This window comes from Mumia xiangluensis (assembly GCF_010994095.1).
Lineage (GTDB): Bacteria > Actinomycetota > Actinomycetes > Propionibacteriales > Nocardioidaceae > Mumia > Mumia xiangluensis.
In genome coordinates this window covers 1-115343 of sequence record NZ_WJYO01000002.1, presented here as the reverse complement: position 1 = coordinate 115343, position 115343 = coordinate 1, and the positions used below count along the sequence as shown (strand labels likewise).

Annotated in this window: 111 protein-coding genes and 1 riboswitch (1 of these 112 running past the window's edge); of the genes, 96 read left to right on the top strand and 15 right to left on the bottom strand. The window is 71.3% G+C overall.

All coding sequences use genetic code 11. The features are described from left to right. The 5 genes from GH747_RS06690 to GH747_RS06670 all read right to left on the bottom strand — a co-directional run. Positions 1–197, bottom strand: the 5' portion of a protein-coding gene (locus GH747_RS06690) for a hypothetical protein (protein WP_149768824.1). 100 nt of this gene lie to the left of the window's left edge; only the first 197 of its 297 coding nucleotides appear in the window; it begins with the start codon at positions 195–197; its stop codon lies beyond the left edge, outside the window. Next, positions 194–1261, bottom strand: coding sequence for a hypothetical protein (locus tag GH747_RS06685; protein WP_149768823.1), 1068 nt, complete (start codon positions 1259–1261; stop codon positions 194–196). Before GH747_RS06685 ends, GH747_RS06690 begins: the two co-directional genes overlap by 4 nt. A gap of 1265 nt (positions 1262–2526) precedes the next feature. After that, complete coding sequence (locus tag GH747_RS06680; protein WP_149768822.1) at positions 2527–2754, bottom strand: hypothetical protein; 228 nt, start codon at positions 2752–2754, stop codon at positions 2527–2529. A 222-nt stretch (positions 2755–2976) separates the two neighbouring features. Further along, positions 2977–3204, bottom strand: a complete 228-nt coding sequence (locus tag GH747_RS22400; protein WP_149769471.1) for a helix-turn-helix domain-containing protein — start codon at positions 3202–3204, stop codon at positions 2977–2979. A gap of 288 nt (positions 3205–3492) precedes the next feature. Then, the gene (locus GH747_RS06670) at positions 3493–4674 is read right to left on the bottom strand and encodes a tyrosine-type recombinase/integrase (RefSeq protein ID WP_149768821.1); all 1182 of its coding nucleotides are present in this window, start codon (positions 4672–4674) and stop codon (positions 3493–3495) included. Positions 4675–4964: 290 nt separating this feature from the next. Here GH747_RS06670 and GH747_RS06665 point away from each other — a divergent pair, with 290 nt between their 5' ends. The 4 genes from GH747_RS06665 to GH747_RS06650 all read left to right on the top strand — a co-directional run bounded on the left by GH747_RS06665 (position 4965) and on the right by GH747_RS06650 (position 10062). Next, on the top strand, positions 4965–6530 hold the full coding sequence (locus GH747_RS06665; RefSeq protein ID WP_163695352.1) for a LuxR family transcriptional regulator: 1566 nt from the start codon (positions 4965–4967) through the stop codon (positions 6528–6530). 109 nt (positions 6531–6639) lie between these two features. Further along, a complete protein-coding gene (locus GH747_RS06660) occupies positions 6640–7767 on the top strand; it encodes a flavin-containing monooxygenase (protein WP_205602832.1) in 1128 nt (375 codons plus the stop codon). 142 nt (positions 7768–7909) lie between these two features. Next, positions 7910–9580, top strand: a complete 1671-nt coding sequence (locus tag GH747_RS06655; RefSeq protein WP_163695347.1) for an Ig-like domain-containing protein — start codon at positions 7910–7912, stop codon at positions 9578–9580. Positions 9581–9729: 149 nt separating this feature from the next. Next, on the top strand, positions 9730–10062 hold the full coding sequence (locus GH747_RS06650) for a PepSY domain-containing protein (protein WP_149768818.1): 333 nt from the start codon (positions 9730–9732) through the stop codon (positions 10060–10062). Positions 10063–10077: 15 nt separating this feature from the next. Here GH747_RS06650 and GH747_RS06645 read toward each other — a convergent pair whose 3' ends face one another. Further along, entirely contained in the window at positions 10078–10587 is a 510-nt protein-coding gene (locus GH747_RS06645; protein WP_149768817.1) for a pyridoxamine 5'-phosphate oxidase family protein, read from the bottom strand. Positions 10588–10774: 187 nt separating this feature from the next. Here GH747_RS06645 and thrS point away from each other — a divergent pair, with 187 nt between their 5' ends. The 20 genes from thrS to GH747_RS06545 all read left to right on the top strand — a co-directional run bounded on the left by thrS (position 10775) and on the right by GH747_RS06545 (position 27487). Next, positions 10775–12772, top strand: a complete 1998-nt coding sequence (gene thrS / locus GH747_RS06640) for a threonine--tRNA ligase (protein ID WP_149768816.1) — start codon at positions 10775–10777, stop codon at positions 12770–12772. Further along, positions 12769–13359: an HIT family protein gene (locus GH747_RS06635; RefSeq protein ID WP_149768815.1), complete on the top strand. Its 591-nt coding sequence runs from the start codon at positions 12769–12771 to the stop codon at positions 13357–13359. The genes thrS and GH747_RS06635 overlap by 4 nt, the downstream gene beginning before the upstream one ends. Further along, positions 13359–13967, top strand: a complete 609-nt coding sequence (gene pgsA, locus GH747_RS06630; RefSeq protein WP_149768814.1) for a phosphatidylinositol phosphate synthase — start codon at positions 13359–13361, stop codon at positions 13965–13967. The genes GH747_RS06635 and pgsA overlap by 1 nt, the downstream gene beginning before the upstream one ends. Beyond that, a complete protein-coding gene (locus GH747_RS06625) occupies positions 13964–14893 on the top strand; it encodes a phosphatidylinositol mannoside acyltransferase (RefSeq protein ID WP_149768813.1) in 930 nt (309 codons plus the stop codon). Before pgsA ends, GH747_RS06625 begins: the two co-directional genes overlap by 4 nt. Continuing rightward, positions 14890–16023: a glycosyltransferase family 4 protein gene (locus GH747_RS06620; protein WP_149768812.1), complete on the top strand. Its 1134-nt coding sequence runs from the start codon at positions 14890–14892 to the stop codon at positions 16021–16023. The genes GH747_RS06625 and GH747_RS06620 overlap by 4 nt, the downstream gene beginning before the upstream one ends. Continuing rightward, entirely contained in the window at positions 16020–16610 is a 591-nt protein-coding gene (locus GH747_RS06615; RefSeq protein ID WP_149768811.1) for a hypothetical protein, read from the top strand. Before GH747_RS06620 ends, GH747_RS06615 begins: the two co-directional genes overlap by 4 nt. 139 nt (positions 16611–16749) lie before the next feature. Then, complete coding sequence (gene pdxS / locus GH747_RS06610) at positions 16750–17679, top strand: pyridoxal 5'-phosphate synthase lyase subunit PdxS (protein WP_149768810.1); 930 nt, start codon at positions 16750–16752, stop codon at positions 17677–17679. Between the two features lie 4 nt (positions 17680–17683). Beyond that, positions 17684–18271: a DUF6891 domain-containing protein gene (locus GH747_RS06605; RefSeq protein WP_149768809.1), complete on the top strand. Its 588-nt coding sequence runs from the start codon at positions 17684–17686 to the stop codon at positions 18269–18271. After that, positions 18268–18870: a pyridoxal 5'-phosphate synthase glutaminase subunit PdxT gene (gene pdxT, locus GH747_RS06600; RefSeq protein WP_149768808.1), complete on the top strand. Its 603-nt coding sequence runs from the start codon at positions 18268–18270 to the stop codon at positions 18868–18870. Before GH747_RS06605 ends, pdxT begins: the two co-directional genes overlap by 4 nt. Before the next feature lie 237 nt (positions 18871–19107). Then, positions 19108–19869, top strand: coding sequence for a YebC/PmpR family DNA-binding transcriptional regulator (locus tag GH747_RS06595; RefSeq protein ID WP_149768807.1), 762 nt, complete (start codon positions 19108–19110; stop codon positions 19867–19869). Positions 19870–19894: 25 nt separating this feature from the next. Continuing rightward, positions 19895–20368, top strand: a complete 474-nt coding sequence (locus GH747_RS06590; protein ID WP_149768806.1) for a hypothetical protein — start codon at positions 19895–19897, stop codon at positions 20366–20368. 27 nt (positions 20369–20395) lie between these two features. Further along, on the top strand, positions 20396–20779 hold the full coding sequence (locus tag GH747_RS06585; protein WP_149768805.1) for a hypothetical protein: 384 nt from the start codon (positions 20396–20398) through the stop codon (positions 20777–20779). A gap of 53 nt (positions 20780–20832) precedes the next feature. Beyond that, entirely contained in the window at positions 20833–21207 is a 375-nt protein-coding gene (locus GH747_RS06580) for a hypothetical protein (RefSeq protein ID WP_149768804.1), read from the top strand. 79 nt (positions 21208–21286) lie between these two features. Further along, positions 21287–21469, top strand: coding sequence for a CsbD family protein (locus GH747_RS06575; protein ID WP_407663249.1), 183 nt, complete (start codon positions 21287–21289; stop codon positions 21467–21469). Positions 21470–21609: 140 nt separating this feature from the next. Continuing rightward, a complete protein-coding gene (gene ruvC, locus GH747_RS06570) occupies positions 21610–22272 on the top strand; it encodes a crossover junction endodeoxyribonuclease RuvC (RefSeq protein WP_205602831.1) in 663 nt (220 codons plus the stop codon). Continuing rightward, complete coding sequence (gene ruvA / locus GH747_RS06565; RefSeq protein WP_149768803.1) at positions 22269–22898, top strand: Holliday junction branch migration protein RuvA; 630 nt, start codon at positions 22269–22271, stop codon at positions 22896–22898. Before ruvC ends, ruvA begins: the two co-directional genes overlap by 4 nt. Before the next feature lie 11 nt (positions 22899–22909). Beyond that, positions 22910–23992, top strand: a complete 1083-nt coding sequence (gene ruvB / locus GH747_RS06560; RefSeq protein ID WP_149768802.1) for a Holliday junction branch migration DNA helicase RuvB — start codon at positions 22910–22912, stop codon at positions 23990–23992. Between the two features lie 67 nt (positions 23993–24059). Continuing rightward, positions 24060–24410, top strand: coding sequence for a preprotein translocase subunit YajC (gene yajC, locus GH747_RS06555; protein ID WP_205602830.1), 351 nt, complete (start codon positions 24060–24062; stop codon positions 24408–24410). Further along, positions 24410–24949: an adenine phosphoribosyltransferase gene (locus GH747_RS06550; RefSeq protein ID WP_149768800.1), complete on the top strand. Its 540-nt coding sequence runs from the start codon at positions 24410–24412 to the stop codon at positions 24947–24949. Before yajC ends, GH747_RS06550 begins: the two co-directional genes overlap by 1 nt. Positions 24950–25165: 216 nt before the next feature. Continuing rightward, a complete protein-coding gene (locus GH747_RS06545; RefSeq protein WP_149768799.1) occupies positions 25166–27487 on the top strand; it encodes a RelA/SpoT family protein in 2322 nt (773 codons plus the stop codon). 94 nt (positions 27488–27581) lie between these two features. Here GH747_RS06545 and GH747_RS06540 read toward each other — a convergent pair whose 3' ends face one another. Further along, positions 27582–28823, bottom strand: coding sequence for a DUF349 domain-containing protein (locus GH747_RS06540; RefSeq protein ID WP_149768798.1), 1242 nt, complete (start codon positions 28821–28823; stop codon positions 27582–27584). 139 nt (positions 28824–28962) lie between these two features. Between GH747_RS06540 and GH747_RS06535 the strand changes: the two genes are divergently transcribed. From GH747_RS06535 to GH747_RS06485, 11 genes are all read left to right on the top strand, one after another. Then, positions 28963–29667: an MBL fold metallo-hydrolase gene (locus GH747_RS06535; protein ID WP_149768797.1), complete on the top strand. Its 705-nt coding sequence runs from the start codon at positions 28963–28965 to the stop codon at positions 29665–29667. Between the two features lie 2 nt (positions 29668–29669). Further along, on the top strand, positions 29670–31049 hold the full coding sequence (gene hisS / locus GH747_RS06530; RefSeq protein ID WP_149768796.1) for a histidine--tRNA ligase: 1380 nt from the start codon (positions 29670–29672) through the stop codon (positions 31047–31049). Continuing rightward, positions 31046–32812 (top strand): aspartate--tRNA ligase, encoded by a 1767-nt coding sequence (gene aspS / locus GH747_RS06525; protein ID WP_149768795.1) that lies wholly within the window; start codon positions 31046–31048, stop codon positions 32810–32812. The genes hisS and aspS overlap by 4 nt, the downstream gene beginning before the upstream one ends. Before the next feature lie 258 nt (positions 32813–33070). Continuing rightward, a complete protein-coding gene (locus GH747_RS06520) occupies positions 33071–34897 on the top strand; it encodes an ABC transporter substrate-binding protein (protein ID WP_163695345.1) in 1827 nt (608 codons plus the stop codon). Positions 34898–34918: 21 nt separating this feature from the next. Then, a complete protein-coding gene (locus tag GH747_RS06515; protein ID WP_228552809.1) occupies positions 34919–36313 on the top strand; it encodes a replication-associated recombination protein A in 1395 nt (464 codons plus the stop codon). A 28-nt stretch (positions 36314–36341) separates the two neighbouring features. After that, positions 36342–36971 carry a hypothetical protein gene (locus GH747_RS06510; protein WP_149768793.1) on the top strand — a complete coding sequence of 210 codons (630 nt, stop codon included), beginning with the start codon at positions 36342–36344 and terminating at the stop codon, positions 36969–36971. After that, positions 36968–37276, top strand: coding sequence for a DUF6167 family protein (locus GH747_RS06505; RefSeq protein WP_194842890.1), 309 nt, complete (start codon positions 36968–36970; stop codon positions 37274–37276). The genes GH747_RS06510 and GH747_RS06505 overlap by 4 nt, the downstream gene beginning before the upstream one ends. Before the next feature lie 15 nt (positions 37277–37291). Further along, positions 37292–39973 carry an alanine--tRNA ligase gene (alaS, locus tag GH747_RS06500; protein ID WP_149768792.1) on the top strand — a complete coding sequence of 894 codons (2682 nt, stop codon included), beginning with the start codon at positions 37292–37294 and terminating at the stop codon, positions 39971–39973. A gap of 1 nt (position 39974) precedes the next feature. Then, positions 39975–40433 (top strand): Holliday junction resolvase RuvX, encoded by a 459-nt coding sequence (gene ruvX / locus GH747_RS06495; RefSeq protein ID WP_149768791.1) that lies wholly within the window; start codon positions 39975–39977, stop codon positions 40431–40433. Beyond that, on the top strand, positions 40430–41563 hold the full coding sequence (gene mltG, locus GH747_RS06490) for an endolytic transglycosylase MltG (RefSeq protein WP_149768790.1): 1134 nt from the start codon (positions 40430–40432) through the stop codon (positions 41561–41563). The genes ruvX and mltG overlap by 4 nt, the downstream gene beginning before the upstream one ends. After that, positions 41563–42387 carry a shikimate dehydrogenase gene (locus GH747_RS06485; RefSeq protein WP_149768789.1) on the top strand — a complete coding sequence of 275 codons (825 nt, stop codon included), beginning with the start codon at positions 41563–41565 and terminating at the stop codon, positions 42385–42387. The genes mltG and GH747_RS06485 overlap by 1 nt, the downstream gene beginning before the upstream one ends. Before the next feature lie 45 nt (positions 42388–42432). On the opposite strand, the gene GH747_RS06480 is transcribed toward GH747_RS06485, so the two are convergent. After that, positions 42433–44232 (bottom strand): HNH endonuclease signature motif containing protein, encoded by a 1800-nt coding sequence (locus GH747_RS06480; RefSeq protein WP_149768788.1) that lies wholly within the window; start codon positions 44230–44232, stop codon positions 42433–42435. 128 nt (positions 44233–44360) lie between these two features. On the opposite strand from GH747_RS06480, the gene GH747_RS06475 reads away from it, so the two are divergent. The 26 genes from GH747_RS06475 to GH747_RS06350 all read left to right on the top strand — a co-directional run bounded on the left by GH747_RS06475 (position 44361) and on the right by GH747_RS06350 (position 70621). Beyond that, positions 44361–45110 carry a prepilin peptidase gene (locus GH747_RS06475; protein WP_149768787.1) on the top strand — a complete coding sequence of 250 codons (750 nt, stop codon included), beginning with the start codon at positions 44361–44363 and terminating at the stop codon, positions 45108–45110. Positions 45111–45164: 54 nt separating this feature from the next. Further along, positions 45165–46343 (top strand): chorismate synthase, encoded by a 1179-nt coding sequence (gene aroC / locus GH747_RS06470; RefSeq protein WP_149768786.1) that lies wholly within the window; start codon positions 45165–45167, stop codon positions 46341–46343. Next, a complete protein-coding gene (locus GH747_RS06465) occupies positions 46340–46852 on the top strand; it encodes a shikimate kinase (RefSeq protein WP_149768785.1) in 513 nt (170 codons plus the stop codon). Before aroC ends, GH747_RS06465 begins: the two co-directional genes overlap by 4 nt. A 70-nt stretch (positions 46853–46922) precedes the next feature. Then, positions 46923–48017 carry a 3-dehydroquinate synthase gene (aroB, locus tag GH747_RS06460; protein ID WP_149768784.1) on the top strand — a complete coding sequence of 365 codons (1095 nt, stop codon included), beginning with the start codon at positions 46923–46925 and terminating at the stop codon, positions 48015–48017. Between the two features lie 24 nt (positions 48018–48041). After that, a complete protein-coding gene (locus tag GH747_RS06455) occupies positions 48042–49118 on the top strand; it encodes a M24 family metallopeptidase (protein WP_149768783.1) in 1077 nt (358 codons plus the stop codon). Further along, the gene (efp, locus tag GH747_RS06450; protein WP_149768782.1) at positions 49115–49681 is read left to right on the top strand and encodes an elongation factor P; all 567 of its coding nucleotides are present in this window, start codon (positions 49115–49117) and stop codon (positions 49679–49681) included. Before GH747_RS06455 ends, efp begins: the two co-directional genes overlap by 4 nt. Continuing rightward, positions 49681–50094, top strand: coding sequence for a transcription antitermination factor NusB (nusB, locus tag GH747_RS06445; protein WP_149768781.1), 414 nt, complete (start codon positions 49681–49683; stop codon positions 50092–50094). The genes efp and nusB overlap by 1 nt, the downstream gene beginning before the upstream one ends. 190 nt (positions 50095–50284) lie before the next feature. Continuing rightward, the gene (locus GH747_RS06440) at positions 50285–50932 is read left to right on the top strand and encodes an ABC transporter permease (RefSeq protein WP_149768780.1); all 648 of its coding nucleotides are present in this window, start codon (positions 50285–50287) and stop codon (positions 50930–50932) included. After that, positions 50925–52133 (top strand): ABC transporter ATP-binding protein, encoded by a 1209-nt coding sequence (locus tag GH747_RS06435; RefSeq protein ID WP_276208337.1) that lies wholly within the window; start codon positions 50925–50927, stop codon positions 52131–52133. The genes GH747_RS06440 and GH747_RS06435 overlap by 8 nt, the downstream gene beginning before the upstream one ends. Then, entirely contained in the window at positions 52130–52930 is an 801-nt protein-coding gene (locus tag GH747_RS06430) for an ABC transporter permease (protein WP_205602826.1), read from the top strand. The genes GH747_RS06435 and GH747_RS06430 overlap by 4 nt, the downstream gene beginning before the upstream one ends. A 5-nt stretch (positions 52931–52935) precedes the next feature. Then, positions 52936–53937, top strand: a complete 1002-nt coding sequence (locus tag GH747_RS06425) for a glycine betaine ABC transporter substrate-binding protein (protein ID WP_149768779.1) — start codon at positions 52936–52938, stop codon at positions 53935–53937. Positions 53938–54042: 105 nt separating this feature from the next. After that, positions 54043–54651, top strand: coding sequence for a bifunctional pyr operon transcriptional regulator/uracil phosphoribosyltransferase PyrR (gene pyrR / locus GH747_RS06420; protein WP_456085352.1), 609 nt, complete (start codon positions 54043–54045; stop codon positions 54649–54651). Further along, a complete protein-coding gene (locus GH747_RS06415) occupies positions 54651–55637 on the top strand; it encodes an aspartate carbamoyltransferase catalytic subunit (RefSeq protein ID WP_205602824.1) in 987 nt (328 codons plus the stop codon). Before pyrR ends, GH747_RS06415 begins: the two co-directional genes overlap by 1 nt. Continuing rightward, positions 55634–56950, top strand: coding sequence for a dihydroorotase (locus tag GH747_RS06410; protein ID WP_149768777.1), 1317 nt, complete (start codon positions 55634–55636; stop codon positions 56948–56950). The genes GH747_RS06415 and GH747_RS06410 overlap by 4 nt, the downstream gene beginning before the upstream one ends. Next, a complete protein-coding gene (carA, locus tag GH747_RS06405) occupies positions 56947–58107 on the top strand; it encodes a glutamine-hydrolyzing carbamoyl-phosphate synthase small subunit (RefSeq protein ID WP_149768776.1) in 1161 nt (386 codons plus the stop codon). Before GH747_RS06410 ends, carA begins: the two co-directional genes overlap by 4 nt. Then, on the top strand, positions 58107–61424 hold the full coding sequence (gene carB / locus GH747_RS06400) for a carbamoyl-phosphate synthase large subunit (RefSeq protein ID WP_149768775.1): 3318 nt from the start codon (positions 58107–58109) through the stop codon (positions 61422–61424). The genes carA and carB overlap by 1 nt, the downstream gene beginning before the upstream one ends. A gap of 82 nt (positions 61425–61506) precedes the next feature. Further along, complete coding sequence (locus tag GH747_RS06395) at positions 61507–62352, top strand: dihydroorotate dehydrogenase electron transfer subunit (protein ID WP_149768774.1); 846 nt, start codon at positions 61507–61509, stop codon at positions 62350–62352. Further along, entirely contained in the window at positions 62349–63314 is a 966-nt protein-coding gene (locus GH747_RS06390; RefSeq protein WP_149768773.1) for a dihydroorotate dehydrogenase, read from the top strand. The genes GH747_RS06395 and GH747_RS06390 overlap by 4 nt, the downstream gene beginning before the upstream one ends. A gap of 10 nt (positions 63315–63324) precedes the next feature. Then, on the top strand, positions 63325–64137 hold the full coding sequence (gene pyrF / locus GH747_RS06385) for an orotidine-5'-phosphate decarboxylase (RefSeq protein WP_228552808.1): 813 nt from the start codon (positions 63325–63327) through the stop codon (positions 64135–64137). A gap of 151 nt (positions 64138–64288) precedes the next feature. Further along, on the top strand, positions 64289–64651 hold the full coding sequence (locus GH747_RS06380; RefSeq protein WP_149768771.1) for a hypothetical protein: 363 nt from the start codon (positions 64289–64291) through the stop codon (positions 64649–64651). Between the two features lie 200 nt (positions 64652–64851). Continuing rightward, positions 64852–65172 (top strand): integration host factor, actinobacterial type, encoded by a 321-nt coding sequence (mihF, locus tag GH747_RS06375; protein ID WP_149768770.1) that lies wholly within the window; start codon positions 64852–64854, stop codon positions 65170–65172. 4 nt (positions 65173–65176) lie between these two features. Further along, positions 65177–65788: a guanylate kinase gene (gene gmk / locus GH747_RS06370; RefSeq protein WP_228552807.1), complete on the top strand. Its 612-nt coding sequence runs from the start codon at positions 65177–65179 to the stop codon at positions 65786–65788. Between the two features lie 9 nt (positions 65789–65797). Then, the gene (gene rpoZ / locus GH747_RS06365; RefSeq protein ID WP_149768768.1) at positions 65798–66085 is read left to right on the top strand and encodes a DNA-directed RNA polymerase subunit omega; all 288 of its coding nucleotides are present in this window, start codon (positions 65798–65800) and stop codon (positions 66083–66085) included. A 21-nt stretch (positions 66086–66106) separates the two neighbouring features. Further along, complete coding sequence (gene coaBC / locus GH747_RS06360; RefSeq protein WP_149768767.1) at positions 66107–67348, top strand: bifunctional phosphopantothenoylcysteine decarboxylase/phosphopantothenate--cysteine ligase CoaBC; 1242 nt, start codon at positions 66107–66109, stop codon at positions 67346–67348. Between the two features lie 43 nt (positions 67349–67391). Further along, entirely contained in the window at positions 67392–68585 is a 1194-nt protein-coding gene (metK, locus tag GH747_RS06355; RefSeq protein ID WP_149768766.1) for a methionine adenosyltransferase, read from the top strand. A gap of 11 nt (positions 68586–68596) precedes the next feature. Continuing rightward, positions 68597–70621, top strand: coding sequence for a primosomal protein N' (locus tag GH747_RS06350; protein ID WP_149768765.1), 2025 nt, complete (start codon positions 68597–68599; stop codon positions 70619–70621). A gap of 37 nt (positions 70622–70658) precedes the next feature. Here GH747_RS06350 and GH747_RS06345 read toward each other — a convergent pair whose 3' ends face one another. Further along, positions 70659–71714 carry a S66 family peptidase gene (locus tag GH747_RS06345; protein WP_149768764.1) on the bottom strand — a complete coding sequence of 352 codons (1056 nt, stop codon included), beginning with the start codon at positions 71712–71714 and terminating at the stop codon, positions 70659–70661. A 73-nt stretch (positions 71715–71787) separates the two neighbouring features. Here GH747_RS06345 and fmt point away from each other — a divergent pair, with 73 nt between their 5' ends. Together fmt and GH747_RS06335 are read left to right on the top strand one after the other, a co-directional pair. Next, complete coding sequence (gene fmt / locus GH747_RS06340) at positions 71788–72711, top strand: methionyl-tRNA formyltransferase (RefSeq protein WP_149768763.1); 924 nt, start codon at positions 71788–71790, stop codon at positions 72709–72711. Further along, positions 72704–74074 carry an RsmB/NOP family class I SAM-dependent RNA methyltransferase gene (locus tag GH747_RS06335; protein WP_149768762.1) on the top strand — a complete coding sequence of 457 codons (1371 nt, stop codon included), beginning with the start codon at positions 72704–72706 and terminating at the stop codon, positions 74072–74074. Before fmt ends, GH747_RS06335 begins: the two co-directional genes overlap by 8 nt. 31 nt (positions 74075–74105) lie before the next feature. Here GH747_RS06335 and GH747_RS06330 read toward each other — a convergent pair whose 3' ends face one another. After that, entirely contained in the window at positions 74106–74840 is a 735-nt protein-coding gene (locus GH747_RS06330) for an SDR family oxidoreductase (RefSeq protein WP_149768761.1), read from the bottom strand. 39 nt (positions 74841–74879) lie between these two features. On the opposite strand from GH747_RS06330, the gene rpe reads away from it, so the two are divergent. The 9 genes from rpe (at position 74880) to GH747_RS06285 (ending at position 81634) form a co-directional block, all read left to right on the top strand. Continuing rightward, complete coding sequence (gene rpe / locus GH747_RS06325; RefSeq protein ID WP_149768760.1) at positions 74880–75551, top strand: ribulose-phosphate 3-epimerase; 672 nt, start codon at positions 74880–74882, stop codon at positions 75549–75551. A gap of 74 nt (positions 75552–75625) precedes the next feature. Next, positions 75626–75754: riboswitch (FMN riboswitch) on the top strand. A gap of 125 nt (positions 75755–75879) precedes the next feature. Next, the gene (ribD, locus tag GH747_RS06320) at positions 75880–76902 is read left to right on the top strand and encodes a bifunctional diaminohydroxyphosphoribosylaminopyrimidine deaminase/5-amino-6-(5-phosphoribosylamino)uracil reductase RibD (RefSeq protein ID WP_149769463.1); all 1023 of its coding nucleotides are present in this window, start codon (positions 75880–75882) and stop codon (positions 76900–76902) included. Beyond that, positions 76902–77489 (top strand): riboflavin synthase, encoded by a 588-nt coding sequence (locus tag GH747_RS06315; RefSeq protein ID WP_149768759.1) that lies wholly within the window; start codon positions 76902–76904, stop codon positions 77487–77489. Before ribD ends, GH747_RS06315 begins: the two co-directional genes overlap by 1 nt. Continuing rightward, positions 77486–78181: a nicotinamide mononucleotide transporter family protein gene (locus GH747_RS06310; RefSeq protein WP_149768758.1), complete on the top strand. Its 696-nt coding sequence runs from the start codon at positions 77486–77488 to the stop codon at positions 78179–78181. Before GH747_RS06315 ends, GH747_RS06310 begins: the two co-directional genes overlap by 4 nt. Further along, positions 78178–79488, top strand: coding sequence for a bifunctional 3,4-dihydroxy-2-butanone-4-phosphate synthase/GTP cyclohydrolase II (locus GH747_RS06305; RefSeq protein ID WP_149768757.1), 1311 nt, complete (start codon positions 78178–78180; stop codon positions 79486–79488). The genes GH747_RS06310 and GH747_RS06305 overlap by 4 nt, the downstream gene beginning before the upstream one ends. Then, a complete protein-coding gene (gene ribH, locus GH747_RS06300) occupies positions 79485–79958 on the top strand; it encodes a 6,7-dimethyl-8-ribityllumazine synthase (protein WP_149768756.1) in 474 nt (157 codons plus the stop codon). The genes GH747_RS06305 and ribH overlap by 4 nt, the downstream gene beginning before the upstream one ends. 6 nt (positions 79959–79964) lie before the next feature. Further along, positions 79965–80228 (top strand): phosphoribosyl-ATP diphosphatase, encoded by a 264-nt coding sequence (locus GH747_RS06295; protein WP_149768755.1) that lies wholly within the window; start codon positions 79965–79967, stop codon positions 80226–80228. Positions 80229–80330: 102 nt separating this feature from the next. Then, positions 80331–81176, top strand: a complete 846-nt coding sequence (gene hisG / locus GH747_RS06290; RefSeq protein ID WP_149768754.1) for an ATP phosphoribosyltransferase — start codon at positions 80331–80333, stop codon at positions 81174–81176. Further along, the gene (locus tag GH747_RS06285) at positions 81173–81634 is read left to right on the top strand and encodes a PH domain-containing protein (protein WP_163695342.1); all 462 of its coding nucleotides are present in this window, start codon (positions 81173–81175) and stop codon (positions 81632–81634) included. The genes hisG and GH747_RS06285 overlap by 4 nt, the downstream gene beginning before the upstream one ends. Before the next feature lie 27 nt (positions 81635–81661). On the opposite strand, the gene GH747_RS06280 is transcribed toward GH747_RS06285, so the two are convergent. Further along, on the bottom strand, positions 81662–82111 hold the full coding sequence (locus GH747_RS06280) for a hypothetical protein (protein WP_149768752.1): 450 nt from the start codon (positions 82109–82111) through the stop codon (positions 81662–81664). A gap of 65 nt (positions 82112–82176) precedes the next feature. Between GH747_RS06280 and GH747_RS06275 the strand changes: the two genes are divergently transcribed. Beyond that, entirely contained in the window at positions 82177–82653 is a 477-nt protein-coding gene (locus tag GH747_RS06275; RefSeq protein WP_228552806.1) for an SseB family protein, read from the top strand. A 40-nt stretch (positions 82654–82693) separates the two neighbouring features. Here the strand turns inward: GH747_RS06275 and GH747_RS06270 are convergent, their stop codons facing one another. After that, positions 82694–82990: a DUF4333 domain-containing protein gene (locus GH747_RS06270; protein ID WP_149768750.1), complete on the bottom strand. Its 297-nt coding sequence runs from the start codon at positions 82988–82990 to the stop codon at positions 82694–82696. A gap of 46 nt (positions 82991–83036) precedes the next feature. Next, the gene (locus tag GH747_RS06265; protein WP_163695339.1) at positions 83037–84083 is read right to left on the bottom strand and encodes a GNAT family N-acetyltransferase; all 1047 of its coding nucleotides are present in this window, start codon (positions 84081–84083) and stop codon (positions 83037–83039) included. A gap of 334 nt (positions 84084–84417) precedes the next feature. On the opposite strand from GH747_RS06265, the gene infC reads away from it, so the two are divergent. The 17 genes from infC (at position 84418) to GH747_RS06180 (ending at position 101399) form a co-directional block, all read left to right on the top strand. After that, positions 84418–85062, top strand: coding sequence for a translation initiation factor IF-3 (gene infC, locus GH747_RS06260; RefSeq protein WP_240466118.1), 645 nt, complete (start codon positions 84418–84420; stop codon positions 85060–85062). Between the two features lies 1 nt (position 85063). Beyond that, positions 85064–85261 carry a large ribosomal subunit protein bL35 gene (locus GH747_RS06255; RefSeq protein WP_149768748.1) on the top strand — a complete coding sequence of 66 codons (198 nt, stop codon included), beginning with the start codon at positions 85064–85066 and terminating at the stop codon, positions 85259–85261. Between the two features lie 62 nt (positions 85262–85323). Continuing rightward, a complete protein-coding gene (gene rplT, locus GH747_RS06250; protein WP_149768747.1) occupies positions 85324–85719 on the top strand; it encodes a 50S ribosomal protein L20 in 396 nt (131 codons plus the stop codon). A 27-nt stretch (positions 85720–85746) separates the two neighbouring features. After that, positions 85747–86574, top strand: coding sequence for a TrmH family RNA methyltransferase (locus GH747_RS06245; RefSeq protein ID WP_149768746.1), 828 nt, complete (start codon positions 85747–85749; stop codon positions 86572–86574). 11 nt (positions 86575–86585) lie between these two features. Further along, positions 86586–87635 carry a sensor histidine kinase gene (locus tag GH747_RS06240; RefSeq protein WP_228552805.1) on the top strand — a complete coding sequence of 350 codons (1050 nt, stop codon included), beginning with the start codon at positions 86586–86588 and terminating at the stop codon, positions 87633–87635. A gap of 100 nt (positions 87636–87735) precedes the next feature. Next, positions 87736–88839, top strand: a complete 1104-nt coding sequence (pheS, locus tag GH747_RS06235) for a phenylalanine--tRNA ligase subunit alpha (RefSeq protein ID WP_149768745.1) — start codon at positions 87736–87738, stop codon at positions 88837–88839. Further along, positions 88839–91334: a phenylalanine--tRNA ligase subunit beta gene (gene pheT, locus GH747_RS06230; protein WP_149768744.1), complete on the top strand. Its 2496-nt coding sequence runs from the start codon at positions 88839–88841 to the stop codon at positions 91332–91334. The genes pheS and pheT overlap by 1 nt, the downstream gene beginning before the upstream one ends. 200 nt (positions 91335–91534) lie before the next feature. Then, positions 91535–92566, top strand: a complete 1032-nt coding sequence (argC, locus tag GH747_RS06225; RefSeq protein WP_149768743.1) for an N-acetyl-gamma-glutamyl-phosphate reductase — start codon at positions 91535–91537, stop codon at positions 92564–92566. Further along, positions 92563–93714 (top strand): bifunctional glutamate N-acetyltransferase/amino-acid acetyltransferase ArgJ, encoded by a 1152-nt coding sequence (gene argJ, locus GH747_RS06220; protein ID WP_149768742.1) that lies wholly within the window; start codon positions 92563–92565, stop codon positions 93712–93714. The genes argC and argJ overlap by 4 nt, the downstream gene beginning before the upstream one ends. After that, complete coding sequence (gene argB / locus GH747_RS06215) at positions 93711–94658, top strand: acetylglutamate kinase (RefSeq protein ID WP_149768741.1); 948 nt, start codon at positions 93711–93713, stop codon at positions 94656–94658. Before argJ ends, argB begins: the two co-directional genes overlap by 4 nt. Continuing rightward, positions 94655–95869 carry an acetylornithine transaminase gene (locus GH747_RS06210; protein ID WP_228552804.1) on the top strand — a complete coding sequence of 405 codons (1215 nt, stop codon included), beginning with the start codon at positions 94655–94657 and terminating at the stop codon, positions 95867–95869. Before argB ends, GH747_RS06210 begins: the two co-directional genes overlap by 4 nt. After that, the gene (gene argF, locus GH747_RS06205) at positions 95866–96798 is read left to right on the top strand and encodes an ornithine carbamoyltransferase (protein ID WP_149768740.1); all 933 of its coding nucleotides are present in this window, start codon (positions 95866–95868) and stop codon (positions 96796–96798) included. Before GH747_RS06210 ends, argF begins: the two co-directional genes overlap by 4 nt. Next, positions 96795–97388 carry an arginine repressor gene (locus GH747_RS06200; RefSeq protein WP_149768739.1) on the top strand — a complete coding sequence of 198 codons (594 nt, stop codon included), beginning with the start codon at positions 96795–96797 and terminating at the stop codon, positions 97386–97388. The genes argF and GH747_RS06200 overlap by 4 nt, the downstream gene beginning before the upstream one ends. Then, positions 97385–98590 (top strand): argininosuccinate synthase, encoded by a 1206-nt coding sequence (locus GH747_RS06195; RefSeq protein ID WP_149768738.1) that lies wholly within the window; start codon positions 97385–97387, stop codon positions 98588–98590. Before GH747_RS06200 ends, GH747_RS06195 begins: the two co-directional genes overlap by 4 nt. A 2-nt stretch (positions 98591–98592) precedes the next feature. After that, positions 98593–100008, top strand: a complete 1416-nt coding sequence (gene argH, locus GH747_RS06190; protein ID WP_149768737.1) for an argininosuccinate lyase — start codon at positions 98593–98595, stop codon at positions 100006–100008. Between the two features lie 114 nt (positions 100009–100122). After that, positions 100123–100704 carry a DNA-3-methyladenine glycosylase gene (locus tag GH747_RS06185; RefSeq protein ID WP_228552803.1) on the top strand — a complete coding sequence of 194 codons (582 nt, stop codon included), beginning with the start codon at positions 100123–100125 and terminating at the stop codon, positions 100702–100704. Positions 100705–100709: 5 nt separating this feature from the next. Further along, positions 100710–101399 carry a DsbA family protein gene (locus GH747_RS06180; RefSeq protein ID WP_163695336.1) on the top strand — a complete coding sequence of 230 codons (690 nt, stop codon included), beginning with the start codon at positions 100710–100712 and terminating at the stop codon, positions 101397–101399. 60 nt (positions 101400–101459) lie between these two features. Here GH747_RS06180 and GH747_RS06175 read toward each other — a convergent pair whose 3' ends face one another. Further along, positions 101460–102593, bottom strand: coding sequence for an ROK family transcriptional regulator (locus GH747_RS06175; RefSeq protein WP_149768734.1), 1134 nt, complete (start codon positions 102591–102593; stop codon positions 101460–101462). Positions 102594–102766: 173 nt separating this feature from the next. Between GH747_RS06175 and GH747_RS06170 the strand changes: the two genes are divergently transcribed. From GH747_RS06170 to GH747_RS06155, 4 genes are all read left to right on the top strand, one after another. Further along, positions 102767–103825, top strand: coding sequence for a substrate-binding domain-containing protein (locus GH747_RS06170; protein WP_228552802.1), 1059 nt, complete (start codon positions 102767–102769; stop codon positions 103823–103825). Positions 103826–103907: 82 nt separating this feature from the next. Further along, on the top strand, positions 103908–104792 hold the full coding sequence (locus tag GH747_RS06165; RefSeq protein ID WP_149768732.1) for an ATP-binding cassette domain-containing protein: 885 nt from the start codon (positions 103908–103910) through the stop codon (positions 104790–104792). Then, positions 104789–106018, top strand: a complete 1230-nt coding sequence (locus GH747_RS06160; RefSeq protein WP_149768731.1) for a sugar ABC transporter permease — start codon at positions 104789–104791, stop codon at positions 106016–106018. The genes GH747_RS06165 and GH747_RS06160 overlap by 4 nt, the downstream gene beginning before the upstream one ends. Positions 106019–106172: 154 nt before the next feature. Next, positions 106173–108371, top strand: coding sequence for an MMPL family transporter (locus GH747_RS06155; protein WP_149768730.1), 2199 nt, complete (start codon positions 106173–106175; stop codon positions 108369–108371). A gap of 6 nt (positions 108372–108377) precedes the next feature. Here the strand turns inward: GH747_RS06155 and GH747_RS06150 are convergent, their stop codons facing one another. Continuing rightward, complete coding sequence (locus GH747_RS06150; RefSeq protein WP_163695333.1) at positions 108378–111821, bottom strand: ATP-binding protein; 3444 nt, start codon at positions 111819–111821, stop codon at positions 108378–108380. 175 nt (positions 111822–111996) lie between these two features. Between GH747_RS06150 and GH747_RS06145 the strand changes: the two genes are divergently transcribed. Then, positions 111997–113394: an FAD-binding oxidoreductase gene (locus tag GH747_RS06145; RefSeq protein WP_163695329.1), complete on the top strand. Its 1398-nt coding sequence runs from the start codon at positions 111997–111999 to the stop codon at positions 113392–113394. Between the two features lie 138 nt (positions 113395–113532). Beyond that, a complete protein-coding gene (gene tyrS, locus GH747_RS06140) occupies positions 113533–114792 on the top strand; it encodes a tyrosine--tRNA ligase (RefSeq protein ID WP_149768727.1) in 1260 nt (419 codons plus the stop codon). Positions 114793–115343 lie beyond the last annotated feature (551 nt).

Sequence of the window (115343 nt, the reverse complement as noted above, 5' to 3'; positions counted from 1 at the left end):
GCTTCGACGACGACGACGCGCTGTCCGCTCTCGTCGTCGAGGACCCTCATCGTCGCGGGACGTGGGTTGGTGACCCGGTGCGCGGCGAGGAACGCGTCGACCCGACTGCGGTAGGGGTCGTCGTGTTGGTAACGGTGCGCGTCGAACGTCCACGCGACCGCGAGGTCGCCTTCGGGGTGTCGGAGTTGGTGCGTCATGGGGTTCCTCCGGTGAGGTCGATGGTTGAGACCGCTCCGGTGACGAGTGATGCGGAGAGTCCGTAGCGGAGCGCGGCAATGTCCGTCCCGAACTCGGCGGGACGAACGGCTGTCATCCACTCCATGTCGGATGCAAGGACGGTGACCGCCGTCGACGCGAGGAGAACCCCGGTGCCTGCAGGCGCGCCGGCGGTACGGATGACCTCAAACGGGACCGCGAGCGGGCTGTACGCTGCGCGGAGCTTCGGCATGTCGGCAGGGTTGACGACGAGGACGTCTGCTCCGGTCGGCCACGCGGTACCGATCGACGCTTCGGCTTCGTCAGCGGTCCCCGGAGTGAGTCCCGTCGTGAGTCGTCTCAGGAGTTCGCGCTCAAGACCGGTGTTCACGATCGTCGTCAGGAGGATCTCCATGATCCTCGCACCCGGCTCGGTGAAGTCGTCGACCATGAGTGAGACGTCGAGTCCGTACAGAACGGGGACCCATCCGACGTCTCGTCCGTCGATCCGTGCTCTCCCGTTCTCGTCGAGTTCTCCCGGGGGCGGGTCGATGATCGCGTCGGGGATGTTGTCCCACCCTCTCGGCATGTGTTCGCCGCGTGTCCCCATGGGTGCGGGGACCGGGGTCGCGAGGCGGTCGAGGAGCGGCGATGTGGTCGATGCGACGGCGGGCGCGTGCTGCCGGTAGGGCATGACTCCGGTTGCGTCGACCCATGCGACGTCACGTCGGAGGACGGTGAGTTGTCGGTCGAGTGCGAGGCGTTCGCGCGCGGCCTCACGGTCGTCGTTGGTGGTGCGCTTGGACGCGTCGCGGATGAGATCCCCGACGCGGGATTGATGCGATCCGGGTCCGTACGGTTCGGACCACGCGACAGCGGTACGGACGTCCGCGGCGGCGTCGGAGACCGCTCCGGCTCGTGCGAGACGTTCGCGTCCGACGATGCCGGGGAGGGTCACGGACCGTCCGAGGTTGCGTACCTCGGTGAGGAGTCCGTCGATCGCGGACGGGTCTACACGCTCGGCGGTTGCCGGCGGGAGGTGGCGGGTTCGTCTTGGTTCGATCATCGCGGGCGGTTCCTCGCTTCCGGTGGCGGCTCGGCGTCGGCTCGCACGAGCCAACGTCCGCGTTCCTTGCGGGCGGGGATGGCGAGGACCCCCCGCTTCACCCAATGGCGGGCGGTCCGCACCGGCACCCCCCATGCGGACGCCCATTCATCTAGCGACACCCACACGTCGTCGAGCAACGTCTCCGCGAGTTCTTGCTGCCGGGCGGTAACTCGGAGTGCTTGGGCGAGGTCGCGGTGTGCGGCGAGAGGAACACGGCGCGTGCCCGGCGGTGCGACATACTCCAACCGCATGACCTCGCGGCAGAGGTCATGGATCGACGTCGCGGCGCGTGCCGCGAGCTCGGTGGGGAGATTGTGCGGACAGTGCGGGGGTCCACTCTCGACCCCTGTTACCTCCGTTACCTTGTTACCTCGCGTGGTCGTCACGAGTCGTCCTCAAAGGTGAGACCGACGTAGCGTCCACGACCCGCCTTGCCGATTCGTCCACTGTCGACGAGACAACGTGTGCGGGTGTGCTCGGGCGCGAGCGCTCGCGCGTGTGTGTCCTGTGGCTGAGGCAGGAACGCAACCATGGAACCCGCCAACTGCTGTTGACGCGGCTGCGGGTTGTGCCGGGCTGAGCGTTCGGCATCGACACGCGGACAGGGGGACGGGGGTCGGGGTCGTCGAGCGACGATCTGCAAACGAGCGGACACGACGCCGGTGGTCATGTTGTGCGCCCGGTCGAGCGGGGGTCGTGGTCGTCGCAGACGTCGATCGGCTCGCCGTCGGTCGGCGGAACCGGCGGGCGTGAGCCGTTGACTTGAGGACGTTGTGGGCGGACGCCATCTGAGGGCGTTTCGTCGACAGCACTACCTGTACTACCTCTTGGGATGGGGTCCTGGCGTACCTCTAGACCCCCGCTTGGGGTACGCCACGGCGTACCTTCGTGACCTCCGGGTGGGCGTACCTCTACAGAGGTACGCCGTGGCGTACCTCTACCCGCAGTCGGGAAGGTCGCTTGATAGACCGCCGTCACGCCGGGGCGAGCCCGCTTGACGATGTCGAGAAAGCCAAGTCTGCGAGCCGCCTGGATCCCTTCGGTGATCCTTGCGGGTGCGACGTCGAGGTCCTTCGCGAGTTGGGCGCGTGGCACGGAGACCATGCCTTCTCGATCCATGTTGTCGCTTAACCGGAGGAGGAGGACGCGTACGCCGTTCGTCATCCCGTCGCGCTTCGCGTAGACCTCGCGACGCCAGCGAGGACGTCGGTCACGCGCGTGCCTCACGGTGCTCCTCCTCCGCGATCGTCAGCGTGGTCGACGAGTTCGACGTCGATGCGCCGCAGCTCGCACGCCGCGAGCACGTCGCGCGCCACCTTTGGCGACGTCGCCCACACCCTCCGCAGCGGCAAGAACATGGGAGACTTTGCGCCGCACTCGACCAGCAGCGCTCGTGAGCCGGGTCCGGAGACGTAGGCCGCTGACTTTGACGCGAACTCGACACGGATCATGACGTCTCCGGTCGTGACTGGACGAGCGGACCAGCCGCGCGGTGGGTGTCTGGTGGAACGTCTGCGTCTTGTACTGCAACGGTCGGAGCGCGTGGACGTCGCGGAGCGCATCGCTTGTCGAGACGCTTGCATCGCAGCGGTTCGGTTCCACGCGTCCGCGCGCGTGGACAGTCTCGGGACCGCCGCAGTTGCTTAGGCATCGCTGCGGACTTCGCGTGTGGTCTACGCGTCGTCGCAGGAGACGGTCGGGATCACCCGGAGCACGCTCTCGATCTCCTCGGGAGACACGAGGATGATCCGGGGACCGAACTTGTAGCCGGTGATCTCACCGCGCGAGATCATTCGTCGGATCGTCTTGGGCGTGCATCCGTAGAGTTCCGCTGCGTGGTTGATGCGGATTCTCGATGGGGAGTGGTGGGGGCCGTCGTTGATTCGCGTCGTGTGTGGCATGATCGACACCGCCTCATTCTGGGGTTCGACGGAGCGGTGTCGGGGTGACTTCTTGGCGGTTGTTCCCCGGTCCCCGCTCCGTTGCTTTGGGTGGACCTGTTGTCACATGCAAGCACGGGTCTCGACTCCGGTCCACAGTCGAATTCGGAGGCTTGAAGCACGGAGCGTCACCGCTGGAGGGTAGGGGCACGTCGGGAGGCAATGCGCACAAAAAAGTGCGAGAAGTCTCCAGGAAAGTGGGCGGAACCTCGAGTTTTCCCCACCCGATATCTCAGATCCCGAGACGGATCATCCGTTGTCCGCAGTCCATCCCGCCAACAAAGACAGCCGCGACGCGATCTCGCGGTCTCGTTCCTGCGCGGCGTGTTGGTAACGCATAGCCGCGCCAGGGGTGGAGTGTCCGAGACGGTTCATCAACTCCGCAAGTGTCGCCCCGGTCTGCGCAGCGAGGACAGCGCCCGTGTGTCGGAGGTCGTGGAGGTGAAGATCGGGACGTCCCGCTGCGGCGCGCGCCCCGTAGTAACCCCACCCCGGTCGTGGGGTCCCATCTTTCCTCACGTACGGAGCGCGTCCGTAGAACGTTGACGGCGCGAGGTGACCTCCGGACGCGGCCGGGAACAGCAGACCGTCCTTCCCCGACTGCGCGTGCCGGAGGAGGTGTTCACGGACCAGCGACAGCAGATGCGGCGGGATCGACACATCGCGTGATCCCGCGTCGCTCTTCGGGTCCTTCACGAGGGGACCTCCCTTCGTCCGAACGACCCCGCGTCGGATGCGGAGAACCCCCTCCTTGGTGTCGACGTCTCCACGACGCAGCTCGGTGATCTCTCCGAATCGTAGGGCGCACCACGCTGCGAGCATCACCATCAACCGCAACCGCTCCGGCATTGTCGTTGCGATCGTCTCCAACTGTGCGAGCGTCGCAGGCCTGACGTCATGCTTGCTCTTGGCGTTCCCCGCCCCGCGGATGTAGCAGGGGTTCTTGTCGATCAGGTCATCCTTCACAGCGGACCCGAGAATGGTGCGCAGCAGACCGTACGCCCGCGCCCGGAAGGTAGGACGGTCGACGCACGTGACGGCGTACCACTCGCGAACCATGTCCGGGGTGATCCGCTTCAACTTCGTCGACCCGAACGCAGGCAGGATGAACCGGTCCAACAGACGCTGGTACTCCTCCCGAGTCCGGACCGCGAGTCGACGGTGAGCGAGCCACGACTCCGCGAACGTCGCGAAGTCGAGTTCGCGACGCTTGCGTTTCGCACGCACCGACGGCGGCATCCACTCGACGTCGGGGTTGCTGATGAGACGACGTTCGATGGAGAGCCACGCGTCCGCGTCGGTGCGTGTGACGAAGGTGTGGGGAGCGGAGTGCCGCGCGTTGTCCGGTCCGGTGTACCGCGCGCGGAACCGTCCGGACGGCAACTTGGAGATCTCTCCGAAACTCTGCTTGCGACGAGTGCGGTTCGTCATGGGGGGTGTCCGTTTCGTGGGGGCCACGTGGGGAATGCGTGGGGAATCAGGGGGGTATTTGAGGGTTTTAGTGTCCCCTCATGTCCCGAGTCTACCAGCACGTTTTCGCAGGTCAGGCCCTAAGTTTGCCATGGATCGACGGGTCTGCGCGACGTCACACGTAACTGTTTCGAACCCAGTATCGCCCACCGTCACAGAAGGCCGGCGCCGCGAGGCGTCGGCCTTCTGCGTTCCCGGATCGCTGGGGAAACGAGCGCCGGATGGCCCCACCGCCGTCGTACGCTGAGCGGGTGCCGGACTGGCCCGTGGAGTACGAGACGTTGAGCGAGGCCGATCGGGGGCACGACCTCCCGGCCGAGGACCTCGAGCGCCTTGCTGTCGCGGCATTCATGCTCGGCCGTGACGACGAGGTCGTGCCGCTGCGGGAGCGTGCGATCCACGACTACGTGGCGGACGGACGCCGCGCGGACGCCGTTGCGTGCGGGTTCTGGATCGGGTGGCACCTGATGATGCGCGGCGATCTGGCTCAGGCCCAGGGGTGGACCGCTCGCCTGCGCCGGCTCGCGGACGACGACCCGCGCCTGGAGGGGATGCTGGCGCAGCAGACCGCCGTGGCGCGCATGTGGGGCGGCGACCCTGCCGGGGCGCTCCCGGACTTCGAGCGTTCGGTGGCGATCGCGGCTCGGGGCGCCGAGACCGACGTGTTGGTCCTCGCGCTGCTCGGCCGCGGGCGGTGCCTTCAGCTGCTCGGCCGCGACGACGAGTGCATGGTCGTGATGGACGAGGCGATGACGTACGTCTCCGCCGGCCGCGTCCAGCCGCAGGTCGCCGGTCTCCTGTACTGCGCGGTGATCGACATGTGCATGGGCCACTTCGATCTCGCGCGGGCGCAGGAGTGGACGCGTGCGCTGACTGCGTGGATCGACGACCACGACGGCGCCGTCGCGTACCGAGGGACGTGCCTGGTCCACCGTGCGGAGATCCTTCAGCTGCGGGGCGCGTGGACCGAGGCGGCGGAGCGGGCCGTCGAGGCCTGCGCGCTCCTCGACATACGCCCCGAGCCGGCGGTCGCCGCGGCGCACTACCGCGTGGGGGAGCTGGCGCGCCTGCGTGGACGGCTCGACGAGGCCGAGGCGGCCTACGAGCGAGCCTCGGAGCTCGGGCTCGAGGTCCAGCCGGGGCTGGCGCTGCTCCGGCTGGCTCAGGGTCGGCCCGACGCGGCGCTGGCCGGGCTCGACCGCGTGCTCGGTGAGTCCTCCGACGACCCGCGAGCGCGGCCGCTGCAGCTCGCGGCGCGGGTGGAGATCTGCCTGGCAGCCGGCGCGGTCGGTGCAGCGGAGGACGCCGCCGCGTCGCTGGCGATGCTGAGCGGGCCCGAGGCGCCGCCGTTCCTGTGTGCTCTCGTCGAGCACGCGACTGGCGCGGTCCTCCTCGCTCGCGGCGAAGCCCGGGACGCGCTGCCGCGCCTGCGGCGGGCGTGGACGCTGTGGCGTGACGTCGACGCCCCGTACGAGGCCGCTCGCGCACGCAGCCTGGTCGCGCGGGCCTGCGATGCGCTGGGCGACACGGACGCTGCCGTGATGGAGGCGGACGCTGCTCGTGCCGCGCTCGACCGGCTCGGCGCCGTGGGGGAGCCCTTCGGTGTCGCGGGGACGACGGTGGACGGCCCGCTCTCTCCGCGCGAGCTGGAGGTCCTCCGCCTGGTCGCGACGGGAGCGACGAACCGCGCCATCGCCGCCGAGCTCGTCCTGTCGGAGAAGACCGTCGCACGGCACGTGAGCAACATCTTCGGCAAGCTCGCCCTCCCGAACCGCGCCGCGGCGACTGCGTACGCGTTCGAGCACCGCCTCGTCTGAGGTCGTGTACGCAGAAATACCCATCGCCTTCTGGCCGGAATGGGTGGTGCGCCCGAAGCAGCGCCCCTGCGGTCGCTCCTAACGTCGATCCAGACGACGAGGGGGAGCCGTGAGCACTCAGGGAAGCGCCGCACAGGACGTGGGCACCGTGGTGATCGGAGCCGGCCAGGCCGGGCTGGTGATGGGCTACCACCTGCAGCGTGCGGGGGAGGACTTCGTGATCCTGGAGGCTGCCCCGCGGGTCGGGGACTCGTGGCGGCGGCGCTACGACTCGCTGAAGCTGTTCAGCCTGCCGCGGTACGCGAGCCTGCCCGGCTGGCGGATCCCGCTCCGCGGGTTCCCGACGCGCGACGAGATGGCGGACTACCTGGAGGCGTACGCGCGCCGGTTCGAGCTCCCGGTCCGGTCCGGGGAGCCCGTCCGTCGGGTCGCCCACGACGGCGGGCGGTTCCGGGTGGAGACGGACACGGCCACGTACCTCGCCGATCGGGTCGTCGTCAGCTCCGGCGCTCACATGCGGCCGGTCGTCCCAGCGTTCGCCGCCCAGCTGGACCCTGGCGTCCGGCAGATCCACTCGCTGGACTACCGGGAGCCCGGGCAGCTCGCGCCGGGCGGCGTCCTGGTCGTCGGTGCCGGCAACTCCGGGACCGATGTCGCGCTCGAGGCCGCGGCCGCCGGTCACCCGACCTGGATCGCCGGACGGCATCCCGGGCAGGTTCCGTTCGACATCGACGCCGCCCCGAGCCGTGCCGTCGTCCCGGTCGTGATGTTCGTCTTCCGCCACGTGCTCACCCGACGCACGCCGATGGGGCGGCGGTTCATGGCGAAGGCCGACGGCCACGGCGTGATGCTGGTGCGCAACAAGCTCGCCGACCTCGACGAGGCCGGGGTCGTCCAGATCGGGAGGATCGAGTTGGTCGTCGCCGGCCGCGCGGTCTCCTCCGACGACGTGGTGCCCGACGTCTCCACGGTCGTGTGGTGCACCGGCTCGCGCCCGGACCACCGGTTCCTGGGACTGCCAGCGGCCTTCGACGAGGATGGTCGGCCGCTCCACGACCGTGGCGTCTCGCCGGTGCCCGGGCTGTACTTCCTCGGACTCGACCTCCAGTACGCGGTCGCCTCGTCGATGATCCAGGGCGTCGACCGCGACGCGCGCCACCTCCTGCGCAGGATGCGTGCATCGGGGCCGGCACGCCGCGAGGTGCCCGAGAGCGTGCCGGTGCGGGCCGGCCGGTGACGCCCGTGCGATGCGCGGAGGCGAACCGGCGAAAAGATCAACTGGTTCGAAAGTATCGGCACATTCGCGATCCCTCGAAAGACTGACGCCCGACACCCCTGACATCCGCGACAACCCGGTCGAGGCGGCAGAGGACGGCGTGGTGAAGGTCGCTCGGCCGTCGCACCTGTACGGCGACCTGGTGAACACCTACCTGTCGAACGCGGTCACGCAGTACCGCAAGACCGGTGACCCGGGGGCGACCGGCGTCAACGCGGTCAGCTACTTCCCCGGTGGGGACACGTCGAAGCCGAAGGCCGAGGCGCGCAAGATCCAGGTCGGTCACCTGTTGACGTACAACAAGGACCGCGTGGACGCGCAGGGCAACCCGGCGCCCGTCGTGGATCAGGCGATCAGGCAGAACGACGACGGTGGCAACACCGAGCACATGACCGAGTGGTGGTTCACGAAGGGCCGCGACCTGGCGTACGGCGACGAGGCCCTGCGCGGGAGCCTGAACCCGGCGAGCGAGGCCGGCAAGAACCAGCTGCAGAGCCAGCGCGCGTTCGCCAAGGAGGCGGTCGACGAGATCGACCTCGTGCTGAAGGGGCTGGCGGGCCAGAGCGCCTCGAGCGTGACGAACGCGACCCTTGCGGGCGACGCCGCTGACGGCACGGTGCCGCTGGGCGAGACGCCGACCCTCGACGTGACGGTGGCAGCCGCCGGGTACGGGCCGTTCATCTCGCTGAACACCGCGAACCAGAACGCCGCGCCCAGTGCGACGACCGGCAAGCCGCGCGGCTTCGTCGACGTCCGTGACGGCGACGAGCTCCTCGGCAGCGCGCGTCTCAAGCGCGACGGCACGGCCAGCATCGTGCTGGCGGGCCTGACGGCCGGCGACAAGAGCCTGACGGTCGCGTACCGGGGCCGCGGAGACGTCCTCGAGGCGTCGCAGACGACGGTGCCGCTGGCGGTGGTCGGCGATCCGTCCACGACGACGCTCACGGGTCCGTCGTCGCTCGTCCACGGCACGGCCGGTACGGCGACGGTGGCCGTCACAGCCGGCGCGACCGGCGCGGTCACCGTGACAGGTCTGCCCGGCGGCACGCGTACGGCGACGCTCGAGGCGGCGTCGGCGACGATCCCGATCGCGGCGTCGACGCCGGCCGGAACGTACTCGCTCGTCGCGAGGTACGGCGGCGATGCCGTCCTCGGAGTGTCGGAGTCGGCTCCTCTGACCGTGGTCGTGGCGAAGGCGGGCACCACGCTGACCTCGAGCGTGAAGGCGGCCCCGTACGGCAGGTCCGCGTCCGTGACGGCACTCGTCAAGGGCCCGGGGGGAGTGGTCCCGACCGGCAAGGTCGTCGTGACCGTCGCTGGTGCGTCGCGGACGCTCGTCCTGGGGACCGGCGGGCGCGCGACGCTCGCCCTGCCCAGGGCGCTGGCACCCAAGCGCTACGCGGTCACCGTCGTCTACGCGGGCAACCCCAACCTGAAGGCGTCCAGCAGCGCCACGAGTGTGACCATCACCCGCGCGGCGGCGGGCAAGGTCGCCTTCGCCCCGAAGGGCAGGCTGCGAGCGAGCAAGCGTGGCACCGGTGTCGTGACGGTGTCGACGCCGGCAGGGCTGGCCAGGGCCGGCGGCACGGTCAAGGTCGTGCTGAAGCGGGGCAAGCGCACCCGTACGGTCGTCGCCACCGTGCGTTCCGGCAGGGCGACGTTCACGCTTCCCAGGCTCACTGCCGGGACGTGGAGGGCGACCGTCACCTACCGGGGCGACAGCCGGTACGCGGCCGGCGCGCCCGTCGTCAAGAAGGTCACCGTCCGACGCTGAGGCGATCCTCGCCAGACCGCCCGGCATCCCGTGGACGGGGTGCCGGGCGGTTCTCGGTCGCCCGTGAGACCCCGCGTTCCTTCAACGCGCGATTGGAAGCACCGCGACAGGGTGGGAGGACAGCGAGGAGCACCCGGAGGAGGGCGACCATGGTCAGGAAGAGACGGGTCGCGGCTACCGCCGCAGCGGTCGTCGCGGCTGCGGTCGCGGTCGGGGGCGCGGCGCTGGCCGACGGCGAAGGTTCGGGAGACGACGGTGGGGGCTACACGCCCCAGCAGGCCGCCGCGGCCACGTCCGCCGCGCTGGAGGCGACCGGCGGTGGCCGTGCCAACGCGGTCGAGCGCGACGACGAGGACGGGGCGACCTGGGAGGTGGAGGTGACCAGGACCGACGGCAGCACGGTCGACGTACGCCTCGACGAGGCCTATCGCGTCGTCGTCATCGAAGGCGACTCGGAGGACCTCGATGGATCGGCGGACTGATCCCGCCGGGGCCGTCTAGGTCGTCCTACGCCCTGGCTCGGCGGTCGACGAGAGGTCGACACGCTCGTTGTCGGCACCGTCGTACGGCTTCCCCGTCACCTTGGCCTTCGCGAAGCTGAGGAGTGAGGCGACGCGTCCACCGGGCGTGTCCCAGTACTCGCCGCCGTCGAGGTCGACACGGATCAGCACGACGTTCGGATCCTCCGGCCCCTCCGGCATCCACGCCTCGGCGAACGTGTTCCACAGCTCGTCGAGCTTCGCACGGTCGTCGACGACGGCCGCGGTCCCGCTGAGCGAGACCCACGTGCTGGAGGACGAGAACGTGACGCCGACCCTCGGGCGTACGGCGAGGTGCGCGACCTGTCGGGAGTCGCGCGCGGTGATGAACCACATCTGCGCGCTCGGCTCGACCTGCTGACGTGCCATGGGCCTGCTGGTCAGCGTCCCGTCGGTGTCCACGGTGGTGAACATCGCGATCGTGAGGTCGTCGAGGAGCTCGAGGAGCTTCTGCTGCTCGTCCGTCATGGTTCTCCCTTTCGTCGGTGTCACCGTCCGGTACCCGACGCCCGGGCGCGCATGCCGGGCGACGCAGGCGTTCTGTGCCGCGGTCGTACGACGGGAGCCCGACTGCGCGCGGCCAAACGGGTGCGCAGCGCAGGGAGGTGAGCGGATAGCATCGAGGCGACTGTCCGCACCATCCAGAGGAGCACCCGTGTCCGAGCTCGTAGTCGTCGTCGTTGGCCCTGACTCCCAGGCCGAACGCACGGTGACGCCCGGCACGAAGGCGTGGGAGCTCTTCAGCGACGACGCCGACGTCATCGCGGCCCGTGTCGACGGTGCCCTCAAGGACCTGTCGTACGAGCTGGCGGACGGCGACGCCGTCGAGCCGGTCGCGATCGGCTCGGCCGACGGCCGCGACATCCTGCGCCACTCGACCGCGCACGTGATGGCGCAGGCCGTCCAGGACCTCTTCCCGGACGCGAAGCTCGGCATCGGTCCGCCGGTCACCGACGGCTTCTACTACGACTTCGACGTCGAGCAGCCGTTCACCCCTGAGGATCTCGACAAGATCGAGAGCCGGATGCGCAAGATCGTCAAGGAGAACCAGCGGTTCTCGCGACGTGCGATCGACGACGACGAGGCACGCGCCGAGCTCGCCGACGAGCCGTACAAGCTGGAGCTGATCGGCCTGAAGTCCTCCGCCGGCGACCTCGAGGGTGCCGCCGAGGGTGCGAGCGTCGAGGTCGGCTCGGGCGGGTTGACGATGTACGACAACATCAACCGCAAGGGCGAGGTCGCCTGGACCGACCTGTGCCGTGGCCCGCACCTGCCGACCACCAAGCGCATCCCCGCGTTCAAGCTCATGCGCAACGCCGCCGCGTACTGGCGGGGCAGCGAGAAGAACAAGCAGCTCCAGCGCATCTACGGCACGGCGTGGGAGACCAAGGAGGCGCTCGACGAGCACCTCCACCGTCTCGAGGAGGCACAGCGCCGCGACCACCGACGACTCGGCAACGAGCTCGACCTCTACTCGTTCCCCGACGAGATCGGCTCCGGCCTGCCCGTCTTCCACCCCAAGGGCGGCGTCATCAAGCGGGAGATGGAGGACTACGTCCGCCGGCGGCACATCGAGGAGGGCTTCGAGTACGTCGGCACCCCGCACATCGCGCGCGAGGGCCTGTTCTACACCTCCGGCCACCTGCCGTACTACGGCGAGAGCATGTTCCCGGCGCTCGACGTCGACGGGCAGGACTACCGCCTCAAGGCGATGAACTGCCCCATGCACAACCTGATCTTCCGCTCGCGCCAGCGCTCGTACCGCGAGCTGCCGCTGCGGCTGTTCGAGTTCGGGCACGTGTACCGCAACGAGAAGTCCGGCGTGATCCACGGCCTGACCCGGGTGCGTGGGTTCGCCCAGGACGACTCCCACTCCTACGTCACGCCCGAGCAGGCGCCCGACGAGATCCGCCACCTGCTCGGCTTCGTGCTGAGCCTGCTGCGCGACTTCGGGATGGACGACTTCTACCTCGAGCTGTCGACCCGCGACGACTCCAAGCCCGACAAGTTCATCGGGTCCGACGACGACTGGGCCACGGCGACGAAGGTGCTCGAGGACGTGTGCCTCGAGACCGGCCTCGAGCTGGTGCCCGATCCGGGCGGTGCCGCCTACTACGGCCCCAAGGTGTCGGTGCAGGCGCGCGACGCGATCGGCCGCACCTGGCAGATGTCGACCATCCAGTACGACTTCAACATGCCGTCGGCGGAGCGCTTCGACCTCGAGTACGTCGCTCCCGACGGCTCACGCCAGAAGCCGGTCATGATCCACTCGGCCAAGTTCGGCTCGATCGAACGCTTCATGGGCGTGCTCGTCGAGCACTACGCGGGCGCCTTCCCTCCGTGGCTCGCGCCCGTCCAGGTGACGGCGATCCCGGTCGCCGAGCGTCACGTGGACTACCTGTACGCGGTCGCGGCCAAGCTCAAGGCCCTGGGGATCCGGGTGGAGGTCGACGAGGCCGACGACCGGATGCAGAAGAAGATCCGCAACGCGCAGACCCAGAAGGTCCCGTTCATGCTGATCGCGGGCGACGACGACGTCGAGGCGGGCGCGGTGTCGTTCCGCTACCGCAGCGGCAAGCAGGACAACGGTGTCGCCGTCGACGACGCGGTCGAGCGGATCGTTGCTGCCGTTGCGGACCGGGTCCAGGTATGACCCCAGCCGACGCCGGTACGCACCGGGGGCCCGAGCCGGACGGCCCCTGGGGTCGGGGTGAGACGGGGTTCGAGTCCTTCGACCGCCTCTGGACGCCGCACCGCATGGCCTACATCACCGACGCCGCCCCTCGCGACGAGGGATGTCCGTTCTGCGTGATGCAGGGCCGGCCCGACGAGGACACGCTGATCGTCGCGCGCGGCGACTCGGTCTACGTCGTGCTGAACCTGCACCCGTACAACCCGGGCCACCTCATGGTGGTGACCAACCGCCACGTCGGCGCGCTGGAGGACCTGACCGACGACGAGGCGCACGAGCTGACGGCGATGACGCAGCAGGCGGTGCGGGTGCTCAAGCACGTGAGCGGCCCGGCGGCGTTCAACGTCGGCCTCAACCTCGGCTCGGTCGCGGGCGGGTCGCTGTCCGACCACCTGCACCAGCACGTCGTACCCCGCTGGCTGGGCGACTCGAACTACATCACGGTGACCGGCAGCACGAAGGTGGTCCCGCAGCTCCTCGCGGAGACCCGCGACCTGCTCGCGAAGGCCTGGGGCGAGGTCGGCCCTCGACAGGCGGGGGGTTCCTGATGCTGGAGCGGTTCCGCGAGACGTGGGCGAAGATCATGACCCCGATCGCCGACCTGCTGCTGCGGCTGGGTGTCAGCCCGGACGCGGTGACGTTCGTCGGCACGATCGGTGTGTCGGCAGGCGCGCTGTGGTTCTTCCCGCGCGGTGAGTTCTTCGTCGGCGTCCTGGTCGTCACGGCGTTCGTGTTCTCGGACATGGTCGACGGGATCATGGCCCGCAAGTCCGGGCGTTCGAGCGCCTGGGGCGCGTTCCTCGACTCGACGCTCGACCGGATCGGTGACGCGGCCGTCTTCGGCGGGCTCGTGCTCTGGTTCGGAGGCGAGGGTGACGACACCGTCCTCATGGTCGTGGCGCTGTGCTGCCTGGTCGGCGGCCAGCTGACGTCGTACGCCCGTGCCCGGGCCGAGGCGCTCGGCATGGAGGCCAAGGGCGGCATCGCGGAGCGTTCCGACCGCCTGGTCGCGGTGCTCGTGATGACCGGCCTGTCCGGCCTGTTCGACCTGCCGATCCTGTTGACGATCGTTCTGTGGGTGCTGGCGGTGGCGAGCGCGATCACGGTCGTGCAGCGCGTGCTCATGGTACGGAGGCAGTCGTTGGCGCAGGCATGAGGCGTCCTGACGGAGCGACGCTCGCCGCGGTCCGGACGCACGTGGAGGCGGCCGCCTACCGCGCTGGCTGGAGCCTCGCCGTCCACGTCCCGCAGAAGGCCGTGGACGCCGCCCTGCGCACCACCGCCGACCAGCTCCACCGTCGTGGCGGCGACGGGATCACGAGGCTGCGCTCCAACTTGTCGCGCGCTGTTCCCGGCGCCGACGAGGCCGAGCTGGACGCGCTGGCACGCGACGCGATGCGGTCGTACCTGCGCTACTGGGGCGAGGTGTTCCGGCTTCCCCGCTACACCGGTGACGCCGCGGCCGTCGACGAGGTGATCGTCGTCGACCACGGCCAACGTGCCCACGACATGTACGCGACGGGGCGCGGGATGATCGCGGCGTTGCCGCACATGGGCAACTGGGACCTGATGGGCGCGTGGGCGTGCAGCAACGGCCTCCCGCTGATGACCGTGATGGAGCGGTTGAAGCCCGAGCGCCTGTACGACGAGTTCGTGGCGTTCCGCGAGGACATCGGGATGACCGTGCTGCCGCTGACCGGTGGCGAGCCGACGATGCCGCGGCTCGCGGAGCACCTGCGGGCCGGGGGTTTCGTCTGTCTGCTGGCGGACCGCGACATGTCGCGCAGCGGGATCGGCGTCGACCTGCTGGGGGAGCGCGCGCGGATGCCGGTCGGGCCCGCGCTGCTGGCGCAGCAGACGGGCGCGATCCTGTTCCCGGCGACGTCGCGCTACGACGGCGACCGCCTCCGGATGACGGTCCACGAGCCGGTCGAGACCCGCGCCGGGGAGGATGGACTGACAGCGATGACGCAGGACCTCGCTGACGTCTTCACCGCCGAGATCCGACGCAGCCCCGCCGACTGGCACATGCTGCAGCGCGTCTTCGAGGTCGACCGCCGCCCGACGGAGGGAGCGCGATGAGGATCGGGATGGTGTGCCCGTACTCGTTCGACGTCCCGGGCGGGGTCCAGAACCACGTCCTCGACCTCAGCCGCACGCTCGGTGAGCTGGGCGTGGACGTGTCCGTGCTCGCCCCGGCGGCCGACGACGACGACCTCCCCGCCTACGTGACCCCGGCGGGGCGGGCGCTGCCGCTCCGCTACAACGGTGCCGTCGCCCGGGTGTCCTTCGGACCGCTGGCGATGGCCCGGACCCGCCGCTGGCTCCGCGACGGCAACTTCGACGTCCTCCACGTGCACGACCCGGCGACGCCGAGCGTATCGCTGATGGCACTGAGCCTCGCGTCCGGTGTGTCGATCGCGACCATCCACACGTCGATCGGCCGCTCGCGTGCGCTCGCGGCGACCGAGCCGCTGCTCCGCCCGGCGATGGAGAAGCTGAGCGCGCGGATCACGGTCTCGCGCGAGGCGCAGCGCGTGGTCGCCCAGTACCAGGGCGGCGACTCGGTGATCATCCCCAACGGGCTGTACGTCGACGACTTCGCCGGGGTGGAGCGCCGCCCAGGAGGGTCGAGCGCCGCAGCGACGGTCGCCGGCGACCGCCGAGACCTGCTGTTCCTCGGCCGTTTCGAGGAGCCGCGCAAGGGGCTCCCGGTGCTGCTCGAGGCGCTGCCGCGCGTGGTGGAGCGCTTCCCGGGGACGCGGCTCGTCGTCGCCGGCGCCGGCGACCCGAAGGTCGGTACGGCGATGGTGCCGCCGGAGCTGAGGCCGTACGTCGAGATCGTGGGGCGGGTGTCCGACGCTGAACGCGCGCGGCTGCTGTCGGAGGCCGACGTCTACATCGCCCCCAACACGGGCGGAGAGAGCTTCGGCATCGTGCTGATCGAGGCCATGGCCGCCGGTGCGCCGGTGGTGGCGAGCGACATCCGGGCGTTCGCCGACGTGCTCGAGGACGGGCGCCTCGGCGCGTTGTTCGCCAACGAGGACGGGGGAGCGCTGGCCGCCACCTTGCTCACGGTGCTCGACGACCCGCGCCGCGAGTCGCGCGCAGACCTGGCGCGTCGCGAGGTCAAGAGGTACGACTGGAGTGTGGTCGCGCCGCAGGTGGTCCGTGTGTACGAGACGGTGCTCGGAGGGGGCAGCGGCACATGAGCACGCTCGAGTGGGTCCTGGTGATCGGCGCGATCCTCGCGGCGATCACGGTGGCGCTGTCCACGACCGCTGGTCGGCTCGACCGCCTGCACATCCGGCTCGCGACCGCGCAGGCGTCACTGGACCGCCAGCTCCTCGACCGATCGACGTGCCTGCGCAACGTCGCCACCGGGGGAGTGCTCGACCCGGCGAGCGCCCTGGCCGCCGTCGACGCGGCGGACGCCGCCCGCGAGGCGATCGGCAAGGCGGAGCAGCCCGCGAGGGAGACCGAGCTCAGCGAGGTCATGCGGACGGTCTTCGGCAGCGCCGAGGACGTCGATGCGCTCTGGGCCAGTGCGGACGAGACCCGGGCGGGCCTCATCGCGGACCTCGGCGACGCCTGCGAACGCGTCCAGCTCGCGCACCGCTTCCACGACGACCTGGTCGCGCGGACGCAGCGGATGCGCCGCAAGTCCGTCGTCCGATGGGCACGCCTGGCGGGTCGTGCGCCGTGGCCGCACCGCATCGACTTCGACGACGTCCCGCCTCCGCACCTCGTCGCCCGGGACCGCCCGCCCGTCGGCCCCGAGGTCGGGCACGCGGCCTGACCCGGCGCGGGTCGCGGGCCGGCCGCGGGACGCCCGGCGGGCAGATGCCCGGGGGCAGGCGACCGCGTCGGTCCCCGGACGTACGATGTGGCCATCCGTTCACGGGACGCCGCAGCGTCCCAACGACCAGAGGTGACTGATGTCCGACAACCAGACCGCGCCCGCTCACGCCGACGCTCCCCGCGAGCAGGGGACCGGCACCGCCCGCGTCAAGCGAGGCATGGCGGAGATGCTCAAGGGTGGCGTCATCATGGACGTCGTCAACGCCGAGCAGGCCAAGATCGCCGAGGACGCCGGTGCTGTCGCGGTGATGGCGCTCGAGCGGGTCCCGGCCGACATCCGCGCCCAGGGCGGCGTCGCACGCATGAGCGATCCCGACCTCATCGACGGCATCGTCGAGGCCGTGTCGATCCCGGTGATGGCCAAGGCCCGCATCGGCCACTTCGTCGAGGCGCAGGTGCTGCAGTCGCTCGGCGTCGACTACATCGACGAGTCCGAGGTGCTGACGCCGGCCGACTACGCGCACCACATCGACAAGTGGGCCTTCACCGTGCCGTTCGTGTGCGGGGCGACCAACCTGGGCGAGGCTCTGCGCCGCATCACCGAGGGTGCGGCGATGATCCGCTCCAAGGGTGAGGCCGGCACCGGCGACGTCTCCAACGCGACGACCCACATGCGGGCGCTGCGCGACGAGATCCGCCGCCTCCAGACGCTGCCGACCGACGAGCTGTACGTCGCTGCCAAGGAGCTCCAGGCGCCGTACGAGCTGGTGCGCGAGGTCGCCGAGAAGGGCAAGCTGCCGGTCGTCCTGTTCACCGCGGGCGGCATCGCGACGCCGTCGGACGCAGCGATGATGATGCAGCTGGGTGCCGAGGGCGTGTTCGTCGGCTCGGGCATCTTCAAGTCCGGCAACCCTGCCGAGCGTGCCCAGGCGATCGTCAAGGCCACCACGTTCTTCGACGACCCGGACGTGATCGCCAAGGTGTCGCGCGGACTGGGCGAGGCGATGGTCGGCATCAACGTGGCCGACGTCCCCGAGCCGCACCGGCTGGCCGAGCGAGGCTGGTGACCGGGTGCCGTTCTTCTCGGCGCCGAAGCTGACCGACGAGGACGCGTTGCGCGGCTACGCCCGCGTGCTCGTCCGCGCGGGTCTGACCGACGACGACGCGTGCGTGGCTGAGGTCGCGGTCGCGGCGCGCGAGGACGCAGGACTCTCGGATGCCGAGGGCGAGGCTCGCCGCCTGGTCGCTCGCGAGCGCGATTCCCTGGTCGCGGACCAGGCGAGCTGGCCGTCACGGACCGACTACGACGCGCTGCAGGACGCCTTCGCCGCTCTCGGAGCCGCCGGCTACACCGTGCTCCAGGGCGTCGACGACCACTGGGGTGCCACGGCGGTCCTGCGCGCGTCGGAGCCGGGAAGCCTGCGCGGCGTCGTCTGGTTCACGCCGGCCGACGTCTGGCACGCCGTCGACCACGGCATGCTCGAGATCAACGTCTGGCACGCCGACTCCGCGAACGTCGCCGACGGCGACCCGCTGTGCACCGAGGTGCTTGCGGCGCTCGACGCACAAGGGCTGGCGGCCCACTTCGACGAAGGCCGTATCGAGGTCCGTGCCTTCTGGCACCGGCGCCGCACGGACACCGAGGCGGGTGGCGCGTGAGCGCACTCCACGTGGGCGTCCTCGCGCTGCAGGGGGATGTCCGGGAGCACCTGCGGATGCTGGAGGAGAGCGGTGCGGAGGCGACCTCCGTCCGCAGGGTCGGCGAGCTCGAGTCGGTGGACGCGCTGGTCGTCCCCGGTGGCGAGTCGACCACCATCGACAAGCTCTCGCGCGCCTTCGACCTGCGGGACCCGGTCCGCGACCGGATCGCCGAGGGCATGCCGGTCCTCGGCACGTGCGCCGGCATGATCATGCTGGCCGACCGGATCGTCGGTGGCATCGAGGGCCAGCAGACCTTCGGCGGCATCGACATGACGGTGCGGCGCAACGCGTTCGGCCGGCAGGTCGACTCGTTCGAGACCGACCTCGAGGTGGCCGGCCTCGACGGCCCCCTGCACGCGGTCTTCATCCGCGGGCCCTGGGTCGACAGCTGCGGCCCCGACGTCGAGGTCCTCGCGACCGTCGACCGCGGTGCTGACGGCGTCCACCCGGTCGTCGTACGCCAGGGCCGGCTGGTCGCCGCGTCGTTCCACCCCGAGCTCGGCAGCGACCACCGGCTCCACCGGATGTTCGTCGACATGGTGCGCTCCGGCGTCTGAGCGGACCCGCCTGCGGGCTGAGCGTCGTACGGCGGTGGCTGGGCGTCCAGGCCGCGGCTGACGGTGGACGCTGAGGCACCGACGGGTACGGACGTCGTACGGCGGTGGACGCTGAGGCACCGACGGCCGGTACGGTCCGGGGACTGAGCGGGCAGCCGCTAGGATCGAGGACGGTCGCGAGCCGCGGCCCACAGGCAGTAACACAGCGCAGTCGTACAGCGAGGGAAGGTGAGTGCCGTGTCCGGCCACTCCAAGTGGGCGACCACCAAGCACAAGAAGGCGGTCATCGACGCCAAGCGCGGCAAGATGTTCGCCAAGCTGATCAAGAACATCGAGGTCGCCGCGCGCACCGGTGGTCCTGACCCCGCGGGCAACCCGACGCTGTACGACGCGATCCAGAAGGCCAAGAAGTCGTCCGTCCCGAACGACAACATCGACCGCGCCGTCAAGCGCGGCGGTGGCCTCGACGGTGCGGGTGTCGACTACACGACGATCATGTACGAGGGCTACGCCCCGGGTGGCGTCGCGCTGCTCGTCGAGTGCCTCACCGACAACAAGAACCGTGCCGCCATGGAGGTGCGCACGGCGATGACCCGCAACGGTGGCAACATGGCCGACCCGGGCTCGGTCGCCTACATGTTCTCCCGCAAGGGCGTCGTCATCGTGCCCGCCGACCAGGGCGACAAGACGATCACCGAGGACGACCTCCTCGAGGTGGTCCTCGACGCCGGCGCCGAGGACGTCAACGACCTCGACGGGTCCTTCGAGGTCATCAGCGAGGCCGGTGACGTCGTCGTCGTCCGTACGGCGCTGCAGGACGCCGGGATCGACTACGACTCGGCCGAGTCGTCGTTCGTGCCGTCGATGACGGTCGAGGTCGACGCCGACGCAGCAGGCAAGGTTCTCCGCCTCATCGACGCGCTGGAGGACTGCGACGACGTCCAGAACGTCTTCGCCAACTTCGACGCGTCCGACGAGGTCATGGCGCAGCTCGGCTGACGCACGACGTACGGGAGATCCCCTGATGAAGGTCCGTGACGCCGACGGCGTCCGCTGGAGCGTGCGCCGGAGGTGGCTGCCCTGGCGCGTGCGGTCGAAGAACCTGCTCGACTACCTGCCGAGCGGCGGCGGCGGCGGGAGCTACGTACCCGACGACCCGATCCTCCTGACCCTCTGGCTGGTCTTCGTCCTGCCGGTCGTGGTCGCCGGAGCGGTCCTCTTCCTGCTGCTCGGGCTGGAGCTGGCGATCCTGCTGATGCTGCTTCCCGTGGTCGTGCTCGCCCGGGCGCTGTTCGTCGGCTGGACGATCGTCGTACGCCGCGGGGGCGCCGTGGTCGGGACGGAGCGGGTGAAGGGATGGTGGGCGTCGGGCGCCAGGATCCGCGCCATCGGCGAAGAGATCCGGACCCGACCCGCGACGACGCTCGTGGACACCACCGGTGACCCGTACCAGCTCGGCGGCGACTGGCAGCAGCAGCCCGGGAGCCCTTCCGCCTGACCCCGTCACGGTGCGATGATGCCGCTCATGGACATCCTTCGCCCGGGCGGGACCTTCTGGCGCATCGCACGTCGGCGGCAGACCGACTTCGGTGACCCCCTGCCCTGGATGGCGGAGTTCGCCGGAGCCGCTGCCGGCCCGCCGACGCGGGCCGATCTCGGCCGGCGCCCGGTCGTCGTGACGTGCGACGGCGTCGTCATGCACGTCGAGCCGGCGCCGCGTCGCCGCGAGACGGAACACCGGATCAAGGAGATCGCCGCGGCGCTGTACGCCCTCCCGTGGGCGGCCGGGACTGAGAACGATCCGTCGCACGAGCCGTACCGACCGGGTCCAGGGCCGGGCACCACGGGTGGCTGGGGCGTACCGGGTCAGGGTGGTGGCTGGACCGACAACGGGTTGTCCGCCTCCTGACGCGAGGCGCAAGCGTCCTTCCACCTGAGCGCCCCCGGTGCGACGATGGCCCCATGGACATCCTGCGGCCGGGCGGGACCTTCTGGCGCATCGCGCGGCGGCAGCATGCCGACTTCGGCGAGCCGGTCCCGTGGATGCCCGAGTTCGCCGACGGCTCGGCCGCGCCGCCTGCGGACTCCGATCTCGGCAGGCGCCCGATCGTCGTGACGTGCGACGGCGTCGTCATGCACGTCGAGCCGGCGCCACGGCACTCCGAGACGGAACACCGGATCAAGGAGATCGCCGCGGCGCTGTACGCCCTCCCGTGGGCCGCGAGCACCGTGGACGACCCGTCGCACGCGCCGTACCGACCGGGCCAGGGTGGTGCCGCCGGCTGGCGCACCCCGGGCCAGGCCGGCTCGGTCGACGCGTGGTTCTTCGCGCTCTAGCTCACGCCCTGTGACGCGCATCGATCTGACGCCGGCGGGTACCCACCGTACGGTCGAAGATGAATCCGATCTCGAGGAGATGACTGCGATGGGTCTGGACGACAAGCTGCAGAACACCGGCGAGGACCTCAAGGGCAAGGCCAAGGAAGCCGCCGGCAAGGCACGGGGCGACGAGTCCCAGGAGGCCGAGGGCAAGGCCGACCAGAGCAAGGCCGACATCAAGAAGGCCGGCGAGAACGTCAAGGACGCCTTCAAGAAGTAGGCCGTCGCTCCTAGACAGGGGGGCCCCTCCGCGTACGCCGCGGAGGGGCCCTCTCGTCGTCGGCGCGTCGCCGTCGGGAAACCGACGTGCCCGGATAGGGTGTCGAACATGTGTTCGCCCACGGCCTCGTACGAGGCGGCATGAGCGCCGGCACCCTGCGTGTCCTCGGTGTCGACCCCGGCCTGACGCGGTGCGGTGTCGGCGTCGTCGACGGTCGCGTCGGACGTACGCTCCGTGCCGTGTCCGTGGACGTCATCAGGACCCCGTCCGACGACGACGTCGCTCACCGGCTGCTCGCGATCGAGCAGGGGCTCGCCGAGGCGATCGCGGCATACCAGCCGGACGTCGTCGCGGTGGAGCGAGTCTTCTCCCAGAACAACGTCTCGACGGTGATGGGGACGGCACAGGCCAGCGGCGTGGCGATGGTGGTCGCCGCGCGTCACGGCATCCCGGTCGCCCTCCACACGCCCAGCGAGGTGAAGGCCGCCGTGACCGGCAACGGGCGCGCCGACAAGGCGCAGGTCACCGCGATGGTGACGCGGCTCCTCGGCCTCGACCGCGCACCCAGGCCCGCCGACGCGGCGGACGCCCTCGCACTTGCCATCTGCCACGTCTGGCGCGGCACGTCGGTGAGCCGCCTCGACGCGGCGGTCGCCGCCGCTCGCCGCGGGTCCGCCCCCGTACGCACGGCCGCCGAGCCGATCCGCTCCCGCATCCCCAGCGCACCCGCGGCCGTGCCTCCTCGCCCCAGGTCCGCTCGCGTCGACCCTCCCCGCCCCCACCCTGAAGGGAAGCCACGATGATCGCCTTCGTCCGCGGCACTGTCGCGTCCACCGGCCTCGACTCGGCGGTCCTCGACGTGGGAGGCGTCGGCATGCTCGTGCAGTGCACCCCCGGCACGATCGCCGAGCTGAGGCACGGCGAGCAGGCGCAGGTCGCCACGAGTCTGGTCGTCCGCGAGGACTCGATGACGCTGTACGGGTTCGCCGACGACGACGCCCGCGACACCTTCGAGCTGGCGCAGACCGCGAGCGGCGTCGGCCCGAAGGTCGCGCAGGCGATCATCGCGGTCCTCGGCGCCGAGGGCCTCCGCCAGGCCGTCGCCCACGAGGACCTCGCCGCGCTGACGAAGGTCCCGGGGATCGGCAGGAAGGGCGCCCAGCGCATCGTGCTGGAGCTCAAGGACCGGATCGGCGCTGCCGCGCTCGTCTCCCGTACGGCCGCCGCCGCGCCTGCAGCCCCACCGAGCGAGGACGACTGGCGGGCGCAGGTCCACGGCGCCCTGGTCGGACTCGGCTGGAGCGCGCGCGAGGCCGAGACGGCGGTCGCCGCCGTCTCCCCGACCGCGGAAGCGCAGGCTGAGAGCGCCAAGGGCGTCGATGTCGGCGAGCTGCTGCGCGCCGCACTGCGATCGCTGTCGAAGGCGTAAGGGAGCACCGGATGAGCGACGACCCCCGCGGCACCCGCCACCTCGACGCGGCCGAGCAGGCCGAGCTCGAGTCCCGCCTCGTCCAGCCCGACGTCGCCTCGGACGAGCAGGCGTACGAGGCTGCGCTCCGACCTCGGTCCCTCGACGAGCTGATCGGTCAGGAGCGGGTGCGCGAGCAGCTCGCCCTGGTGCTGACCGCGGCGCGCGCCCGCGGCCGGACCCCGGACCACGTCCTCCTCTCCGGACCTCCCGGTCTCGGCAAGACGACGCTCGCGATGATCATCGCCGCCGAGCTCGGCACCTCGCTGCGGCTCACCAGCGGTCCGGCGATCCAGCACGCGGGTGACCTGGCAGCGATCCTGTCCGGCATCAACGAGGGCGACGTCCTGTTCGTCGACGAGATCCACCGGATGGCACGGCCCGCCGAGGAGCTCCTCTACATGGCGATGGAGGACTTCCGTGTCGACGTCGTGATCGGCAAGGGCCCCGGCGCGACGGCGATCCCGCTGCAGATCCCGCAGTTCACCCTCGTCGGCGCGACGACGCGCGCGGGCCTGCTGCCGGGGCCGCTGCGGGACCGGTTCGGCTTCACGGCCCAGCTCGAGTACTACGAGGCAGCCGAGCTGCACCGCATCGTCGAGCGCTCGGCAGCGCTGCTCGGCGTGGAGACGACGCCCAACGGCGGGCTGGAGATCGCTTCGCGGTCGCGCGGCACACCCCGCATCGCCAACCGGTTGCTGCGCCGGGTGCGCGACTACGCCGAGGTGCGCGGCAACGGAGTCGTCGACCTCGAGATCGCGCACCGGGCGCTCGACCTGTACGAGGTCGACCGGATCGGCCTGGACCGCCTCGACAGGGGAGTCCTCGAGGCGCTGTGCCGGAGCTTCGGTGGCGGCCCCGTCGGGGTGTCGACGCTCGCCGTCGCGGTCGGCGAGGAGCGCGAGACCGTCGAGGAGGTCGCGGAGCCGTTCCTCGTACGCCAGGGGTTCCTCGCGCGCACGCCGCGGGGGCGGGTCGCGACGGCGAAGGCGTGGGAGCACCTCGGCCTCCGGCCACCCGCGCCGCTGGGAGACCCAGCCCTGCCGTTGGAGTAGCCTTCCGCCGCACCGATAGACTCGGCCCCGCACGTCGAAGCCCCCGACACCGATGCCTGGAGCCACCGTGGAAATCGCTCAGCTGCTGCCGATCATCCTGCTCGTCCTCGTGTTCTACCTCTTCATCATCCGGCCGCAGGGCAAGCGCCGCCGCGAGTTCCTCGACATGCAGGGCAAGACGTCCGTCGGCTCGAAGGTCATGCTCACCAGCGGGATCTTCGGCACGGTGACGGCGCTCGACGACGAGACGCTGACCCTGGAGATCGCCCCCGGGGTCGAGATCGAGGCTCACCGCAACGTCGTCGCCAAGATCGTCGACCCGGCGCCGGGGCCCGACGCACCGACCTCCGATGCGGCGGCCGACGACGCCCCGACCGCCCCTGACGACCGTCCCGTGGACGAGGACGGCAAGGCCTGATGCCGGGCGACCTCGACGAGGCGCTCGACAGGCTGGTCCGGGACATCCCGGACTGGCCGTCACCCGGCGTGACGTTCCGCGACGTCACGCCGCTCCTGGCCGATCCCGCAGGCTTGCGGCTCACGGTCGAGGGCCTCGCGGCGCTCGGACGTGAGATCGCCGGCGGCGACATCGACAAGGTCGTCGGGATCGAGGCCCGCGGGTTCATCTTCGGGACGCCGGTCGCCGTCGCGCTCGGCGCGGGCTTCGTCCCGGCGCGCAAGGCGGGCAAGCTGCCGGCACCGACGTACGCCGTCGACTACGACCTCGAGTACGGATCCGCCACCGTCGAGATCCACCGTGACGCCATCGCGCCCGGTGACCGCGTCCTGGTCGTCGACGACGTGCTCGCGACCGGAGGCACGCTCGCCGCCGTCGACGACCTCCTCGCCCGCGCCGGCGCCAAGTCCGCGGCCAACGTCGTCGTCCTCGAGATCGGCGCCCTCGGCGGACGGGCGCGGCTCGACCCCGACCGGTTCGGCACGCTGCGTACGTACTGACGGGGTGAGCCCGGCCTGACGTCGCCGTCTCAGGTGGCGCCGATAGCATTCGTGGCGTGAGTCCCGAGAGCACCCGGCTGGTCGCCATCGTCATCGTGATCGCGCTCGTCCTGGCCGGAGGAGCGACGTTGTTCAGCGTCCTCCTCGGTTGATCCCCAGGCTGCGTCCCGATCGCCCACCCGTCCTGGCCTTCGCCCCCTAGGATGGCGGCTTACGATGAAGGCGGAGGTGCCTGTGGCTGATCGCGCACGAACCGAGTCCGACTCGCGCAAGGAGTCCGTTCCGACGCCTGCGCGCGTGCGCTCACGCCTGGCGCGGCTCGGTGGCGGCCGCTCGTCGTCGGACAGCCCGGTCGTGCTCGATCCTCTGCTGCGCATCGTCCGCACCAACCACCCGAAGGCCGACGCGACGGTGATCGTCCGCGCTTACAAGATCGCCGCAAAGATGCACCGCGGTCAGAAGCGCAAGAGCGGCGACGACTACATCACCCACCCGCTGGCGGTCTCGACCATCCTCGCCGAGCTCGGCATGACGCCGCCGACGATCGTGGCCGCCCTGCTCCACGACACGGTCGAGGACACCCCCTACACGCTCGACCAGCTCACGCGTGACTTCGGCGACGAGGTCGCCCGCCTGGTCGACGGCGTGACCAAGCTGGACAAGGTCCGCTACGGCGAGAACGCCGAGGCCGAGACGATCCGCAAGATGATCGTCGCCATGAGCCGTGACATCCGCGTGCTCATCATCAAGCTCGCCGACCGTCTCCACAACATGCGCACCCTGCGCTACCTGCGTCAGGACAAGCAGGAGCGCAAGGCGCGCGAGACGATCGAGATCTACGCGCCGCTCGCGCACCGCCTGGGCATGAACACCATCAAGTGGGAGCTCGAGGACCTGTCGTTCGCGACGCTCCACCCGAAGGTGTACGACGAGATCGTGCGGCTGGTCGCCGACCGTGCGCCGTCGCGCGAGGACTTCATGTCGACGGTGATCGCCCAGGTCACCGAGGACCTGCGAGCCTCCAAGATCAAGGCGACGGTGACCGGCCGTCCGAAGCACTACTACTCGATCTACCAGAAGATGATCGTCCGCGGTCGCGACTTCGCCGACATCTACGACCTGGTCGGGATCCGCGTGCTCGTCGACTCGATGACCGACTGCTACGCCGTCCTCGGTGTGGTCCACGCCCGATGGAACCCTGTGCCGGGACGGTTCAAGGACTACATCGCGATGCCGAAGTTCAACATGTACCAGTCGCTGCACACGACGGTCGTGGGTCCCGAGGGCAAAGCGGTCGAGCTCCAGATCCGGACGCGCCAGATGCACCGCCGCGCCGAGTACGGTGTCGCGGCCCACTGGAAGTACAAGGAGGACGGCGCCAAGGGCGGCGGGGGAGCGAGCGGCGCAGCCGGCACCGACGACCTCGCTTGGATCGGCCAGCTGCTCGAGTGGCAGCAGGAGAACGAGGAGTCCCAGGACTTCCTCGAGAGTCTCCGCTTCGACCTGTCCGACCAGGTCTACGTCTACACACCGCGCGGTGACGTGATCGGGCTTCCCGCCGGGTCGACGCCGATCGACTTCGCGTACGCCGTCCACACCGAGGTCGGTCACGCGACGATCGGTGCGCGCGTCAACGGCAGGCTGGTCTCCTTGGAGTCCCGGCTCGAGAACGGCGACAACGTCGAGGTCTTCACGTCGAAGGCTCCCGGCGCGGGCCCGAGCCGAGACTGGCTCGAGTTCGTCAAGAGCCCGCGTGCCCGCAACAAGATCAAGCAGTGGTTCACCAAGGAGCGCCGCGACGAGGCGATCGAGCAGGGCAAGGACGCCCTGACGCGTCAGATGCGCAAGGAAGGCCTGCCGCTGCAGCGCCTCCTCAAGCACGACACGCTTGCGACCGTCGCCAAGGACCTGCACCTCTCGGACGTGTCCTCGCTGTACGCCGCGGTCGGCGAGGCGCGCGTGAGCCCGCAGAACGTCGTCGAGCGAGTGATGGCGCTGCTCGGGGGCGAGGAGGGCGCGAGCGAGGACCTGGCCGAGGCGGTTCTCGTCCCGGACCAGTCGACCCGGCGGCGTCGGCTCCGTCGCGGCGACTCCGGGGTCATCCTCAAGGGCACCGACGGCACGCTGGCGATCAAGCTGGCGCGGTGCTGCACCCCGGTGCCAGGCGACGAGATCATCGGCTTCGTCACCCGCACCCAGGGCGTGTCCGTCCACCGCCGCACCTGCACCAACGCCGCCAACCTCCTCAAGGAGGAGGAGCGGCTCGTCGACGTCGAGTGGGCGCCGAGCGCGTCGAGCATGTTCCTCGTCGCGATCCAGGTCGAGGCCCTCGACAGGTCGCGCCTGCTGTCAGACCTGACGCGGGTCCTGTCGGACCAGCACGTCAACATCCTGTCGGCGGCGGTCTCGACCGGCCGCGACCGCGTCGCGAAGTCGACCTTCACGTTCGAGATGGGCGACCCGACCCACCTTGGTCACGTCCTCAAGGCCGTACGCACCGTCGAGGGAGTCTTCGACGTCTACCGCGTCAACCAGTAGGCCTCGAGCTCGTCGACCAACAATCGACGAGTGCGTCGACCAGAAGGCCGCGAGCCGCCGGCGAGCGGCTCGCGACCGGGGAGTCGGCGGGACGTCAGGTGAGGTCTTCGGCCGACTTGCGGGCCTGGTCGAGCCATGCCTGACGCGCCTCGAGAGACTCCTGGAGCTCCCGGACCTTGCGGTCGTTGCCGGCCGTCTTCGCGGCCTCCAGCTGCGTCTCGATGTCGGCGACCGACTTCTCGAGCTTGCTGACGGTGTCGTCCACACGGGCCCGCGTCTCCGGGTTGCTACGGCGCCACTCGTCGTCGGCGGCGGTGGAGATCGCCTTCTCGACGGCCCGCAGACGGCCTTCGAGCTCCTTGATCTGACCACGGGGGACCTTGCCGGCCGCCTCCCAGCGGTCGGCGATGTCGCGCCACGCTGCACGCGCTGCATCGAGGTCCTCGATGGGCAAGAGGGCTTCGGCCTCGGCGAGGATCTGGACCTTCACCTCGGCGTTGGCGGCGTACTCGGCGTCGAGCTGCGCGTTGGCCTCGTCGCGTGCGCCGAAGAAGGTGTCCTGGGCGGCGCGGAACCGCTTCCAGAGCCGGTCGTCGATGCCTCGCGGTGCGGGGCCGGCGGCCTTCCACTGCGCCATGAGGTCACGGAACTGGCCCGCCGTCGGTCCCCACTCGGTGGACCCCGAGAGGGCTTCGGCCTCCGTGACGAGGCGTTCCTTGATCTGCTGCGCCTGACCGCGGCGCTCGTTCTGCTCGGCGAAGTGCGCCTTGCGACGACGCGTGTAGGCGGTGCGGGCGGTGGAGAAGCGGTGCCACAGCTCGTCGTCGACGTTCTTGTCCAGACGCGGCAGGGACTTCCACTGCTCCAGCATCTCGCGGAGCCGGTCAGCGCCACGACGCCAGTCGTCGCTCGCCGCGATCTGCTCGGCGGTGGTGGCTATCTCGACCTTGCGCTCGTGTGCCTCGGCGGCACGCTCGGCCCGGGCAGCCTTGCGGCGCTCGCGCTGCGTGTCGATCTTGGGACCGAGCGCGTCGAGGCGGTCCTTCAAGGTGTCGAGGTCACCGACGGCCGCTGCGCCGTCGACGGCCTCGCGGACCTGGTCGACGGCGCGCTTGGCGTCCTCGGGGGAGAGGCTGTCCGAGTCGATCCGCTTCTCGAGCAGCTCGACCTCGACGGCGAGTCCCTCGTAACGGCGGGTGAACAGGGCCATCGCCTCGCCAGGATCACCGTCTGGCCACTGCCCGACGACGCGCTCGCCTTCGCGCGTACGGACGTAGACCGTCCCCTGCTCGTCGATGCGGCCCCAGGCCTCAGGGTTCGAGAGATTCTCGCTCACGTCTCCACCTTGTCGCTTGTGTCGGGCACAGTCTAGAAGGACGAGGGCTTCTTGGCGCCGTAGTCCGGCCGTTGGGCGTACGCGTGTTCGCCCCGGCGGCGAGTCGCAGCGCGCTGTGACGCTCGCGTACCCTACCCGTGTGCTGATTGCCGCTTTTCCTGCCGGTCCGCTGGCCGCCAACTGCTACTTCGTGGGTCGTGGACCCGGCGCCGAGTGCGTGATCGTCGACCCGGGCATGGACTCGCTCGCCGGCATCCGCACGATCGTCTCCGAGCAGAACCTCGTCCCCACCGCGGTGTTCATCACGCACGGCCACTTCGACCACATGTGGCAGGCGGCCGACGTGGCTGCCGAGTACGACATCCCCGTCTACATCCACCCGGCTGACCGGCACCTCCTCGCGGACCCGATGGCGGCGATCTCGAACGAGTCCGCGGCGATGCTGCGTGCCCAGTTCGGCCTGGACGACGCCCCGGAGTTCCACGAGCCGGCCGACGTGCGCGACGCTGCCGACGGGGCGGTGATCGAGACCGCGGGGCTGCGCTTCAGCGTCGACCACGTCCCCGGTCACACGCCCGGCACGGTCGTCTACCGGGTCGACCACATCGGGGACGAGCCGATCTCGCAGGTCGCGTTCACCGGCGACTTCCTCTTCGCCGGCTCGATCGGCCGCACCGACCTGGTCGGCGGCGACATGGACCGGATGGCCGACAGCCTGCGACGGTTCATGGAGCTCCCCGACGACGTGGCGGTGCTCCCGGGGCACGGCGGGCAGACGTCGATCGCGCGCGAGCGTGCGACGAACCCGTTCGTGGCGCAGTTCGCCGCCGGAGAGGACGCCTGACGATGGCGCGACCCACCCCGCTGTCGGGGTTCCCCGAGCTGCTGCCCGCTGACCGCTTCGCGGAGCAGCACGTCCTCGACCACCTCCGCCGTACGTTCGAGCTGCACGGGTTCGCCCCGATCGAGACGCGTGCGGTCGAGCCGATGGACCAGCTGCTGCGCAAGGGCGAGATCGACAAGGAGGTCTACGTCCTGCGCCGCCTCCAAGCCGCCGAGGGCGAGGGTGACGCCGGAGTCGGCCTGCACTTCGACCTGACGGTGCCGTTCGCCCGGTACGTCCTCGAGCACGCCGGCAAGCTGGAGTTCCCGTTCCGCCGCTACCAGATCCAGAAGGTGTGGCGGGGGGAGAGGCCGCAGGAGGGGCGCTTCCGCGAGTTCGTCCAGGCCGACATCGACGTGGTCGCCAAGGACGAGCTGCCGTTCCACTTCGACGTCGAGATCGCGACCGTGATGGCCGAGGCGCTGTCGGGGCTGCCGGTCCCGCCGCTGCGCATCCAGGTCAACAACCGCAAGCTGCTCGAGGGCTTCTACCGCGGGCTCGGTGCGTCCGACCCGGCCGCGATCATGCGCGTGATGGACAAGATCGACAAGCTCCCGGCCGACGCGATCCGCGAGCTGCTCGCCAAGGAGGACCTCGACGCCGCGCAGGCCGACAAGTGCCTCGCGCTCGCCGCCATCCGTACGCCCGACGCGTCGTTCGCCGACCAGGTCCGCGCGCTCGGGGTGTCCGACCCGCTGCTCGACGAGGGCATCGAGGAGCTCGCGCAGCTCGTCTCCGCGCTGAGCGACGTCGAGCTCGACGGCGTGACCGTGACCGCCGACCTGCGGATCGCTCGCGGCCTCGACTACTACACGGGCACGGTGTTCGAGACCGAGCTCGAGGGCTTCGAGAGCCTGGGATCGATCTGCTCGGGCGGACGCTACGAGAAGCTCGCCGACGACGGGCGCAACGTCTATCCGGGCGTCGGCATCTCGCTGGGCGTCACGCGGCTGCTCGTGCCGCTCATCGCGCGCGGCCACCTGACGGCGTCGCGCTCGGTGCCGTCCGCGGTGCTGGTCGCGCTGATCGATGAGGAGTCGCGCCCGGCCAGCAACGCGATCGCGCAACGGTTGCGCGCCCGTGGCATCCCGACCGAGGTCGCCGCGGCGCCGCAGAAGTTCGGCAAGCAGATCCGGTACGCAGAGCGGCGCGGCATCCCGTACGTGTGGTTTCCGGCAGCCGGGGCGGGTGACCCGGGCGCGGACGAGTTCCAGCGCGGCCAGGTCAAGGACATCCGCAGCGGAGACCAGGTGTACGCCGACGCCGGTCTCTGGAGCCCGCCTCCGGGCGATCTTCGCCCCGCCGTCATCACCCCACTCGACACCCGAGGAGCAACATCGTGATCCGCACCCACGAGGCAGGAAGCCTCCGCGCCGCCGACGCCGGGACCCGCGTCACCTTGGCCGGCTGGGTGGCACGGCGTCGAGACCACGGCGGCGTGGCGTTCATCGACCTGCGCGACGGATCCGGTGTCGCCCAGGTCGTCATCCGCGAGGAAGAGGTCGCGCGTCCGCTGCGCAGCGAGTTCTGCCTGAAGATCGTCGGCGAGGTGTCGGTCCGACCCGAGGGCAACGCCAACCCCAACATCCCGTCGGGCGAGATCGAGGTGATCGCCGACTCGGTCGAGGTCCTGAGCGAGTCGGCGCCGCTGCCGTTCCCGGTGGAGGAGTTCCACGCGAGCTCGGTCAGCGAGGAGGTACGCCTGAAGCACCGCTACCTCGACCTGCGCCGCACCGAGATGGCCAAGAACCTCCGTACGCGCGCCACCGTCACGCGGATCATCCGCGACGTGATGGCGGAGCGGGGCTTCATGGAGTTCGAGACGCCGAACCTGACGGCGTCCACGCCCGAGGGTGCGCGTGACTTCCTCGTGCCTGCGCGGACGCGGCCCGGCACCTGGTACGCGCTGCCGCAGTCGCCGCAGCTGTTCAAGCAGCTGCTGATGGTGGCCGGCATGGAGCGCTACTACCAGATCGCGCGCTGCTTCCGCGACGAGGACAGCCGCGCCGACCGCCAGCCGGAGTTCACGCAGCTCGACATCGAGATGAGCTTCCTCGACGAGGAGGACGTGTACGCGCTGACCGAGGAGGTCCTCGTCCGCATCTGGCGCGAGGTCCTCGGCTACGAGATCAGCACGCCGATCCCGCGGATGTCCTTCGGCGAGGCCGTCACCCGGTACGGAATCGACCGCCCCGACCTGCGGTTCGGCTGCGAGCTGGTCGACTTCACCGACTACTTCGCCGACACACCGTTCCGCGTGTTCGCGCCGAAGGGCCGCCACTGGCACGTCGGCGCCGTCGTCATGCCGGGCGGAGCCGACCAGCCTCGCCGGACGCTCGACGCCTGGCAGGAGTTCGCGAAGGCACGCGGCGCGAAGGGCCTCGCGTACGTCCTGGTCCAGGAGGACGGCACGCTGGGCGGCCCGGTCGCCAAGAACCTCTCGGACGCCGAGCGCGACGGCCTCGTCGCACACGCTGGTGCGCAGCCCGGTGACTGCATCTTCTTCGCGGCCGACCAGTACAACGCCGCGAAGGCGCTCCTCGCCGCGGTCCGCGTGGAGATCGGTGAGCGCTGCGGCCTCATCGACCACGACCGCTGGGAGTTCGTCTGGGTCAACGACGCCCCGATGTTCGAGTACATCGGCGAGGACGGCAAGGACGCGTGGACGTCGATCCACCACCCGTTCACCGCCCCTGCGCCGGAATTCGCCGACACCTTCCAGGACGATCCGGGCGCCGCGCTGAGCCAGGCGTACGACATCACGCTGAACGGCAACGAGCTCGGAGGCGGGTCGATCCGTATCCACCGCTCCGAGATGCAGAAGCGCGTCTTCGACGTCCTGGGACTGACCGAGGAGCAGGCGCAGGGTCAGTTCGGCTTCCTGCTCGAGGCCTTCCAGTACGGCCCGCCGCCGCACGGCGGCATCGCGCTCGGCATCGACCGGGTCGTGGCGCTGCTGACCGGCGCCGAGACGATCCGCGACGTCATCGCGTTCCCGAAGACCGCGTCCGGCGCCGACCCGCTGACCGGTGCCCCGGCACCGATCACCGCGCAGCAGCGCAAGGAGGCCGGGATCGACGCGCCGCCTCCGGGCAGCGGGGCGTAGGTCTCGATCGCTCCGCGCCTCGACCAGCGGGGGGAGGGCTCCCTCGACCAGCGAGGGAAGTCTCCGTCGATCGGCGAGGGGAAGTCTCCGTCGATCGGCGAGGGGAAGTCTCCTTCGATCGGCGAGGGGAGGTCTCCGTCGATCGGCTAGGGGGAGGCTTTCGAGATCGTTATCTGGGCGTGGTCGCGCAGCGTGCGCGACCTCGCTTAGTCTCCTGAGGGCATGTCCCGAACCGCGGGACCGGGCGAAGGAGGACGGGTGGGTCGCCGTCTCGGGCGCGTGCTCGCCCTCGTCTGCAGCGGTTTCCTCCTCGTCGCCGCGTGCACCTCGGCCGACTCGCCTGACGACAGCGCCTCGACGAGCAACGCGACCCCGGACCACCGGGCCGCCGGCCGCGCCGGGAGCGCGAAGGATCCCCACGCCCAGGCGCCGGCCGCGGAGATTCCCGGAGCCACCCGAGGCGGCCAGCTCAGGGTCCTCAGCGCGTCCGTGCCCGACTCGCTCGACCCGGCCCAGGCGTCGTTCGTCGACACGCGCAGCGTGCTGTCGGGTCTGGTCACGCGTTCGCTGACGCAGTTCCGGCGCGACCCGGTCACTGGTGACATGGAGCTGGTGCCTGACCTCGCGACCGACCTCGGCGCCGTCAACGACGCCGGCACCACCTGGTCCTTCACGCTGCGGGCCGGCATCCAGTTCGAGGACGGCACGCCGGTCACCGCCGAGGACGTGGCGTACGGCATCAAGCGGGCGTTCGCCGACGACGTCCTGCCGGGCGCCCCGGCGTACCTGCGCACGTTCTTCCTCGACGGCGACCTGTACCACGGCCCGTACGCGACGACCGCCGAGCTCCGCGAGCGCCCCGGCTACAAGCCCGGCTGGTACGCCGGCGACAGCTTCCGGGGCATCGAGGTGTCCGGTCGCACCATCACCTTCCGGCTGAGCCGCCCGTTCGCGGACATGCCGTACCTTGCCTCGTTCCCTCAGTTCTCACCGGTGCCCCGCGCCGCCGACAGCGATCCGGCGGCCTACGGGCGGCACCCGGTGGCGACCGGTCCGTACGCCGTCGAGGTGTTCCGCGACCAGACGACGCTGGTGCTGCGCCGCAACGAGAGCTGGGACCCGGCTACCGATCCTGGGCGCCACCAGTACGCCGACGGCTGGACGTTCCTGTGGGGACAGGACACCGATCGGATCGAGGGTCTGCTGCTCGACGACGCGGGCGACGCCCAGTACGCGCTGAGCTACGACTCCCTCGGTGTGGACACGGCGACGCGGCTCCTCGAGGAGGCGCCGTCGCGGGTGATCACGGCGGGCACGCCGTGCACGTACCTGTGGTACCTCGACACCCGCAAGATCACCGACAAGCGGGTCCGCCACGCACTCGGCTGGGCGTACCCGTACGAGGCCGCCTGGCAGGCCGAGCACGAGATCGTGGGCACCACGCGGGTCCCGGGGACGACCCTCATGCCACCGGGGGTGACCGGCCAGGTCGAGTACGACCCGCTCAGCAACGGCGGTCGGCGCACCGACGCCGCCCGCGCCCGGAAGCTGCTCGTGAAGGCGGACGCGGTCGGGTTCCCCGTGCAGTGGTACTACGCCAGCGACGTCCCTGAGAAGGTCGCCGTCAAGGACGCCGTCGTCGCGGCGCTCGAGCGCGCCGGGTTCGACCCGATGCCGATCGCGACGACCGCGAAGCAGATCCGTCGGATGCAGTTCGACCCCACCGGTCCGCACGACGTCGTCGACTCGGGATGGTGCTCGGACTGGCCGACCGGCTCGTCCTGGTTCCCCGCGCAGTGGTCCTCGGACCACCTCGACGACCCGGCACGCCCGAACCCGTCGATGCTGGACGAGCCCGAGGTGCAGGACGAGATCGACCGCATCCTCGACACGCTGTCCGGCAAGGCGGCCGCCAAGGCGTGGGGCGCCCTCGACAAGCGCATCGGCACCGAGTTCTACCCCGCGGTCGTCCTGGGGCACCAAGGGGTGGTGCTCGCCCACGGCAGCCGCGTCGGTGGGATGGCCGTCAACGAGATGCAGGGCATGCCGTTGTTCGCGGACCTGTTCGTCGACCAAGGCACCTGAGCGTCCGCGTAGGCTGACCGGGTGGACTCCGACAGCCCCTACCCGGACGGGCTCTTCGACGTCCCCGAGGTCGCCCCTGCGCCGTCGGGCGGCGGCAGCCTGAGCGACGCCGCGCACCGCGCCGCTCCGCTCGCGGTGCGGATGCGTCCGCGCACGCTGGACGAGCTGGTCGGGCAGGAGGCGCTGCTGGGTCCAGGCTCGCCGCTGCGGCGCATGATCCACGGCGACCAGTCGATGTCGCTGATCCTCTGGGGACCGCCCGGCACCGGCAAGACGACGCTGGCGTCGCTGGTGAGCCAGCAGACCAACCGGCGGTTCGTCGAGGTCTCGGCGGTCTCGGCAGGGGTCAAGGAGGTTCGTGAGACGCTCGGGTCGGCCCGGCGGATGCTCGCGCAGGGCGGACGCGAGACCGTCCTGTTCGTGGACGAGGTGCACCGCTTCTCCAAGGCGCAGCAGGACGCGCTCCTCCCGGGCGTCGAGAACCGCTGGGTGTCCTTGATCGCCGCGACGACGGAGAACCCGCACTTCTCCGTCATCTCGCCGCTGCTCTCGCGGTCGCTCCTGCTGACGCTCGAGCCGCTCACCGACACCGACGTCGCGACGCTCGTGGACCGAGCCGTCGACGACGAGCGCGGCCTCGGTGGCGCTGTGGTGCTGGAGGAGGCGGCGCGTGACCACCTCGTACGCCTCTCGGGCGGCGATGCACGCCGAGCGCTGACCTACCTCGAGGCGGCGGCAGGTGCGGCGCTCGCCCAGGACCGTGACCGGATCGGCGTCGAGGACGCGGCGACCGCCGTGGACCGTGCTGCGGTGCGGTACGACCGGCAGGGCGACCAGCACTACGACGTGACGAGCGCCCTGATCAAGTCGATCCGCGGTTCGGACGTCGACGCGTCGCTGCACTACCTGGCGCGGATGGTCGAGGCGGGGGAGGACCCGAGGTTCCTCGCGCGACGGCTCATGATCCTCGCGAGCGAGGACATCGGCCTCGCCGACCCGACCGCGCTGCAGACGGCGGTCGCCGGTGCCCAGGCGGTCCAGATGATCGGCTTCCCCGAGGCCGCGCTCACGTTGTCGCAGGTCGTGATCGCCCTCGCGCTCGCGCCCAAGTCCAACGCCGCCTACAAGGCGATCACCGCGGCCAGCGCCGACGTACGGGCCGGAAAGGCCGGCGCGGTGCCGCCGGCGCTGCGCGACGCGCACTATGCGGGCGCCAAGAAGCTGGGACACGGCCACGACTACAAGTACGCCCACGACGACCCTCGCGGCGTGTCGGCACAGCAGTACGCGCCGGACGAGATCGACGGCGTCGACTACTACCAGCCGGGCGGGCGCGGGCAGGAGGCGGCGTACGCGGAGCGCGTGGCCCGTCTCCGCGAGATCCTGCGGGACCCCGAAGCGCGGTCCGGTGACTGAGACGACGGTTGCTCGGTAGGGTCGCCTCATGCCGTTGGAGTCCTGGATCACTGTCCTTGCCTGCGGCGTCGCGATCCTCGCACTGGTCGCGGCGCTGCTGGCGGTGCGGGCGCTCCGCCGGCTGAGCGCCGAGGTGCGGAGTCTCGCGGGAGGGCGGGAGGGTCTCGATACGCCCTCGCCCAGGGGCTCGGGCTACTCGACCGGCGGTGAGGGGGCCGGCGGCTCGGGCTACTCGACCAGCGGCGAGGGGCCCGGCGGTGAGGGGGCCGGCAGCGAGCTCGTCTATGCGCCGACGCCCCTCGAGCCCGCAGACGGGCGCCCACGGCAGGTCCTCCCGCACGAGCGCGCCGTGGTGACCCAGGAGGGCACCGTCATCGTGCTTCCGTCGGAGCAGCAGGTGGTGGCGGCTACCATGGGACGTCCGCTGGTCCGCGGCGCCGTGCTGAGCCACGGGCTGATGCATGCGCTGCGGCCCGAGAGCCGGGACCGGATCCGAGGGATCGTCCGACGCGAGTTCCGCCGCCGCCGCAAGATCAGGCGTCGTGCCGCACGGGCGGCAGCGCGATCGGCCCCGGTCTCCGGCGACGACGCGACGTCGTGGCTCGCGACCGGCACCGAGACGAGCACCCGAACACCGACGCAGGAGGGGACACCATGAAGGGCCGCGTGCTGTGGTTCGTCGCCGGCACGACTGCCGGCGTCTACGGGACCTTCCGCGCCCGGCGACTGGCGTACCGGTTCACGCCGACCGGCCTCGCCGACCAGGTCGCGGCCTGGCAGGTCGGCGCACGGGTGTTCGCCGACGAGTTCCGCTCAGGGATGGCCGATCGCGAGGCCGAGATCGCCGCGCAGCTCGGGTTGCCGACCGACACCGGCCCCGGCCCGCGTACCCTCGACGCCGCACCCCGCGCCCCCCACGCCTTGATGCGCACCCCCCTCCCGCTCTCCCCGTACGACGAGTAAGGACAGCAACTCTCCATGGACACAGCCGAGATCCGCCGCCGGTTCCTCGACCACTTCGAGAAGTTCGGGCACACGGTGGTGCCTTCGGCATCGCTGATCCTCGACGACCCGAACCTGCTGTTCGTCAACGCGGGCATGGTGCCGTTCAAGCCGTACTTCCTCGGCCAGGAGACGCCGCCCTTCAAGCGAGCGACCAGTGTCCAGAAGTGCGTCCGCACCCAGGACATCGAGGAGGTCGGCAAGACCACCCGTCACGGCACGTTCTTCCAGATGAACGGCAACTTCTCGTTCGGCGACTACTTCAAGGAAGGCGCGATCGAGCTGGCGTGGACGCTGGTCACGGGCGCCGTCGCCGACGGCGGGCTCGGCTTCGACCCGGACAAGGTCTGGGTCACGGTGCTGCCGAGCGACACCGAGGCGCGCGACGCGTGGAAGCGGATCGCGGGACTCCCCGACGAGCGCATCCAGGACCGCGGCCTGGAGGACAACTACTGGAACATGGGCGTCCCCGGACCGGGTGGCCCGTGCTCGGAGATCTACATCGACCGCGGCCCCCAGTACGGCCCGGACGGCGGGCCCGTCGTGGACGAGGACCGCTTCCTGGAGATCTGGAACCTCGTGTTCATGCAGGAGGAGCTGAGCACGGTCCGCAGCAAGGCGGACTTCGACGTGCTCGGTCCGCTCCCCGCCAAGAACATCGACACCGGCATGGGGCTCGAGCGTGTCGCGTACCTGCTGCAGGGCAAGCAGAACATGTACGAGATCGACCAGGTGTTCCCCGTGATCGAGCGGGCGTCGGCGCTGTCGGGGCGTCGGTACGGAGCCGATCCGGCTGACGACGTCCGGTTCCGTGTCATCGGCGACCACGTGCGCAGCGGCCTGATGCTGATCGGCGACGGTGTGACGCCGGGCAACGAGGGCCGCGGCTACGTCCTCCGTCGCCTGCTGCGCCGCGCGGTGCGTTCGATGCGCCTGCTCGGCTACGACGACCCCGCGCTCCCTCAGCTGCTGCCGGTGAGCCGGGACGAGATGTCGCGGTCCTACCCCGAGCTGGCCTCCGACTTCGCCCGCATCGCGCAGGTCGCGTACGCCGAGGAGGAGACGTTCCGCCAGACGCTGGCGAAGGGCACGCAGATCTTCGACCTGGCCGCGGACAGCGCGAAGGCGGAGGGCGCGACCGTGCTCACCGGCGACAAGGCGTTCCAGCTGCACGACACGTACGGGTTCCCGATCGACCTCACGCTCGAGATGGCGTACGAGCAGGGCCTGAGCGTGGACGAGCAAGGCTTCCGTGCGCTGATGCAGGAGCAGCGTGCGCGCGCGAAGGCGGACGCGAAGTCCAAGAAGGGTCAGCACGCCGACACGACGATCTACCGCGAGGCGCTCGACACGTACGGGCCGACGCACTGGCTCGCGTACGAGACCCTGAGCACCGAGTCGTCGGTGCGGTCCCTGATCCAGGAGGCCGGTCGGACGCAGGCGATGGGGGAGTCGCAGGTCGGCGAGGTCGTCCTCGACCGCACCCCCTTCTATGCCGAGTCCGGTGGTCAGAACGCTGATGCCGGCATCCTCGTCTGGGACGGCGGACGTGCTGAGGTGCTCGACGTCCAGCGCCCGGTGCGCGGGCTGGTCGTGCACCAGGTCCGTGTCCTGGAGGGCGAGCTGACGGAGGGTACGGCGCTGCAGGCGGCGGTCGACCCGCAGTGGCGCGTCGGCGCCTGCCAGGCGCACTCGGGGACGCACGTCGTCCACGCCGCGCTCCGCGAGGTGCTCGGTCCGACGGCGCTCCAGAGCGGCTCGTACAACCGGCCCGGCTACCTGCGGCTCGATTTCGGCTGGTCGAGCCCGCTGTCGCCCGAGCAGCTGCACGACGTCGAGCATGCGGCGAACGTCGCGCTGCGCGAGGACCTGCCGGTCAGCGCTGCGGTGATGTCGCTCGAGAAGGCGAAGGAGCTCGGTGCGCTGGCGCTCTTCGGCGAGACGTACGGCGAGGACGTCCGCGTGGTCGAGATCGGTGGCCCCTGGTCGCGTGAGCTGTGCGGTGGCACCCACGTCGCCCGCTCGTCGCAGATCGGCACCGTGGTCGTGACGTCGGACTCGTCCGTGGGTGCGGGCAACCGTCGCGTCGAGGCTGTCGTCGGCCTCGAGGGCTTCTCCTACCTCGCCCGCGAGCGGGACCTGGTCGCCCAGGTCGGTGACCTGCTTAAAGTGCAGCACGCCGACGTCCCCGGTCGAGTCGCTGATCTCGTCGGGCGGCTCCGCGCGGTCGAGAAGGAGGTCGAGAAGCTCCGGTCGGCGCAGCTGCTCTCCTCCGTCGCGGACCTCGCGAGCGGTGCGGCGGACGTGAACGGCGTCGCGTACGTCGGTCACGTCGCCGAAGGACTCGCGGCGAAGGACGTCCGAACCCTCGTGCTCGACGTCCGCGGTCGGCTCGATCCGTCGCGCCCGTCGGTGGTCGCGATGATCGGCACGGCTGACGGCAAGGCGGCGTGCGTCGTTGCGGTGAACGACGCCGGACGAGCAGCCGGTCTGGGTGCGGGCGACCTCATCAAGCCGGCGATGCAGGTTGTCGGCGGTCGTGGCGGCGGCAAGGCGGACGTCGCGCAGGGAGGCGGCACCGATGTGGCTGCCGCTCCGGCGGCGCTCGACGCGGTCCGTCGAGCCATCCTGGATCGCGCCGGTCTGGACGCGGTCTGACGTGCGCCACGGCACCCGGATCGGGGTGGATGTCGGCGACGTCCGCATCGGCGTGAGCGCGAGCGATCCGTCGGGGATCCTCGCCACGCCGGTGGAGACGGTCGCCGCCGGTGACAGCTCGATCCGCGACATCCTCACCATCGCGAATGATCGTCAAGCGATCGAAATTGTGGTTGGCTTGCCACGGTCGCTCTCGGGGGACATGGGGCCGGCGGCGCGCAAGGTTCGCGCCTACGCCGAGGAGCTGGCGGCAGCGTCCGCTCCGACCCCCGTCAGACTCGTGGACGAGAGGATGTCGACCGTGACCGCACAGCACAGCCTGCGACAGGCTGGGCGCAAGGCGAAGCAGCAGCGTTCCGTCGTGGACCAGGCTGCCGCCGTCGTGATCCTCCAGGCAGCGCTCGACACCGAGCGGACGAGCGGCAAGGTCCCCGGCGAGCTGGTCGAGGTGGGCGTGTGAGCGACTTGGGTCTCATGCCAGAGCGTGAACGACGTCCTTCCGGCCACCGCGCGGCGCGCCGCGAGAAGAAGCGTCGTGGTGGTCCGGGCTGCTTCTTCATCCTGCTGATCATCGCGGCGGTCTGCGTCGCCGGCTATCTCGGCCTGTCGAAGGTGGTGGGGCTCGCCAACGACTTCTTCGGTGGTCCCGAGGACTATCCGGGCCCGGGCACCGGGAGCGTCGTCGTCGAGGTGAGCAAGGGCGACACGGTCGCCGGGATCGGGCGTGAACTGAAGGCGCAGGACGTCGTCGCGAGCGTCGACGCGTTCCTGTCAGCTGCCGCCGGGGCTCCGGAGATCAACCAGGTCCAGCCGGGGTTCTACGAGCTGAAGACCCAGATGGCTGCTGATGACGCGGTCGCTGCGCTGATCAACCCCGAGAGCCGCGTGGACTCGACGGTCGGTGTGCCCGAGGGGGCGCGCGTCGATCAGGTCGTGGCGTCGATGGTGAAGAACACCGAGTTCACGAAGAAACAGGTGAATGCCGCGCTCGCGAGCCCGGAGCTGGGGCTGCCGCCAGCGGCGGAGGGGAACCCGGAGGGATACCTCTACCCGGCGACGTACACGGTCGGGCCGGACACGACGCCGCTCTCGTTGTTCCAGGAGATGGTCTCGAAGTCGGTCGCGCTCGACAAGGAGCTCGACCTCGACGGCCACGCGAAGGCGCTCGGCATCTCCGGGCACGACGCCCGGGTCGTCGCCAGCATCGTCCAGGCCGAGGCGGGGACTGCGGACTACGACAAGGTCGCCCGGGTGATCTACAACCGTCTCGACGCAGGGATGCCGCTCCAGATGGACTCGACCATCCACTACGTCAGCGGCAAGGACGGCAGCATCTGGACGAGCGCCGAGGCCCGCGAGGTCGACTCGCCGTACAACACCTACCTCTACACCGGCCTCCCGCCGAGCCCGATCGGCAACCCCGGCGAGAAGGCCTTGAACGCTGCGCTGAACCCGGCGGACGGTGAGTGGCTCTACTTCACGCTGGTGGATGCGGAGACCGGCGAGACGAAGTTCGCCGACACGTACTCCGAGCACCAGCAGAACGTGGAGGAGCTGCGCCAGAACTGCCGCGACCAGGGGGGCTGCTGATGCCGCGGTGCGCGGTGCTCGGGAGTCCGATCGAGCACTCGCTGTCGCCGGTGATCCACCGGGCCGCGTACGCCGAGCTGGGCCTCTCCGACTGGTCGTACGACCGTTTCGAGGTGGACGAGGACGGCGTGGGCACGTTCCTGGCCGGGCTCGACGAGCAGTGGCGGGGACTCTCGTTGACGATGCCGTTGAAGCGTGCGGTCCTGCCGTACCTCGACACCGTCGACGAGGCCGTCCGCGAGGTCGGAGGCGCCAACACGGTGATCGTCGACATCGAGGGTCGCCACGGGTTCAACACCGACGTCCCGGGCGGTGTGGCGGCGCTGCAGGAACGCGGGATCGACGAGGTCGAGGATGCGCTCGTGCTCGGCGCCGGTGCCACCGCAGAGTCGATGGTCGCGTCGTTGCGGCGCCTGGGCCTGCGTCGTGTCACGATCGCGGTCCGTTCCCTGGACCGTGGTGAACACCTCGCGAAGCGGATGATCGATGCCGCCGGGGGAGAGGACCAGCTCGCCGTCGACGTGACGGGCCTGGGCCCTGACCTGGCTCGGTCGGCGCAGATCGTCGTGTCGACGATCCCGTCGGTCGCCGTCGCTCCCTTCGCGCAGCTGCTCGTGACGCGCTGCGATGCCGTGTTCGACGTGGTCTACGACCCCTGGCCGACGCCGCTCGCGCGTGCAGCCCAAGCGGAGTCCGTCCCGGTCGTGTCCGGCCTCGACCTCCTCGCGCACCAGGCGGTCGAGCAGGTGCGGCTGATGACCGGACGCGACGTCCCCGCCTCGGTGCTGCGCGACGCCGCGATCGGAGCGCTGCCGGCGCACTGACGAGGTGGCCTGGCATCGCCCAGCCGCGTGTGCCCGGCAGCTCCGTCACGCGCTCAGCAGGCGCGCGAGCTGCTCCTCCATCACCGAGTGGATTCGGTCCGGTGGCTCCGGAGGTCGGGTCTGGCCCCGCGTCGGATCCGGAGGTGTGGGCTGGTCGGGTGGCTCCGGAGGTCGGGTGTGGCCCCGCGTCGGATCCGGAGGTAGGGGTCGGTCGGGTGGCTCCGGAGGTCGGGTCTGGCCCCGCGTCGGATCCGGAGGTGTGGGCTGGTCGGGTGGCTCCGGAGGTCGGGTCTGGCCCCGCGTCGGATCCGGAGGTGTGGGCTGGTCGGGTGGCTCCGGAGGTCGGGTGTGGCCCCGCGTCGGATCCGGAGGTAGGGGTCGGTCGGGTGGTTCGGGAGGTCGGGTGTGGCCCCGCGTCGGATCCGGCGCGGTCGTCGACCGCCCTTCAGACCGTCGTGACACGTGGACGTGGCCGGTCGGAGTGCGCCAGTGCACCTCGTCAGGAAGGGTGTCGTTCGCCGACGTCACGGAGGTGACCTCCCAGCCGGGGCTCTCTTTGGCGAGATTGTCGGTGCGGCAGTCTCCCTGCGCGTTCGACACGACGCTCAGTCCGCCGCGGGCGTACGGGGTGATGTGGTCGACGTCGCGGATGCGGCAGTCGCACCACGGTCTGCGGCACTGTCCGTCGACGACCTGGACGATCCGGCGAACCGCTCGGCTGAACCGACGTGCGCGCGGGTCCACGTCGTTGATGCTCCGCCCGTCCGGAGCAGTGAAGAACCGGCGGACCCACGAGTGCTCGGACCCCGCAAGCTGCCGCGCGAGCTCAGCCGGGATCGGTCCGTACCCGGAGAGCGTCGCCGGCGCTGCGTCGGCGCTGAACAGCGACTCCGGCCGCATGACGACGCCCACCTCGACGCCGATCGTGTGCGAACCGTCTGCCGCCACCTGCGCGCCGGTGAGCGCCTCGATCGCGAGGTCTGCCGTGAGCTGGCGGATCGTGCGCGGGTCGCCGTCGTTCCGCCGCACCGACGCCCGCCCGTCCAGGTGCTCGAAAGCGGCGACGACCTGGTCGGCAGGTGCGTAGACCGTCAGCGATGCCATCGCGTCGAGCTCCGGCCTGAACGTGACGGCCCGTCCCTCGCGTGCGCGGACCGTGCGCGCGTAGGCGGCGTGGGGGTCGGTGGCGAGGACCAGGCGCCGCGCCTCTGCCGCAGCACGGCGCGGCGTCAGGTCCGCCAGGGCGGGAGCGATCTCCGCGTCGACGCGCCGCCGGTCGTCGGCAGCGAGGAACGTGGTCTCTCGGCACACGGCTGCTGCGACGCCCGAGGAGATCGTCCCGTCGCGCAGCAGGCCGTGCGTCTGGGGGAGAACCTCGAGGGCGCGCGCCATCGCGTACGTGGTCTCGCCGGCCGGGCTGGACACCTGTCGCGCGAGGGCGATCTCGACGAAGAGCGATCGCGTGAACACGGACTCGTCGCGCACCAGCTCAGGAGCCGAGCGACGGCGGGCATCGAGCAGCTGCACCGCGTCGAGCTGGACGCCCTGCGCGATCCTGACCACCTCCTCGCACGCAGTCACCAGATCGATCTCGCCCGCGCCGAGCTCCAACGCACCACGAGGGGACGCGACAGCACGGGCGCGTGCGTCCTCGATCACGGCACGGACCCGGTCGAGGAGGAGCGTGGCGAGCCGGTCGAGGGTGTCGAGCTCGTCGGCTGTCGGTGCCTGCGTGGGATCGGTCGCCCGTGGAGAGCCTGCGGGAGCATTTGAAGGCGCAGAGAGTGCGGGATCAGAGGCGGCGGGATCAGGCGGTGGAGGCGGGTCGGTCGGCGGATCGAACATGTGTTCGACAGTATCGGTCGTGGCGGACGGTCGCGAAGATCCGTGCCGGTTGTCCACATCCGTTCCCGGGAGCCGCGCCTGTGGACGACGGCAGCGCTCGGCCGCCGCCGTACGGCTAAGGTTCCTGCGTGCCCGAGCCCCTGGTCGCTGCTGTGCTCGCCGCCCTCGTCGCGGCGCTCGGTGGGCTGCTTTCCCCACGTGTCATCGCGCGCCTGCCCGAGCCGGCTCCGGGGCCCGACGATGCGGACGAGGCGGGGGAGCGGGACGCTGCCGACACCCCGACACCGGCGCCGCCGCCGAAGATCCCGTACGCCGAGCTTGCCGCGGGCCGACGTCTCCCGCTCGTCCTCGCCGTCGGCGCCGCGTTGCTCGCCGGCCCGGTCGGGTGGCGCACCGGTCTCGATCCCGCGCTCCCGCTGTGGGTGGCGTTCGCGGTCCTCGGCGCTGCCCTGGCCTTCATCGACTGGCACACGCGTCTGCTCCCCAAGCGACTCGTCCTGCCCGCCTATCCCATCGTCCTGGCACTCGCCGGGCTCGCCGCGCTGCTCGGCGACGGCACCGACGTCCTCGTCCGCGTCGCCGCGGGATGGGCGGGAGTCTCTGGCGTCTACGCCCTGCTCTGGATCGTGGCTCCGCGCGGCCTCGGCTACGGCGACGTGCGCTTCTCGGGGATCGTGGCCATCACCCTCGCCACCCTGGGCTGGGCGGAGCTGATCGTCGGTGCGTACGCCGGGTTCGTCCTCGGCGCGGTCGGTGGCATCGCTCTCGTGGCGCTGCGTCTCGCCGAGCGCCGGTCGTTCCCTTTCGGTCCGTTCATGGTGCTCGGTGCGTGGGCGGGAGCGATCTGGGGGAGCACGCTGCTCGGCGGGTGGGGGTGACCCGTGCCGCGAGACCGGACGAGACCTCGACGCGGTGCATGACAGACTTGCCCCATGCTTCGTTGGATCACGGCCGGGGAGTCCCACGGCCCCGCACTGGTCGCTGTCGTGGAGGGGATGCCTGCAGGTGTCTCCGTGACGAGCGCGACGATCTCGGACGCGTTGGCGCGTCGACGCCTCGGATACGGACGTGGGGCTCGGATGAACTTCGAGGCCGACGAGCTCGAGATCATCGGCGGCATCCGGCACGGACTGACCCTCGGCAGCCCGATCGCGCTCCGCATCGGCAACAGCGAGTGGCCCAAGTGGGACAAGGTCATGTCGGCCGACCCGGTCGACGCCGAGGAGCTCCAGGGCGTCGCCCGCAACGCCCCGCTGACCCGCCCGCGCCCCGGTCACGCGGACCTCGTCGGCATGCAGAAGTACGGCTTCGACGAGGCGCGCCCGATCCTCGAGCGCGCCAGCGCCCGTGAGACCGCGGCCCGCGTCGCGCTCGGCGCGGTGGCGACGGCCTTCCTGCAGCAGGCGTGCGGCGCGACGGTCGTCAGCCACGTGGTCGAGTTCGGCTCGGTGAAGGCGCCCGCGGGGCTCGTCCCGACCATCGACGACGTCGAGCGGCTCGACGCCGACCCGGTCCGCACCCTCGACCCCGACACGTCGGCGGCGATGGTCGCCGAGGTCGATGCAGCCCGCAAGGACGGTGACACGCTCGGCGGCATCGTCGAGGTCGTCGTCCACGGCCTCCCGCCGGGTCTCGGCAGCCACGTCCACTGGGACCGGCGCCTCGACGCCCGTCTCGCCTCGGCACTCATGGGCATCCAGGCCATCAAGGGCGTCGAGCTCGGCGACGGCTTCGACCTCGCCCGCACGCGCGGGTCGCTCGCGCACGACGAGATCGTCGGCACCGAGGACGGGATCCGCCGTACGTCCGGTCGCTCGGGCGGCACGGAAGGCGGGATGTCGACCGGTGAGGTCCTGCGTGTCCGTGCCGCGATGAAGCCGATCGCCACCGTCCCCCGGGCGCTGCGGACCGTCGACGTCACGACCGGCGCTCCGGCACAGGCGCACCACCAGCGCTCCGACGTGGCCGCGGTCCCCGCCGCCGGCATCGTCGCCGAGGCGATGGTGGCACTGACCCTCGCCGACGTGATGCTCGAGAAGTTCGGCGGCGACTCCGTCACCGAGACCGCCCGCAACGTCGCGTCGTACCTCGCCGCGATGACGCCCGCGTGACCGCCGACGTACGCCCGGTGGTGGTCCTGGTCGGACCCCCGGGCGCGGGCAAGTCGACCGTCGCCGCGCTCCTCGCCGAGTCGCTCGGGGTGGAGGTGCGTGACACCGACACCGACATCGAGACCGCGACGGGCACGCCGATCGCCGACCTCTTCGTCACCCACGGTGAGGCCCACTTCCGTGCGCTCGAGGTCGATGCGGTCGCGACCGCGCTCGGCGAGCACCGCGGTGTCCTCGCCCTGGGCGGCGGTGCGGTGATGCGCGACGAGACGCAGGCGGCGCTGCGTGGCCACACGGTCGTCTTCCTCGATGTCGGTCTCGCCGAGGCCGCGTCCCGCGTCGGCCTGTCGAGCGCACGCCCGTTGCTGCTGGGCAACGTACGCTCGCAGATGAAGGCCCTGCTCGACTCCCGACGCCCGACGTACGAGGCGGTGGCGACGCACGTGATCTCCACCGACGGCCGTACGCCGACCGAGGTCGCCGAGGAGATCCTGACCCTGCTGGGGTGACCCCGCCCGGACGCCCCCACCCGTACGCCCGCCGGCTCGCGCCGGCCGCCCGCTCACCGAGGAGCCCGTCGTGCCAGATCCGACTCGCATCAACGTCGCCACCGATGCTCCGTACGACGTCGTGGTGGGCTCCGGACTCAGCGCGGAGCTGCCTGCCCTGATCCCCGAGTCGGCCACGCGGGTCGCGGTGATCCACCCGGCGTCCATGCGCGGTCTGGGCGAGGCCGTCCGGGCGCGGCTGGCGTCGGAGGGTCGCGAGGCTCACGCGATCGAGATCCCCGATGGCGAGCCCGCCAAGACGTCCGAGGTGGCCGCGTTCTGCTGGTCGGTGCTCGGCCGCGCGGGCTTCACGCGCTCCGACGTCGTCATCGGCGTCGGCGGGGGAGCGGCGACGGACCTCGCGGGCTTCGTCGCGGCCACCTGGCTGCGCGGCGTCCGCCACGTGCTGATCCCGACGACGGTCCTCGGCATGGTCGATGCCGCCGTCGGTGGCAAGACCGCGATCGACACCCCGGAGGGCAAGAACCTCGTCGGCGCCTTCCACGAGCCGATCGGCGTGCTCTGCGACCTGTCGCTGCTGGGGACGCTGCCTCTCAACGAGGTACGGTCCGGGCTCGCCGAGGTCGTGAAGTGCGGCTTCATCGCCGACCCGGTGATCCTCGACCGCGTCGAGGCCGACCCCGCGGCAGCCCTCGACGTCCGCGGCGACGTGCTGCGGGAGATCATCGAGCGCGGTATCCAGGTGAAGGCCCGCGTCGTCGCCGGCGACCTCAACGAGACGGGCGCCGACGGCACCATCGGGCGTGAGGCGCTCAACTACGGGCACACCCTCGGCCACGCGATCGAGCGCTACGAGGCGTACTCGTTCCGGCACGGCGCCGCGATCTCGATCGGCATGGTGTACGCGGCGGAGCTCGCGCGCCTGTCCGGCCGCATCGACGCCGATCTCGTCTACCGGCACCGTGCCGTCCTGGGCTCGCTCGGCCTGCCCACCGGCTACCGGCCGGGGGTGTGGGACGAGCTGCTCGCCGGGATGCGCCTCGACAAGAAGTCACGCGGTGCGCAGCTGCGCTTCGTGGTGCTCGACGGCGTCGCGGAGCCGGTGATCTTCCCCGGCCCCGACGACGGCCTGCTGACGGCGGCGTACGCGGAGATCTCCGGCTGATCGCCGTCCACGTAGGCTGACGGCATGCCCGCTCAGCACCTCGCCCGCCGTGACCGCCTGGCGTCGCTCCTCCGTGAGCGCGGCCTCGCGGCGGCGATGATCACCGACCTCGTCAACGTCCGCTACCTCACCGGGTTCACCGGTTCGAACGGCGCCGTGCGCGTCGCCGAGGACGGGTCGGCCGAGCTCGCGACCGACGGCCGTTACCAGGACCAGGCCGCGGCCGAGGCACCTGACGTCGCCGTCACCGTGAACCGCGACCTGCTCGGCGCCCTCGCCGCCGGGGCCGTCGATGCTGCTCGGGTCGGGATCGAGACCCACGACCTCACCGTCGACGACCACCTCCGCGCGCGTGAGGTCTTCGGCTCGGTCGAGCTCGTCTCGCTCGACCGGATGGTCGAGCAGCTGCGCGTCGTGAAGGACGAGGGCGAGCTGGACGCCCTGCGCCGAGCGTGCGAGATCTCGGTCCAGGCGCTCGACGAGATCCTCGCGGGGCCGCTGGTCGGCCGCAGCGAGCGCGAGATCGCGCGCGATCTCGAGTGGGCGATGTACGCCCGCGGCGCCGAGGCGATCGGCTTCGAGACGATCGTGGCTGCGGGCGACAACAGCGCGATCCCGCACCACGACCCGACGGACCGTCGCGTCGAGCGCGACGACTTCCTCAAGATCGACTTCGGTGCCCGCTTCGACGGCTACCACGCCGACTGCACCCGTACGGTCGTGGTCGGCCAGGCGGACGCGTGGCAGCGCGAGGCGTACGCCGTCGTCAAGGCCGCCCAGCAGGCCGGGGTGGACGCCCTCCGTGAAGGTGTGCTCGGCTCCGACGTGGACGCCGTCGTGCGCAAGGTCCTGGACGACGCGGGCTGGCTCGAGCACTTCACCACCGGTCTCGGGCACGGCGTCGGCCTGCAGATCCACGAGGACCCGTTCCTGCGTCCGGCGGTGCCCGCTAGACTGGAACGCCGCACCCCCCTGACCGTGGAGCCCGGTGTCTACGTGCCGGGACGCGGGGGCGTGCGCATCGAAGACACCCTCGTCGTGACCGACGGTGCAGCCGAGCTGCTCACGGACGCGACCAAAGACCTCCTGGAGCTCGCCTGATGGCAACGACGAACGACCTGAAGAACGGCATGGTGCTCAACCTCGACGGGCAGCTGTGGTCCGTCGTGTGGTTCCAGCACCACAAGCCCGGCAAGGGCGGTGCCGTGGTCCGCACCAAGCTCAAGAGCGTGCTCTCGGGCAAGGTCGTCGACCGCACCTTCAACGCCGACGTCAAGGTCGACGTGGCCAACGTCGACAAGCGCAACATGCAGTACCTGTACCACGACGGCACCTCGTACGTGTTCATGGACTCGGCGACGTTCGACCAGTACGAGCTGTCCGAGGCCACCGTCGGTGACGCGACCGGCTTCCTGCTCGAGAACCAGGAGGCGGTCGTCGCGATGAACGACGGCAACCCCCTCTACATCGAGCTGCCGGCGTCGGTCGAGCTGCTGATCGACTACACGGAGCCGGGCCTGCAGGGCGACCGCTCGTCGGGCGGCACGAAGCCCGCGAAGCTCGAGACCGGCCGCGAGATCCAGGTCCCGCTCTTCATCACCACCGGCGAGAAGGTCAAGGTCGACACCCGCGACGGTTCGTACCTGGGCCGCGTCAGCTCCTGATGGCCGGCTCACGCACCAAGGCCCGCAAGCGGGCTCTCGACGTGCTGTTCGAGAGCGAGATGCAGAGCCGTGCGGTCGGGGCGACCCTCGACGGCCGGGTCGCCGCCGGTGACCCGCCCGTCAACCCGTACACGATCGAGATCGTCGAGGGCGTGCGTGAGCACGGCGTCCGCATCGACGAGCTGCTCGAGGAGTACGCCCAGGGCTGGTCGCTCGAGCGCATGCCGGCCGTCGACCGCAACCTGTTGCGGATCGGCGTGTACGAGGTGCTGTTCCGGGACGACGTCCCCGACGCCGTCGCGGTGACCGAGGCCGTGAACCTCGCGGCCGAGCTGTCCACCGACGACTCACCGACGTTCATCAGCGGTCTCCTGAGCCGCATCGTGGAGGTCAAGCCGACGCTGTCGGCCTGAGCCCCTTCCGCACGGCCCTCCGCACGGCCCTGCATACGGCCCCGCACCCGGCGCTGCCGGTGCGGGGCCGCCTTGTCGATATGACAATTCCCCGAGCGTTGCGTTAACGTCACAGCCGGTGACTCCGGCGTTCCCGGTGCACCGACAGGGTGAGAAGTTCCGGTACTGGGTGATAGCGCAAGGGGCGTCAGTGAGTCTGTGGGAGTTCGTTCAAGACCGCTGGTCGCTGCTGTGGTTCCAGGGTTACCAGCACGTCAGTCTCGTCATCCAGTCGCTGATCGTGGCCACGCTGCTCGCACTGGTCCTCGCGTGCCTGTCGTACCGCTCGTCGCGCGTCACCTCCGTCGCGCTCTCGGCCAGCTCGGTCGGGCTGACGTTCCCGTCCTTCGCGCTCTTCGGCCTCCTCATCGCCTTCATCCCGAACGGCGTCACGGTGTCGGTCGTCGCGCTGGCCTTCTACGGGACGCTCCCGATCCTGCGCAACGCCGTCGTCGGCCTGGCCCGGGTCGACCCGGGCCTCGTCGAGTCGGCCCGCGGCATGGGCATGAGCCGGACCGCAACGCTGCTGCGGCTGGAGATCCCGCTCGCCTGGCCGGTGATCATCACCGGCATCCGGATCTCGGCGCAGATGCTGATGGGCATCGCGGCGATCGCCGCGTACGCGTCCGGGCCGGGCCTGGGCTCGTTCATCTTCTCCGGGCTGTCGCGCATCGGCGGCGCCAACGCGACCAACTCCGCATGGGCGGGAACGCTGGCCATCGTGGTCCTGGCGGTCCTGCTCGATCTCGTCCTCAACCTGCTGGGGCGACTGACCACCTCGAGGGGTATCCGTGTCTGAGACCGACGTGACGAACGCCGACCTGCCCGCCGACGGTCCCGAGCCGCAGGTCCACGGCCAGCGGATCCTCCTCGACGGCGTGACGAAGCGCTACCCGGGCCAGAAGGCGCCCGCCGTCGACGACATCACGCTGGAGATCCCGGCCGGCGAGATCGTGATGCTCGTCGGGCCCTCGGGCTGCGGCAAGACGACGACGCTGAAGATGATCAACCGGCTGATCGAGCCGAGCGAGGGACGCATCCTCATCGGCGACGAGGACGTCACCCACAAGGACCCCGACGAGCTCCGCCGCCATGTCGGCTACGTGATCCAGGGTGCCGGGCTGTTCCCGCACCTGACGGTCGCCAAGAACATCGCGCTCGTCCCCAGGCTGCTCGGCTGGGACAAGGCCAGGATCGAGGCACGCGTCACCGAGATGCTCGAGCTGGTCAACCTGGAGCCTGACCAGTACGCGAGCCGTTATCCGCGGGAGCTCTCCGGCGGGCAGCAGCAGCGGGTCGGCGTCGCGCGGGCTCTCGCAGCCGATCCGCCCGTGCTGCTGATGGACGAGCCCTTCGGCGCGGTGGACCCGATCACGCGGCAGCGGCTCCAGGACGAGCTGCTGCGCCTGCAGGAGGAGCTGCGCAAGACGATCGTGTTCGTCACCCACGACTTCGACGAGGCGGTGAAGCTGGGGGACCGGATCGCGATCCTCCAGGTCGGCTCCGCGATCGCTCAGTACGACACCCCGGAGGCGATCCTCGCCAACCCGGCCAACGAGTTCGTGGAGGGCTTCATCGGTCACGGCGCCGCGCTCAAGCAGCTGACGTTGACCAGGGTGCGTGACGTCGACCTCCACGAGGCGGCCGTCGCCCGCGTCGGCGACGACCCGGCGCAGGCCGTCGCCGCGGCGGAAGAGCTCGGTCGCGAGCACGTCATCGTCCTCGACGGCGCGGGCCGCCCCCTCCGCTGGCTGCCGCTGCGGGCTCTGCGCCGTCCGGACGCGCTCACCCGGGTCGCTCGCGACGAGAACCTCGAGTCCGTGAGTCTCGCCTCCACCCTCAACGACGCGCTCGACGAGATGCTGACGTCGTCGCACGGCGTCGTGGTGGTGACCGGCCGCCGGGGCCGCTACGAAGGCGTCGTCCGGATCGAGACCGTCATGGAGGCCATGCAAGGGCTGCAGTCCCCGGCCCACGAGGCCGGGCGGGTCACGCGGTGAGCATCGCCACCGGCCCCGCGGCCACGGAGGACGTCGCCGACGCGAGCACCACGACGACGGCCGACGGCGCCGCGCCGATGCGTCGAGGCCGCGCAGTCGGCCAGCTCGTCGCGTGCCTCGCGGTGTTCGGAGCGCTCCTCGTCTACGTCGCGGTCGCCGACCTGTCGTCGGTCGAGGCCCGAAACCTGAGCACCACGCGGCTGCTGACCCTGTCCTGGCAGCACTTCCTGCTGGCGATGGCCGCTGCGCTGCTGGTGATCGTGCTGGCGATCCCGCTGGGGATCCTCCTGACCCGCGGCCCGATGCGGCGCTTCTCCACGCCCATCACCGCCGTGGCCGGCTTCGGCCAGGCCGCCCCGGCGATCGGCCTGATCGTGATCGCCGCGCTCTACTTCGGCACCGGTCGGTTCCCGTTCGTCTGCGCCCTCGCGGTGTACGGGATCCTCCCGGTCCTCGCCAACGTCGTCACCGGCATCGACGGCGTCGACCCGCGTCTCGTCGAGGCCGCCCGCGGCATGGGGATGTCGGCGTTCAGCACGCTCGTACGCGTCGAGCTGCCGCTGGCGATCCCCGTGATCATGACCGGCGTCCGTACGGCGCTGGTGCTGATGACCGGCACCGCGGCCCTCGGGGGCTTCGTCAACGCCGGTGGCCTCGGGACGCTGGTCAACACCGGCATCAAGCTCGGCCTCGACAACGTCCTGATCGTCGGCGCGCTGGCGATCGCGGCCCTCGCCCTGTTCATCGACTGGCTCGCCCGCATCATCGAGATGGCGGCGACGCCGAAGGGACTCTGACTCCGATGCGTACCCCAGACGCCCGTCCCCGCGTCACCCTGCTGCGCCGTACGCTCGCCGGCGTCGCCGCCGTCACCGCGGCCGCGATGATCGGAGGCTGCGGCCTCGAGAACGCCAACGGCTACATCGCCCCCGCCGAGCCTGCCGCCATCGAGCAGCACGACTCGCTCGAGGGGGTCGAGATCACCGTCGGGTCGAAGGACTTCACCGAGCAGCTGATCCTCGGCAACATGTACGCCACCGTGCTGCAGACCGCCGGCGCGACCGTCACGAACCGCAGCAACATCGCGGGCAGCGTCGGTGTCCGCAACGCGCTGCTCAACGGGTCGGTCGACGTCTCGCCGGAGTACACCGGCACCGGCTGGATCAGCTATCTCGGTCACGACAAGCCCGTCAAGGGCGAGCAGGAGCAGTGGCAGGCGGTCCACGACGAGGACCTCGGCAACGGCCTGACCTGGCTACCGTTCAGCCCGGTGAACAACACGTACGCGTTCGCGATGGGGCCGGACGCGAGCAAGAAGCTCGGCATCACCAGCCTGTCGGAGATCAAGGACCTGCCGGTCGCGGAGCGGACGTTCTGCGTGGAGGACGAGTTCTTCAGCCGGGAGGACGGGTTCCAGCCGATGCTCGCGACGTACGGGCTCGAGTACGGCAAGGACGTGCCGGCCGGCAACGTGTTGCGGATGGACACCGGCGTCGTGTACGACGCGACCGCCCGCGGCGAATGCAACTTCGGCGAGGTGTTCACGACCGACGGGCGCATCCTCGCGCTCGACCTCGCCGTGCTCGAGGACGACAAGGGTTTCTTCCCGCTGTACAACCTCGCTCCGGTGATCCAGACCGACCTGGTCGAGCAGCACCCGGAGATCGCCGAGGTCTTCGCGCAGCTGCAGCCGCTGCTCACGAACGAGGTGCTGCTGGAGCTGAACGCGCAGGTCGACGTCGACGGAGGAGAGCCCGCCCTGGTCGCCCGTGACTGGCTGCGGGAACAGGGCCTGGTCGAGTGACACCAGGCCACCGCGCCCCCGAGAGACCTGCCTCACACGTGTAGGCTGACGAGCGAAAGACATCCTTTAACCACCGTCCCGTGAGGCGGAGAAGGAGGTCAGTCGGTGTCTGCGCACACCCCTGATTCCGTGCCCCCATCGTCGGGCACCCTCGGCACATCGTCCACCGTCGTCCTCGATGCAGGTGACATCTCCCGCGCTCTGACGCGGATCACCCACGAGATCATCGAGAAGAACCGCGGTGCCTCCCAGGTCGTGGTCCTCGGCATCCCGACCCGCGGCGTCGAGCTCGGTCGCCGGGTCGCCGAGCGCATGAGCGAGGTCGACGGACACCCCGTCCCGTACGGCTCGCTCGACATCACGATGTACCGCGACGACCTGCGGCTCAAGCCGGCCCGCGCCCTCGAACGCACCGACATCCCCGTCGACCTCGACGACCGCGTCGTCGTCCTCGTCGACGACGTCCTCTTCTCCGGCCGGACCATCCGCGCCGCTCTCGACGCCCTCAACGACCTCGGCCGCCCCCGTGCGGTCCAGCTCGCGGTCCTCGTCGACCGGGGCCACCGCGAGCTGCCGATCCGCGCGGACTTCGTCGGCAAGAACCTCCCGACGTCGCTCGCCGAGCAGGTGAAGGTCACGGTCAGCGGCGTCGACGAGCGGGACGAGGTCCGGATCGTCTCCGCAGCCAGGACCGTTCCGGGGGAGGGCGCCTGATGCGACACCTCCTCTCCACGGGCGACCTGAGCCGCGACGACGCGGTCCTCCTCCTCGACACCGCCGAGGAGATGCTGAGCGTCGCGCAGCGCCCGATCAAGAAGCTGCCGACGCTGCGTGGCCAGACGGTCGTCAACCTGTTCTTCGAGGACTCGACCCGCACCCGCATCTCGTTCGAGGCGGCGGCCAAGCGCCTGTCCGCCGACGTCATCAACTTCGCCGCCAAGGGGTCGAGCGTCTCCAAGGGCGAGAGCCTCAAGGACACCGCGCTGACCCTGCAGGCGATGGGCGCCGACGCGGTCGTGATCCGCCACGGCGCCTCCGGTGCGCCGGCCCGCCTCGCTCGGGCCGGATGGATCGACTCGGCGATCCTCAACGCAGGCGACGGCTCGCACGAGCACCCGACCCAGGCGCTCCTCGACGCGTTCACGATGCGCCGCCACCTCGCCCCGAGCGGCGACCGGAGCCTCGAGGGTCGCCGCGTCGCGATCGTCGGCGACGTCCTGCACAGCCGGGTCGCCCGCTCCAACGCGCTGCTGCTCGCGACCCTCGGCGCCGAGGTGACGCTGGTCGCTCCGCCCACCCTCATGCCGTACGGCGTGGAGTCGTGGCCGGTCGAGACCTCGTACGACCTCGACACCGTCCTCGCGAAGTCCGACGCCGTCATGATGCTGCGCGTCCAGACCGAGCGCATGAACGCCGCGTTCTTCCCCAGCGCCCGCGAGTACAGCCGGCGCTACGGCCTCGACAGCAGGCGCATGGCCAAGCTTCCCGAGCACGCGATCGTCATGCACCCCGGGCCGATGAACCGCGGCATGGAGATCACCGCCGACGTCGCCGACTCGGTGCGCTCGGTGATCGTCGAGCAGGTCACCAACGGCGTCGCCGTCCGGATGGCCGCGCTCTACCTCCTCCTCAGCGGCGCACGCGATGCCGCGACCACCTCCCCAGCGACCACCGCAGACCTCACAGAAGGACAGGCATGACCGCCTACGTCATCCGCAACGCATCGATCCTCGGCGCGGACGTCGCGGACGTACGCATCGTCGACGGCGTCATCGCCGAGATCGGCACCACGCTCGACACCTCGGACGTCGAGGTGATCGACGCCGACGGCCTGATCGCCCTCCCGGGTCTGGTCGACCTCCACACGCACCTGCGCGAGCCCGGCCGCGAGGACGCCGAGACGGTCGAGACGGGCACCCGCTCGGCTGCCGCCGGCGGCTTCACCCTGGTCCACGCGATGGCCAACACCGACCCGGTCGCCGACACCGCCGGCGTCGTCGAGCAGGTGTGGCGGCTCGGTCGTGAACACGGCTACTGCGACGTCGCGCCCGTCGGCGCCGTCACCGTCGGCCTGGCGGGGGAGAAGCTCGCCGAGCTCGGCGCCATGGCCGACTCCGCCGCCCGCGTCCGGGTGTTCTCCGACGACGGCAAGTGCGTCTCGGACGCCGTGCTGATGCGCAGGGCACTGGAGTACGTGAAGGCGTTCGACGGCGTCATCGCCCAGCACGCGCAGGAGCCGCGGCTCACCGAGGGCGCGCAGATGAACGAGGGCGAGCTGTCCGGCGTCCTCGGCCTCACCGGCTGGCCCGCAGTCGCCGAGGAGGCGATCATCGCGCGCGACGTCCTCCTCGCCGAGCACGTCGGGTCCCGCCTGCACGTCTGCCACCTCTCGACCCGCGGCTCCGTCGAGATCGTCCGCTGGGCGAAGTCCCGCGGCATCGACGTCACCGCCGAGGTCACCCCGCACCACCTGCTGCTGACCGACGAGCTCGCCGCGACGTACGACCCGATCTACAAGGTCAACCCGCCCCTGCGGACCGCCGACGACGTCGCCGCGCTGCGCGAGGCCCTCGCCGAGGGCGTCATCGACATCGTCGCCACCGACCACGCCCCGCACCCCAGCGAGGACAAGGACTGCGAGTGGGCCGCCGCGGCGTTCGGCATGATCGGCCTCGAGACCGCGCTGTCGGTCGTGCAGCACACGATGGTCGACACCGGCCTGCTCGACTGGGCAGGCGTCGCCGACCGCATGTCCGCACGCCCCGCCGCGATCGGGCGGGTCGCGTCCCACGGCCGCCCGCTCGCCGTCGGCGAGCCCGCCAACATCGTCCTGTACGACCCGAGCGCGAGCCGCGTCGTCCGACCGGAGGACACCGTGTCGATGTCTCGCAACACCCCGTACCGCGGCATCGAGCTGCCGGGCAAGGTCGTCGCGACCTTCCTGCGCGGGAGACCTACCGTCCTTGACGGCACCGTTGTTGATGAGGCGAGTGTTGAGGAGGTGTCGGCATGACCCGGGTTCCCGCGATCCTCGTGCTCGAGGACGGGCGCACCTTCCGTGGCGAGTCGTACGGCGCCCTCGGCGAGACCGTGGGCGAGGCGGTGTTCTCCACGGGCATGACCGGCTACCAGGAGACGCTCACCGACCCGTCGTACCGCCGTCAGGTCGTCGTCATGACGGCCCCGCACGTCGGCAACACCGGTGTGAACCCCGAGGATCCCGAGTCCGGCCGCATCTGGGTCGCGGGCTACGTCGTCCGCGACCCCGCCCGGGTCGCGAGCAGCTGGCGCGCCACCCGCACGCTCGAGGACGAGCTCGTCGAGCAGGGGATCGTCGGCATCAGCGGCATCGACACCCGCGCGCTGACCCGCCACCTGCGTGAGCGCGGGGCCATGCGCGTCGGCATCAGCACGGTGTCGGAGGACGCCGACGCCCTCCTGGCCACGGTGCAGGCCGCACCCCAGATGAGCGGAGCGGACCTCGCGGGAGAGGTGACCACGGCGGAGCCGTACGTCGTCCCCGCCGTCGGAGACAAGCGCCTCACCGTCGCCGCCGTCGACCTCGGCATCAAGGCCATGACCCCGCACCGGATGGCCGAGCGCGGCATCGAGGTCCACGTGCTGCCCGCCGACACGACGCTCGAGCAGGTCCGGGCGACCGGCGCGGACGGCGTCTTCTTCTCGAACGGTCCTGGCGACCCCGCCGCGGCCACCGAGGCGGTCGCGCTGCTGCGCGACGTGCTCGCGGACGGGACGCCGTTCTTCGGCATCTGCTTCGGCAACCAGATGCTCGGGCGTGCGCTCGGGCTGGACACGTTCAAGCTCAAGTACGGCCACCGCGGCATCAACCAGCCCGTGATGGACCGCACCACCGGCAAGGTCGAGGTGACCGCGCACAACCACGGTTTCGCGGTGGCGTGGCCGACCGATCTCGAGACGGCCGTCGAGACGCCGTACGGCGAGGCCTCGGTGAGCCACGTGTGCCTGAACGACGACGTCGTCGAGGGCCTCGAGGTCCGCGACGCCGAGGGTGGTCTGCGGGCGTTCAGCGTCCAGTACCACCCGGAGGCGGCGGCCGGCCCGCACGACGCCGAGTACCTCTTCGACCGGTTCGCCGAGCTCATGCTCGCGCGTGCCGGTTCCGAGACGACCGAAGGGACGGCGCTCTGATGCCCCGCCGCGACGACATCTCCTCCGTGCTGGTCATCGGGTCCGGCCCGATCGTGATCGGCCAGGCCTGCGAGTTCGACTACTCCGGGACCCAGGCCTGCCGCGTGCTGCGCGACGAGGGCCTGCGCGTGGTGCTGGTGAACTCCAACCCGGCCACGATCATGACCGACCCCGAGTTCGCCGACGCCACGTACGTCGAGCCGATCACGCCGGAGTTCGTCGAGCGCGTGATCGCGAAGGAGCGCCCCGACGCGCTGCTCGCCACGCTCGGCGGCCAGACCGCGCTCAACACCGCCATGGCGCTCGACGCCGCCGGCGTCCTCGAGAAGTACGGCGTCGAGCTGATCGGTGCCTCGGTCGAGGCGATCGAGAAGGGCGAGAACCGCGAGTCCTTCAAGGCGATCGTCGAGGGTCTGCCCGAGGCCTGGGCGGCGGAGGTCGCGCGCTCGGCGATCTGCCACTCGATGAGCGACTGTCTCGGCGCGGTCGAGGATCTGGGCTACCCGGTCGTGGTCCGTCCCTCGTACACGATGGGCGGCGTCGGCTCCGGCATCGCCCGCGACGAGGAGGAGCTGCACCGCATCGCCGGCGCCGGCCTCGCCGCCAGCCCGACCACCGAGGTGCTCCTGGAGGAGTCGATCCTCGGCTGGAAGGAGTACGAGCTGGAGGTGATGCGCGACAAGGCCGACAACGTCGTGATCGTCTGCTCCATCGAGAACCTCGACCCGATGGGTGTCCACACCGGCGACTCCATCACCGTCGCTCCAGCGATGACTCTGACCGACCGCGAGTACCAGCGCCTGCGGGACATCGCGATCGGCGTCATCCGCGAGGTCGGCGTCGACACCGGCGGCTGCAACATCCAGTTCGCGGTGAACCCCGAGGACGGCCGCATCGTCGTCATCGAGATGAACCCGCGCGTCTCCCGCTCGAGCGCGCTCGCGTCGAAGGCAACCGGTTTCCCGATCGCCAAGATCGCCGCCAAGCTCGCGATCGGCTACACCCTCGACGAGATCCCGAACGACATCACCCGCGAGACGCCGGCCAGCTTCGAGCCGACGCTCGACTACGTCGTCGTGAAGGTGCCGCGGTTCGCGTTCGAGAAGTTCCCGTCCGCCGACCAGCGCCTGACGACCCACATGAAGTCGGTCGGTGAGGCGATGGCCATCGGCCGCAACTTCACCGAGGCCCTCCAGAAGGCGCTGCGGTCGCTCGAGCGGCCCAACGCCGCGTTCGACTGGCACCGCGAGTGGGTCGATCTCGACAAGGACGCCCTCCTGGCCGAGATCTCCGTCCCGCACGACGGCCGCCTCAAGAAGGTCATGGACGCCATGCGGGCGGGCGCGACCCCCGAGGAGCTGTTCGAGGCCACGAAGATCGACCCGTGGTTCCTCGACCAGCTCGCGCTGATCAACGAGATCGCCGCCGAGGTCACCGCCGCCGACGAGCTCACGCCCGGCCTGCTGCGCAAGGCGAAGCGTCACGGCTTCTCCGACGAGCAGCTCGGCAAGATCCGCGGGATGAGCGCAGACGTCGTCCGCGGCGTCCGTCACGCGCTCGGCATCCGTCCGGTCTACAAGACCGTCGACACCTGTGCGGCCGAGTTCGCGGCACGCACGCCGTACCACTACTCGTCGTACGACGAGGAGACCGAGGTCGAGCCGCGTGAGCGGCCGGCGGTGCTGATCCTCGGCTCCGGGCCCAACCGGATCGGCCAGGGCATCGAGTTCGACTACTCGTGCGTCCACGCGTCGCTCGCGCTCTCGGAGGCGGGCTACGAGACGGTGATGGTCAACTGCAACCCGGAGACGGTGTCGACGGACTACGACACCTCCGACCGCCTCTACTTCGAGCCGTTGACGCTCGAGGACGTCCTCGAGGTGATCCACGCGGAGCGGCAGGCCGGTCCTGTGGTGGGCGTCGTCGTCCAGCTCGGCGGCCAGACCCCGCTGGGGCTCGCAGCGGCGCTGGAGCGCGAGGGCGTCCCGATCGTCGGCACGTCGCCGGCGGCGATCGACCTCGCCGAGCACCGCGGCGCGTTCGGCCGGGTCCTCGCCGACGCCGGGCTCCCCGCGCCGAAGCACGGCACGGCGACATCGTTCCCCGGGGCCAAGAAGGTCGCCGACGAGATCGGCTACCCGGTGCTGGTGCGTCCCTCGTACGTCCTGGGCGGGCGCGGCATGGAGATCGTGTACGACGAGGGTGCGCTGGCCGACTACATCGAGCGCGCGACCGAGATCTCGCCCGAGCACCCCGTGCTGGTCGACCGGTTCCTCGACGACGCGGTCGAGATCGACGTCGACGCGCTGTACGACGGCACCGACCTCTACCTCGGCGGCGTGATGGAGCACATCGAGGAGGCCGGCATCCACTCCGGCGACTCGTCGTGCGCGCTGCCGCCGATCACGCTCGGCGCCGAGGACCTCGCGAAGATCCGGGTCTCGACCCGGGCGATCGCCGAGGGCGTCGGGGTCCGCGGGCTCATCAACATCCAGTTCGCGCTGAGCTCGGACGTGCTCTACGTCCTCGAGGCCAACCCGCGCGCCTCGCGCACGGTGCCGTTCGTGTCGAAGGCGACCGGCGTCCCGCTCGCGAAGGCTGCCGCACGCCTGATGCTCGGCGAGTCGATCGCCGAGCTGCGCGCCGCCGGCGTCCTCCCCGCGACCGGCGACGGCTCCGACCTCGGCCCGGACGCGCCGAGCGCCGTCAAGGAGGCCGTGATGCCGTTCAACCGGTTCCGGACCCTCGAGGGCAAGACCGTGGACACGCTCCTCGGGCCCGAGATGCGTTCGACCGGCGAGGTCATGGGCATCGACGCGCTGTTCGGCACGGCGTTCGCGAAGGCCCAGGCCGGCGCGCAGGAGGGTCTCCCGACCTCGGGCAAGGTCTTCGTGTCGGTCGCCAACCGCGACAAGCGCCACATGATCTTCCCGATCAAGCGGCTCGCCGACCTCGGGTTCGAGATCGTGGCGACCTCCGGCACCGCCGAGGTGCTCCGACGCAACGGCGTCACCGCCACCGTCGTACGCAAGCTGAGCGAGTCCGCCGCCGGTGGCCGCGAGCTGATCGACATGATCGCGACCGGCGAGGTGCGCCTGGTCGTCAACACCCCGCACGGCTCCACCTCCGGCGGCAGCCCGCGCGTCGACGGGTACGAGATCCGTACCGCCGCGATCAGCGCCGGGGTCCCGTGCATCACCACCGTCCAGGGCCTCGCAGCCGCGGTCCAGGGCATCGAGGCCGCTCGCGAGGGCGGTGTCGGCGTCCGCTCGCTCCAGGAGTGGGCCACCGCCGTACGGATGGGAGCCGACGCGTGAGCGCGAACCGGAGCGGAGGCACGCCGAGGTCCGAGGTGTGCCGGGGCAAGGTACCCGAGCGCTCGGGCAAGGCAGGTGCGGCGTGAGTGCCACGCAGTCCGCCGGGACGGTCGTCTCCCGCACGCCGGTCGGCGACTACCACCACCTGGTGATCGCCGCGGAGGGCATCGCCGAACATGCGCGTCCGGGCCACTTCGTGGCGCTGGCGATCGGCGGGGTCGACAGCGGCATGCTGCTGCGGCGCGCGTTCTCGATCTACCGCACGTCCACCACCGGGCGGCACGGCGAGACCGTCGAGATCGTGTTCGCGGCGCACGGCAAGGGCACCCGATGGATGGCCGACCTCGCGCCGGGCGACCCGATCGACGTCGTCGGTCCGGTCGGCCGCCCGTTCGCGCTCCCGAAGGAGCCCGTCTCGTGCGTGCTCGTCGGCGGCGGCTACGGGTCCGCACCGATGTTCTCGCTCGCGACCGCCCTGCGCGACCGCGGCTGCCCCGCACACCTGGTGCTCGGTGCCGCCACGACCCCTCGACTGTTCGGGCTGTCCGACGCGAACAAGGTCGGCTCGTCGGTGCACGTGACCACCGAGGACGGATCGACCGGCACCCGTGGTCGCGTCACGGACGTGCTCGGCGACCTCGTCGACACCACCGACGCCGCCGTCGTGTACGCGTGCGGTCCGATGGGGATGCTGCGCGCGGTGGCCGACGTCGCCGAGGACAACGGTGCCTGGAGCCAGTGCGCGGTCGAGGAGTCGATGGCCTGCGGGATCGGGGTCTGCATGACCTGCGTCCTGCCCGTCGAGGGAGAGGACGGGATCGTCCGGATGGTGCGCAGCTGTGTCGACGGGCCCGTCTTCCGTGGGGACCGCGTGCGATGGGACGCCGTCGGGACCATCCCGCCGGGGACGCTCGGAGGCCCGCGATGAGCTACGCCCCGCACGACTTCGGCGGCCCGATCTCGCCCGACGAGGTCGACCTCTCGGTCGACCTGTGCGGCGTCGCGCTGCCCAACCCGGTCATGACCGCCTCGGGGTGCGCCGCCGCGGGACGCGAGCTAGACCAGTTCTTCGACGTCGCCGAGCTCGGCGCGATCGTCACGAAGTCGATCATGCTGAACCCGCGCTCCGGCCGCGCGACCCCGCGGATGGCGGAGACGCCCTCGGGGATGCTCAACTCGATCGGCCTGCAGGGCCCCGGCATCGACGCGTTCCTCGCCCGCGACCTCCCGTGGCTCGTCCAGCGCGGTGCCCGCGCGGTCGTCTCGATCGCGGGTGACAAGCCCGCCGACTACGTCGAGCTCGCCCGTCGCGTCGGTCAGGCGCCCGGCGTCGCCGCGATCGAGGTCAACATCTCGTGCCCGAACGTCGAGAACCGAGGCCTCGTGTTCGCCTGCGACGCGGAGTCCTCGTACCGCGTGATCGAGGAGTGCCGACCGCACATCCCCGACGACATCCCCGTGTTCGCGAAGCTGACGCCGGACGTCACCGACATCGCGACGATCGCCGGAGCCGTCGCCGACGCGGGCGCCGACGGTGTCACGGTCATCAACACGCTGCTCGGGCTCACGATGGACCCGGACACCCTTCGACCCCGCCTCGGCGGCGTCACCGGCGGCCTCAGCGGGCCGGCGGTGCGGCCGGTGGCCGTCCGCGCGGTCTGGCAGATCCGCAAGGCCCTGCCCGACCTGCCGATCCTCGGCGTCGGCGGCATCCGCACCGGCTTCGACGCCCTCGAGTTCGTGCTCGCCGGCGCCGACGCCGTCCAGGTCGGCACCGTCATCTTCAACGACCCGGGCGCGCCGATGCGTGTCGTGCGCGAGCTGCGCGACGAGCTCGCCGTCCGGGGCATCCGGTCGCTCGACACGGTCAGGAACGCAGCACATGGCTGAAGGAGCAGACGTGACCCCGTTCGGAGCCCGCCTCAGCGAGGCAGTCAGCGCGTACGGTCCGCTGTGCGCCGGCATCGACCCGCACGCGTCGCTGCTCGCGGACTGGGGACTGACCGACGACGTGGCCGGGCTCGAGACGTTCGCGTCGACGGTCGTGGAGGCGCTCGCCGGTGAGGTCGCCGTCGTGAAGCCGCAGTCGGCGTTCTTCGAGCGCCACGGCGCCGCGGGTGTCGCGGTCCTCGAGCGCACGATCCAGGACGCCCGTGCCGCGGGTCTCCTCGTGCTCCTCGACGTCAAGCGCGGAGACATCGGGTCGACGGCCGCCGCGTACGCCGACGCGTACCTCGACGCCGCCTCGCCGATGCAGGTCGACGCGGTCACGGTCAGCCCGTACCTCGGCTTCGGCTCGCTCGAGCCCTTCCTGGCGACGGCGGAGCGCAACGGGGGAGGCGTCTTCGTCCTCGCGCTGACCTCCAACCCCGAGGGCCCCGAGGTCCAGCACGCCCGGATCGGAGAGCGTACGGTCGCCGGCGCGATGCTGGACCACCTCCGGGAGCGCAACGCGGAGGCGTCTCCGCAGGGCTCGTACGGCGCCGTGGTCGGCGCGACGGTCGGCGAGCTGACCGAGGACGTGGACATCAACGGCCCGCTGCTGATCCCCGGCTTCGGGGCTCAGGGCGGCACGGTGGCCGATCTGCGACGCCTCTTCGGACCGGTGTGGGAGCACGTCCTGCCGGCCAGCTCGCGCGGCATCCTCGCCGCCGGGCCGGACGTGGCGTCGCTGCGCCGGGCGGCGCGTGCCGTCCGCGACGAGCTCGCCTGACGGGCACCCGTGCTCGCTGAGCCGGCGTCCCGCTAGGGTGACAACCGCCGTGCGGCGACGTCCCTCGACCCGGTCGCTGTGCAGGGCTCCGCTGACGCGGATTCCGACCACACCTGGCCGCGCTGCGGCCGCACACCAAGGAGCACCACCCATGCGCCGATTCACGTTCGCCCTCGCGAGCGCCACGCTCGCCGTCGCCACCCTCGCCGGCTGCGGCGGGGACAGCGACGAGGCCTACTGCGACGCCGTCGACGCCGCCGGCAAGAAGCTGAGCGACGTCGCTGCTGCCGACGACCTCGGTGACGCGATCGACAGCCTCAAGAAGGTCCGCGACGAGGCGTCGGGCGAGACCAAGGAGAACTGGGACACGCTGATCACCTCGATCGAGACCCTCCAGGGCGGCGACGCCAGCAGCGCCGAGGACCTCGACCAGGACAAGATCAAGGACGCGAGCGACCAGATCGTCAAGCAGGTCAAGGACACCTGCGACATCAACCTCGAAGAGCTCAACTGACCGACCGCGACAGCGGCCCTCCCGGACTCCGGGAGGGCCGCTGCGCAGTCGCCCCCGCTCGACCCCTCTGCGCGCTGATCCTCCGCTCGCCGACTAGGCTGTCGGCGGCTCGCGAACGACGCGGCGACTTCTGGTTGCCGCCGCGCGGACGCTCTCGCTAAGTTCACTGCATCGACCCGACCCGTACGAGGTGACCCACGTTGGCTCTTCCTCCGCTCACCCCTGAACAGCGCCAGGCCGCGCTGGAGAAGGCTGCGGCCGCGCGCCGGGAGCGCGCTGAGATCAAGAACCGTCTGAAGCGCTCCGGCGCATCCCTGTCAGAGGTTCTCGAAGAGGGCCAGACCAACGACGTGGTCGGCAAGATGAAGGTCTACGACCTCCTCCAGTCGATGCCCGGGCTCGGCAAGATCCGGGCCCGCCAGCTGATGGAGAAGATCGGCATCGCGGAGTCGCGCCGGGTGCGCGGCCTCGGGGTCAAGCAGATCGCGGCTCTGGAGCACGAGTTCGCGAATCGTGGCTGATGCGGTGACCCCAGCGGGCGGGCCGGTGCCTCGCCGGCTCGTCGTGCTCGCGGGCCCGACCGCCGTCGGCAAGGGCACGGTCGCCGCCGCGGTGCGTGCCGCGCACCCCGAGATCTGGATCTCGGTGTCGGCGACGACCCGTGCGCCGCGGCCCGGTGAGGTCGACGGTGTCCACTACCACTTCGTGACGCCCGAGGAGTTCGACCGCTTGGTCGACGAGGGGCAGATGCTCGAGTGGGCGGTCGTCCACGGCACGAACCGCTACGGTACGCCGCGGCAGCCGGTCGTCGACCACCTGAACGCGGGCGTCCCCGCCCTGCTCGAGATCGATCTCCAGGGCGCCCGGCAGGTCCGAGAGGCCATGCCGGACGCTCTGTTCGTGTTCCTCAAGCCCCCGTCGTGGGACGAGCTGGTCAGCCGGCTGGTCGGTCGAGGCACCGAGGACGAGGCCGAGCGCACCCGCCGTCTCGCCACCGCCGAGGTCGAGCTGGCGGCCGAGGACGAGTTCGACGTCACGGTCGTCAACGCCGAGGTCCGCCAGGCGTGTGCCGAGTTGGTAGCATTGATCGAGAATCCCCCCGACATCGTTCGGGGAACACCCACGACTCCCTTGTGAGGCCACCACGTGTCCGGCACCCAGGCTGCCCCTGAAGGCATCACCTACCCGCCCATCGACGATCTGCTCGGCAAGGTCGGCTCGAAGTACGAGCTCGTCCTGGTGAGCGCCAAGCGCGCCCGTCAGATCAACGCCTACTACGCCCAGCTGGGTGAGGGGCTCCTCGAGTACGTCGGCCCGCTCCTCGACACCCACGTCCAGGAGAAGCCCCTCTCGATCGCGCTGCGCGAGATCGACGGCGGTCTGCTCCAGACCGAGGCGGAGCCCGCGGAGGGCCAGGACGCCGAGCAGGCCTGACCTGACGGCAGCCTGCAGCCGATGAGCACGGTCGTCCTGGGCGTGGGCGGCGGGATCGCCGCCTACAAGGCCGCCGAGATCCTTCGTCGCTTCACCGAGTCCGGCCACCGGGTGCGGGTCGTCCCCACCACGGCGGCGCTCAAGTTCGTCGGAGCGCCGACGTGGGAGGCACTGTCGGGTCAACCCGTCAGCACCGACGTCTTCACGTCGGTGCCCGAGGTGCCGCACGTCGCGATCGGTCAGGGCGCGGACCTGGTCGTCGTCGCACCAGCGACCGCCGACCTCCTCGCCAAGGCTGCACACGGCCTGGCCGACGACCTCCTCACCAACACGCTGCTCACCGCCCGGTGCCCGATCGTGATGGCGCCGGCGATGCACACCGAGATGTGGGAGCACCCCGCGACGCAGGCCAACGTCGAGACCCTGCGGGCGCGGGGCGTCGTCGTCCTCGAGCCCGCCGTCGGGCGCCTCACCGGCAAGGACACCGGCAAGGGGCGACTCCCGGAGCCTGCCGACATCGTCGAGACGGCGATGGCCGTCCTCGAGCGCGGCGAAGCGCGTACGGCCGACCTGGCGGGCTTGAGAGTCCTGGTCAGCGCCGGCGGCACCCGTGAATACCTCGACCCGGTCCGCTACCTCGGCAACCGGTCGTCCGGCCGGCAGGGAGTCGCGCTCGCACAGGCGGCCGCGGCACGCGGCGCGAAGGTGACGCTGGTCGCCGCCAACGTCGCCGTGCCGGTCCCCGCCGGGGTCGACGTCGTCCGCGTCGAGACGACGGCCGAGCTGTACGACGCGATGCTGGAACGCAGCGGAGCCGCCGACGCCGTCGTGATGGCCGCCGCACCCGCCGACTTCCGGCCGGCGTCGGTCGCGACCACCAAGATCAAGAAGAACGACGAGGGCACCGTCCCCGACGTCACCCTCGTCCAGAACCCCGACATCCTGCGTGCGCTGGTCGACGAGCGCCAGGATCGCCGCATGCCGCTGATCGTCGGCTTCGCCGCCGAGACCGGCGACGAGACCGCCGGCGTGCTCGAGCACGCGCGGGCCAAGCTGGCCCGCAAGGGCTGCGACCTGCTCGTGGTCAACGACGTCAGCGACGGCAAGGCCTTCGACCGCCCCGAGAACGAGGTCGTCCTCCTCGGGAAGGACGGCACCGTCACCGAGGTTCCGCTCGGCGCGAAGCTCACCGTCGCGCACGCGATCTGGGATTCTGTCGCTCAGCGCGTGGACAAGGGTGATTCGTGGCCGCCCCGGGTATAACGTTGGCCGTCTCCACCACTTTCGGCAGCCGAAAGGACAATCCGTGAGCCGCCTGTTCACCTCCGAGTCCGTGACCGAGGGTCACCCTGACAAGATCGCTGACCAGATCAGCGACAGCGTGCTCGACGCGTTGCTCGCCGAGGACCCGCACTCGCGCGTGGCCTGCGAGACCTTCGTGACCACGGGACTCGTTCTCGTCGGTGGCGAGGTGACGACGAAGACCTACGCGCCCATCGCGCGCATCGCGCGCGACCGCATCCTCGAGATCGGCTACGACTCGTCGACCAAGGGCTTCGACGGTGAGTCGTGCGGTGTCCAGGTCACGATCGGCCAGCAGTCGCCCGACATCGCGCAGGGCGTCGACGCTGCCTACGAGGAGCGTGCCGAGGGGTCCGGCGACCCGCTCGACGGCCAGGGCGCCGGCGACCAGGGCCTGATGTTCGGCTTCGCGTGCGACGAGACGCCCGAGCTGATGCCGCTGCCGATCACGGTCGCGCACCGCCTCGCCGAGCGGCTCACCGCCGTCCGCAAGGACGGGACCGTGCCCTACCTGCGCCCTGACGGCAAGACCCAGGTCACCATCGAGTACGACGACAACGACGTGCCGGTGCGCATCGACACGGTCGTGGTCTCCACGCAGCACGCCGCCGACATCGACCTCGAGGCGATGCTCGCGCCGGACATCAAGAAGCACGTCGTCGACGCGGTCCTGGACGGCTTCTCGATCGACCACTCCGACTACCGGCTCCTGGTCAACCCGACCGGCAAGTTCGAGATCGGCGGCCCGATGGGCGACGCTGGCCTGACCGGTCGCAAGATCATCGTCGACACCTACGGCGGCTACGCCCGTCACGGTGGCGGCGCGTTCTCCGGCAAGGACCCGAGCAAGGTCGACCGCTCCGCCGCATACGCGATGCGCTGGGTCGCCAAGAACATCGTCGCCGCCGGTCTCGCCCGCAAGGTCGAGGTCCAGGTCGCGTACGCGATCGGCAAGGCTCACCCGGTCGGCTTCTACCTCGACACCTTCGGCACCGAGACGGTCCCGGTCGAGCAGATCCGCAAGGCGGTCCTCGACGTGTTCGACCTGCGTCCGGCCGCCATCGTGCGCGATCTCGACCTCAAGCGCCCGATCTACGCGAAGACCGCCGCCTACGGCCACTTCGGCCGTGAGCTGCCGGAGTTCACCTGGGAGGCCACCGACCGCGCCGACGCGCTCCGCGCGGCCGCAGGGGCCTGATCCGACACCGGGTGACGGACAACCACGACGCACAGCCGGCGCTGGTGCAGGACATGGATCCTGCGCCGGCGCCGTCTGCGTCCGACCCGCGTCTCGTCGGCGCCGCCGAGCACCTGCCGATCGCCCGCGTCGTGGCCGACGTGAGCCTCGCGCACCTCGACCGGCCGTTCGACTACCTGGTCCCCGCCGATCTCGACGAGGACGCGGTCCCTGGCTGCCGGGTGATCGTGCGGTTCGCGGGCAAGCAGGTCGGAGGCTTCGTCCTCGAGCGCGTCGCCTCGACCGAGCACACCGGTCGGCTCGGCCGGATCTCACGCGTGCTGTCGCCGGAGGTCGTCCTGCGGCCCGACGTCGTACGCCTGTGCCGTGAGGTCGCGGACCGGTACGCGGGCGTGTTCGCCGACGTCGTACGCCTCGCGGTCCCTCCGAGGCACGCCCGAGCCGAGAAGAAGGCGGGTCCCGACGTCGCGACCGATCCGCTCGGTCCGCCTGCGGACGACGCGTGGGAGCCGTACGCCGGTGGGGCGGCGTACGTCGCCGCGCTCGCCGCGGGGGAGTCGCCGCGGGCGGTGTGGAGCGCGGTGCCGCCGGAGCCGCCGGAGCGAGCACTGGCCCAGGCGGTCGACGCCACGCTGCGCTCGGGGCGCGGTGCGGTGGTGTGCGTGCCCGACGTGAGCGACGTCGCGCGTGCCGACGCGGCGTTCCGTGACGTCCTCGGCCCGGGCCGCCACGTGGTGCTCACGGCCGACCTCGGGCCGTCCGCACGCTACGCAGCCTTCCTGGCGCTCGCCCGAGGGCAGGTCCGTGCCGTCGTAGGCACGCGGGCGGCCGCGTTCGCGCCCGTGCACGACCTCGGCCTGGTCGCGGTCTGGGACGACGGCGACGACCTGCTCGCCGAGCCCCGTGCCCCGTACCCGCACGCACGCGAGGTGCTGCTCACCCGAGCGTGGGACAGCGGCTGTGCGGTGCTGGTGGGCGGCCACGCCCGTACGGCGGAGGCGCAGCAGCTGGTCGCGTCCGGGTGGTGCGCCTCCCTGACAGCACCGATGGCACGCCGCCGGGCGAGCTGGGCCCGCCTCTCGATCGACGCGGGCGCGGGCGCCCTGCAGGCCGCCCGGATCCCTGGTGCCGCGTTCGCGGCGGTGCGCGCAGGGCTGGAGTCCGGACCGGTCCTGGTCCAGGTGCCGCGCGCCGGATACCGTGCCGCGCTCGCGTGCCAGGACTGTCGTACGCCCGCACGCTGCGCGCAGTGCACGGGCCCGCTCGCGCAGACCGGCGCGGGGGACGTGCCGCGGTGCCGCTGGTGCGGCACGGCCGCGATGGACTGGGCCTGCGCGTCGTGCGGCGGACGTCGGTTGCGTGCCCCGGTCGCGGGGGAGCGGCGGACCGCCGAGGAGCTCGGCCGCGCGTTCCCCGGCGTGCGCGTGCGCAGCTCGGTCGGGGATGCCGTGCTCACCGAGGTCCCGGCGGAGCCGGCGATCGTCGTGGCGACCCCCGGCGCCGAGCCGCACGCCGACGGCGGGTACGCCGCCGCGCTCCTGCTCGACACCGGTGCTGCCCTCGCCCGGCCCGACCTCCGCACGTACGAGGAGTCGCTGCGTCGCTGGCTGAACGCCGCCGCGCTGGTCCGCCCGTCGGGTGCGGGCGGCCGGGTGGTCGCCGTCGGAGAGCCGGCGCTGCCGGTGCTGCAGGCCCTGGTCCGTGCGGACCCGGTCGGCCACGCCGAGCGTGAGCTGGCCTCGCGGCTCGATGCCCGCCTTCCGCCCGCCGTACGCCTCGCCGCCGTCGAGGGCGAGCTCCCCGCACTGCGCGACCTCGCCGCGGGCCCATGGCCGCAGCCGGCGCAGGTGCTCGGTCCCGTCGAGCTGCGCGCCGCCGACCCCGAGGAGGAGCATCCGTGGGGTCGGCTCATCGTCGCCGTCCCGCGAGCGGAGGGGGCAGCGCTCGCACGCCGTCTGCAGGTGGCACAGTCCGAGCGGTCGGTCCGCAAGCTCCGGCCGTACCGGATCACCGTCGACCCGCAGTCGCTCGGCTGACGCCGGCGCGCCGCCGTACGCAGGGCGGCGCGGGGCGTCACGCGTAGTCGGCGACCACCCGCTGCCGTACGCCGTCGACCGTGACGGTGCCGCCGTAGGGGAGGATCCACTGCGGGCGAGTGTGGCCGAAGGGGATGCCGACGACGACGACCGCGTCCGGGTTGTACGCCGCGATCGTCGCGACCGCTGCCTCGCGCTGCGCGTCGCGAAGACGTCGACGCTCGTCCTCCGGCGGACGCTGCTCGAGGTCGGAGGTCGGAGGTCGGGCGACGAGGACGGCGTCGACCGCTCGGAGGAGGCCGCGCTCGCCGATCGAGCGGAGGATCCGGCCTACGGTCTGCGCGGACGGCAGCTCCTCGGAGGTCTCGACGAGCAGGACGCCACCCTCGAGCACGCTCGGCGGCAACGGGAACCGGTTCGCGGTGAGGATCCACTCGAGTATCTCCAGGCAGCCGCCCCACGTGCGCCCGGTAACGATCCGCGGAGGGCCGTGCCACGACCACGGCTCGGTGGCGTCGCGCTCGCCGTACGACGTCAGCGAGGCCGGGTCCGTCCACGGCACGCCGGTGTCCTCCGACACGCCGGGGTCGGTCACCTCCAGGGTCCCTCCGTCGAGCAGGGCGGCCCGTAACGATGCTGCGTGCACGGCGTCGACCCCCGGTCCGGCGCCGAGGTGGACCTGCGTCGACCCGCCGTAGAAGCCGCCGACGCCGTTCACCCAGAGCCAGTTCAGGAGGTTCGTGTTGTCGCTGTAGCCGACGAACGGCTTCGGGTCGGCGCGGGCGACCTCCGGATCGAGGTGGCGGACCACGGTGATCTGGTCGTCGCCGCCGATGGTGGCGACGACGGCACGGATCTCAGGGTCGGCGAACGCCGCCTCGAGGTCGTGCGCCCGCGCCTCGGGAGAGGAGTCGGCCCGCGTCGTCGGGTACTCGACGGGGACGAGGCCGGTGACCTCACGCAGGCGCCGCAGCGCCTGCTCGTGGAGCGCGGGGAAGTGCGCCGGGGCGGCCCACGACGGGGAGACCACGGCGATGCGGTCCCCGGGGCGCGGCTTCGGCGGGCGGACGATTCTGTGCTCCGGCGGGTGCATACCGTCACTCCACCACCGACGCGGCCCGAGAGCGACCGAGTTCCGCTGTCGACCGCCCCCTAGGCTGGGGGTCGTGAGACTCGTCTTCGCCGGGACCCCCGAGGTCGCGCTGCCCTCCCTCGACGCCCTCGTCGCCAGCGACCACGACGTGGCCGCGGTCGTCACCCGTCCGGACGCCCGCGCCGGCCGAGGTCGTACGCTCCGCCCGTCGCCGGTGGCCGAGCGGGCGCTCGAGCTCGGGATCGAGGTGCTCCGACCCTCTCGCCCGAGCGACCCGGCCTTCGTGGAGCGGCTGCGCGAGATCGCGCCGGACTGTGCGCCTGTCGTCGCCTACGGCGGGCTGATCCCGGCCGACGTCCTCACCATCCCGCGCCTGGGATGGGTGAACCTGCACTTCTCCGTCCTGCCCGCGTGGCGCGGGGCCGCACCGGTCCAGCATGCGCTGATCGCGGGCGACGAGGTCACCGGAGCCTCGGTGTTCTCGCTGGTGGCCGAGCTCGACGCGGGCCCGGTGTTCGGGCTCCTGACCGAGCGCATCCGCCCGGAGGACACGGCCGGGACGCTGCTCGCCCGCCTCGCCGACGTCGGCTCCGGACTGCTCGTCGACGTGATCGACCACCTCGAGGCCAGCGACATCGAGGCGCGCACGCAGCCCGAGGACGGGCTGTCGTACGCCCCGAAGCTCACCACCGAGGACGCCGAGGTCGACTGGACCGTCCCGGCGCTCGGTGTCGACCGGAGGATCCGCGGGTGCACCCCCGCGCCGGGCGCCTGGACCACCTACGCGGGCGAGCGGCTGAAGCTCGGCCCGGTCAGCGTCCTCGACGAGACCACGCTCAAGCCCGGGGAGATCGCGACCACGAAGTCCGAGGTCCGCGTCGGCACGGGGACGACCGACGTCCGCCTCGGCGAGGTCCAGCCGCACGGCAAGAAGGCCATGGGTGCCGCCGACTGGGCGCGCGGTGTGCGCCCCGAGCCCGGAGCACGCCTTGGCTGAGCGTCGTGACCGGCCGCAGACCCGCCAGCGCGTCGATCCCACCCGCAAGGTCGCGTGGGAGGTGCTGCGGGCCGTCGAGGAGCAGGACGCCTACGTCAACCTCCTTCTGCCGGGCCTGCTGCGGGACCACGGCATCACCGGCCGCGACGCCGCGTTCACCACCGAGCTCACGCACGGCACGATCCGCCGCTCGCGGACGTACGACGCCGTGCTCGACACGCTCGCGCCGAAGGGGATCGACGCCCCGGTACGCGACGTGCTGCGGCTCGGCACCCATCAGCTCCTCGCCATGCGGGTCCCCAGCCACGCCGCCGTCTCGACGAGCGTCGACCTGACGCGTGCCGTCATCGGGCACCGCCCCGCGTCCTTCGTGAACGCCGTCCTCCGCAAGGTCGCGGCCGCCGACCTGGACACGTGGGTGTCACGGGTCGCGCCGCCGTACGCCGAGGACCCCGTCGGACACCTCGCCGTCGTCCACGCCCACCCGCGATGGGTCGTCGAGGCCTTCCGCGACGCGCTCGGTGAGCACGACGGCGAGCTGGGCGCGCTGCTCGCCGCGGACAACGAGCCCCCGCAGGTGACCCTCGTGGCGCGACCCGGTCTCGCTGAGCCGGGAGATCTCGACGGCGTCGACGGTGAGCCGGGGGAGTGGTCGCCGTACGCGTTCCGCCTCGCCGGCGGCGATCCCGGCGGCATCCCCGCCGTGCGCGACGGGCGGGTCGGCGTCCAGGACGAGGGCTCGCAGCTGGTCGCGATCGTCGGTGCGTCGGTGCCGGTCGACGGACCCGACGAGCGCTGGCTCGACCTGTGCGCCGGGCCCGGGGGCAAGGCGGCGCTGCTCGGTGCGATCGCCGCCGGACGCGGCGGGACGCTCGTCGCGAACGAGGTGACCCCGCACCGGGCAGACCTCGTACGCTCGGCGGTCCGCCTCCTCGACAACACGGAGGTCACCGTCCACGACGGGCGCACGTTGGAGTCGGCGACGCCGTACGACCGGGTCGTCGTGGACGCCCCGTGCACCGGTCTCGGTGCCCTGCGGCGGCGCCCGGAGGCCCGCTGGCGGCGCCAGCCGTCGGACCTCGAGTCGCTGACGGCGCTGCAGAAGGCGCTGCTCGAGCATGCGCTGGACCTGACACGCGTCGGTGGCGTGGTCGCGTACGCGACGTGCTCACCCCACCTCAGCGAGACCCGGGACATCGTCGACGCGGTGATCTCCGCGCGTGACGACGTCGAGGTCCTCGACGCCACCGCGGTCCTCCCGGACGTGCCGCACCTCGACCGGTCCGCGCCGTACGCCCAGCTGTGGCCGCACCTGCACGGGACGGACGCGATGTTCGTCGCCGTCCTCCGCCGCCTTCCCTGACCGCGCCGGGTCGGGTCCGGCGTCGCCACCGTCAGAGGACGTGGCCCCCGTTGACGGTGATCTGCTGCCCGGTGACAAAGCCACCGGCGTCGGAGACGAGGTGAGACACCATGGCCGCGACGTCGTCGGGGGTCCCCATCCGCCCCATCGGGACCTCAGCCGCGTACGTCGTCGTGTCGGCGCCCGCGTGCCGCTCCACCGGGATCCAGCCCGGCTCCACGAGGTTGACCGTGATGCCGAGCGGGCCGAGCTCCTTGGCCCACACCTTCGTGAGGCCGATCTGCGCGGTCTTGGCCGCGACGTACGCCGAGGCGCGCGGCAGCGCCCGCGCCGTCATGTCGGACCCGATCATCACGACCCGGCCGCCGCCCGCTGCGCGCATGGCGGGGAGCGCAGCCTGGACGAGCAGCGTCGGACTCTTGACGAAGAACTCGAGCTGGTCGAGGTGGGCACGCCAGGTGAGCTCGTCGACAGCGGCGGACGGCTGGGGGCCGGTCGCGTTGGCGACCACCGCCGTCACGGGTCCGAGCCGGTCCTCGATGTCGCTGAACAGGCGCGACACCTCGTCCTCGTCGACGACGTCGGCCGCGAACGCCTCCGCCTCGCCCCCCGACGCTCTGATGTCCTCGACGACGCCGTGCGCGGCATCGCGGCCCCGCCGGTAGTTGACCGCCACAGGCCTCCCGTCGGCCGCCAGCGTGCGAGCGATCGCGGCGCCGAGGCCACGAGAGGCTCCTGTCACGACGATGACGCCCGGGGTACTCACCTGCGCAGCGTAACGGCGCACCCGACTAGCCTGTCGTCCATGGGCATCCGCATCTCGCCGAGCATCCTCTCCGCCGACTTCGCGAACCTCGAGCGCGACGTCACACGGATCGCGGGAGCCGACTGGGTCCACGTCGACGTGATGGACAACCACTTCGTCCCCAACCTGACGCTCGGCCTCCCAGTGCTCGAGGCGATCAGCAGGGTCACCGACGTCCCGGTGGACGCGCACCTCATGATCGAGGACCCGGACCGCTGGGCACCCGCGTACGCCGAGGCCGGCGCCCAGAGCGTGACGTTCCACGTCGAGGCCGCCGCCGCTCCCGTGCGGCTGGCGCGCGAGCTGCGTGCCCAGGACGCCCGCGCGTCGATGGCGCTGAAGCCGGCGACGCCGATCGAGCCGTACGAGGACCTCCTCCCCGAGCTCGACATGGTGCTCCTGATGACGGTCGAGCCGGGGTTCGGCGGTCAGGCGTTCCTCGACATCATGCTTCCGAAGATCCGCCGGACGCGCGCGCTGCTCGACAAGCACGGGGGCGACATCTGGCTGCAGGTCGACGGTGGCGTCTCCGCCGACACGATCGAGCGGTGCGCCGAGGCAGGTGCCGACACCTTCGTCGCCGGGTCCGCGGTGTTCGGGGCGGACGATCCGGGCGCGATGGTCGACCAGCTGCGCGACCGGGCCGCGGAGGCGACGCACCGACACGCCTGAGGCGACCCACGTCTCATCGGCCGGGACCGGTGCCGTGCGGCTCTCGCACCCTCGTACACTGGGCGCAAGAGCATTGCGTGCTCCGGGGTCGGTGCAATTCCGAGCCGGCGGTGACAGTCCGCGAGCCACGAGCCTTCGGGTGACTGGTTGACCTGGTGGAACTCCAGGACCGACGGTGAAAGTCCGGATGGGAGGAACGCGCAAACACCTCGTGCTGTCAGGTCGCCCGTCGACCCGTCAGGACGGGGTGCTGGTCTCGTCATCCCCGGAGCCCGCGTCACGACGACGGAAGGGCGCTCCGGTGGCAGATCACCACGAGCAGACGGCGATGCGCCGAGCACTCGACGCTGCGCGCGAGGCCGTCGACAAGGCGCTCCCGAACCCGCGCGTCGGCTGCGTGATCCTCGATCCCGCCGGCACGGTCGTCGCGGTCGGAGCACACCGTGGAGCCGGTACGCCGCACGCCGAGGCCGACGCCCTCGCAAGGGCCGGCGACCGGGCCCGCGGCGCGACCGCGGTCGTCACGCTGGAGCCGTGCAACCACACCGGCCGTACGGGCGCCTGCTCGGAGGCCCTGATCGCGGCCGGGGTCGTGCGTGTCGTGTACGCCGCCGACGACCCGAACCCGGTCGCCTCCGGGGGAGCCGACCGGCTTCGCGCAGCGGGCGTCGACGTCGAGGGCGGCCTGCTCGCCGGCGAGTCGGAGCGGCTCAACGTGGCGTGGACCCACGCCGTACGCACCGGCCGCCCGTTCGTCACCTGGAAGTTCGCCGCGACCCTCGACGGGCGCAGCGCCGCCGCCGACGGGTCGAGCCAGTGGATCACCGGCCCCGAGGCACGCCTCGACGTGCAGCGGCTGCGCGCCGCCTGCGACGCGATCCTCGTCGGCACCGGCACCGTGGTCGCTGACGACCCTCGCCTGACGTTGCGCGACGACGAGAACGCCCCGCTGCCGTACGCCGTCCAGCCCACCCGGGTCGTGATGGGCGAGCGGCTGGTCGCTGCAGACGCCCGCGTCCGCGACGACGACGCGCCGTTCCTGCAGCTGGTGACCCGCGACGTCGACGCGGCGCTCGCCGCGCTGGCGGAGCACGAGATCCGGCACGTCTGGCTGGAGGGCGGTCCACGCCTCGCGGGAGCGTTCCTCGCTGCGGGCGCGGTCGACGAGGTGGTCGCCTACGTCGCACCGACCCTGCTGGGCGCCGGTGCCACCGCGCTCAGCGGCACGGGCATCCAGACGCTCGCCGACGCCGTGCAGCTCGACGTCACCGACACCACCCACGTCGGCCCGGACCTGCGGATCACCGCACGACCCCGGCCGCTCGCACCCACAGATGAGGACCGCTCCTGATGTTCACCGGAATCGTCGAAGAGCTCGGCAGCATCGCCGCGATCGAGGAGCAGGCGGACGCGATCCGCCTCACGGTCCGCGGCCCCCTCGTCGTGTCGGACGCCGCGCACGGGGACTCGATCGCGGTCAACGGCTGCTGCCTGACGGTGACCGATCACGACGCCGAGACGTTCACGGTCGACGTGATGAAGGAGTCGCTCGACAAGACGTCGCTCGGTGCGCTCGCGGTCGGCGACCCCGTCAACCTCGAGCGGGCGATGCGTGCGGACGGACGGTTCGGCGGCCACATCGTGCAGGGACACGTCGACGGCACAGGTGTCGTCCGCTCGCGGACGCCGAGCGACCACTGGGAGGTCGTCGAGGTCGCGTTCCCCGCCGACCTGGGCCGCTACCTCGTGCCGAAGGGGTCGATCACGGTCGACGGGACGTCGCTGACGGTCGTCGACGTGGGACCCGACTCGTTCACCGTGTCGCTGATCCCGACGACGCTGGACGCGACCACCCTCGGGACGAAGCAGCCGGGCGCACCGGTGAACCTCGAGGTGGATGTCCTCGCCAAGTACGTCGAGAAGATGATGCAGCGATGAGCCTTCTCACGGACCTGTACGACGCGCACCTGACGATCGGCGGGCACGCCATCGCGTGGCGCGAGATCGTCGGCAACGCGTTCGGGCTCGCGTCCGCGATCGGCGGGATGCGTCGCAAGGTGTGGGCGTGGCCGGTCGGCATCGTCGGCAACGTGCTGCTGTTCACCGTGTTCCTCGGCACCGCCCTCGGCGGCCACGGCGCCCCGCTGTTCGGGCAGGCCGCACGGCAGGTGTTCTTCGTCGCGGTGTCGATCTACGGCTGGCAGCGCTGGCGGAGCACCCGCACCACGCCCGACGCGCCGGCGGTGGTGCCGCGCTGGGCGACGACGCGCGAGCGGACGGCGTACCTGCTCGCCGCCGGCGTCGGCGTGGTCTTCTGCGCGTGGCTGTTCACCCAGGTGGGCGCGGGCTGGCCGGCCCCCTCCTGGTACTACGTCGCGGACGCCTGGATCTTCGTCGGCTCGATCCTCGCCACCTTCGCGATGGCGCGCGGGTGGGTCGACTTCTGGCTCGTCTGGCTCGCGGTCGACCTGGTCGGGGTCCCCGAGCTCATCTACTTCCACTACTACCCCTCGGCGGTGCTGTACGCGGTCTACGCGGGCTTCGTCGTCTGGGGGTTCGTGGTGTGGCTACGCGTGGCGCGCGCCGAAGCGCCGAACCAGGACCGAGCACCGGAGGTGGTGGGCGCATGAGCGCAGAGCAGGGCATCGACCCGTACGACGAGCTGGACGCGGTCCGTCTCGACACCGTCGAGCGCGCGATCGCCGACGTGGCGGCGGGAAAGGCCGTCGTGGTCGTCGACGACCCGGGCCGCGAGAACGAGGGCGACCTGATCTTCGCGGCGAGCAAGGCGACGCCCGAGCTGATGGGGCTGATGGTCCGCTACTCCAGCGGGTACGTCTGCGCGCCGGTGACCGGCGAGATCCTCGACCGGCTCGGCATCGCGCTCATGACCCCGCACAACCGCGACCGGCTCAAGACCGCGTACACGATCTCCGTCGACGCCCGCGACGGCGTCACGACCGGCATCTCCGCGGCCGACCGTGCGCACACCGTGCGTGTCCTCGCGGACTCGGCCACCGAGCCGTTCGAGCTGATCCAGCCGGGCCACATCCTTCCGCTGCGCGCGAAGCCGGGGGGCGTCCTCGCCCGCGCCGGCCACACGGAGGCGGCGGTCGATCTCGTCCGGCTCGCCGGGCTCACGCCGGCCGGCGTCATCGGCGAGCTCATCAACGACGACGGCAGCCTGATGCGCGCGCCGCGGCTGCGTGAGTTCGCCGACGAGCAGGGCATGGCGATGATCTCGATCGAGGACCTCATCACGTACCGCCGCCGTCACGAGTCGCAGATGGAGCGCGCGGTCGAGACACGGCTGCCGACCGAGTTCGGCACCTTCGTCGCGTACGGCTACCGCAACATCGTCGACGGCAACGAGCAGGTCGCTCTCGTGTACGGCGACCTCGGCGACGGCGCCGACGTCCTGGTGCGGGTCCACTCGGAGTGCCTGACCGGCGACGTCCTCGGTTCGCAGCGGTGCGACTGCGGGCCCCAGCTGCAGGCGTCGATGGCGGCGGTGACCGAGCACGGCTCCGGCGTCATCGTCTACCTGCGCGGCCACGAGGGCCGGGGGATCGGGCTGCTCGCCAAGCTCCAGGCGTACGCGTTGCAGGACGGTGGCCAGGACACCGTGGACGCCAACCTCGCCCTCGGCCTGCCCATCGATGCGCGTCACTACGCGGACGGTGCGCAGATCCTGCGCGACCTCGGCGTCACGTCGGTGCGTCTGCTCACGAACAACCCGGACAAGGTCGAGGCGCTGGAGCGCTACGGCGTGCCCGTCGCCGAGCGCGTGGCGCTGGCGATCAGCCCGACCGACGACAACCTGCGCTACCTGCAGACCAAGGCCGAGCGGATGGGCCACCACCTGCCTGACCTGGTCGAGATCGAGACTGCCGAGCTGAACAGCTCGGCTGCGGACACGAAGGAGAGCACCCGATGAGCGGACACGGTTCGCCCGACCTGGCGAGCACCGACGGGAGCGGCCTCAAGGTCGCGATCGTCGCGTCCTCGTGGCACACCGTCGTCATGGACGGGCTGATCGGGGGCGCGACGCGCGCACTGTCGGAGATGGGCGCCCCGGAGCCGATCCTCGTCCGGGTGCCCGGGTCGTTCGAGCTGGCGCCGGTCGTGCAGGCGTACGCGCGCTCCGGGTACGACGCGGTGGTCGCGCTCGGTGTCGTGATCCGTGGCGGCACCCCGCACTTCGACTATGTCTGCGCGGCCGCCACGGACGGTCTGTCGCGGGTGGCACTGGAGACGGGTGTGCCGGTCGGGTTCGGTCTGCTCACGTGCGACGACGAGAGCCAGGCGCTCGACCGTGCGGGCCTCACCGACAGTCGCGAGGACAAGGGTCGTGAGGCCGCGCAGGCAGCCGTCGCGACGGCGCGTGTCCTGCGATCGGTACGCTAGGCCTCGATGAAGACCTTCGACGCGCTCTTTTCCGAGCTGAGCGACAAGGCGGCCACCCGCCCTGAGGGCTCGCGCACCGTCGCAGAGCTCGACGGCGGCGTCCACTCGATCGGCAAGAAGCTGGTCGAGGAGGCAGCCGAGTCGTGGATGGCAGCCGAGCACGAGTCGCCCGAGCGGGCGGCCGAGGAGCTCAGCCAGCTTCTCTACCACGTGCAGGTGATGATGCTGGCCAAGGGACTCACGCTGGAGGACGTCTACGCGCATCTGTGACGGGCAAGCCGCCCCGTCCTGCTTGCCCGTGCCTTCGCCCTACAGCACGTCCGCCGGGCACGGTTGCCCCGGCGAGACCAGATCCGAACCGGGAAGACCGTCATGCTGAAAGTCGCCGTACCCAACAAGGGCTCGCTGTCCGAGTCCGCCGCCCAGATGCTCGTCGAGGCGGGCTACCGCCAGCGCCGCAGCAGCCGCGACCTGGTCACCATCGACGCCGAGAACGACGTCGAGTTCTTCTACCTCCGTCCGCGTGACATCGCGATCTACGTGGGGGAGGGGACCCTCGACATCGGGATCACGGGCCGTGACCTCCTCCTCGACTCCGGAGCCTCCGCCGACGAGATCCTCTCGCTGGGGTTCGGGGCGTCGAGCTTCCACTTCGCCGCACCCGTCGGCACGCTCGCGGACCTCGCCGAGATCGCCGGCCGGACGATCGCGACCTCCTACCCGGGCATCGTCAAGGCCTGGCTCGCCGAGCGGGATATCGACGCGAAGGTCATCCGGCTGGACGGTGCCGTCGAGTCGTCGGTCCGGCTCGGCGTCGCCGACCTGATCGCGGACGTCGTCGAGACCGGCTCGACGCTGCGTCAGGCCGGGCTCGAGATCGTCGGTGCCCCGATCCTCGCCTCCGAGGGCGTCGTGATCCGACCGAAGGACCGACCGACGCCGGCGGGGTTCGCCGTGTTCGAGCGGCGCCTGCAGAGCGTCCTCGTCGCGCGGACCTACGTGATGATGGACTACGACATCCGCGTCGAGCAGGTCGAGGCGGCCGTCGCCCTGACCCCCGGCATCGAGTCGCCGACGGTGTCGCCGCTTCATCGCGAAGGGTGGGTCGCAGTCCGGTCGATGGTGCCGCGCGACGCCGCCCAGAAGGTGATGGACGAGCTGTGGTCGCTCGGTGCCCGGGGCACGCTCGTGACCGACATCCTGGCGTGTCGCCTGTGAGCTCGGGATCGGAGGCTGGTCCCGGTCCGGACGGGCGCCGCGTCTTCCGGCCGGTGGGGCCGGCGATCGTCTCCGTCGTCGCGGGGGCCTGCCTGTGGGTCCTGTTCTTCGCGATCGCCCTGACGCTCCCCGACGAGGTCCGCTCCGAGTTCACCGTGCTGCAGACCGGCACGCTCGTGCTGTTCCTGCTGTTCGTCGACGCGCTGCTGTGGGGCATCGCTCGGAGCCGGGTGGTCGCCGACGACGACGGGATCCATGTGCGCAACGGCTACCGGACCCACCACCTGGCGTGGTCCGACGTGCTGGACGTCGCCTACACCGCGGGCGCCCCGTGGCCGACGCTCGAGACCCGCGACGACCGCAGGATCATGATGGTCGGCATCCCGGCGTCCGACGGGCCGCGGGTCCGTGACGCCGTCTGGTACCTGCGGGAGCGGATGCTCGAGTCCGACTCCTGACCGGGATCCGCTGCGCCGGCGCGGGGTCTACTGGATCCCGTGCCGGCGCAGGATGTCCTCGATCTCCGACATGTCGTCGTCCTGTGCGGCCTTCGGGGTTGCAGACCTGCGTCCCGCACCTCGCTTGGACGCGCTGACCTCGGGCTGCGCGGTCGTGCCCCCGACCTCGGCGCGCGCCTTGGAGCGGCCCTTGGCCCGGGTGCCGGCGACGATCATCACGACGGCGACGATCCCGACGACGATCCCGAGCCAGACGCTCGGCCGGAACACGAACCCTGCGGCCCAGTCGGCGACGGCGTCGGCGATCCGCACGACCAGGCGAAGGGCGCCGACCATCCACAACGCCCACGGGACGAGCGCCCAGCCGAGGCGGCGTACGACGGCTGCCCGGTCGCCTGCGCGGCTCGCGCGCCACGCGAAGAACAGCGCCAGCGCGGACAGGATCACGGCCCAGGGCAGGAGCATGACGTCGTTCATCCCTCCAGTCTGCCTCACGGACCTCGTACCCGGGAGCCGCGGAGCCACCGGCTAGCGTGGACAGCGTGGCATCACTCGCAGAACCCGCGTTCCCGGGCGACGACGGATCGGCCGACGCTGCTCTCACCGCAGCGCTGACGGCGTACGACACGAGCGGCGACCTGGGTCCGGTCCTGGTCGCACTCGGGTCGGCACGGGTGCTCGTCCCCGTCGTCGCCGTCCTCGGCGAGCACGCGACACCGGGCACCGACAAGGAGGCCGACATGGCCACCGTGATGCTCACCGGCGCCGACGGCCGCAAGGCGCTGCTGGCGTTCAGCTCGGTGGAGACCCTGGGTGCGTGGCGCCCCGAGGCCCGCCCGGTGCCGGTCTGGGCGCGGGAGGCTGCGCGCGCCGCGCTCGCCGAGGGGGCGACGGCGTTGCTCCTCGACCTCGCCGGGCCCGTACGCGCGGTGGTCGAGACCGAAGACCTCCAGCACCTCGCCGACGGCGACGACCTGGTCGGCGTCGGGGCTACGTGGGCCTGGTCGAAGCGGTCCTGACCGACGGCCCGCCGACGCCCTCAGCCGACCTTGCCGGCCTTCAGCCGACCTTGCCGGCGACCTCCCACTCGATCCGCCGGTCGTCGCGGACCCTGATGTCGATCTTGCCCGAGACCCCTGTCGAGAGGGTGAGCCGGCACGTCGCCGTGACACCGGGCTCGCGCTCGATCGTCGTCGGGCAGGTGACGGACTTCACGCTGGTGCCGTCGACCTGGCGCTCGTAGCCGACCTTGATCCGCTGCTCGAGCCGGGCGGTGTCGATCGGGTCGCTGCCGCACGCGGCGATCACGGGGACCACGGCACAGCAGACGGCCAGGGCGCGAACGGGGATCCTCACGACTGCTCCTCGGTCTGTGACCCGTGGGGGGCGGGACCGCGGAAGCCTAGCAAAGGCGTACGTCGACGGTGATCCGCACCGTGTTGTCCGCGCGCGCGATCCGGGCCACGAAACCCGCCCGGCCGATCGTCCTGAGCACCGCGTCGTCGCCGGGCTGGCTGACGACGACGATCTCGTCGGCGCCGTTCCGCCGGGCGACCCGGGCGGCGTGCCGGACGAGCGCCGTCCCGACCCCGCGTCGCTGCCAGGCGTCCTCGACGATCGCGCCGACCTCCCACGTGCGCGGGGTCTCCTCGTCGAGCGGCGCGGCGACCGCGTGCGCGACCACCGCGTCGCGAATCTCGGCGACGAGCGCGACACCGTCGACCGGGGCGGCCAGGCGTCGCGCCATCCGCCGGTGGATCACGCCGGTCATCGGTGCGTGATAGCGGCGGTAGAGCGTGGCCTCGCTGCACCGCGCGTGGAGGTCGACCAGCGCGGGCGTGTCCTCCGGAACGGCGACGCGGACGTGGGGGTCCTCGTGCGCGGGGCGTTCGCCGTCGCCGGACCCGTTGCCGGCAGGCCCGCTGAAGCGCTCGATCGCCGTGGCCGGCGTACGGCTGTGCGACGCCGCTCGTGACACGACGCCGACGAGCTCGACGAGAGCCTCCGCGCGGGCGCGCTCGACGGACGTGAACGGCACGGCACGGGCGATCGTGCCCTCGCCCGGCAGCACGACCAGGTCGTGCCCCGCGTAGTCGGCGACGTCCGGCGGGTCCGTCTCGAGCAGGCGCGTGAGCTCGTCGACGAGCCGGGTACGCCCCGCAGCCACCCTGGTCACGGCCTGCAGATAGCTCGTGGGGGCGTCGTGGAGCGAGCGCGCCGTGCACCGCGTCACGCTCACCTGCTCGCCGCCGGCGGCCAGGACGAGCTCGTGCACCCGGACCTCCGTCCAGGTCGGCCCGACGCTCACGACGAGCTCGTCGGTGACCCCGTCGTGCGCCGGGAACACCTGGAGGCTCAGGATGTTGATGCCCGCGTCGCCGCACGACCGTGCCAGAGAGGCCAGGACACCGGGGCGATCCTTGATGGTGGTGCGGACGCGGTAGAGCATGCGCTCATGCTCGCCCGGGCCTGTTAACACCCGGGATCCTCGGGGTTGCCGCCGGATTTCGGTCTCGGCGGGGCGTCTGCTACCGTTGGCCGTCGAAGTGGAGTCCACTCCCACCTGGGCGATCTGAGGGTCGTCGGGTCCTGCTCTGAGAGCTTCCCGTCCCGGGGAGACCGACGAGCAGCGTGCACCTGGTGCGCGGTTCCGGTGGCCTTCGCTTCGAAGCGAAGGCCATTTTTCGTCTCTGGTGGTCGTCGCACGACGACTGACCAGTACGAACCCAGGAGGACCCATCACCACAGAGCTTCGCGTCAACGACCGCATTCGCGCCAACGAGGTGCGCCTCGTCGGTCCCAACGGCGAACAGGTCGGCATCGTCCGACTCGACGATGCGCTGCGCCTGGCACAGGAGTCCGACCTCGACCTCGTCGAGGTCGCCCCGACGGCCCGTCCGCCGGTGTGCCGCCTGATGGACTACGGCAAGTTCAAGTACGAGGCCGCCCAGAAGGCGCGCGAGTCCCGGCGCAACCAGACCCACACCATCATCAAAGAGATGAAGCTGCGGCCGAAGATCGACCAGCACGACTACGACACCAAGAAGGGTCACGTCGAGCGGTTCCTGAAGCAGGGCGACAAGGTCAAGATCACGATCATGTTCCGTGGTCGTGAGCAGAGCCGCCCGGAGCTCGGCTTCCGTCTCCTGCAGCGCCTTGCGGCTGACATCGAGGAGCTCGGCTTCATCGAGGCGTCGCCGCGACAGGACGGTCGCAACATGACGATGGTCGTCGCACCCCACAAGAAGAAGTCCGAAGCCCGCGTGGAGGCCAAGGAGGCGAAGGATCGCCAAATGGCCGAGCGGGCTGCCGAGCGTGATGCCGACGCTGCGTACGAGAAGGCGCAGCGCGAGGCGAGCGAGCAGCCGGTTTCTGCGAAGAAGCCCCGCAAGCGCTCGGAGAACATCGACCCAGACATGGAGGCATGAGATGCCGAAGATGAAGCGCAACTCGGGCATGAAGAAGCGCGTCAAGGTGACGGGCACCGGCAAGCTCGTGCACAAGCACGGTCGTCGCCGCACCCACATGATGCAGAAGTCGAACACGGCGCGCACCCGCCTCGAGAACGGCGACCAGCCGATCGCGAAGGCCGACGTCCCCCGCGTCAAGCGCATGCTCGGTCTCTGACCAGCCCGCTGAGCCGTCAAGAATCTGCCGCACCCGAGACTTACCGAACGAGGAGTTAACCCATGGCACGCGTGAAGCGTTCCGTCAACGCAGCGAAGAAGCGTCGCGAGACGCTCGAGCGCGCATCCGGCTACCGCGGACAGCGCTCGCGCCTCTACCGCAAGGCCAAGGAGCAGGTCACCCACTCGCTGGTCTACAGCTACCGTGACCGCCGCGCCAAGAAGGGCGACTTCCGTCGCCTCTGGATCACCCGCATCAACGCCGGTGTCCGCGCGCACGGGATGACCTACAACCGCTTCATCCAGGGCCTGCGCCTTGCTGGTGTCGAGGTCGACCGCAAGATCCTCGCGGATCTCGCCGTCAACGACGCGAACGCGTTCGCCGCGCTGGTGGAGACCGCGAAGGCGAGCCTCCCGGCTGACGTCAACAAGCCGAAGGCGTCGGACGCCGCCGCCTGATCCGGCTGCTTCCGCGTAGACACGCACGTGGCGAGTCCTGAGCACGTCCTCACCCCCCGTACGGGGCGGGTGAAGGCTGCTCGGCGGCTCGCCACGCGGCGTTTCCGGGAGAAGGAGCGCGCGTTCCTGGCGGAGGGCCCGCAGGCCGTGCGGGAGGCGCTCGAGCTGGCCTCGCGACGCCCCGGGCTGGTCCACGACGTCTACGCGACCGCGGCCGTCACGCAGCGCTATCCCGACCTGGTCGCGGCTGCCGGAGCTCTCTGGCACGTCGTCGACGACGAGGTGGTGGCCGCGATCAGCGAGACGGTGGCGCCGCAGGGCGTCGTCGCCGTGTGCGACTACCTCGACCGGCCGCTGGCCGACGTCCTCGCCGGTGTGCCACGGCTGCTCGCGGTCTGCGCGGAGGTGCGGGACCCCGGCAACGCCGGCACCGTCATCCGCTGCGCGGACGCTGCCGGGGCGGACGCCGTCCTGCTGCTGGGTGACTCGGTCGACCCCTACAACCCGAAGGCCGTCCGTGCGAGCGTCGGGAGCATCTTCCACCTCGACGTGGTCGTCGAGCGCGACACCGCTGCGGCGGTCGCCGCCGTACGCGCAGCAGGTCTGCGCGTGCTGGCCGCCGACGGCGTCGCTGACGTCGACCTGTTCGACGCCGAGCGCGGCGGGCTGCTCGACGGGCCGACCGCCTGGTTGTTCGGCAACGAGGCCTGGGGGCTGCCGGAACCCACCCGCGCCCTGGCGGACACGGTCGTGTCCGTCCCGATCTTCGGCCGCGCCGAGAGCCTGAACCTCGCGACCGCCGCGGCCGTGTGCCTGTACGCTTCCGCGCGTACCGCACATCCGGCGAGGGACTGACGGAGGCCGCCGTGATCGACGTCGACCTCCTGCCCGACGGCGTGGTGCTCGCCGATGCCGACGGCACGGTCTTCCGGGTCAACGCTGCTGCCGTACGCATGCTTGACCGGCCGGCCGAGAAGCTGCTCGGGATGCACATCTCCGACGCGCTGCCGCTCGACGACCTGGCCGGCAACACGTGGTTCGACTGCATGCGCCCGTACTCCGGCCTGTCCACCCGTACCCGCCTGTCGGAGTCGAGCTGGCACACGCACGAGGGCGTCGAGCTCCTGGTGACCGCGACGCTCGTGCGAGACGAGCGCCGTGGCCAGGTGCGTCAGCTCGTGGTGTCCCTGCGGACGGCGAAGTCGCGCGCGAGGCGCGACCGCGCCCGCTCCGACCTCGTCGCGACGGTGGCGCACGAGCTCCGGTCGCCCCTGACCGGCGTGAAGGGCTTCACGGCCACGCTCCTCAACAACTGGGACCGGTTCTCCGACCAGCAGCGCCAGCTCATGCTGGAGACCGTCGACTCCGACGCCGACCGGCTGTCGCGCCTGATCACGGACCTGCTGGACGCGGCCCGGATCGACTCCGGTCGCCTGGTCCTGCGTCCCGAGCCCGTCGACCTCGTCGAGGCGACACGGCGGATCCTCGAGAACGTCGCCGCCGGGAGCGGCCTGCGGATGGAGGTCACCGCGGAGACCGACCTCCCGCGGGTCTGGGTCGACCCCGACCGCTTCGCGCAGGTCGTCACGAACCTCCTCGAGAACGCCCAGCGGCACGGACTCGGCGTGCGGGAGGTCGTCGTACGCCGTCCGTCCCGGTTCCCCGACGGGGTCGCGCTCGAGGTGTTCGACTTCGGCCCCGGCATCCCGGAGGAGATCCGGACACGTGTGTTCACGCGGTTCTGGAGGTCGGGGGACCGCGGAGGCACCGGCCTCGGCCTCTACATCGTCAAGGGCGTCGTCGACGCGCACGGCGGCGAGATCGAGGTCTGCGACGGCGACCGGGGCGGGGCCTGTGTCGGCGTGTGGTTCCCCGAGAACGTCCCCGACGTCCTACGCGACAGCCCGCGCCCCTAGGCAGCGCTCCCACACAGACCGCACCGAAAAGGCGTTCGACGACCTCCTTAGACTGGACGAGTACTCGGCCGTGCCGCCGCGTGCCCGATGAAAGGTGACCATGTCCGGACCCAACAGCGACTACGACCCCGTGGAGGTCTCGCCGCTCCACGCGGAGGAGGTTGCGGCCATGCGTGACGCGGCTCTCGCAGCCATCGCCGCCGCCGACACCCTCGAGACGCTGAAGCAGGTACGCCTCGACCACGCCGGCGACCGCTCGCCGCTCGGGCTCGCCAACCGTGAGATCGGCGCGCTGCCCCCGCAGGCCCGCAAGGACGCCGGGATGCGTGTCGGACAGGCCCGCAAGGCGGTGTCCGAGGCGATCGCCGAGCGCACCGCCGCGCTCGAGGTCGAGGCCGAGGCGCGCATGCTCGCTGACGAGACCGTGGACGTCACGCTGCCGACCGACCGTACGCCGGCCGGGGCACGGCACCCGCTGACCACCATCCAGGAGAAGGTCGCCGACATCTTCGTCGCGATGGGCTGGGAGGTGGCCGAGGGTCCCGAGGTCGAGGCCGAGTGGCTGAACTTCGACGCGCTGAACCTGGGTCCGGACCACCCGGCGCGCACGATGCAGGACACCTTCTGGGTGACCCCCGAGAAGGCCGCGATGGTGCTGCGCACCCACACGTCGCCGGTGCAGGCCCGCACGATGCTCACCCGCAAGCCGCCGATCTACGTGATCGCGCCCGGCCGGGTGTTCCGTACCGACGAGCTCGACGCCACCCACTCGCCGGTCTTCCACCAGGTCGAGGGGCTCGCGATCGACGAGGGGCTCTCGATGGCCCACCTCAAGGGCACCCTGGACCACTTCGCCCAGGCGATCTACGGCGAGGGCATGACGACGCGCTTCCGCCCGTCGTACTTCCCGTTCACCGAGCCGAGCGCCGAGATGGACCTGCTCTGCTACGTCTGCCACAACGACCCGGCCGAGGTCGCCGACTGTCGCACGTGCCGCGGCGAGGGCTGGGTCGAGTGGGGCGGCTGCGGCGTCGTGAACCCGCGCGTCCTGGTCGCCAACGGCGTCGACCCCGAGCGCTACTCGGGGTTCGCCTTCGGGATCGGGCTCGACCGGACGATCACGGGCCGGTACGACATCGCCGACCTGCGGGACCTGTTCGACGGCGACATCCGTTTCACCGAGCCGTTCGGAGTTGAGATCTGATGCGCGTCCCCGTGTCGTGGCTGCGCGACTACGTCGATCTGCCGGCCGACCTGACCACCGCTGCCCTCGCTGACCGCCTGACGATGCTCGATCTCAAGCTCGAGGAGATCGTCTCCGCCGGCGCCGAGCTGTCCGGCCCGATCGTGGTCGGGCGGGTGCTGTCGGCCGAGCCGGAGCCGCAGAAGAACGGCAAGACGATCAACTGGTGCTCGGTCGACGTCGGCCCCGTGCACAACGCCGAGGGCAACGAGCCGCGCGGCATCGTGTGCGGAGCGCACAACTTCGGCGCCGGTGACCTGGTCGTCGTCGCACTCCCGGGTTCGGTGCTGCCCGGGCCGTTCGCGATCAGCGCGCGCAAGACGTACGGGCACGTGTCCGACGGGATGATCTGCTCCGGCGCCGAGCTCGGCACCGCAGGCGACCCCGACGGGATCATCGTGCTGCCGGAGGGCTCCGCCGAGGTGGGCGCCGACGCGGTCGCGCTGCTCGGCCTGCGCGACGAGGTGCTCGACCTCGAGGTCAACCCCGACCGTGCCTACGCGCTGTCGATGCGCGGCGTCGCCCGCGATGCCGCGATCGGCTACGACGTCGCGTTCCACGACCCGGCGGCGATCGACGTCCCGGACGACGGCTCGGGCGCATACCCCGTCGTCGTCGACGACGCCCTTGCGTGCCCGGTCTTCGTGACCCGCACGGTCACCGGCTTCGACCCGACCCGCCAGACGCCGCGGTGGATGTCGCGCCGCCTCGAGCTGATGGGCATGCGTCCGATCTCTCTCGCCGTCGACGTCACCAACTACGTGATGCTCGAGCTCGGCCAGCCGATCCACGGTTATGACCGGGACGCGCTGCAGGGACCGATCACGGTGCGCCGCGGTCGCGCGGGGGAGAAGGTGACGACCCTCGACGACGTCGTCCGTGACGTCACCCCCGACGACCTGCTCATCACCGACGAGTCCGGCCCGATCGGGCTCGCCGGCGTGATGGGCGGCCAGACGACCGAGCTCGCCGCGACCACCACGAACATCGTGATCGAGGCCGCCCACTTCGACGCACCGACGATCGCCCGCACGGCGCGCCTGCAGAAGCTCACGAGCGAGGCCTCGCGACGCTTCGAGCGCGGCGTCGACCCGCAGCTGCCGCCGTACGCCGCCCAGCGCGTCGCCGACCTGCTCGTCGCCCTCGGCGGCGGCGAGATCTCGGCCGGGCTGACGCTGGTCGGTGCCGCGCCGGCCCTGCCTCAGGTCTCGCTCGCCGCCGACCTGCCCGCCCGGATCTCGGGCGTGGCGATCGCCGCCGACACCGCTGCGCTCGCGCTCCGCCTCAACGGGTGCACGGTGGAGCAGGCCGACGGCACTCTCCACGTGGTGCCGCCGTCGTGGCGCCCGGACCTGACCGACCCGTACGACATGGTCGAAGAGGTGCTCAGGCACGTCGGCTACGACCAGGTCCCGTCGGTGCTCCCGCACGCTCCCGCCGGTCGTGGGCTCACCACGCAGCAGCGTCTCCGGCGTCGCGTCGGCCTCGTGATGGCCGGCGCCGGCTACGTCGAGGTCAAGACGTTCCCGTTCGCGGGTCCCGCCGACTTCGACCGGCTGCACCTCCCCGACGACGACGTACGCCGAGACCAGGTGCTGCTCGAGAACCCGCTGTCGGCGGAGGAGCCCGGTCTGACGACGACCCTGCTGACGGGTGCCCTGAAGGCGCTCGCGCTCAACGTCGGGCGTGGTCACGACGACGTCGCGATCTTCGAGACCGGCCGCGTGTTCCTCCCGAAGGACGAGGCGAGCGACGCCCCGATCTACGGGGTCGACCGCGCGCCGAGCGACGACGAGTTCGCCGCGTTCGACGAGGCGCTCCCCGAGCAGCCGCTGCACCTCGTGCTCACCGCGACCGGGCACCGCGAGCCTGCGGGCTGGTGGGGCCAGGGCCGCCGCGTCCAGTGGGGAGACGCCGTCGACGCGGTCCGTCGGGTCGCCGACGCGGTCCACGTCCCGCTCGAGGTCCGCGCCGGGTCGATTCCCGCGCCGTGGCACCCCGGTCGTACGGCGGAGCTGCTCGTCGCGGGAGAGACCGTCGGCTTCGCCGGCGAGCTGCACCCGCGCGTCTGTCGCGACTACGGCGTGCCCGCGCGCACCGTGGCGACCGAGATCGACCTCGACCGGCTTCTCGCCGCGGCCCCCGACCTGGGACGACGCCCGTCGTTCTCGGCCTACCCGGTCGCCAAGGAGGACGTGTCCCTCGTCGTCGCGAACCGGGTGGCGAGCCAGGACGTCGCCGATGCCCTCGCGGAGGGCGGTGGCGACCTGCTCGAGTCGGTCCGCCTCTTCGACGTCTACACCGGTGAGCAGGTGCCCGAGGGCCACAAGTCGCTCGCGTTCGCGCTGCGGATGCGCGCTCACGACCGCACGCTGACCGAGGCGGAGGCCACCGCCGTACGCGACGCCGCCGTCGCCCGTGCCGCCGAGGTGACGGGAGCCGTTCAGCGCGCCTGAGCGTCCGCTCGCGCGGCTGGTGCCTCTCGCGCGCGGCTGGTGCCTCTCGCGCGCGGCTGGTGTCTGAGCGTTCACCGACCCGGGTGTGGTGGACGCTCAGGCACCGACGCCAGGGCAGGTGCAGGTGTATGGCTGTCGTCGCCCGCGTCGACCGGGGTACCCGATTGCACGATCTTGCAGGCCTCTGCAAGAATGTGCACATGGCTTCCCTCAAGATCGCCGTCGCAGGCGCGAGCGGGTACGCCGGTGGCGAGGTCCTCCGGCTGCTCCTCGCGCACCCGGAGGTGGAGATCGGCGCCCTCACGGCAGGCTCCAACGCCGGCTCCGCCCTCGGCACCCACCACCCGCACCTGACGCCGCTCGCCGGGCGCGTCCTGTCCGACACGACCCCCGAGGTCCTCGCTGGGCACGACGTGGTGTTCCTCGGGCTTCCGCACGGTGCGTCCGCCGTCGTGGCCGCCGAGCTCGGCGACGACGTCCTCGTCGTCGACTGCGGCGCCGACTTCCGTCTGAGCGACCCCGCAGACTGGACCGCCTTCTACGGCGGGGAGCACGCGGGGACCTGGCCGTACGGGCTGCCCGAGCTCCCCGGCCAGCGCGACCGGCTCGTCGGCACGCGCCGGATCGCCGCGCCGGGCTGCTTCCCGACCGTGTCGACGCTCAGCATCCTGCCGGCTGTCGCGGAGGGGCTGGTCGAGCCCGAGGTGGTCGTCGTCGCCGCCACCGGCACGTCGGGCGCCGGCAAGTCGCTGAAGCCGCACCTGCTCGGCTCCGAGGTGATGGGTCAGGCGTCGGTGTACGGCGTCGGCGGCGTGCACCGCCACACGCCCGAGATCGAGCAGAACCTGCGCCTCGCCGGCGCGGCCGACGCCCGCGTGTCGTTCACGCCGGTGCTCGCGCCGATGTCGCGGGGGATCCTCGCCACCGTCAGCGCTCCGCTCGCGGCAGGCGCAGACGGCGACGCGGTGCGCGCGGCGTACGAGAAGGCGTACGCCGACGAGCCGTTCGTCCACCTGCTGCCCGAGGGCCAGTGGCCGCAGACCAAGGCGGTGCTCGGCTCGAACTGCGTCCACGTCCAGGTCGCCGTCGACTCCAGGGTCAGCCGCGTCGTCGCCGTCGGCGCGATCGACAACCTGACCAAGGGGACCGCGGGCACGGCGATCCAGTCCATGAACGTCGCGCTCGGGCTCCCCGAGACGCTCGGTCTCCCGGTCGTGGGGGTGGCGCCGTGAGCGTCACCGCACCCGAGGGTTTCCGTGCCGCAGGCGTCGCGGCAGGCCTCAAGTCCACCGGCGCGCCCGACGTCGCCCTGGTCGTCAACGACGGTCCGTCCTCCAGCGCCGCCGCGGTCTTCACGTCCAACCGCTGCAAGGCCAACCCTGTCCTGTGGAGCGAGCAGGCGATCCGTACGGGCAGCGCCCGGGCGATCGTCCTCAACTCGGGCGGCGCCAACTGCTACACCGGTCCGGAGGGCTTCGCCACCACGCACCGTACGGCGGAGACCGCCGCCGAGCTGCTCGGCGTGGCTCCGATCGACGTCCAGGTCGCCTCGACCGGGCTCATCGGGCTCCTCAACGACCGGGACGCGCTCCTCGCGGGGGTGCGGTCGGCCGTGGCCGTGCTCGACACCGACGGCGGACCCGACGCCGCCGCGGCGATCATGACCACCGACACACGGCCGAAGCAGGCGGTCCACGAGGGTGCGGGCTACACGATCGGCGGGATGGCGAAGGGGGCGGGGATGCTCGCGCCCTCGCTGGCCACGATGCTCGTGGTCCTCACGACCGACGCGGTGCTCACGCCGGAGCAGTGCGACCAGGTGCTGCGCCACGCGACGGCACGCAGCTTCGACCGCCTCGACTCTGACGGCTGCCAGTCCACGAACGACACGGTCCTGCTGATGGCGAGCGGGGCGTCCGGCACCGAGCCGTGCGTCGACGAGCTCGCCGAGCAGCTCGCCGGCCTCTGCCGCGACCTCGCGCTGCAGCTGCTGTCGGACGCCGAGGGCGCCGACCACGACATCGCGATCGACGTCGTGAACGCCGCCACCGAGGCAGACGCGCTCGAGGTCGGACGAGCCGTCTCGCGCAGCGCGCTGTTCAAGACCGCGATCTTCGGGCGCGACGCCAACTGGGGGCGGATCCTCGCCTCGGTGGGCACCACGGCGGCCGCGTTCGACCCCGCCGACCTCGACGTCGCCATCAACGGCGTGTGGGTGTGCCGCAACAGCGGGCCCGGCGAGTCCCGCGACCTCGTCGACCTCGAGCCGCGTGCGGTGACCGTGACGATCGACCTCAAGGCGGGACCGGAGAAGGCGACCATCTGGACCAACGACCTCACGCAGGCGTACGTCCACGAGAACTCGGCGTACTCGTCATGACGGGCCTCGACACCGGCGCCGGCCTCCCGGCGGAGTGGAAGCTCAAGACCGAGAAGGCCGCGATCCTCGCCGACGCGCTCCCGTGGCTGATGAAGTACCACGGCAAGGTCATCGTCGTGAAGTACGGCGGCAACGCGATGGTCGACGACGAGCTCAAGAAGGCGTTCGCCGAGGACATCATGTTCTTGCGCTACGCCGGGTTCAAGCCCGTCGTCGTGCACGGGGGCGGTCCCCAGATCTCGACCATGCTGGACCGGCTCGGCATCGCCTCGGAGTTCCGCGGCGGCCTCCGCGTCACCACGCCCGAGGCGATGGACGTCGTCCGGATGGTGCTGGTGGGTCAGGTCGGTCGCGAGCTGGTCGGTCTCCTCAACGCGCACGGGCCGGTCGCCGTCGGTCTGTCCGGTGAGGACGGCGGGCTCTTCACCGCGGTGCAGACGCGCGCCGTCGTCGACGGCGAGGACGTCGACCTCGGGCTGGTCGGCGAGGTCAGCGAGGTCCGCCCGGAGGCGGTGCTCGACCTGATCGAGGCCGGGCGGGTCCCGGTGGTGTCGTCGGTCGCCCCGGACGTGACGGGGCAGGTCCACAACGTCAACGCCGACACGGCTGCGGCTGCGCTCGCCGTCGCGCTCGGCGCCGAGAAGCTCCTCGTCCTCACCGACGTCGAGGGCCTCTACCGCGACTGGCCTGACAGTGACGACGTGATCGGCGAGATCGGCGTCGACGCGCTCGAACAGCTCATGCCGAGCCTCGCGTCCGGCATGGTCCCGAAGATGGGCGCCTGCCTGATGGCCGTACGCGGCGGCGTGCCGCGCGCGACGGTCGTCGACGGGCGCGAGCTCCACGCCGTGCTGCTCGAGATCTTCACCGACGAGGGCGTGGGGACGCAGGTGCTCCCCGAGGCAGAGACCAAGATCCGGACCGCACTGAGGAGGCAGGCGTGAGCGAGGGGACGACGCAGGAGGAGTGGCTGGACCGCTACTCCGGCGCACTGATGAACACCTTCGGCACCCCCCAGCGCGTGCTGGTGCGCGGCGAGGGGGCGTACGTGTGGGACGCCGACGGCAACCGCTACCTCGACCTCCTCGCGGGCATCGCCGTGAACGCGCTCGGGCATGCTCACCCGGCGGTCCTCAAGGCGGTCTCCGAACAGCTGGGCACGCTCGGCCACGTCTCCAACTTCTTCGCCACCGAGCCCCAGGTGACCCTCGCGGAGCGGCTGCTCGCCCTCCTCGGCACCGAGGGCAAGGTGTTCTTCACGAACTCCGGGACCGAGGCCAACGAGGCGGCGTTCAAGCTGACCCGGCGGACCGGCCGGACCCGGCTCGTCTCCGCGACCGGCAGCTTCCACGGCCGCACGATGGGCGCGCTCGCGCTGACAAGCAAAGAGGCCTACCGGGCGCCGTTCGAGCCGCTGCCCGGCGACGTCACGTTCGTCCCGTACGGCGATGTCGACGCGCTGCGCGCGGCGGTGGACGACACCGTGGCCGCCGTCGTGCTGGAGCCGCTCCAGGGCGAGGCGGGTGCGATCGAGCCCGGCGCCGGCTACCTCGCCGCGGCCCGCGAGATCACGTCCGAGCACGGCACGCTGCTGTGGATCGACGAGGTCCAGACCGGTGTCGGACGCACGGGCGCATGGTTCGCGCACACGGCGGAGGGGATCGTGCCCGACGTCGTGACGCTCGCCAAGGGGCTCGGCGGCGGCATCCCGATCGGCGCCTGCATCGCAGTCGGCGCTGCGGGCGACCTGCTGCAGCCCGGCAACCACGGCACGACCTTCGGCGGCAACCCGGTCGCGGCTGCCGCCGCCCACGCGGTGCTCGACACGATCGAGTCCGACGGCCTGCTCGCGCACGCGACCGCCGCAGGGGAGCGGTTGCGTGCAGGGCTGGCCGATCATCGGCTGGTCGCCGACACCTCGGGCGCGGGACTGCTCGTCGGCATCGGCCTGACGCAGCCCGTCGCCGCGCAGGTTCAGTCCGAGGTGCTCGGCCGCGGCGTGGTCATCAACGCCGCCGCGCCGGACCGGCTCCGGCTCGTCCCTCCGCTGATCCTCACCGCGGAGCAGGCCGACGAGGCCGTCGCCGTGATCCGAGCCGTCCTCGACGAGGTCGCAACCGACGCCCGCACCGCACCCGAGGGAGAGGACGCATGAGGCACTTCCTGCGTGACGACGACCTGACCGCCGCCGAGCAGCTCGAGATCCTCGACCTCGCCGACGCGCTGAAGGCGGACCCGTACGCGTCCCGTCCGCTCGCGGGTCCCCAGACGGTCGCGGTGATCTTCGACAAGGCCTCCACGCGCACCCGGATCTCGTTCGCCGTCGGAGTCGCCGACCTCGGCGGCAACCCGCTGGTGATCGACGCCGGGAGCAGCCAGATGGGCCGGGGTGAGTCGATCTCCGACACCACCCGGGTGCTCGAGCGGATGGTGTCGGCGATCGTGTGGCGCACCTTCGCCCAGGCCGGGCTCGAGGAGATGGCGTCGGTCAGCCGCGTCCCGGTCGTCAACGCGCTGAGCGACGACTTCCACCCGTGCCAGCTGCTCGCCGACCTGCAGACCGTCCGCGAGCACAAGGGGACGCTGGCGGGGCTCACGCTCACCTACGTCGGCGACGGCGCGAACAACATGGCGCACTCCTACCTCCTGGCCGGGGCGACGGCCGGCATGCACGTCCGGATCGGAGCACCGGCGGCGTACGCCCCGCGGGCCGACGTGGTCGCCGCCGCCGAGAAGGTCGCGGCCACCACCGGCGGCTCGGTGGCGGTGCTGACCGACGCGACCGAGGCTGCGGCCGGTGCCGACGTGCTCGCCACCGACACCTGGGTGTCGATGGGGCAGGAGGACGAGAAGGCCGAGCGGATCGCGACCTTCGGCGCGTACGGCATCACGAGCGCGCTGCTCGCCGCAGCCGCCGACGACGCGATCGTTCTCCACTGCCTGCCGGCCTACCGCGGCCTGGAGATCGACGGCGCCGTCATCGACGGTCCGCAGAGCGTCGTCTGGGACGAGGCGGAGAACCGCCTCCATGCCCAGAAGGCCCTCCTGGTGTGGCTCCTCCAGCGGTCCGGGAGCACGCCGTGAGTGCGATCCCCGGGACGAAGGCGGCCCGCCAGCAGCGCATCGTCGACCTGCTGCGTACCCACGTCGTGCGCTCGCAGAACGACCTCGCCGACCTGCTCGCGGCCGACGGGCTCTCCGTGACACCGTCGACCCTGTCGCGCGACCTGGTCGAGCTCGACGCCGTACGCGTCCGTCACTCCAGCGGCGGTCTCGTCTACGCGGTGCCCGCCGAGGGTGGCGACCGGACCCCACGGCCCGCGGTCGAGACGGTGTCTGCCCAGGCGAGGCTGGCGCGACTGTGCAACGAGCTGCTGGTCTCGGCCGAGGGGTCCGCGAACCTGGTCGTCCTGCGAACACCGCCCGGTGCAGCGCAGTTCTTCGCCGCGGCGATCGACCACGCAGCCCCGGGCAACCTTCTCGGCACCATCGCAGGAGACGACACCGTGCTCGTCATCTGCAAGGACCCCGTCGGGGGGCCGGCGGTCGCGGACGAGTTCCGCGCGCTGGCGAGCCCCACGACCGTGGTCACGAACACCAGCGCGGCGTCGGACGACGCCCGCGCAATCTCGGACAACCTGCCCTCGGGCAAGAACACCAAGGAGACATCATGAGTGATCGGGTCGTACTCGCGTACTCGGGCGGCCTGGACACCTCGGTGGCCATCGGCTGGCTCGGCCAGGAGACCGACGCCGAGGTCATCGCGGTCGCGGTCGACGTCGGCCAGGGCGGCGAGGACATGGACGTGGTCCGTGAGCGCGCGCTGGCGTGCGGCGCCGTCGAGTCGATCGTCATCGACGCCAAGGACGAGTTCGCCGAGGACTACTGCCTGCCGGCGGTCCGCGCGAACGCGCTCTACCAGGACCGCTACCCGCTGGTCTCCGCGCTGTCGCGCCCGCTGATCGTGAAGCACCTCGTCGAGGCAGCGACGTACCACGGCGCCAACGTCGTCTCCCACGGGTGCACCGGCAAGGGCAACGACCAGGTCCGCTTCGAGGTCGGCACGAAGGCGCTCGCTCCGCACCTGAAGGTCATCGCGCCCGTCCGCGACTACGCGTGGACCCGCGAGAAGGCGATCGCGTACGCCGAGGAGCACGACCTGCCGATCGACGTGACCAAGAAGTCGCCGTACTCGATCGACCAGAACGTCTGGGGCCGCGCGGTCGAGACCGGCTTCCTCGAGGACATCTGGAACGGCCCGATCGAGGACCTGTACTCCTACACCTCCGACCCGGCGCAGCAGCGTGACGCCGACGAGATCGTCATCGGCTTCGAGGCCGGTGCACCGGTCGCGATCGACGGCAAGCCCGTCACGATGCTCCAGGCGATCCAGCAGCTCAACGAGCGTGCCGGTGCCCAGGGCATCGGCCGCCTCGACATGGTCGAGGACCGCCTCGTCGGCATCAAGAGCCGCGAGATCTACGAGGCGCCGGGCGCGATCGCGCTGATCGCCGCCCACATGGAGCTCGAGAACGTCACCGTCGAGCGCGAGCTGGCCCGCTTCAAGCGCGGCGTCGACCAGCGCTGGGGCGAGCTGGCGTACGACGGCCTGTGGTTCTCGCCGCTCAAGCAGACTCTCGACGCGTTCGTGAACGCGTCGCAGGAGGCGGTCACCGGCGAGATCCGGATGACGCTGCACGCCGGCAAGGCGACGGTCACCGGGCGTCGTTCGGCGACCAGCCTGTACGACTTCAACCTCGCGACGTACGACGAGGGCGACACGTTCGACCAGAGCATGGCGAAGGGCTTCATCGAGATCTTCGGCATGTCGAGCACGTTGGCCAACAAGCGCGACCAGGCGCTGGCAGGGGAGTGAGCATGACCGGCGAGCAGCCCGAGGAGGTCACGGGGGAGCGGTCCGCGCTGTGGGGCGGGCGCTTCGCGTCAGGTCCGTCGCCGGAGCTGGAGGCGCTCTCGCGCTCCACCCACTTCGACTGGCGACTGGCGCCGTACGACCTGGCGGGCTCGCGTGCGCACGCGCGCGTGCTGTCACGGTCGGGGCTCCTGACCGATGACGACCTGACGTCGCTGCTCGCCGGCATCGACGCGCTGGAGGACGACGTGGCCTCCGGTGCGTTCAGCCCGGAGCCGGGGGACGAGGACGTGCACACCGCCCTGGAGCGGGGCCTGGTCGAGCGGCTGGGTGCCGAGCTCGGGGGGCGGCTTCGCGCCGGCCGCTCGCGCAACGACCAGATCGCGACCCTCGGACGGCTGTACCTCCGCGACCACGCCGCCGAGATCGGTCGCCTGGTCGAGGCGCTCGTCGCCGCGCTGGCAGACCAGGCCGAGCGGCACCTCGGCGTCGCGATGCCAGGCCGTACGCACCTCCAGCACGCTCAGCCGGTGCTGCTGAGCCACCACCTGCTGGCGCACGCGTGGCCGCTGGTGCGCGACCTGGATCGTCTCGCGGACTGGGAGAAGCGGGTGGCGGCTGAGTCGCCGTACGGGTCGGGTGCGCTCGCGGGCTCCTCGCTCGGACTCGATCCCGAGCAGGTCGCGGCCGACCTGGGCTTCACCGGCTCCGCCCCGAACTCGATCGACGGCACGGCGTCGCGCGACTACGTGGCCGAGTTCGCGTTCGTCACCGCGATGATCGGTGTCGACGTCTCGCGGATCGCGGAGGAGATCATCCTCTGGAACACCAAGGAGTTCGGGTTCGTCACGCTCGACGACGGCTACTCGACCGGGTCGAGCATCATGCCGCAGAAGAAGAACCCGGACATCGCCGAGCTCGCGCGCGGGAAGGCCGGCCGCGTCATCGGCAACCTGACCGGCCTGATGGCGACGCTGAAGGCGCTCCCGCTGGCGTACAACCGTGACCTGCAGGAGGACAAGGAGCCGGTCTTCGACTCCGTCGACACGCTCGAGGTCCTGCTGCCGGCGTTCACCGGGATGATCGCGACGCTGACGTTCCACACCGAGCGCCTCGAGTCGCTGGCACCGCAGGGCTTCGCTCTGGCGACCGACATCGCCGAGTGGCTGGTGCGCGAGGGTGTCCCGTTCCGTGAGGCGCACGAGATCTCCGGTGCGTGCGTACGGGTCGCGGAGGGTCAGGACAAGGAGCTGTGGGATCTCACCGACGACGAGCTCGCCGCGATCTCGCCGCACCTCACTCCGGCCGTGCGGGACGTGCTGAGCGTCGAGGGGTCCATCGGGTCGCGCGATGCCCGGGGCGGTACGGCGCCGGTGCGCGTCGCCGAGCAGCTGGCCGAGCTGCGCGCCCGGCTCTCCTGACCGGGTCTCACCCGTCCCGTCCCCGATTTGTGGACTTTGGCAATGAATCACCGGTGGGATTCCTTGCCAAAGTCCACAAATCGGGGACGGGGAGGACGAGGCAGACTGGGCGACGTGGACACCGTCGAGACCGAGGCACGTGCCCTGCTGGGCGCGACGCTCACCCACGACGGTGTGAGCGTCCGGATCACCGAGGTCGAGGCGTACGGCGGCGTCGGTGATCCGGCGTCCCACGCGGCGCGGGGACCGACGCCGCGCAGCGCGATCATGTTCGGCCCGCCGGACGTGCTGTACGTCTACCTGTCGTACGGGATGCACCACTGCGCGAACGTGGTCGTCGGCAAGGACGGCGACGCCTCGGCGGTGCTGCTGCGAGCCGGCGAGGTCGTCGCCGGCATCGAGCTCGCGCGCATCCGGCGCGGCACCGACGTGCCCGACGTCCGTCTCGCCCGCGGGCCGGCGAACCTCACCCGCGCACTCGGCCTCGCGCTCGCGCACAACGGCGCCGCGCTCGCCGGACCCGAGGTCGTGCTGCGCCGTCCCGCCGGGCCCGCAGCGGCGGTGAGCTGCGGCCCGAGGGTGGGAGTCTCACAGGCGGCAGACGTGCCCTGGCGGTTCTGGCTGACCGGCGACCCCACCGTGTCGGCGTACCGCCGGAGCCCCCGTGCCGGCACACCAGACGCTGCGCGAGGATGAGCGCCATGCACCGCACCCGGCTCCTTCCCGGCCTCGCCGCCGCGCTCCTGTCCCTGCTGCTCGTCTCGTGCGGGAGCGCCGCGGACGTGGTGAAGCAGTCCGGCGGCGGCGCGTGGGGCACCGCGGGAGCGAGCCTTCCGCTGACGGCAGACGGCGGGATCGTGGTCACCGCGCACGACCTCGACCCGACCGGGAGCTATCCGGACGACCCGGTCGCGGTCGCCGTCTACGTCGAACCGCTGTGCCCGCACTGCGGCGCGTTCGCCGCCGACCAGGGACGGCTGCTGGCCGCACGGCTCGCCGCGGGCTCGATCACCCTCGAGTACCGCCTGGTCTCGTTCCTCGACAACGGCAGCACCGACCGCGCGTCCGCCCGCAGCGTCAACGCCGCCCTGTGCGTGTCCGCCGCGGGAGGCCCAGCCGCGTACGAGGCGTACGTCGCTTCGCTGCTCGAGAACCAGCAGCCGGGCGGCATGTCCGACGACGAGCTGGTCGACCTCGCCGACGACCTCGGCGACGACGGCACCGAGGCCTGCATCCGCGACGAGGTCCATGCCGACCTCGTCTCGGACCTGTCCGAACGCGGGCTCAAGGCGATCTCGGGCACGCCGGCGGTGGTCGTCGACGGTCGCCCGCTCGAGCAGATCCCGACGACCGCCGAGCTGGAGGCGATGCTCGGCAGCGAGGTCGTCTGACGGCGGACGTCGCCTGACGCCAGACGTCAGAGCACGGCGGACGTCGCCTGACGCCAGACGTCAGAGGGGGAGCGCGACGGCGTCGAGCGCCGTGACGAGCGCTCCGACGACCGACGCCTGGTCGCCGCGCTCGGACACCCGGACCGCGATCTCGCCGCCGAGCCCGTCGACCGCGTGACGCCGGAGCCCGTCCCGGATCCCGTCGACGACGATGCCGCACGCGAGGTCTCCGCCGACGACGATGAGCTCGGGGCTCAGCAGGTTGGCGAGGATGGCGGAGCCCTGGCCGAGCGCACGCCCGGCGTCCTCGAGCAGCCGGCGCGCACCGGCGTCGCCGGCGTCGGCGAGGTCGACGAGGTCGTGGACGGCCAGGTCCGGGATCCGGCTGTGCAGCTGGGTGACGAGGCCGGAGCCACCCGCGTACGCCTCGAGGCAGCCGCGACTGCCGCACCGGCAGAGGGGCCCTGTCTCGTCCAGCGTGATGTGGCCGAGCTCGCCGGCCGTGCCGAGACCGCCGCGGTAGAGGGTGCCGTCGAGGACGAGGCCGCACCCGATGCCCGACGACACCTTGAGGTAGGCGAGCGTGCTGACCTCGGGGTGGTCGCTGTGCTCGGCGAGCGCGCCGAGATTGGCGTCGTTGTCGACGAGCGTGGGCATCTGGAGCGCCTTCGACGCGACGTCGGCGGCAGCGACGCCGACCCAGCCGGGAAGGATGGACCCGGCGGTGATCCGCCCGTCCTTGGTGATCGGGGCGGGCAGCCCCAGCCCGGCCGCATGCACGTGCGAGCGGTCCTCGCCGAGCTCGGTCAGCAGCGAGTCGAGGAGCTCGTCGGCGAGCGCGAGCCCGTCGCCGTACGCGTGGTCGTTGTCGAGCTTGCGTCGCGACGTGATCAGCGGTCGGGCCGCGAGGTCCCCGAGCGCGACCTCGAGGTGGGAGTGGCCGAAGTCGATGCCTGCGACCAGCCCGGCGCCACGCGCGATGCTGACGGTGAGACCCGCGCGACCGCCGCTCCCGGCCGTCTCGACGAGCCCGCTGGCGACCAGCTGGCGGACGATGTTGGAGACGGTTGCGGGCGCGAGATCGGTCCGTCGGGCGATCTCTGCCTGGCTCAGCTCGCTGTCGGTTCGGAGCACCGTCACGACACGCGCCAGGTTCGCTGAGCGCAGCGCTGACGTCGATCCGGTGGGACGCATGGGGTCAACCTAGTCGGATTTGGCAAATCGTCAAGAGGTGAACCTTTCACGTGAATGTTTCGGTTCTGCAACGCTCTTATGTTCAGAACTTGACGATTTCTCGGTTGATGCCAAGACTGTGGATCGACGGACGTGGAGTTCTCTGCGTCACATCATCTTCCTGGGGAGGAAACGTGAAGAAGTTTGCCCGCACCGCTGTAGGGGCGGCGTCGGTCGTGGTGCTCGCGGCCGCACTGGGCGCCTGCGGAGGCGACGACGATGGAGGCGGCAGCAGCAGCGACAGCAAGACCATCGCGCTCCTGCTCCCCGAGACCAAGACCACCCGCTACGAGGCGTTCGACAAGCCGCTCTTCGAGGCGAAGGTCCAGGAGCTCTGCGACGACTGCGAAGTCAAGTACCTCAACGCTGACCAGGACGCCTCGAAGCAGCAGCAGCAGGCCGAGTCGGCGATCACCGACGGCGCTGCCGTTCTCGTGCTCGACCCGGTCGACAGCGAGGCCGCCGTCGGCATCGTGAAGTCGGCCCAGTCCTCCGACGTGCCGGTCATCGCGTACGACCGCTTCATCGAGGGCGCCGACTACTACATGTCGTTCGACAACGAGCGTGTGGGCGAGCTCCAGGGCGAGGCCCTCGTCGAGGCGACCGGTGGTTCGGGCGACATCCTCATGCTCAACGGCGCGCCGACCGACCCGAACGCCGCCCAGTTCAAGACGGGAGCGCACAAGGCCATCGACGCCAGCGGCCTCAACGTCGTCGCTGAGTTCGACAACCCGGACTGGAGCCCCGACAACGCGCAGAAGTTCGTGACGTCGCAGCTCAACAACATCGACGCGGCCTCGCTGGCCGGTGTCTACGCTGCCAACGACGGTCAGGCTGGTGGCGTGATCGCCGCCCTCCGTGCTGACGGTCTGACGAAGTTCCCGCCGGTCACCGGCCAGGACGCCGAGCTCGCCGCCATCCAGCGCATCGTCGCCGGCGACCAGTTCATGACCATCTACAAGTCGATCAAGACCGAGGCCGAGAAGGCCGCCGAGGTCGCGGTCGCGCTGGTCAACGGGGACGACGTGGGCGAGACGACGGACTTCCAGGGCGTCAAGTCGTTCATCTTCGACCCGGTGGTCGTCACGACGGACAACGTCAACGACACCGTCGTGGCCGATGGGTTCTACTCGGTGGAAGACATCTGCACGGCTGAGTACGCGGACGCCTGTGCGGCCGCGGGCCTCAGCTGACCTGCTGCCACCCGGGTCCGGGTGGTCACGCTCGCCGTGGCCACCCGGACCGTTCCCGTTCCCACGACCAGCGAAGGACACCATGAACGACGGCAGTCAGCCGATCCTCTCGCTGCGCGGCATCGACAAGCGCTTCGGCGCCGTGCAAGCCCTCAGCGACGTCTCCATCGACGTGCGACCCGGAGAAGTGGTCGCACTCGTGGGGGACAACGGCGCAGGGAAGTCCACCCTCGTCAAGATCATGTCCGGCGTCTACCAGCCCGACGGCGGGGAGATCACCTTCGACGGTCGTCAGGTGTCGATCAACGGCCCGAAGGCCGCGCAGTCGCTCGGCATCGCGACGGTCTTCCAGGACCTCGCGCTGTGCGACAACCTCGACGTCGTCGCCAACCTCTTCCTCGGGCACGAGCGCACCAGCGCCGGCGTGCTGGACGAGGTCGAGATGGAGCGCCACTCGTGGGAGCTGCTCCGCCAGCTCTCCGCCAAGATCCCGTCCGTCCGCATCCCGATCGCCTCGCTGTCCGGCGGTCAGCGCCAGACCGTCGCGATCGCCCGCAGCCTCGTGGGCGAGCCGAAGGTCGTCATGCTCGACGAGCCGACCGCTGCCCTGGGCGTCGCCCAGACCGCGGAGGTCCTCAACCTCGTCGAGCGGCTGCGCTCGCGCGGGCTCGGCGTGGTGCTGATCAGCCACAACATGGCCGACGTCCAGGCGGTCGCCGACCGGATCTACGTGCTGCGTCTCGGACGCAACGGCGCGGAGTTCGAGATCGGCGAGGTCACCACGGAGCAGCTCGTGGCCGCGATCACCGGTGCGTCCGACAACGTGGTCGCCGAGCGAGCGGCGCGCGACAAGACGGGGGCGACGATCGCCCCTGAAGACATCGATCCCGACGCCGTGCTGCCGGACGGCCACCACGCGCCCGGCACCGGCACCACACCCGACTCGGACGAGGAGCGCGACGCATGAGCACCGCGTACGACCAGAGCGACGAGCGTCTCGTCGAGGCGGGGACACCTCGCGCAGCACTGGGCGCGTTCGGACGCCGGATCCGGTCCGGCGACCTGGGCATGGCCCCGGTCATCATCGGCCTCGTCGTGATCTGGGTGATCTTCTTCCTCCAGAACGACCGCTTCCTGTCCTCGCGCAACCTCGTCAACCTGAGCCTCGACTCGGCGACGATCGGCATGATCTCGCTCGGGATCGTGCTCGTCCTCCTCCTCGGCGAGATCGACCTGTCGGTCGGCTCGGTGAGCGGCGTGGGCGGCTCGATCATGGCTGTCCTGCTGGTCTACCAAGGCTGGCCGCTCCTGGCGGCGATCCTGATGGCGCTCGCGGTCGGCGTGGCGATCGGGCTGTTCTACGGCCTGCTCTTCACGCAGTTCGGGGTTCCCAGCTTCGTCATCACGCTGGCCGGTCTGCTCGCGTTCCTCGGCGTGCAGCTGTGGGTGCTCGGGAGCCGCGGCACGGTGAACCTGCCGGTCGACTCGTGGCTCATCGAGTTCGCGAACTTCAAGTTCCTGTCCCCGCTGGCGTCGTACGTCCTCGCGGTCGCGATCGGCCTGGTCTACCTGGTGACGCGGCTGCGCACGATCCAGCGGCGCCGCGCAGCGAACCTCTCGGCTCCGTCGTTCCAGGGAGCGGTGATCCGTTCCGCCGTCATGGTCGCGGCGATGCTGTTCGGCGCGTGGTACCTCAACCAGGACCGCGGCGTCGGCTACATGCCGCTCTTCTGGGTGGCGGCGATCGTCACCGTCGACCTCATCCTGCGCAAGACCCGCTTCGGCCGATCGGTGTTCGCGGTCGGCGGCAACGAGGAGGCGTCGAGGCGTGCGGGTGTCGCGGTGAACAAGGTCTACATCACCGTGTTCGCGGCGTGCTCGACCTTCGCGGTCCTCGGCGGCATCCTGGCAGCCGGCCGTCTCCAGTCCGTCGCGCAGTCAAGCGGCGGCACCGACACCAACCTGATGGCGATCGCGGCTGCGGTGATCGGCGGGACGAGCCTGTTCGGCGGGCGCGGCTCGGCGTACGCGGCGCTGTTCGGCATGCTCGTGCTCCAGTCGATCACGAGCGGCCTGAACCTCATCGGCGTCGAGGCCGAGGTGCGCTACATCGTCACCGGCATCGTCCTGCTCCTCGCAGTGACGATCGACTCGCTGTCACGTCGAGCGCGGCGAAGCAGCGGTACGGCCTAGCGGCCGCACGATCTCGTACGCGCGACCCCCCGCGTGCGTACGACGGCGGGGCGTCTCCGGACCTGGTCCGGAGGCGCCCCAAGCCGTTCCCAAGCGATCCCCAAGGGGTCACCGCGAGGCTCCTCCTCGTCAGAGAGACGAATGAGGAGCACACATGTCCACCCTGCTTTACCGCCTCGGCCACACGACCGCGGCTCACCCGTGGCGCACGATCTGCGCCTGGGTCGTCGTCCTCGTCGGTGTCTTCGCCCTCGCCTCGAGCGTCGGTGGCACCTTCCAGGACGACTGGGACGTACCCGGAGCCGAAGGCCAGACCGGCCTCGACCAGCTGCGCGCCCACATGCCCGACGCCGGCGGTGCGACCGCACTGATCAGCGTCCACGACGACGACGGCGACCGGCTTCCTGCCGGCGACCTGGAGCGTCTCGCCGACCGCGTCGGCGACGTCCCCCACGTCATCGCCGTCTCTGCGCCGCGCCTGTCCGACGACGGCGACACCGCACTGCTCTCGGTCCGCTACGACGTCCCGGTCACCCACACCGAGGTGATGGGCGAGCTCGCGCCGCTCGAGGATGCCGTCTCCGAGGCCGATCTCGGTGGAGTCGACGTCGACTTCGGCGGCGAGGTCCCCGGGACGGCGATGGAGATGAACGGCCGAGGCGAGCTGATCGGCGTTGGAGTCGCGCTCGTGCTGCTGGTCCTGACCTTCGGGTCGGTGGTCGCTGCCGGGCTCCCGATCGCCGTCGCGCTGTTCGGCCTCGCGCTCGGGTCCGCGGGAGTCACGCTCCTCGCCGCGACCACCAACGTGAGCAGCGATGCACCGACCGTGGCCACGATGGTCGGCCTCGGTGTCGGCATCGACTACGCACTCCTCCTGGTCACCCGGTTCGTGGAGTTCCTGCAGGCTGGCCACCGCCGTGCCGAGGCCGCGGGCCACGCGACCGCGACCGCTGGGCGGGCGGTGCTGTTCGCGGGACTGACGGTCCTCGTGTCGCTGATGGGGCTCGGGCTCGCCGGCCTGCCGACGTACTCGGCGTTCGGCATGGCCACCGGCATCACCGTGCTCGGCGTGATGGCGGCCGCGCTGACGCTGGTGCCCGCGCTGTGCGGGCTGGCGGGCCACCGCCTGGTCTCGCGCAAGGCCCGCAAGGGAGGGACCACCGACTCTGCCCGTACGACGCTGACTGCCCGCTGGGCGGCACGCGTCGGTGCCCGCCCGCTGCCGTGGGCGCTCGCCGCGCTCGTGGTGATGGTGGCGCTCGCCGCCCCCGCCCTGGGCATGCGGACCTTCCCGCAGGACGCCAGCGCGGAGCCGACGAGCTTCACGACGCGTCAGTCGTACGACGTGGTGGCCGACGAGTTCGGTCCGGGGGCGAACGGTCCGCTGACCTTCGTCGCCGACCTGGCCGCCGTCGACGGCGACGACCTCGCCCAGCTGCGTACGACGCTCGCGGAGGATCCGCGCATCGTGGCGGTGGGGGAGCCCGTCACGTCCGCAGACGGGGCGATCGCGGTGTTCGACGCCCAGCCGGCGTTCGGTCCTCAGGACGAGCGGACGACCGACCTGATCACGTCGATGCGTGCCGACGTCCTGCCGGACGGCGTCGCGCTGACGGGCACGACGGCAGTGCTCACCGACATCTCGGAGATGCTGTCCGAGCGGATCTGGGTCGTGGTCGGATTCGTCGTGCTGCTGTCGATGATCCTGCTGGCTGTGATGTTCCGGTCGGTCGTCGTGCCGCTGAAGGCTGCGGCGATGAACCTGTTGTCGATCGGCGCCGCGTACGGCGTGGTGACGCTCGTCTTCCAGCACGGGTGGGGCCTGTCCCTGCTCGGCATGGACCACACCGTGCCGGTGTCGAGCTGGGTGCCGATCCTCACCTTCGCGATCCTGTTCGGGCTCTCGATGGACTACGAGGTGTTCCTGCTCTCGCGGATCCGCGAGGCCTGGTTGCGTACCGGCGACGCCCGGGGGTCCGTCGTCACCGGGCTGGCCTCGAGCGCCCGCGTCATCTCGAGTGCGGCGGCGATCATGGTGGCCGTGTTCATCGGGTTCGCCACCGAGTCCGCCGTGACGGTGAAGATGCTCGGGGTGGCGATGGCGGCCGCGGTCGCACTCGACGCCACCCTCGTACGGCTGGTCCTCGTCCCCGCGACGATGAGCATGCTCGGGCGCTGGAACTGGTGGCTGCCGGCCTGGTTGGACCGCCTGCTCCCGCACGTGCAGGTCGAGGCGGAGATCGCGCCGGACGACGCCGTACGGCCGGCCGCCGGCCAGGTGGACGGCGCTGCCCGACCGGATGGCGCCGCCCAGCCCGACGAGCTCGACGAGGGACAGCCCGCGCGCGGCTGACCGTCGTCAGAACCCGTACGCATCCCGCTGGTGGAGGATCCACTCCTCGACCAGCGGGATGTTCCACGTCGCGGCGAGCGCGAGGGCGTCGTCGGCGTGCCGGGATGCCTGCTCGGGCCGGCCCGACGCGGCGCTGGCAAGGGCGAGGTAGGCGTCGACCGGTCCGAGCGCCATCGTCGATCCCGCGCTCAGCACACCGCCGGCCAGCGGCGCGAGGAGCGTGTACGCCTTCGAGGCCAGGTCGGGAAGGTCGAGCGCGAGCGCGACCTCGGCACCGAAGCCCCAGATCATGGGCGCGATCCAGCTGGAGTCCTCGATGGTCGGGGTGGTCCGCGCGTACAGCGTCCGTGCGTCGTCGATCCGCCCGCGGCGCACGAGGAACCCGGCCGCCGCCATGTGGATCGGGACCGAGGACGTGCGGACGAGCGCGTCGAGCGCACTGTCGGCCCGGTCGCCGTCCTCGTCCTGCGCCTGGCCGCGCCAGATCGCGAGCACCAGCATCAGGCCGCTCAACGCGTCGTACTTGTGGGGTACGGCGATGGTGTCGACCACCCGCAAGAGCTCGTCCAGCGAGCTGCGCGCGCTGTCGAGGTCGCCGCGCATCGCGAGCCACGGGATGCGCATGCAGTCGAGGAACCAGAGCGTGTACGGGAGCTGGAGCTCGAGAGCGATGTCTCGGCCCCGCTCGAGGTCTTCCTCCATCGCGGCGACCATGCCGAGGTCGCTGCGTGCCGTCGCCCGTTGCGCGAGCGCGATCGCCTCGACCCTGCGGTCACCGACGCGTCCGGCGAGCGTGATGGCCTCGTCGGCGAGCGCGAGCCGCTGTCGCGCGGTCCACGGGTGCCAGATCGCGATGAAGGCGGCCGTGCACATGTCCATCAGGAGCGCGTCGTCGGCCAGGCGGCGCGCCATGTCCAGCCCCTCGGTGACGAGCTGCTGGCACTCCTCCTCGCTCGCCGTGTAGTAGAGCTCGTTCGCGAGGCTGATCAGCAGGGTGCACCGGATCGCGGAGTCGTCGGCCGGTAGCGCGGCGAGCGCACGTCGCTGGGCGTCGACGATCGTGTCGCTGGTCTCGCCGAACGTCCGCGTCTGCCACAGCGCCCCTCGCGTCGTGGCGACCGCGGCGCGGGCGAGCAGGGCGGTGTCGCCGATCGCGTCCGCCACCGAGATCGCCTCCTCGACGGCGTCGGTCAGCTCGTCCCACCGGGCAGCCCACCGGGTCGCGTCGGCAAGGGCCAGCAGGAGCTCGTACCGGTCGCCCGGTGACGCGTCCGGATCGACGTCGATCCTGGTGAGGGCGAGATGGAGGAGGTCGGCCGCCTCGTCGTAGCCGTGCCGCTGCTGCGCCGCGAGCGCCGCGCGGTACGCGGAGGTCCACGCCTGCCCGGCGTGGTCGGCGCCGGCCTCCGCCCAGTGCCGGGCGATCTCGGCCACGCGGGCCGACGCCTGCGGTCCGGAGGCGATCGTCTCGGCGATCCGTCCGTGCACCCGCTGCCGACGCGACGGGGACAGGGAGGCATAGACGGCGTCGCGCACCAGCGCGTGCGAGAAGCGGAACCGGTCGTCGCCCTCGTCCCGCAGCATCCCCGCCGCGGTGGCCGGCTCGAGGCGGTCCAGGACGTCGAGGTCGGTGAGCCCGGTGCTCGCCATCACCGTCCCCAGGTCGAACCGGCGGCCCACGACCGCGGCGTGCCGGAGCACGTCGAGCGTGGGCTCAGGCACCGCCCCCAGCCGCCGGCGTACGACGTCGGACACCGCGGTCGGTGGCTCGGCGTCGAGGTCGCCCTCGTCCGCGAGCAGGCGTGCGTACTCGACGACGAAGAACGGGTTGCCCTCGGTCCGGTCGCGCATCGTGCTCGCCGTGCCCTCGGAGACCGGATGGTCCGCGACGGCCTCGAGCACCTGCGCGGTGTCGGCGACCGTCAGGCCCCGGAGGCGGACGGTCGCAGCGTGGCGTCGTGCGAGCGTCTCCATGGTCTCTGCGAGCTGGCCGCGCGGCTCGGGGTGGGCGCGCATCGTCACGAGGAGCAGTAGCCGTGCCTGGTCGGCGATCGTGCACAGGTGCCTGAGGACGCGCAGCGAGGACGGATCGGCCCACTGCAGGTCGTCGAGCGCCACCACGACGGTCTGGTCGGCGGCGGCCGACAGGAGCTGGCGGCAGATGTGGTCCCACGCGGCGAACCGCCCCCCGTCGGGATCGGCGGCGTCGGGGCTCGCCTCCTGCACGACGCTGCCGATGCCGGTGAGGACGGACTCCCACGGCCACAGCGGCGGCGCGCCGCTGTCGGAGGAGCACCTCCCGACGAGCACGTGCGCACCCCGGGAGCGCGCTCGCGCCATCAGCTCGGCGACCAGACGCGACTTGCCGATCCCGGGCTCGCCCACGACGGAGGCGAACTGCGGCTCACCGGCGTCCGCCAGGTCGAGCTTCGCCAGCAGCTCGCCGAGCTCCGCGTCGCGCCCGACCATCGGCCACGGCGGCAACGTCGGCAACGTCGGGAGCCGGTGCTCGGACCGGGGGACCGGTGCGGAGAGCGCGGTCGTGGCGCTCGGCGGCACACCCGGGGGGTCACCGGCCACGGCAGCCGCCGTCGGTGCTGCCGGAGCCCCCACCGCGCCTGCGGGGACCGGCTGCTCCGCCCACGCCACCAGCGGGTCCTGCCGCAGGATCGCGGTCTGCGTGTCCCGTACCAGCGCCGTCGGCTGGAGCCCGAGCTCCTCGTCGAGCGTCGTCGTGAGCCGGCGCACGACCTCCAGCGCGTCGGCCTGACGACCCGTACGAGCGAGCGCCACGGCGCGCAGCGTCCACAGCCGCTCCCGCAACGGGTGCTGCGTCGAGAGCGACTCCAGCTCGGCGGCCACCGTCGCGTGCTCGCCCCGCGCGAGACGTACAACCGCGAGGTCCTCCAGCCCCACGAGCCGCAGCTCGTCCAGCCGGGCGCGCTCGGCCATCGCCTGAGGGTGGTCGGCCAGCTCGTCGTACGCACGTCCGCGCCAGGTCGTCGTCGCCGTCTCGAGGTCGTGACCGATCTGCTCGAGCACCGCGTCGTCGAGCACCCCGGCACCTGGGATCGCGTCGCGTGCGAGCGGTCCCAGTGCCCGGTGCGCGGACTGGAGGAGCGCCGTGGTGGCGGAGGCGTCGACGGTGACCGCGCTCGCGTCGAGCACGTAGCCGCCACCGGTCGTCCGGAGCGGCAGCTCCTCTCCCGGGGCGAGCGCGGTGCCCAGCGCGCGGCGCAGACCCGAGACGTACGACTGGAGCGTGCCGAGCGCGCCATCGGGAGGGGAGTCGCCCCACAGGTAGTCGATCAGCGTGTCGACGCTCTGGACGTTGCCGACTCCGAGCGCGAGCGCAGCGAGCAGGACGCGGTGCTTGCGCGTCCCGAGCGCGACCGGCGGCGATGCCTGCTCGCGGTGTGCCTCCACCGGGCCGAGGACTGCGAGCCACATGGCCATGAGCATAGGTCCGGCGCGGACCTCGGGTCGGGCTTTTCACTGCACACGGAGGCGGGTCCAAGGCGCGTCCCAAGGCGATCCCAAGGACTCCCCAAGGGCGCGGGCGCACGGTGGGACTCGTTCATCACCACGCCGACAGAGCCGTCGGCCACGAAAGCAAGGAAGCACCATGACCACACTGACCGACACGATCGAGACCCGACCGAGTCGTCACCTCGAGCCCGGAGCCGTCGACTTCGACGCCCTGCGGGCCCAGATCGGCCACCGCCTCGTCCTTCCCGGTGACCCCGGGTGGGCGGAGGTCAGCCTCGCCTGGAACCTCGCGGTCGACCAGTCGCCCTCCGCGGTGGTCCTCGCCGAGAGCGCCGCCGACGTCGCAGCCGCCGTCCGGTTCGGTCGTGCGTACGGCGTCGCCGTCGCTCCGCAGGCCGGCGGCCACGGTGCCTCGGCACGCCTGGTCGGAAGCATCGTCGTCCGCAGCAGCGGCCTCGACACGATCGAGATCGACACCGACGCCCGTACGGCTCGGGTCGGTGCAGGTGTGCGCTGGGGCGCGCTCCAGGCGGCCCTCGACGGCACCGGACTCACCGGCATGATCGGGTCTAACCCGGACGTCTCGGTCGTCGGCTACACCCTGCAGGGCGGCTACTCCTGGTTCACCCGTCCGTTCGGGATGGGCGCCGACTCGCTGCGGTCGGCGGAGATCGTCGACGCCGACGGCGTCGTACGCCACGTCGACGACGAGACCGACGCCGAGCTGATGTGGGCCCTGCGCGGGGGCGGTGGCAACCTCGCCTACGTGACGTCGGTGGAGATCGACCTCCACCCCGCGCCCGCCATCGCCGGCGGCCGGATGCTGTTCCCGATCGCGGACGCGCGCAGCGTCCTCAACGCGTTCGCCGACGCGACCCGGACCGCGGGTGAGGCGATCTCGCTGTGGGCCTCGCTCGTCCACGTCCCGAACCTCGACTTCATGCCGGAGGAGGTCCGCGGGCAGTCGTTCGTGGTGGTCGAGTCCTGCACCACCGAGGGGCTCGCCGGGCTCGAGAAGGCGCTCTCGCCGATCCGTGCCGCGGGAGTCCTCGTGTACGACACGGTGGGCGAGCGGACCGCCTCGGAGGTGGGCGACATCTGTGAGGAGCCGGTCGACCCGATGCCGGCGGCGCACAGCGGGATGGGGCTGGGCGAGCTGACCCCCGCCACGATCGACGCGCTGCTGGAGGTCGCTGGGAAGCCCGGCGCGATCCTCCAGGTTCAGGTGCGTCACCTCGGAGCGGGCCGGACGGCACGTCGTCCCGGCCTGATGACCGAGGTCCCGTCCGAGTACATCGCCGTCGCACTCTCGCTCCTGCCCGACCCGGCGCTGGAGCCGATGGTCCGCGACGCGTTCGCGGAGGTGGCCGCGGCGCTGCGACCGTGGACCGCGGGCGCGGTGGGCTCGACGCTGGTCGCGGCGTGGGACACGCTCAACCGCAGCACCTCCTTCGCCGACCGCGAGCGGCTGGCGGACGTGATGGCAGAGCAGGACCCGACGGGAGTGTTCCGCGCTGCCGTCGGCCTCTCCTGAGACCGCGGGACAGGGGTCGTCGGTCCACCGGGGGGCGACCGACGACCCCGTCCCGTGCTGGGGGTGCGCACGGGTGCGGCAGACTGGCTGCGGGACCCGGTCGAGCACCGACCGGGCAGGAGCCATGAGGAGAACACCGTGACCACCCACGTCCTGGACGACCTCGAGGCGCGCGGACTCGTCGCGCACTCGACAGACCGAGACGCCTTGCGCGCCGATCTGTCCGCGGGGCCGGTCACGTATTACGTGGGTTTCGACCCGACCGCTCCGAGCCTGCACATGGGCAACCTGCTGCAGCTGCTCACCGCGCGTCGCCTCCAGCTGGCGGGACACAAGCCGCTGATCCTCGTCGGTGGCTCCACCGGACTCATCGGTGACCCGCGAGACGTGGGGGAGCGGACGATGAACAGTCGCGAGACCGTCGCCGACTGGGTCGGGCGCATCCGGTCGCAGGTCGAGCAGTACGTCTCGTTCGAGGGCGACAACGCTGCGCGCGTCGTGAACAACCTCGACTGGACGAAGGACGTCAACGTCATCGACTTCCTGCGCGACATCGGGAAGCACTTCCCGGTCAACCGGATGCTCGACCGCCAGGTGGTCGCGAGCCGCCTCGAGACGGGCATCAGCTACACCGAGTTCAGCTACGTGCTGCTGCAGTCGATGGACTACCTCGAGCTGTACAGGCGGTACGGCACCGCACTGCAGACCGGAGGCAGCGACCAGTGGGGCAACATCACCGCCGGTGTGGAGCTGATCCGGCGCGCTGAGGGCGCCAAGGTCCACGCCCTGTCGACGCCGCTGATCACGAAGGCGGACGGGACGAAGTTCGGGAAGTCGACCGGGGGAGCGCTGTGGCTCGACCCCGAGATGCTCTCGCCGTACGCCTTCTACCAGACCTGGATCCAGGCCGAGGACTCGAAGGTCATCGAGTACCTGCGCCAGTTCACCTTCCTCGAGCTCGAGGAGATCGAGGCGATCGCGGCGGAGTCGGCCGAGCGTCCCGGGCTGCGCATCGCGCAGCGCAGGCTCGCTGCGGAGGTGACGGCGCTCGTGCACGGTCAGGACGAGGTGCGCGCCGCCGAGCAGGCGTCCGCCGCCCTGTTCGGCCGGGCCGAGCTGGAGGACCTCCCGGAGTCGACCTTGCGCGCCGCGCTGACGGAGGCCGGTCTCGTCACCGTCGATCCAGGTACGCCCCTGGTCGACGCGCTGGTCGTGTCGGGGTTGGTCGACAGCAAGTCCGCGGCGCGGCGGGCCGTGAGCGACGGCGGTGCCTACGTGAACAACGTCCGCGTCGAGGATCCGGACGCGGTCCTCGACGGGCACACCCTCCACGGGGGCCTGGTCGTCCTGCGCAAGGGCAAGAAGTCGGTCGCCGGCGCCGAGCTCGTCAAGGCCTGACCGACGGCGTCTGACCGGTCTGTCCGGAGATGTCCGAGACGTCCACCGGGCCCGTCGACGCACTGCGTCGGCGGGCCCCGGCGTTTCGGCCCGAAAAGTGGGCCTGACCTGCACGAACAGTCGTTGTGAGCCAGGGCACATCGCCTCGATTTGACCGCCTGTTTTCCTCCGCGTAATCTTCTTCTTGTTGCCGGGGACGGCGGCGGGCAAGGCCGAGAGGCCGGGCCCGCGGACCCTGGCGGACAAACCCCCCTCTCTCTGAGACCACCGAACGGTGGCCGTCTTGGCCGCCGCGCAAAGTTCTGGTAGGTTTGGGGGTCGCGCCTTGGTCTGATGCTCCTGTGTTTGGGGTTGAGGGTTTTGTGTGTCTGATGTTTGAGAACTCAACAGTGTGCTAAAAGTCGACGAGATAATCAGTATGGCCTTTTTGGGGTCATGATTCCGTGACAAATTATTTGTCAGCAAATAGTTAGTCCGGGTTCAAATGTTTGATGTTGTGGCTCAGCCTTTGGTTGGGTTTTCGACGGAGAGTTTGATCCTGGCTCAGGACG

What these genes read in the sequence shown, in the direction of transcription:
- GH747_RS06685 (WP_149768823.1), bottom strand. Translation starts at nt 1,261, where the DNA reads ATGATCGAACCAAGACGAACCCGCCACCTCCCGCCGGCAACCGCCGAG.
- GH747_RS06680 (WP_149768822.1), bottom strand. Translation starts at nt 2,754, where the DNA reads ATGATCCGTGTCGAGTTCGCGTCAAAGTCAGCGGCCTACGTCTCCGGA.
- GH747_RS22400 (WP_149769471.1), bottom strand. Translation starts at nt 3,204, where the DNA reads ATGCCACACACGACGCGAATCAACGACGGCCCCCACCACTCCCCATCG.
- GH747_RS06670 (WP_149768821.1), bottom strand. Translation starts at nt 4,674, where the DNA reads ATGACGAACCGCACTCGTCGCAAGCAGAGTTTCGGAGAGATCTCCAAG.
- GH747_RS06650 (WP_149768818.1), top strand. Translation starts at nt 9,730, where the DNA reads ATGGTCAGGAAGAGACGGGTCGCGGCTACCGCCGCAGCGGTCGTCGCG.
- GH747_RS06645 (WP_149768817.1), bottom strand. Translation starts at nt 10,587, where the DNA reads ATGACGGACGAGCAGCAGAAGCTCCTCGAGCTCCTCGACGACCTCACG.
- GH747_RS06635 (WP_149768815.1), top strand. Translation starts at nt 12,769, where the DNA reads ATGACCCCAGCCGACGCCGGTACGCACCGGGGGCCCGAGCCGGACGGC.
- pgsA (WP_149768814.1), top strand. Translation starts at nt 13,359, where the DNA reads ATGCTGGAGCGGTTCCGCGAGACGTGGGCGAAGATCATGACCCCGATC.
- GH747_RS06625 (WP_149768813.1), top strand. Translation starts at nt 13,964, where the DNA reads ATGAGGCGTCCTGACGGAGCGACGCTCGCCGCGGTCCGGACGCACGTG.
- GH747_RS06620 (WP_149768812.1), top strand. Translation starts at nt 14,890, where the DNA reads ATGAGGATCGGGATGGTGTGCCCGTACTCGTTCGACGTCCCGGGCGGG.
- GH747_RS06615 (WP_149768811.1), top strand. Translation starts at nt 16,020, where the DNA reads ATGAGCACGCTCGAGTGGGTCCTGGTGATCGGCGCGATCCTCGCGGCG.
- pdxS (WP_149768810.1), top strand. Translation starts at nt 16,750, where the DNA reads ATGTCCGACAACCAGACCGCGCCCGCTCACGCCGACGCTCCCCGCGAG.
- GH747_RS06590 (WP_149768806.1), top strand. Translation starts at nt 19,895, where the DNA reads ATGAAGGTCCGTGACGCCGACGGCGTCCGCTGGAGCGTGCGCCGGAGG.
- GH747_RS06585 (WP_149768805.1), top strand. Translation starts at nt 20,396, where the DNA reads ATGGACATCCTTCGCCCGGGCGGGACCTTCTGGCGCATCGCACGTCGG.
- GH747_RS06580 (WP_149768804.1), top strand. Translation starts at nt 20,833, where the DNA reads ATGGACATCCTGCGGCCGGGCGGGACCTTCTGGCGCATCGCGCGGCGG.
- GH747_RS06575 (WP_407663249.1), top strand. Translation starts at nt 21,287, where the DNA reads ATGACTGCGATGGGTCTGGACGACAAGCTGCAGAACACCGGCGAGGAC.
- ruvC (WP_205602831.1), top strand. Translation starts at nt 21,610, where the DNA reads ATGAGCGCCGGCACCCTGCGTGTCCTCGGTGTCGACCCCGGCCTGACG.
- ruvA (WP_149768803.1), top strand. Translation starts at nt 22,269, where the DNA reads ATGATCGCCTTCGTCCGCGGCACTGTCGCGTCCACCGGCCTCGACTCG.
- ruvB (WP_149768802.1), top strand. Translation starts at nt 22,910, where the DNA reads ATGAGCGACGACCCCCGCGGCACCCGCCACCTCGACGCGGCCGAGCAG.
- GH747_RS06550 (WP_149768800.1), top strand. Translation starts at nt 24,410, where the DNA reads ATGCCGGGCGACCTCGACGAGGCGCTCGACAGGCTGGTCCGGGACATC.
- GH747_RS06545 (WP_149768799.1), top strand. Translation starts at nt 25,166, where the DNA reads ATGAAGGCGGAGGTGCCTGTGGCTGATCGCGCACGAACCGAGTCCGAC.
- hisS (WP_149768796.1), top strand. Translation starts at nt 29,670, where the DNA reads ATGGCGCGACCCACCCCGCTGTCGGGGTTCCCCGAGCTGCTGCCCGCT.
- GH747_RS06510 (WP_149768793.1), top strand. Translation starts at nt 36,342, where the DNA reads ATGCCGTTGGAGTCCTGGATCACTGTCCTTGCCTGCGGCGTCGCGATC.
- GH747_RS06505 (WP_194842890.1), top strand. Translation starts at nt 36,968, where the DNA reads ATGAAGGGCCGCGTGCTGTGGTTCGTCGCCGGCACGACTGCCGGCGTC.
- alaS (WP_149768792.1), top strand. Translation starts at nt 37,292, where the DNA reads ATGGACACAGCCGAGATCCGCCGCCGGTTCCTCGACCACTTCGAGAAG.
- GH747_RS06485 (WP_149768789.1), top strand. Translation starts at nt 41,563, where the DNA reads ATGCCGCGGTGCGCGGTGCTCGGGAGTCCGATCGAGCACTCGCTGTCG.
- GH747_RS06480 (WP_149768788.1), bottom strand. Translation starts at nt 44,232, where the DNA reads ATGTTCGATCCGCCGACCGACCCGCCTCCACCGCCTGATCCCGCCGCC.
- aroC (WP_149768786.1), top strand. Translation starts at nt 45,165, where the DNA reads ATGCTTCGTTGGATCACGGCCGGGGAGTCCCACGGCCCCGCACTGGTC.
- GH747_RS06455 (WP_149768783.1), top strand. Translation starts at nt 48,042, where the DNA reads ATGCCCGCTCAGCACCTCGCCCGCCGTGACCGCCTGGCGTCGCTCCTC.
- nusB (WP_149768781.1), top strand. Translation starts at nt 49,681, where the DNA reads ATGGCCGGCTCACGCACCAAGGCCCGCAAGCGGGCTCTCGACGTGCTG.
- GH747_RS06425 (WP_149768779.1), top strand. Translation starts at nt 52,936, where the DNA reads ATGCGTACCCCAGACGCCCGTCCCCGCGTCACCCTGCTGCGCCGTACG.
- GH747_RS06415 (WP_205602824.1), top strand. Translation starts at nt 54,651, where the DNA reads ATGCGACACCTCCTCTCCACGGGCGACCTGAGCCGCGACGACGCGGTC.
- GH747_RS06410 (WP_149768777.1), top strand. Translation starts at nt 55,634, where the DNA reads ATGACCGCCTACGTCATCCGCAACGCATCGATCCTCGGCGCGGACGTC.
- carA (WP_149768776.1), top strand. Translation starts at nt 56,947, where the DNA reads ATGACCCGGGTTCCCGCGATCCTCGTGCTCGAGGACGGGCGCACCTTC.
- carB (WP_149768775.1), top strand. Translation starts at nt 58,107, where the DNA reads ATGCCCCGCCGCGACGACATCTCCTCCGTGCTGGTCATCGGGTCCGGC.
- GH747_RS06390 (WP_149768773.1), top strand. Translation starts at nt 62,349, where the DNA reads ATGAGCTACGCCCCGCACGACTTCGGCGGCCCGATCTCGCCCGACGAG.
- GH747_RS06380 (WP_149768771.1), top strand. Translation starts at nt 64,289, where the DNA reads ATGCGCCGATTCACGTTCGCCCTCGCGAGCGCCACGCTCGCCGTCGCC.
- coaBC (WP_149768767.1), top strand. Translation starts at nt 66,107, where the DNA reads ATGAGCACGGTCGTCCTGGGCGTGGGCGGCGGGATCGCCGCCTACAAG.
- GH747_RS06345 (WP_149768764.1), bottom strand. Translation starts at nt 71,714, where the DNA reads ATGCACCCGCCGGAGCACAGAATCGTCCGCCCGCCGAAGCCGCGCCCC.
- rpe (WP_149768760.1), top strand. Translation starts at nt 74,880, where the DNA reads ATGGGCATCCGCATCTCGCCGAGCATCCTCTCCGCCGACTTCGCGAAC.
- ribD (WP_149769463.1), top strand. Translation starts at nt 75,880, where the DNA reads ATGCGCCGAGCACTCGACGCTGCGCGCGAGGCCGTCGACAAGGCGCTC.
- GH747_RS06315 (WP_149768759.1), top strand. Translation starts at nt 76,902, where the DNA reads ATGTTCACCGGAATCGTCGAAGAGCTCGGCAGCATCGCCGCGATCGAG.
- GH747_RS06310 (WP_149768758.1), top strand. Translation starts at nt 77,486, where the DNA reads ATGAGCCTTCTCACGGACCTGTACGACGCGCACCTGACGATCGGCGGG.
- GH747_RS06305 (WP_149768757.1), top strand. Translation starts at nt 78,178, where the DNA reads ATGAGCGCAGAGCAGGGCATCGACCCGTACGACGAGCTGGACGCGGTC.
- ribH (WP_149768756.1), top strand. Translation starts at nt 79,485, where the DNA reads ATGAGCGGACACGGTTCGCCCGACCTGGCGAGCACCGACGGGAGCGGC.
- GH747_RS06295 (WP_149768755.1), top strand. Translation starts at nt 79,965, where the DNA reads ATGAAGACCTTCGACGCGCTCTTTTCCGAGCTGAGCGACAAGGCGGCC.
- hisG (WP_149768754.1), top strand. Translation starts at nt 80,331, where the DNA reads ATGCTGAAAGTCGCCGTACCCAACAAGGGCTCGCTGTCCGAGTCCGCC.
- GH747_RS06280 (WP_149768752.1), bottom strand. Translation starts at nt 82,111, where the DNA reads ATGAACGACGTCATGCTCCTGCCCTGGGCCGTGATCCTGTCCGCGCTG.
- GH747_RS06265 (WP_163695339.1), bottom strand. Translation starts at nt 84,083, where the DNA reads ATGCTCTACCGCGTCCGCACCACCATCAAGGATCGCCCCGGTGTCCTG.
- GH747_RS06255 (WP_149768748.1), top strand. Translation starts at nt 85,064, where the DNA reads ATGCCGAAGATGAAGCGCAACTCGGGCATGAAGAAGCGCGTCAAGGTG.
- rplT (WP_149768747.1), top strand. Translation starts at nt 85,324, where the DNA reads ATGGCACGCGTGAAGCGTTCCGTCAACGCAGCGAAGAAGCGTCGCGAG.
- pheS (WP_149768745.1), top strand. Translation starts at nt 87,736, where the DNA reads ATGTCCGGACCCAACAGCGACTACGACCCCGTGGAGGTCTCGCCGCTC.
- pheT (WP_149768744.1), top strand. Translation starts at nt 88,839, where the DNA reads ATGCGCGTCCCCGTGTCGTGGCTGCGCGACTACGTCGATCTGCCGGCC.
- argC (WP_149768743.1), top strand. Translation starts at nt 91,535, where the DNA reads ATGGCTTCCCTCAAGATCGCCGTCGCAGGCGCGAGCGGGTACGCCGGT.
- argB (WP_149768741.1), top strand. Translation starts at nt 93,711, where the DNA reads ATGACGGGCCTCGACACCGGCGCCGGCCTCCCGGCGGAGTGGAAGCTC.
- argF (WP_149768740.1), top strand. Translation starts at nt 95,866, where the DNA reads ATGAGGCACTTCCTGCGTGACGACGACCTGACCGCCGCCGAGCAGCTC.
- GH747_RS06195 (WP_149768738.1), top strand. Translation starts at nt 97,385, where the DNA reads ATGAGTGATCGGGTCGTACTCGCGTACTCGGGCGGCCTGGACACCTCG.
- argH (WP_149768737.1), top strand. Translation starts at nt 98,593, where the DNA reads ATGACCGGCGAGCAGCCCGAGGAGGTCACGGGGGAGCGGTCCGCGCTG.
- GH747_RS06180 (WP_163695336.1), top strand. Translation starts at nt 100,710, where the DNA reads ATGCACCGCACCCGGCTCCTTCCCGGCCTCGCCGCCGCGCTCCTGTCC.
- GH747_RS06175 (WP_149768734.1), bottom strand. Translation starts at nt 102,593, where the DNA reads ATGCGTCCCACCGGATCGACGTCAGCGCTGCGCTCAGCGAACCTGGCG.
- GH747_RS06165 (WP_149768732.1), top strand. Translation starts at nt 103,908, where the DNA reads ATGAACGACGGCAGTCAGCCGATCCTCTCGCTGCGCGGCATCGACAAG.
- GH747_RS06160 (WP_149768731.1), top strand. Translation starts at nt 104,789, where the DNA reads ATGAGCACCGCGTACGACCAGAGCGACGAGCGTCTCGTCGAGGCGGGG.
- GH747_RS06155 (WP_149768730.1), top strand. Translation starts at nt 106,173, where the DNA reads ATGTCCACCCTGCTTTACCGCCTCGGCCACACGACCGCGGCTCACCCG.
- GH747_RS06150 (WP_163695333.1), bottom strand. Translation starts at nt 111,821, where the DNA reads ATGTGGCTCGCAGTCCTCGGCCCGGTGGAGGCACACCGCGAGCAGGCA.
- GH747_RS06145 (WP_163695329.1), top strand. Translation starts at nt 111,997, where the DNA reads ATGACCACACTGACCGACACGATCGAGACCCGACCGAGTCGTCACCTC.